The sequence below is a fragment of the Pseudogulbenkiania sp. FW507-F1 genome, from assembly GCF_058781125.1.
Genome location: NZ_JBYSWM010000006.1, coordinates 1 through 81585, shown reverse-complemented (window position 1 = coordinate 81585; position 81585 = coordinate 1). Strand labels below are relative to the sequence as shown.

Sequence of the window (81585 nt, the reverse complement as noted above, 5' to 3'; positions counted from 1 at the left end):
GCCCCTCATGCCGGCGCGCCGGCATGAGGGGCGGGCTGTTCCTGGGCGGCGTGCTGGCGTTGGCTTTTCTCGCCGGCCAGTTGTGGCTGTGGCGGCAACTGACCGCGCTCGACTACGTCATCGCCAGCGGCCCGGCCAGCAGCTTCTTCTACCTGCTGAGCGGATTGCACGGCGTGCACCTGATCGGCGGGCTGGTCGCCTGGGGCATGACGATAAGACGGGTGGGACACAACGGCGTGACGGCGGACGGGCTGCTGGCCGTCGAACTGTGCGCCCGCTACTGGCACTTTCTGCTGGCGTTGTGGCTGGTGCTGCTCGGGCTGCTGTTCATCGTGCCGCCCGCCACCATCCTGGCCATCTGCAGCAGCGCCTGAAGCCCGCCGTGCGCGGGCACGCTGCCGGCGTGCCGGCATGACAACAAGGGGGACGTGACCTTACCCGCCATCCGGGTCGGGCCGAGACTGTTCTTTTTGCGAGGTAGGCCATCATGGCACAGCGCAAATCATCCCCTCCCGAGCCCCCGCTCACACCCGCTGCCGGCTGGCAGGGGGTGGTGGTCGATTGGTCGGGCGACCGCGAAGCCTTCAAGGTGCCCTGGGGCAAGGCGATGATGTGGGTGTTCCTGCTCAGCGACACCTTCATCTTCGGCGGCTTCCTGACCGGCTACATGACGGTGCGGATATCCACCACCGTTCCCTGGCCCAATCCCAGCGAGGTGTTCGCGCTCACCATCGGCGGCACGGCGGTGCCGCTGATCCTGATCGCCATCATGACCTTCATCCTGATCAGCAGCAGCGGCACCATGGCGATGGCGGTCAACTTCGCCTACCGCCGCGAGCGCGTGAAATGCGCGGCGCTGATGCTGGCCACGGCAGCGCTGGGCGCGTGCTTCGTCGGCTTGCAGGCCTTCGAATGGACCCACCTGATCGTCGAGGAAGGGGTGCGACCGTGGAGCAACCCGCTGGGCGCGCCGCAGTTCGGCTCGACCTTCTTCATGATCACCGGCTTTCACGGCCTGCACGTCAGCGCCGGGGTGATCTATCTGGCCACCGTCGCGCTCAAGGTGCTGGGCGGGCGTTACGAGAAGAGCGGCAACTACCAGATCGTGGAAATCGCCGGGCTGTACTGGCACTTCGTCGACCTGGTGTGGGTCTTCATCTTCGCCTTCTTCTACCTGTGGTGAGGTGACGCCATGGAACATACCTCCGGCCAGCAACACCCGATCGGCCTGTATCTGAAGGTATGGGGCCTGCTGTTCGTACTCAGCACCCTGTCCTACCTGGTCGACTACTTCCATCTCCAGGGCTTGTTGCGCTGGTTCCTGATCGTGGCGTTCATGCTGCTGAAGGCGGGGCTGATCGTCAGCGTCTTCATGCACCTGCGCTGGGAGCGGCTGGCGCTGGTCTACGCCATCCTGATTCCCCCCCTGTGCCTGCTGGTGCTGGTGGGGCTGATGCAGGCGGAGGCGAACTACACCTTCTCGACGCGCGGCGTGTTCTTCGGCCATGAGGCTGCGGTGGTGAATCACGTCAAGCCGAAGTGAAGGGACGCCGCCTTTCGCGTCCCGAACAGACGGAACCCCCGCGGGAAACCGGTTCCCGCGGGGGTTCAAGGTTGGCCGAAGACGCCGTGGCGGCGCTAGGCGGAAAGGTGCGGGCTGGTGGAACCGCGCACCAGCAGGCGGCCGGCCAGCACCACGCTGCGGATGCTGAGCCCGGGGTCGTCGAGCCGGCTCAGCAGCATCTCCATCGCGGTGCGGCCGATTTCGTACACCGGCTGCTCGATCACGGTCAGGCCGTTGCCGACCAGGCCGGTCCACACTTCGTTGTCGAAGCCCGCCAGGGCCAGGTCGTGGGGGGCGGACAACCCGGCGCGCTGCAGCGCACGCAGCGCCCCCAGCAGCAACAGGCCGTTGCTGGCGATCAGCGCGTCGGGGCGCTGCTCTTCGGCCAACCATTGCGTCACCACCGCCTCGGCCGCCTCGGCGGTGGGTGCGATGAAGCGCCCCTCCCCGGCCAGGCCGTGCGCCGCCAGCGCCGCCTCGAAACCGGCGTGGCGCTCGGCGCCGGTGCTGCTGGTATTGCCGAACAGGCCGCCGAGATGGCGATAACCCTGCGCCACCAGGTGCTCCACCAGCTGCCGTGCCGCCAGCCGGTTGTCCAGCACCACGGCGTCGGCCTGCCCGGCCGGCCCGGCGCGGTCGATCATCACCACCGGGAAATCGTAGGCGTCGGGGCGCAGGCGGCGCGCGGTGTCGCGCGTCGGCGAGAAGATCACGCCGCTGACGCGCTCCTCCTCCATCAGCCGCAGGTACATCGCTTCCTTGTCGGCGTTCTCGTCGGTGTTGCACAGGATCACCCGCATGCCGGCCTGGTAGGCGGCGTCCTCGACCGCGCGGCTGACGGCGGTGAAGAACGGGTTGCGGATATCCGACACGATCAGGCCGACGGTCTGGGTGTGCTGCGAACGCAGGCGGCGCGCCGACAGGTTGGGCCGGTAGCCCAGCTGCTTGGCGGCCTCTTCGACGCGCTGGCGCAGGGCCGCGCTGACCGGCCCGCTGCCCAATGCCCGCGAGACGGTGGCGACGGAGACGCCGGCGGCGGCGGCGACATCCTTGATTTTGGCGCTCATGGTGTCCTGATATCGATTTCCTGTATTGCGCCTGATCCTCGCTGAAATCGCGTCACTACGCAAGCTCCTTGTCTTGCCATGGTTGTCTCAAAAATGGCCACAGCCATGGATTTCGCCATCGATTGTTGACATAAGACGATTGACAGCCAAAATGTAATCGATTTCAATTGCTACACATCAATGATGAACCTGCCGCTGTCGGCTCCCCCCGGGTAAGCCCGTGCCGCAGCCCCCTGGACAGGTTTCAGGCAAAGAGTGAGGAGACACCATGCCACTACCGCTGATTCCGGCCGAACTGGTCCGGCTCGGAGCGAGCCCGGCCGACAAGAATGGCGCCATCGCCGAGGCAGGGCATTTGCTGGCGTCGGCCGGCTATATCGACCCGGCCTACATCGACAGCCTGCTGCGCCGTGAAACCGTCGCCAACACCTTCCTCGGCCATGGCGTCGCCATTCCGCACGGCATGATCGAAGACCGCTACCTGATCCGCCACACCGGCGTGGCGGTGCTGCAGATTCCGGGCGGCCTGGAATGGAACCCGGGACAGCGCGTGCACCTGGTGGTGGCCATCGCCGCCCAGTCGGACGAACACATCACCCTGCTGCGCCGCCTCACCCGCCTGCTGCAGGACGAAAAACAGCTGCAAACACTGTTCGGCACCAACGACCCGGCGCCGCTGCTGGCGGCGCTCGGCGAGGATGCCGTGGTGGCCGAAGCGGCCGTGGCCACGGTGGCCGACCACGAGCACCACTTCAGCTGGACCATGGAATACCCCAACGGCCTGCACGCCCGCCCCGCCACGCTGTGGGTGGAAACCGCGCGCCGCTTCGACGCCGACGTACTGGTGCGCAATCACCAGGAAAGCGCCGATTGCAAGAACCTGATCGGGCTGTTGCAGCTCGGCCTGCAGCACGGCCACGAGCTGCACGTGTCGGCCTCCGGCCCGGAAGCCGAGCAGGCGCTGGCCACGCTGCGCGACGTGATGACGCGCATCACCGCGCAGGAGCAGGCCGACGCCGCCGCCGCCGCGCTGAAACAGAAGAATGCCAACCGCCAGGGCTGGGCGCCGGCCGGCGCGCTGCCCTCGATCGGCGGCATCAGCGCGAGCCCGGGGCTCGCCATCGGCACCACGCGTCAATTGCGCGCGCACGCCGTCGACGTGAAAGACCGCCCGGGCCAACTGATCGACGGCGGCGCCGAGCTGGAAGCCGCGCTCGTCGCCACCCGCGACGAACTGGAAGAGCTGGCGGTCGACACCGCGCGCCGTCTCGGCACCGCCGAGGCCGGCATCTTCCGCGCCCAGGCCGAACTGCTCAACGATAGCGAGCTGATCACGCTGACCTGCCGCTTCATGGTGCAGCAGCACGGCGTGGCCTGGGCCTGGCATCAGGCGGTGGAACAGCAGGCCGGCAAACTGGCGGCGCTGGGCAGCCCGCTGTTGGCGGCGCGCGCCGCCGACCTGCGCGACGTCGGCCGCCGCGTGCTGGCCAAGCTCGACCCCAGCGCCGATACCGGCAGCAACGGCGTCAACGGCAACGGCGAGACCATCCTGATCGCCGCCGACCTGGCACCGTCCGACACCGCCACGCTGGACGTGACGCGCACCCTCGGCCTGTGCACCGCGCAGGGCGGCCCGACCTCGCACACCGCGATCCTGGCGCGCACCCTGGGCCTGCCGGCGCTGGTGGCCGGCGGCGCCGCGCTGCTCGACGTGCCGGACGGCACCACCGTGATCCTCGACGGCCACGGCGGCCGGCTCTACCTCGACCCGTCCGCCGAAGACCTGGCCTCGGCGCGGCGCTGGCTGGCCGAGCAGCAGGAGCGCGACGCGCGCCAGGCCGCCGACCGCGCGCTGCCGGCGCAGACCCGCGACGGCCACCGCGTCGAGATTGCCGCCAACGTCAACCGCCCGGAAAAAGTGGCCGAGGCGCTCACCGCCGGCGCCGAGGGCGTCGGGCTGATGCGCACCGAATTCCTGTTCCTGGAGCGCGATAGCGCGCCGGACGAGGAAGAGCAATACACCACCTACCGCGCCATGATCGAGGCACTGCAGGGCCGTACCCTGATCATCCGCGCCCTCGACATCGGCGGCGACAAGCAGGTGCCCTACCTCGACCTGCCGCGCGAGGAGAACCCGTTCCTCGGCGTGCGCGGCGCGCGCCTGCAACTGCGCCGCGCCGACCTCTTGGAGCCGCAGCTGCGCGCGCTGTACCGCGCCGCGGCGCACGGCCCGATGTCGATCATGTTCCCGATGGTGACCTCGCTGGACGAAGTGCGCACGCTGCGCGCCCACTGCGAGCGCATCCGCCAGGAGCTGAACGCGCCGCAGGTGCCGCTCGGCATCATGGTGGAAGTGCCGGCGGTGGCGACCATGGCCGACAGGTTGGCCGAACACGTCGATTTCTTCTCCATCGGCACCAACGACCTCACCCAATACGTGCTGGCGATCGACCGTCAGCACCCGGAACTGGCGCGCGAGGCCGACAGCCTGCACCCGGCCGTGCTGCGCCTGATCCAGCAGACCGTGGACGGCGCGCGCCGCCACCAGGTGTGGGTCGGCGTGTGCGGCGGCCTGGCCGGCGACCCGCTCGGCGCCGCCATCCTCACCGGCATCGGCGTGCACGAACTGTCGATGAGCCCGCGCGACATCCCGGCGGTCAAGGCGCGCCTGCGCGCCGCCACCCACAGCACGCTGCTGGAACTGGCGCGCCAGGCCCTCGAGTGCGACAGCGCCGCCGACGTGCGCGCGCTGGAAGGAGACGCGGCATGACCCGCCCCATCGTCACCGTCACGCTCAACCCGGCGATCGACCAGACAGTGATGCTCGACCAGCTCCAGCCGGGCGCGGTCAACGTGGCGCGCTCGTCGCAGATCAACGCCGGCGGCAAGGGCGTGAACGTCGCCAGCTGCCTGGCCGACTGGGCGATTCCGGTGATCGCCACCGGCATTCTCGGCCGCGACAACGCCACCGCGTTCGAGCAGCTGTTCGCCGACAAGGGCATCAACGACCGCTTCGTTCGTCACGACGGCGCCACCCGCGTCAACATCAAGCTGGTGGACGGCTCGGACCGCAGCACCACCGACGTCAACCTGCCGGCCGAGCCGGTGGCGCGCGCCACCTTCGAGGCGCTGCTGCAGCAGCTCGACGACCTGGCCGAACCGGGGCGCTGCTTCGTGCTGGCGGGCAGCCTGCCCGCCGGGCTGGGCGACGACTGCTACGCCGTGCTGATCGGCCGCCTGCGCCAGTACGGCGCGCACGTGGTGCTCGACAGCAGCGGCGCCGCGCTGGCCGCGGCGCTGGCCGACGGCGTGGCCACCCTGCCCGCCTGCATCAAGCCCAACCGCCACGAACTGGAACAGCTGGTCGGCCGCGAGCTGGCGACGCTGGACGAGGTGAGCGACGAGGTGGCCCGGCTGCGCGCGCGCGGCATCGCCGAAGTGGTGGTGTCGCTGGGCGAGGACGGCGCGCTGTTCGCCGGCAGCGAGGGCGTCTGGCTGGCCCGCCCGCCCAAGGTGGCGCTGACCAGTACCGTGGGCGCCGGCGACGCGCTGGTGGCCGGCCTGATCGCCGCCCGCTACGGCGGACGCAGCGCCCCGGACGCCGCGCGACTGGCGGTGGCGTTTGCCGCCGGCAAGCTGGCGCAGGTCGGCCCGCACCTGCCGGCCACCGCCGAGGTGGAAGCGCTGGCGGCCCGCGTCGATCTGGCGCAACTGGTGGCCTAGCCCCACCCGATTACACGGCAGCACGATAACTACGCGGGCTACAACGCCCCGAGATGGAGGAGACACAGATGGCACACCTACTGGCAGTGGTATCCTGCCCCGAACGCACCACCCACACCCTGCTCGCCGGCGAGGCGCTGCGCCACGGCGCCGAGCGTCTGGGCCACCGCATCGAAGTGGAAACGCGCAGCACGCACGGCGTGCAGGCGCGCCTATCCGACGAACTGATCCAGCGCGCCGACGCCATCGTGCTGGTCGGCGAAGGCGAAGCCGAGTCCGAGCGCTTCGCCCTGCGCGGCTGCCACGTCGCCACGCTGGAAGCGGTGCTGGCCGACGCCGACGGCGTCATCGCCAGCGCGCTGCAGGATTCCGCCGCGCCGCAACGCACCGAGCCGGCCGCCCCCGCGCAAGCCGCCAGCGCCGCGCTCGAGATCGTCGCCATCACCTCCTGCCCCACCGGCATCGCCCACACCTTCATGGCGGCCGAGGGCCTAACCCAGGGGGCGAAACAGCTGGGCCACCACGTCAAGGTCGAGACCCAGGGCTCGGTCGGGGCGCAGAACACCCTGAGCGAGGACGAGATCCGCCGCGCCGACCTCGTCATCATCGCCGCCGACACCCAGGTCGACACCAGCCGCTTCGCCGGCAAGCGCCTGTTCCAGAGCAGCACCAAGGCCGCCATCCACGACGGCGCCGCGCTGGTGAAGCGCGCCATCGCCGAGGCCACCGAGCACGCCTCGGCCAAGGCCGCCGGCAGCACCGCCCAGGCCGCGCCGGCCGAGGCCGCCAAGGCCCAGCGCACCGGCGCCTACAAGCACCTGATGACCGGGGTATCGTTCATGCTGCCGTTCGTGGTGGCGGGCGGCATCCTGATCGCCATCGCCTTCGCACTGGGCGGCATCTACGCCTTCGACGATGCCCACAAGGGCACGCTGGCCTGGGCCTTGTTCCAGATCGGCGCCAAGTCGGCGTTCGCGCTGATGGTGCCGGCGCTGGCGGGCTACATCTCCTACTCCATCGCCGACCGCCCCGGCATCACCCCAGGCATGGTGGGCGGCATGCTGGCCGCGAGCCTCGGTTCGGGCTTCCTCGGCGGCATCATCGCCGGCTTCATCGCCGGCTACGGCACCGACTGGCTCAACCGCCACATCAAGCTCGGCCGCAACCTCGACGGCCTCAAGCCGGTGCTGATCCTGCCGGTGCTGGGCTCGCTCTTGGTCGGCCTGCTGATGATCTACGTGGTGGGCAACCCGGTGGCGTCCGCTCTCGCCGTGCTCACCGAGTGGCTCAAGGGCATGCAGGGCAGCAGCGCGCTGCTGCTGGGCGCACTGCTGGGCGCGATGATGGCGTTCGACATGGGCGGCCCGCTCAACAAGGCGGCCTACGCCTTCAGCACCGGCCTGATCGCGAGCCAGGTGTACACCCCGATGGCCGCGGTGATGGCCGCCGGCATGACCCCGCCGCTGGGCATCGCGCTGGCCACCATGCTGTTCCGTGACCGCTTCACCGCCGACGAACACGAAGCCGGCAAGGCCGCCGGCGTGCTCGGCATCTCCTTCATCACCGAAGGCGCCATCCCGTTCGCGGCGCGCGACCCGCTGCGCGTGATCCCGGCCCTGATCGCCGGCTCGGCCCTGACCGGGGCGATCTCGATGTCCTCCGGCGCCGAGCTCAAGGTCCCGCACGGCGGCATCTTCGTGCTGCCGATCCCCAACGCCGTGAGCCACCTGGGCATGTACCTGGTGGCGCTGGTGGCCGGCACCGTCACCACCGCGGTACTGCTGCGCCTGCTGAAAAAACCGCTGCAAGCCTGACCCGGTCAACTCGACCGCCCCGCCCTCCCGACCCGGCCCAGCCGGGCCGCGGGTGGCGGGACTTGGCTGCGGCCTTTTTTTTCGGCCAACGTTGTAGTCAAACTACATTGATTTCGCATCGACATGGCACCCACGCGGGCGCCAGGGGGTGAGCTTCGCCCAAAAAACCCAGCCGACGCGCCAACCACGCGGCGCGCTGACGCCATCACCTTGTAGCAAAAGTACGTTCAGCTGTAGCACCACACACAACACACGACACGGAGACACACCATGAACCTTCGCTACACCGTCCTGACCGCCGCCGTACTGGCCGGCCTCGCCGCCCCCTCCTTCGCCGCCCGTCCGCTGAAATCGGTCGGCGTCGCCGTGGGCGACCTCGCCAACCCGTTCTTCGTCGCCATCGGCAAGGGTGCCGAGGATGCCGCCAAGAAGATCGGCGGCCCCGGCGTCAAGGTCACCACCGTTTCCAGCAAGTACGACCTCAACACCCAGGTCGGCCAGATCGAGAACTTCATCGCCAACAAGGTGGACGTGATCCTGGTCAACGCCTCCGACCCCATGGGCATCGAGCCGGTGCTGAAGAAGGCCCGCGCCGCCGGCATCGCCGTGGTAGCGGTGGAGGTGGGCGGGGTCGGCGCCGACGCCACGGTGATGTCCGACAACGCCATGGCCGGCGCGGAATCCTGCAAGTTCATGGCGCAACAGCTGGGCGGCAAGGGCAACGTGGTGATCGTCAACGGCCCGCCGGTGACCGCCGTCAGCGCGCGCGTGGCCGGCTGCAAGAAGGTGCTCGGCAACTACCCGGGCATCAAGCTGCTGTCGGACAACCAGGACGCCCACGGCAGCCGCGACGGCGGCATGGAAACCATGGCCAACCTGCTGACCGCGCACAAGAAGATCGACGCCGTGTTCGCCATCAACGACCCGACCGGCATCGGCGCCGAGCTGGCGGTGAAACAGGCCGGCCGCAGCGACGTGAAGCTGATCGCCGCCGTGGACGGCGCCCCGGACGCCGAGAAGGCACTCAAGGACAAGAAGAGCCTGTTCGCCGTTTCGGCCGCGCAGAACCCGTACACCATGGCCACCATGGCGGTGCAGATCGGCTACGACATCCTCAACGGCAAGCGCCCGGCCAAGAGCCAGGTCCTGCTGCCGACCCCGGCCGTGACCAAGGCCAACGTCGCCAGCTACACCGGCTGGACCCAGCACTGAGCCCCGGCACGCGCCGCGGCGGCCTGCCCGCCGTGGCGTGAACCGGCCCCGAGCAACGCGGAGGGGAGCCATCCCCTTCGCCGTCATCCCGCGGGATGAACAGGAGTCGTCATGAGCTCGATCGCATTGGAAATGATGGGCATCGGCAAGCGCTTCGGCGCCAACAAGGCGCTGGACCAGGTCCGGCTCACCGCCTACCGCCACGAGGTGCTGGCGCTGATGGGCGAGAACGGCGCCGGCAAGAGCACGCTGATGAAGATTCTGTCCGGCGTCTACCAGCCGGACGAGGGCGAAATCCGGCTGGACGGCAAGCCGGTGCGCATCGCCTCGCCCGCCGACGCGCGCGCCGCCGGCATCAACCTGATCTACCAGGAACTGGCGGTCGCGCCCAACCTCACCGTGGCCGAGAACATCTTCATGGGCGCCGAGCCGCGCGCCCGCTTCGGCCGCATCGATCACGAGGCCATGAACCGCCGCGCCGAGGAAGTGCTGGCGCGGCTGGGCGCGCGCTTTTCGGCCACCACCCCGGCACACCGCCTGGGTATCGCCGACCAGCAGCAGGTGGAAATCGCCCGCGCCCTGATCCACGACAGCCGCGTGCTGATCCTGGACGAGCCCACCGCCGCGCTGTCCGACCGCGAAAGCGAGCGGCTGTTCGAGGTGATCCACCAGCTGCGCGACGACGGCATCGCGCTGATCTACATCAGCCACCGCATGGAAGAGGTCAACCGCCTGGCCGACCGCATCGCCGTGCTGCGCGACGGCTGCTACGTCGGCAGCATGACGCGCGCCGAGAGCACCCCGCAGAAGGTGGTGCAGATGATGGTCGGGCGGCCGCTCGACGACTTCTACCAGCACAAGAGCGAGGTCGGCGCAGGGCCGGTGCGGCTCGAGGTGCAGGACCTGGGCAGCCACCGGGTGCGCCCGGCCTCGCTCAAGGTGCGCGCCGGCGAGGTACTGGGACTGGCCGGGCTGGTCGGCGCCGGGCGCACCGAGCTCGCGCGCCTGATCTTCGGCGCCGACGCCAGGACCAGCGGGCGCATCCTGCTCGACGGGCGCGAGGTGGCCATCCGCGAGCCGCTCGACGCCATTCGCCTCGGCATCGGCTACCTGCCGGAAGACCGCAAGGGCCAGGGCCTGTTCCTGCAGCTCTCGGCCACCGCCAACACCACCATGAACGTGCTGGGGCGCCACGCGCGCGCCGGCGTGCTCGACCACCCGGCGCTGAAGAAGCTGACGCAGCAGGCCATCGACCGGCTCGCGGTGAAAGTCTCCGGCACCGAGGGCATCGTCGGCGGGCTCTCCGGCGGCAACCAGCAGAAGCTGCTCCTGGCGCGCTGGCTGGCGATCAAGCCCAAGGTGCTGATCCTCGACGAGCCCACGCGCGGCGTCGACATCGGCGCCAAGGTGGAGATCTACCGCATCGTCCACGAACTCGCGGCGCAGGGCGTGGCGGTGATCTGCATCTCCAGCGAGCTGCCCGAAGTGATCGGGCTGTGCCACCGCGTACTGGTGATGCGCGAAGGCAGTCTCGCCGGCGAACTCGCGGGCGAGGCCGTGACCCAGGAAGCCATCATGACGCTCGCCACCCACGAGGCGGCCTGACAGACAAGACACATCAAGGAGACAAGCGATGACTACTTCGAGCCCGAATTCCCCGGCCGGCCTGCTCGCCGCGCCGAAACCGGCCGGCTTCAGCCTGGGCCGGCTCTACAGCAAGGTCGGCATGCTGCCGGTACTGGTCGTGCTGTACGCCGCCTTCTATCTGCTCACGCTGCACTTCAGCGAGGACGGCAGCACCAACTTCATCACGGTGGACAACAGCCTCAACATCCTGCGCCAGACCTCGATCAACCTGGTGCTGGCCTCGGGCATGACCTTCGTCATCCTCACCGCCGGCATCGACTTGTCGGTGGGCTCGATGCTGGCGGTGGCGGCGGTGCTGGGCATGCTCACCTCGCTGCCCGGCCACGCCCCGCTGCTGGCCCTGCCCGCCTTCATCGTGGCCGGCCTGGCAATGGGCGTGCTCAACGGCTCGATGGTGGCCATGCTCGGCATCAACCCCTTCGTGGTGACGCTGGGCACCATGACCGCGCTGCGCGGCGCGGCCTACCTGTTCGCCGACGGCACTACGGTGCTCAACAGCGACATCCCGAGCTTCGAGTGGATCGGCAACGGCAACCTGTTCGCCATCCCCTGGCTGGTCTGGCTCGCCGCCGCCGTGGTGGTGGCCTCGTGGTTCGTCCTCAAGCGCACCGTGCTCGGCCTGCACATCTACGCCGTGGGCGGCAACCCGCAGGCGGCGCGGCTCACCGGCATCAAGGTGAACCGGGTGCTGCTGTTCGTGTATTCGATCAGCGGCCTGTTCGCGGGTCTCGCGGGCGCCATGTCGGCCAGCCGCCTGTACGGCGCCAACGGCAACTGGGGCACAGGTTACGAGCTGGACGCCATCGCCGCCGTGGTGCTGGGCGGCACCAGCCTGATGGGCGGGGTCGGCTCGATCTGGGGCACCGTGGTCGGCGCGCTGATCATCGGCGTGATGAACAACGGCCTGACCATCCTCGGCGTGTCGTCGTTCTGGCAGTACGTGGCCAAGGGCGCGGTGATCGTGCTGGCGGTGATGCTGGACAAGTGGCGCCAGAAACAAAGCGGCCTCAACTGATTCGATGTGGAGTAAGGATATGACGAAGCCACTGCCCCGCGTGGTCGTGTTCGGTGAGGCGCTCACCGACTTTCTGCAAACCGCCCCCGGCGTCTGGGCGAGCCGCGTCGGCGGCGCCTGCTGGAACGTGGCGCGCGCCATCGCCGCCCTGGGCGTGCCGGCGGCCTTCGCCGGCGCGGTGAGCGAGGACGACCTGGGCGACGAGTTGGCCGAAGCGACCCTGGCCATCGGGCTCGATGCGCGCTTTCTGCAGCGCGCCGCCAAGCCGCCGTTCCTGGCGCTGGTGCCGTCGCAGCATCCGCCGCGCTACTTCTTCGCCGGCGGCGATTCGGCCGACCTGGCGTTCGACCCCGCGCGCCTGCCGCCGGGCTGGCTGGAGGCGGCCGAGGTGGTCCACTTCGGCTCCATCAGCCTGGCGCGCGCGCCGCTGGCGGGCCGGCTACTGGAGGTCGCCCGCGCCGCGCGCGCCGCCGGCAAGCGCATCACCTTCGACCCCAACTGGCGCAACCTGATGGACGACGCTTACCGCGCCACCTTCGAGGAAATGATCCGCCTCGCCAGCGACGTCAAGGTATCCGACGAGGACCTGGCGCGGCTGCTGCCCGACTGCTCCACCGAGGCCGCGCTCGCCACCCTGCTCGACTGGAACCCCACGTTGCGCATCCTCTACACCGAGGGCGCCCAGGGCCTGCGCCTGCTCACCGCGCAGCAGGCGAAGCACCAGCCGGCCGTCAAGGTAACGGTGGCCGATACCGTCGGCGCCGGCGACGCCAGCCTGGCGGGCTGGATCGTGGCCACACTGGATAAGCCCGCCACGGCGGACGCGCTACCCTTCGCCGCCGCCACCGCGGCCGCCGCCTGCCAGCGCGCCGGCGCCCACCCGCCCAGCCGCGCCGAAGTGGACGCGCTGTTGAGCCGAAGCGAGGCTCCGCACGCCTCGCCCCACCCCGACCTAGCCCTGTGAGAACCGCCATGTACGCTGCGATCGCCTCCGATCTCGACGGCACCCTGCTGGATGCCCGCGAGACCATCACGCCGTTCACCGCCGCCACCCTGCGCGCCGCCGCCGCGCGCGGCGTGCACCTGATCATCGCCACCGGCCGCCACGTGCTCGACGTGCGGGGCCTGATCGACGGACTGGAACTGCCGATCAGCCTGATCACCTCGAACGGCGCGCGCGTGCACGGCAGCGACGGCGCCCTGCTCCACGCCGACGACGTGCCGGCTGAGCACGTGCGCGCGCTGCTGCAGCCGGACCTAGCGCACGGCACCCGCCTCAGCCTGTACCTGGACGAGGGCGGGCTGTGCTGCCTGCACGACGGCTACGTCCACCGCGACGCCGAGACCGGCTTTTCCAAGCAGTGCGACGACCTGTCGCAACACTCCGGCGAGGGCGTGGCGAAGCTGATGTACACCGCGCCGCCGACACGCCTGGCCGAGATCGAGGCGGCAATCCGCCAGCGTTTCGGCAGCGCGCTGGCGCTGACCTACTCGCGCCCCGACTACCTGGAAGTGATGGCCCCCGGCGTCAGCAAGGGCCGCGCGCTGACGCGCCTGCTGGCACGCTTGGACGTGGCGCCGGAGCACTGCGCCGCGTTCGGCGACGGTCTCAACGACGTCGAGATGCTGCAAAGCGTCGGCCATCCGTTCCGCATGGCCAACGCCAGCCCGCGCCTGTCCGCGCTGCTGCCCGAGGTGGCCGAGGCCGGCCACCACGACGAGGCCGGCGTGGCGCGCCAGATCAGCCTGGCGCTGGGGCTGGCCGTGCCGGAAGTGTGAACGCCCCACTGACCGAATGGCCGCAAAGAGCCTGTTCGTCAGTCTGGCAAAGAAGAACCTGTTCACGATCTCGCGAGCTAGAGCGAGACAAGGCAAAAACGGCTGAGGAAGCAGAGTTTACAAGCGGTAAATGAGCATTCCGAAGGCGGTTTTAACGCCGTATCGCCGAAGCGAAGCAGCTCGTAAACAGGTTCGAAGAAGCGACGGGTGAGAACCCATCGTATGCAGTGCCTTTTCTAATAAGAGCAGAGGAGAAAGATGAAAACCAAAACCATGAACGTGAAAAACGTCGCGCTGGTTTCTGCCGTGCTGTCGCTGTTTTCCGGCGCCGCGCTGGCGGACGTCAGCATCATCGGCAAGATGGAAGCCGGCGTGCAGCGCAAGAGCAACGTCGACGGCACCCATGTCAACGGCGTCAAGGACTTCGGTTCCGAAATCGACTTCGTCGGCAGCGAGGACCTCGGCGACGGCCTCAAGGCCATCTGGCAGATGAACAACAACGTGCACCTCGACGGCGGCCAGGCCGGTGATACCTTCGCGTCCGGCGACACCTTCGTCGGCCTGTCGGGCGGCTTCGGCGCGGTCAAGCTGGGGCACGGCATCGACGCCTACGGCGAGGGTTACTGGAAGGCCAACTTCTTCGACCTGGGCGACCACGGGCCGGACCGCGGCGTCGGCGGCGTGCTGGGGCTGAGCGACGCCGGCAACTCGAAAGGCGCGGTCAAGTACGAGACGCCCAAGTTCGGCCAGTTCAACGCCGCCGCCAGCTGGGCGGCCGGCGAGAAGGGCTCGGGCAGCGCCGCCGGCAACGCCTGGGCGCTGGGCGCCAACTTCGAGGGCGCCAGTTACGGCCTGCACGCCGGCTATCAGCGCCAAGACCTGGTCAACAACGCCTCGGCCCCCTACGTCAACGTCGGCCATGCCGACGACTGGGTGGCGGCCGGCAAGGTCACCCCGCTGCAGGGGCTGACGCTGGCGGCGGAATACAACCATTCCCGGCTCTCGGCCACCACGCCGGGGGCGCTCACCGGCAGCAGCACGTCCTTCGTTGTGCCGGCCGATCCGGTCGCCATGAAGAGCCTGATGCTGCTGGCCGAGTACAAGCCGGACCGTCTGGCGCTGCGCGCTTCGGTGCTGCGCACCGACAACTACCAGTACGTCAGCGACAAGCGCCGCAACGAGTTCGTGCTGGGCACCAGCTACGACCTCTCCAAGCGCACCGCCCTGCTGGCGGAATACCTGCGCAGCAAGGTCAGCAGCGATGACCGCGCCAGCAGCGAGCTGGTGATCGGCCTGCACCACGGCTTCTAAAACCGCGAAAACCCGGGGCGGCGCGAGCGCCGGCCCGGGTTGTCAGACCCTGTTTATCCGACTCGTGTCGAAACGTCCAAATTCAAGGAGCGTACCGTGAGCAAGCTCACCCAACTGCCGGCCTGGCGCACCCTGTGGAACCACTTTTCGCGCGCGCGCGACTGGCACATGCGCGAGCTGTTCGCCGCCGATCCCGAGCGCGCCGAACGCTACTGGCTGCAAGCCGAAGGGCTGACGCTCGACTACTCCAAGAACCGCATCAGCGACCAGACCCTGACCCTGCTGTTGCAGTTGGCCGAAGAAGCCGGCCTGCCGGAGCAGATCGAGGCCATGTTCCACGGCGACAAGATCAACGTCACAGAGAGCCGCGCCGTGCTGCACGTGGCGCTGCGCAACCGCGCCGACACCCCGATCCTGGTCGACGGCGAAGACGTCATGCCCAAGGTCAACCGCGTGCTGGAGCGCATGGGCCGCTTCGCCCACGCCGTGCGCTCCGGCGAGTGGCTGGGCTACACGCGCCAACCGATCACCGACATCGTCAACATCGGCATCGGCGGCTCAGACCTCGGCCCGCTCATGGTGTGCCAGGCGCTGCGCCCGTACGCGCATCCGCGCATGAACATGCACTTCGTCTCCAACGTCGACAGCTCGCAGCTCAAGGAAACGCTCAAACGCGTGCACCCCGAGACCACGCTGTTCGTGATCGAGTCGAAGACCTTCACCACGCAGGAAACCCTGACCAACGCCCTGACCGCGCGCGAATGGTTCGTTGCCCGCGCGCGTGACGAGAAGGCGGTGGCCAAGCACTTCGTCGCGGTCTCCACCAACAAGCAGGCGGTGGCCGAGTTCGGCATCGACCCGGCCAATATGTTCGAGTTCTGGGACTGGGTGGGCGGTCGCTTCAGCCTGTGGTCGGCGATCGGCCTGCCGATCATGCTCTACCTGGGCGAGGAGAGCTTCCTCGAGTTGCTGGAAGGCGCGCACGGCATGGACCAGCATTTCCGCAACGCGCCGCTGGCCGCCAACATGCCGGTAATCCTGGCGCTGATCGGCATCTGGTACATCAACTTCTATGGCGGCGGCAGCCACGTCATCGCCCCGTACGACCAATACCTGCACCGCCTGCCTGCCTTTATCCAGCAGCTTGATATGGAGTCCAATGGCAAGCAGACCCTGCGCGACGGCCAGCCGGTGGATTTCGAGACCGCACCGATCATCTGGGGCGAGACCGGCATCAACGGCCAGCACGCCTTCTTCCAGCTGTTGCACCAGGGCACCCATACCTCACCGATCGACCTGATCGCCTCGCTGGAGAACTGCAGCTCGCTGCCCGGCCACCACGAGATCCTGCTCGCCAACCTGTTCGCCCAGGCCGAGGCCTTCATGCGCGGCAAGACCGCCGACGAGGTGCGCGCCGAGCTGACGGCGCAGGGGCTCGAGGGCGAGGCGCTGGAAAAGCTGGTGCCGCACAAGGTGTTCGGCGGCAACCGCCCCACCAACACCCTGCTGATGAGCCGGCTCGATCCGCGCCACCTCGGCGCGCTGATCGCGCTCTACGAGCACAAGATCTTCGTGCAGGGCGCGATCTGGGGCATCAACAGCTTCGACCAGTGGGGGGTGGAACTGGGCAAGCAGCTCGCCAAGACCATTCACGCCGAGCTCGCCGGCAAGCGCGGCCCGGCCCAGCACGACAGTTCGACCGCCAAGCTGATCGCGTTCTACCGCCAGGTCAACGGCGCCGAGCCGGCCCCTGCCCCGGCGCCGGTGAAGCCCAGCCAGGCGCAGCCGCAGGAAGCCTGAGCCAGCGTCAGCCAGCAAAAAGCCCGTCGCACAGACGGGCTTTTTGCTTGGGTTTCACTCCAGCGCCAGTTCGGCCAGCGGCTGGCCGAGATAGTCCGCCAGCACCGCGACGATCAGCGCGTGGTCCTCGCGCTGCGGCAGGCCGGACACGGTGACGGCGCCGATGCAGCCGCTGCCCGTCAGTCGCAACGGGAAGCTGCCGCCGTGCGCGGCGTAGTCGCGCGTGGCAAGACCCAGCTTGGCTTCCAGCGTCTGGCCGTCGCGCTGCAGCGCGAGCCCCACGGCGTAGGAGCTCTTGTGCGTCAGCTCGACTAGGTTGCGCTTGCGCCGCGCCCAGTCGGCGTTGAGCGGCGTGGTCCCCGCCATCGTGTGCAGGAACACGGTCTCGCCGGCGAGGCGGATCTCGAGCGCCAGCGCGGCGTGGCGCGCCTCGGCGGCGGCCTTCAGGCGGCAGCCCAGCTCCCAGGCGCTGGCGTGGTCGAAATGGCCGAACTGCAACCGCTGCTCCTGCAGCGCGACGCGGGCGAGATCGGCGTCGACATCAAACTGACTCATGCGACGGCCTCCTCGGCGGCGAACGGCACTTCCCTCCCCTCGGCGGCGCTCCGGCAGCCGGCCTCGATCACGCGCATCACGGCGATGGCATCACCCGCCGGCACCGGGTTGGCGGTGCCATGCAGGATCGCGTCGCGTAGCGCCGCGTAGTAGGCCGGGTAGTCGCCGTGCCGCGTCGGCACGCGCTCGTGACCGGGTTGACCGTCACGCCATACCGTGAGGATGCCGTCGCGCTCGTCGCGGCCCCAGTCGGCGGCGGACGGAAACCGGCCGGCCTTGAGCGCGGCTTCCTGCTCGTCCAGCCCGTGCTTGAGGTAGCTCGCCGCGGTGCCGTGCACGGCGAAACGCGCCCCCGGCTCGGCGGTCAGCGTGCTGGCGTGCAGGATCACCTGCAGGCGCTCGTAGCGCAGCAGGGCGTGGAAGTAGTCGTCCACCTCGGCGCCGTCGCGCAGCGTGGCGCGCGTCAGCGCGATGCCCAAAGGTTGGCCGAACAACTGCAGCGCCTGGTCCACCAGGTGCGGCCCCAGGTCGTACCACAGCCCGGAGCCGGCGCTCGCCGCGCTCTCGCGCCAGCGCTGCGGCACCTCCAGGCGGTAGCGGTCGAAGTGCGACTCGAACTGCACCACGCGGCCCAGCCGGCCCTCGTCGAGCAGCGCCTTCAGCGTCAGGAAGTCGGCGTCCCAGCGCCGGTTGTGGAACACCGACAGCACGCGCCCGGTATCCCGCGCCAGGGCCTCCAGCTCGCAGCCCTCGGCCACGGTGACGGTGAACGGCTTGTCCACCACCACGTGCTTGCCCGCCAACAGCGCGGCGCGCGCCAGCGCATGGTGGGTCTCGTTCGGAGTCGGGATGACGACGAGGTCGATGTCGGCGCGCGCGAACAAGGCCTCGGGGGTGGCTTCAACGTCGAGCGACGGACGCTCGGCGCGCACCTGATCCGGCCGGCGGCTGGCGACGGCGACCAGCTCGAGGCCGGGAGTGGCGGCAATCAGCGGAGCGTGAAAGGTCTTGGCGGCGCTGCCGTAGCCGACCAGGCCGACGCGAAAGGGATGGGGCATGGGCGAGTCCTTGCAAAAACAGAAACCCTGCCGTCTGGGCAGGGTTGCGGAAAAAGGCCCTCCAGGCGGGCTTCGGCCAACCTGGAGAGTGGTCTCATACGGCTTAGAGAATGAAGCGCGTATTGATGAAATTACTCTCGTTCGACAGCACGATCGCGTCCAGCAGCTTCTTGCTCGCCTCGGTCTCTTTCGCCGCCACCATCGAGCGGATCGAGAACGCGCGCAGCGCGTCGTGCACCGACAGCGTGCCCTCCGCCGAGTCCTTGCGCCCGGCGAACGGGAACACGTCCGGGCCGCGCTGGCACTGGCAGTTGATGTTGACGCGGCAGACCTGGTTCACCAGCGGGTCGACCAGCTCGGCGATCTGGTGCGGGTTGCTGCCGAACAGGCTCACCTGCTGGCCGTAGTCCGAGCTGATCACGTAGTCCAGCGCGTCCTCGATATCCTCGAACGGCGCCACCGGGATCACCGGGCCGAACTGCTCCTCGCGGTACAACTTCATGCCTTCCTTGACCGGGAACACCACCGCAGGGTGGAACAGCGTCTCGGCCACGCTGCCGCCGCCTTCGTTGATCACGCGCGCGCCCTGGGCCTTGGCATCCTCGACGCATTCGGTCAGGTAGCGGCACTTCTCCTGGTCCGGCAGCGGCGTCACCATCACGCCCTTCTCCCATGGCATGCCCACCTTGAGCGCGTTCACCGCCTCGCTGAAACGGCGCAGGAAGGCCTCGGCGATGGACTGGTGCACCAGGATCATCTTGATCGCGGTACAGCGCTGACCGTTGAACGACAGCGAGCCGGCGATGCATTCCTTCACCGCGAGGTCGAGGTCGGCGTCCGGCAGGATGATGGCGGCGTTCTTGGCGTCGAGCCCCAGCACCGCGCGCAGGCGGTTCGATTTCGGGTGCGCCTTCTTCAACTGGTCGGCGACGCGGCTGGAGCCGATCAGGGCCAGCACGTTGATCTTGCCGCTGTTCATCAGGTAGGGCACCAGCTCCGAACCCTTGCCGTAGACCGTGTTGATCACGCCGGCCGGGAAGGCGCTGCGGAACGCCTCCAGCATCGGGTAGTACAGCAGCGTGCCGAACTTCGGCGGCTTCAACAGCACCACGTTGCCCATGATCAAGGCCGGGATCAGCGTGGTGAAGGTCTCGTTCATCGGGTAGTTGTACGGCCCGAGGCAGAGCGTGATGCCGAGCGGCGAGCGGCGGATCTGGCCGATGGTGCCGTCGACGATCTGGAAGCGCGAGTTGTCGTTGTCGAGCTTCTTCAGCGCGTCGATGGTGTCCTTGATGTAGACGATGGTGCGGTCGAATTCCTTCTCGGAGTCGGGCAGGCTCTTGCCGATCTCCCACATGATCAGGTTCACGATCTCGCGGCGCTTGGCCAGGATCTGGCGCGTGAATTCCTCGACGCAGCCGATGCGCTCCGCCACCGACATGGTCGGCCAGGCGCCGCGGCCGTTGTCGTAGGCGGCCACCGCGGCGGCCAGCGCTTCGTCGGCCTCTTCCTTGCCGGTGACCGGGATGCTACCGAGCTCGACGCGGGCCAGCTCGCCGTTGTCCTGGCGGGTGTAGACCGGCGACAGCACGGCGCGCGTCTCGCCGTGCCACATCTTGAGCTGGCCGTTCACCAGCAGCGTGCGCTGGTGCAGCGGGGCGAGAATCTGGCAGTCGGCCGGAACGGCGCTCTCGGCGGGGAACAGGGCGTGCAGTTGTTCGATGGTGTTCACTCTCGATGTCCTTTGTGTGTGCAGTGTGTGAGAACCTGCTCACGATCTGTCGCGAGCAGGTTCTGAGCGGTCGGGGCTCAGCCGCGATCCGTCTTCGCGCTTATTCCGGCCAGACCACGCGCAACAGGTTGGTCGAACCCGGCGTGCCGAACGGGATGCCCGCCACCACGATCAGCGGCCGGCCCGGCTGGTAGTAGCCGGTGTTCTTGGCGGCGGCGCTGGCCTTTTCCACCATGTCCTCGACGTTCTTGGCGTCCTCGGTGGCGTACGAGGTCACCCCCCACAGCAGCGCCAGCTGGCGCGCCACGGTGCGGTTCGGCGTCAGGCTCAGGATCGGCGAGGCCGGGCGTTCATGCGCGACGCGGAAGGCGGTGGCGCCCGAGGTGGTGTAGGTGATGGTGGCGCCCACCGGCAGCACCCCGGCCACGCTGTGGATCGCCGCGCCGATGGCGTCGGTGGAGTTGGCCTGGTGGCGCGTGGTCACCGCCTGCATCAGCTGGCGCTGCAGCGGGTCGCCCTCGGTGTGGTGGATGATGCGCTGCATCATCGAGACCGCTTCGACCGGGTAGTGGCCGGCGGCGGACTCCGCCGACAGCATCACGGCGTCGACGCCGTCGTACACCGCGGTGGCAACGTCGGAGGCCTCGGCGCGGGTCGGCGCCGGCGCCTTGATCATCGACTCCAGCATCTGGGTGGCGACCACCACCGGCTTGCCGGCCTCGCGGCACAACCGCACGATGCGCTTCTGGATCGACGGCACCTCTTCCGGCGGCAGTTCCACGCCGAGGTCGCCGCGCGCCACCATGATGGCGTCAGCCACCTCGATGATGGCCTCGAGGTTCTGCACCGCCAGCGGCTTCTCGATCTTGGCCATCAGCTTGGCGCGGCCACCGATCAGCTCGCGCACTTCCAGCACGTCTTCCGGGCGCTGCACGAAGGACAGCGCCACCCAGTCCACCCCCAGTTCCAGACCGAACTCGAGGTCGCGGCGGTCCTTGATCGACAGCGCCGACACCGCCAGCGCGGCGTCCGGCACGTTGACACCCTTGCGGTCGGAGATGAGGCCGCCCGCCACCACTTCAGCCTCGATGACATCGGGCGTGACGGACACGACGCGGAAACGCAGGCGACCGTCGTCGACCAAGAGCTGGTCGCCCGGCGAGACGGCAGAGAAGATTTCGGGGTGAGGCAGGCAGACGCGCTCATGGTTGCCCGGCTCCGGGTTGCGGTCGAAGGCAAAGCGCTGGCCGGCGACGAGTTCGGCCTGGCCGTCGGCGAAGCTCCACACCCGCAGCTTGGGGCCCTGCAGGTCGAGCAGCACGCCGATGGGGCGGCCGGCCAGGTGCTCCACCTGGCGGATGGCGGCGAGCCGGGCGGCGTGGTCTTCGTGCGCACCGTGGCTGAAGTTGAGGCGGAACACGTCGGCGCCAGCCTGGTGCAGGGCGGCGATGGTATCCACGGTGCTGCTGGCCGGCCCCAGCGTGGCGATGATCTTGGTGCCACGGCTCTGGCGTTCGCTACATGTACCCATACTCACTCCTCCTTGTCCTTATGTAGTAGAACTACATTGAAATCGATTTCACATTAACTGTCAACAGACATCACCCAGCCCTGTTCCACACAGCTGACATCCGTACCAAAAACCTCAACAAATCCTTCAACATCAGTCCATTAAGAGAAAAAACCCATCGCGACAGTGCCGTCTTGAGGCCATCAAGCCATACAGCCTGCACTCTCAGACACGAAAGGGAATGGACACAACTCCAATCGAGTATATTTGTAGTAAAACTACTACGCAACCGCTAACGGAATGGTTGCGGCAAGGCGGGACAAGGCACGCAACAAGCCCATCACAGCGACCAGGGAAGAACTTCAGCAACAGCGGACGCGGCGAGCCTTGGCGGCCCGGGCAGAAAAGGGGAAGACCGACGGCGCGCCCGGCGCGAAGGCGTGGTCGCCTGCGGAAATGGGCTCTAAGATGGAATCATGGCCAGCACCGTGGAGGTACCATGACCAAACCGACCATCAGCGCCCAGGGCGAGCCGGGCGAGGACCAGCCCGAGCCCCCGGTGTTCCAGGGACTGTCACGCTACGAAATACGCTCGCAGCTGAGCGAGATTTCCTTCTACCTGTGCGGCGAAATCCAGGCCTCGCACTTCTACACCAATCTGTTCTACACCCTGCGCAGCGCCAGCGAGACCGACATCATCTACCTGCACCTCAACACCACCGGCGGTGACTTCGACACCGGCATGCAGATCATCAACAACATGCAGTCCTCCTGCGCCCACGTCATCACCGTACTCGAGGCGCGCGCCTACTCGATGGGCGCGCTGATTTTCCTGGCCGGAGACGAACTGGAAGTGCAGGACAACTGCCAGCTGATGTTCCACATCTACTCGGGCACCTTCGCCGGCCGGGGAACCGAGCAGCAGGCACAGATCCAGGCGGTGAGCAGCTGGTTCGAAAAGGTCATGCAGCGCATCTGCCAGCCCTTCCTCAGCACGGCGGAGGTCGACAAGGTGCTCAAGGGGGCGGATGTCTGGATGGACTCGGACGAAATCCGGCGTCGCCTGAGCCGCCTGCAGCGCGCACCGGCCAAGCCGTCCGCGCCGCGCCGCAACCGCAAGAACAGCGCGCCCGACGCCGAACCCGGCAGCTGAGCGGCACCAGGGCGCATCATCGATGGTTTCTCAGGCGGGGCGCGGGCGCAATGGACGGCACGCCCGACGCCGCCCTCAATCCAGCTGCTGCGTCATGCCGTGCTCCGGCACCGAACAGGGCCAACGCAGCTCGGTGGCGATACGGCGCCGCAGCGTGTCCGCTGCCACCGGTTCGCCGTGCACCACGAAGGTATGCCGTGGCGCGCTCTCGAAGCCATCCAGCCACGCCAGGATTTCACTGGCATCGGCGTGTGCCGAGAGGTTCTCCAGCATCACCACCTCGGCACGGATCGGCACTTCCTCGCCGTGGATGCGTACCGATTCCGCCCCGCCGACGATCGCCGCCCCGCGCGTGCCGCCTGCCTGGAAACCGGAGAACAGGATGGTGTTGCGGGCGTAGGGTGCGAACGCCTTGAGGTGGTGCAGCACCCGGCCGCCGGTGGCCATGCCGCTGGCCGAAATGATGATGGCGGGCTCGTGCCGTTCGTTGAGGCTCTTGGACTCCTCCACCGTACGCACGATATGCGCCACGCGGCACATGCCCTCGCACTCCGCCGGGCTGAGCCGATGCTCGCGGCGGAAGCGATGGTAGAGCTCGGTGGCATCGGTGGCCATCGGGCTGTTGAGGAACACCGGCAGGTCGGCCGGAATCGCTCCGGACTGCTTCAGACGGTACAGGTAATACATCAGCGACTGGGTGCGCCCCACCGCGAAGGACGGGATCAGCGTGATGCCATGGCGCGCCGTGGTGCGCCGGATGATCTCGGCCAGCACCTTGGCGGTATCTTCCGGCGGGTGGCGACGGTCGCCATAGGTCGACTCCACCAGCAGATAGTCGGCCCGGGCGATGCGCTCGGGCGGCACCATGATCGGATCGTGCGGTCGCCCCAGGTCGCCGGAACACAGCAGCGTCACACCACCGGCGCTGATTTCCACCATGGCGGCGCCGAGAATGTGCCCGGCCGGGTAGAGCGTTACCGTGATCCCCTTCGCCACCTGCCGGGGCTGATGCCAGGGCAGCATCTGCAGGGCCTTCAGCGAGCGCTCGGCGTCGGCCAGGGTATAGAGCGGCAGTGCCGGATGGTGCTTGGAAAAGCCGTGGCGGTTGGCGTACTCGGCCTCTTCCTCCTGCAAGTGGCCGCTGTCCGGCAGCAGTATCTCCGCCAGCGCGCAGCTCGCCTCGCTGGCGTACACCGGGCCGGCAAACCCTTCGCGCACCAGCAGCGGCAGGTAGCCGCTGTGGTCGAGGTGGGCATGCGTCAACACCACGGCGTCGAGGCGGGCCGGCTCGAACGGCAGCCGCGCCCAGTTGCGCAGGCGCAACTGCTTGAAGCCCTGGAACAAACCGCAATCCACCAGCACGCGCGAACCGCCGTGCTCCACCAGAAACTTGCTGCCGGTGACGGTGCCAACCGCCCCCAGAAAGGTGATACGCATCACTCGCTCCCGTTTTCCGCCGCAACGGGCGCCGCCACGGCGGCCCCGCGTCGGTAGATCAGGTAATACACCAGCGCCACCAGCACGCTGCCTCCCAGCAGATTGCCGGCGATCACCGGCAACAGGTTGCGCAACAGACCGCCCCAGCCGATGGTATCGGCGAACGGAATCGGGCCGGCGACACCATCCTTGAGCAGCATCGCCAGCGGGATCAGGTACATGTTGGCGATGCTGTGCTCGAAGCCGGCGGCGACGAAGGCCGAGATCGGAAACACCACCGCCACCATCTTGTCGGTGACGCTGCGCCCGGCCATCGCCATCCACACCGCCAGGCACACCAGCACGTTGCACAGCGCTCCGCGCCAGAACAGCGTGGCCAGCGGCGCCGAGCACTTGGCGGCGGCCAGCCGCACCACCTGCTCCGCCACCAGTCCGTGGTTCAGGGCCGGGTGCCCCGACAACCACACCATCAGCGCCAAGCCGGCGGCGCCGACGAAATTGGCCAGGCACACCACCAGCCAGTTCCGCAGCAACAGGCCGGTGCCGATGCGGCCATCGGCCCAGGCCATGGCGAGCAGGTTGTTGCCGGTGAAAAGCTCCGCCCCGGCCACCACCACCAGCAACAAGCCGAGCGAAAACACCAGCCCGCCCAGCACGCGGCTGGCGGCGAACCCCAGGGAGGGGTCGCTGGTCACCAGCACGAAGTAAAGCGCCCCCAGGCCGATGAAGGCACCGGCCAGCACGCCCAGCAGCGCCATCTGCCGCAGCGGCAGCTGCGCCTTGGCCACGCCGATCGTTTCCACCCGTTCGGCGATCTCGGCCGGCGAGAAGGCATCGAATCCGTATAGCGCCATCAGTGCCCTCCCTTTCACTCAGGCCGATGCGGCCGTTACCCGCACCGCGGTCACCTTGTACTCCGGCGCCTGCACCTGCAGATCGCGAATCGACGAGGTCAGCCGGTTCACCAGCGGCTCGCTGCGGTGGAAGGTGGCGAACACCTGCCCCGGCTGTACCTGGCGGCTGATGCGCAGCGGCAGCACCACCTCGCCGTAGCGGCTGGTCACGCGCACCGGCGCGGCGTCGGCCAGTCCCAGGCGCGAGGCGTCGGCCGGCGCCATGTCCAGCGTGTCGGCCGGGCGCAGCACCGTATCGGGGGTGCGGTTGCTCATCGTGCCGGCGTTGAACTGGTAGAGCGTGCGCCCGGTGAGCAGCAGCAGCGGGTAGTCGGCGTCGGTCTGTTCCGGTGTCGGCAGGTAGGCTATGGCTGCCAGCATGGCGCGCTGGCCGACCGGGAAGCTCGACTGATACAGCACCGGGGTGCCCGGATGTTGCTCATCCGGGCAGGGCCAGTGCAGGCTTTCGTGTTCCAGGCGGGCGTAACTGAGTCCGGCCCCCTCCGGCCACAACGCACGCACCTCGTCCCAGATCGCCTGCGGACCGGCAAAATCGAACCCCTCGGCTCGCCCCAGCCGCGCCGCCAGCTGCTGGATGATCCACCAGTCAGGCCGGGCTTCACCCGGCGCCGGCACCACCTGGCGGATGCGCTGCACGCGTCGGTCCGAATTCATGAAGGTGCCGTCGCGCTCGAAGAACGACGCGGCCGGCAGGAACACGCTGCCGAAGGCCTTGGCGGTTTCGTTGAGGAACAGGTCCTGCACGATCACCAGCTCCAGCTCGGACAGCGCCCGGGAGGTCTCGCCGACGTTGGCCAGCGACAGGTAGATGTCGTAGCCGAAGGCCCACATCGCCTTCAGCTCGCCGGCGGCAGCGGCGTCCACCATCTGCAGCAGGTTGCGGCCATGGCGTTCCGGCAGCGGGGCACCCCAGGCCGAGGCGCAGCGCGCCCCGGCCTCCTTGAAAGAGTGCCCGCCGGGCAGCGTCGCCGGATCGCAGCCCATGTGCGCCGCCCCCTGCACGTTGTTCTGCCCGCGCAGGGGGTTGATGCCGGCGCCGGGACGCCCCAGGTTGCCGGTGAGCAGCGCCAGGTTGATCAGCGTCATCACGCCCTCGGTGCCCTGCAGGTGCTCGGTCACGCCCAGACCATGCAGGCACATCGACGGGCGGCCGGCAGCGTAGAGCCGGGCGGCGGCACGGATGTCGGCGGCGCTCACGCCGCACTCCATCGCCACCCGCTCCGGGGCATAGTCGACGATGAAATCGGCAAACTCGTCGAACCCGTCGACCCGCTCGCCGATGAAGGCCTGGTCGAGCAGGTCTTCCTCGATCAGGGTCGCCGCCATGGCATTGAACAGCGGCACGTTGCACCCCGGCCGCGGTGCCAGGTGCACGTCGGCCAGCCCGGCCAGCTCGGTGCGGCGCGGGTCGATCACCACCAGTCTGGCACCGTTCAGCACCGCCTGCTTGATGCGCGCCCCCACCACCGGGTGGTTCTCGGTCGGGTTGGCACCGCAGATCAGGAAGGCCCCGGCCAGTTCGATGTCGTCGAAGCCATTGCTCGCCGCGCCGGTGCCGAGCATGGTCTTCAAGGCCTTGGCGCTGGGGGTGTGGCAGACGCGGGCGCAACAGTCGACGTTGTTGGTGCCGAGCACTACCCGGGCAAATTTCTGCGCCAGGTAGTTCTCCTCGTTGGTGGCGCGCGCCGAACCCAGCACGCCAATGGCGTCCGCACCATGCGCGGCGACGATGGCGCGCAGCTTGGCGGCGGTGAAGTTGAGCGCCTCGTCCCAGCTCACCCGGCGCCAGCCCTCGCCGTCGCGGATCATCGGCCAGGTGATGCGTTCGGGAGAGTGGTTGAACTCGAAGGCATAGCGGCCCTTGACGCACAGGTGGCCGCGGTTGACCGGGCTCGCCGCCGGGCGCACCGCCACCACCCGCCCGCCGCGACGCCCCACCTCCATCTGGCAGCCCACCGCGCAGTAGACACAGGTGGTGCGCGTCCAGCCCTCCACCTCCACCGTCACGCGCTTGTCGTAAAGCGCCCCGCTCGGGCAGCTGTCGACACAGGCGCCGCAGCTGACGCAGCCCCCTTCCAGCAGGGTGGCACCGTGCGCCGGGGCGATGCGCAGCGCCGCACCGCGCTGCCACGCCTCCCACACGAACTGCCCTTGCAGCTGCTCGCAGATGCGCACGCAGCGCTGGCAGTCGATACAGCGCGTCATGTCGATGCCGATATAGGGATGCGAGTCGTCGAGAAACAGGCCATCGCGCAGCTGCCCGCCCGGCTCCACGTCATAGGCCGCAAACAGCCGATGCAGAGGGTGCTGCGGTTCGGCCTCCATGGCCGCCGGCGGATAGCTTTCGGCCAACAGCTGCAAGTGGGTACGGCGCAAGGCGCGCAGGGCTGGCGTGTCGGTGCGGATCACCATGCCATCCTCGGCCTGGCAGGCGCAGCTCGCCACCGGCCGCGGCTCGCCGTCGACCTCCACCAGGCACAGCCGGCAGCCGCCGTGCGGCGTGAGCCGCGGGTCGTGGCACAGATGCGGCACCTCGGCCCCGCCCTGCAACAACACGTCGAGCAGCCGGCCCGGCTCGGCGCTCCGGACGATGCCGTCGATGGTCAGCTGAAGCATGCCTTCCACTCCTCGGGAAAATGGGTCTGGACGGCCCGGGCGAACTCGGCCAGGCCGCGCCCGTGTCCGCACAGGCTGGCGGCGCCGAGCGCGTCGAGCAAGTCGGCGCAACGCCCCGGCTCGATGCGTCCTCCCGCCATCGCCGCCTCGAACATCGCCGCCAGCTGCGGCGTGCCGCGCTGGCACGGGGTGCATTTGCCGCACGATTCGCCGGCGCCAAAGCGAAACACCTCGGCCAGAATGGCGGCGAGCGGGGTATCGTCGGCAAAGGCGATCACCCCGCCGTGCCCCACGGCACAGCCGATGGCCTGCATTTCCTCGTAGCCCAGCGGGGTATCGAGCAGGCGCGGCGGTACGATGCCGGCCAGCGGGCCTCCCACCATGACCCCCTTGAGACGGCCGCGGCGCAATCCGCCGCCCAGTTTGTCGACCACTTCGGACAAGGGCAGCCCGAACTCGACCTCATACAGCCCCGGCCGGCTGAACAGCGAATTGAGCGACAACAGCTTGGTGCCGCGGCTCAACGAGAAACCGAGCGCGGCGTAAGCAACGGCACCGTGCTCGACGATCCACGGCAACGCGCACAAGGTCTCGACGTTGTGCAGCAGCGTCGGCGCGCCGAACAAACCACATGCGCTGATCTGCGGCGGCCGCAGGCGCACCTCGGGGCGGCGCCCCTCCAGCGCGTTGAGCAGCGCGGTCTCCTCGCCGCACAGGTAGCTGCCCGCCCCGATCACCAGCTCGACGTCGAAGCGCTCCCCCAGCCAGCCGGCCCGGCGCGCCTGCTCGATGGCTTCGGCCAACCTCGCGCCCGCCAGCGGATACTCCTTGCGCAGATAGATATAGCCCTGCCCGGCACCCACGCCATGGGCGGCGATGATCATCGCCTCGAGCACACGGAAAGGATCATCCTCCAGCAGGAAGCGGTCGGAGAAGGCGCCGGGGTCGCCCTCGTCGGCGTTGACCACCAGATACTTGCGATCGGCCGGCTGCGCAGCCACCGCCTGCCATTTCCTCCCCGCCGGGAAGCCGGCGCCGCCGCGGCCGCGCAGCCCGGACATCTCCACGGCGTGCCGCAGTTTCTCCGGCGCCATGGCCATGGCACGCTGTCGCGCCGTCCCGCCACCGCGCGTGACGTAGTCGGCCAGACGGTGTACCCCGCCCGTCAGCACGTTGCCGAGTAACACCGCCTGGCGGCTGTGCACCTCGACGTGCGGACGCGGATCGTGGTCGGCCGCGCTGGGGCCGGCGTAACACTTGCCGAGACAATACAAGGGGGACCTGTCGCGCTGCGCCGCCGACCAGCGCACCGGCGCATCGGCGCGTGCGGCAAAGCAGGCCAGCCCACGGCAGCAACGCCCGGCCAGCGGCTCGCCAAGATGGTAGAAGGTATGGGCGGCAAGGTGTCGGGGCAGCACGCGCACGTAAAATCCCCCCTGAGCATAGGGTTTAACTCTTTTACTGTAGTCAAGCGGCGCGAGCGCAACCGGTATCAGATCAAACACAGCGCAAATAAGCGTCCGCCCCAGGCAGTCGGAACATCCGGAGACGACGGAGGAAGAGCGGCACGGTTTGTTATAGTGGTATTAAAGAGGTGGCATCCGCCGCCTCGGAAGTGCGCCCAGTGCAAAACCGCCCCTGTCGCGGCCATGGCACCTGGCCCACGTCGATCGGGAGCCTGCCTTGACCTCGTCGCGCGTGCTGTATCTGCAATCAGGAGGGCCGACGGCGGTGGTCAACGCCTCGGCCCAGGGCGTGATCGAAGCGGCCCGACACGCCGGCGTGTCGCTGTGTGCCGCCCGGCACGGCCTGACCGGGCTGCGCCAGGGTGAACTGCTCGACCTGGACGCGGTACCGCAACGGCAATGGCAGCTGCTCTCCACCCTGCCCGGCACCTGCTTCGGCGCCAGCCGCGAGATGCTGCCCCCGTACGACTCGGCACCGGAGACCTGGCACCAGCTACACGACGTCCTGCGCGGGGCAGGCATCGGCACGGTATTGCTCAACGGCGGCAACGGCTCGATGGCCACCGCGCTGCGGCTCACCGAATTCGGCCAGCGCCTGGGCTACCCGCTCCGGGTCATCGGCATTCCCAAGACCATCGACAACGACCTTGTCGCCACCCATTTCAGCCCCGGCTACCCTTCGGCGGCCAAGTATCTGGCCGCCTCTGTACGCGAGTTGGCACTGGATGTATCGAGCCTCGGGCCGGGGCGAGTGATGCTGCTGGAAACCATGGGCCGCAACGCCGGCTGGCTCGCCGCCGGCTGCGCCGCCGCGGCACGCCACCCGGGCGACGCCCCCCACCTGCTGTTGCTGCCCGAAGTGCCATATCGGCCGAAACGCCTGCTCGATGCCCTCGACACCTGTCTGCGACAGCACGGCCATGCCGTGCTGGTCGTCGCAGAAGGCGTGCGCGACGACAACGGCGTGCTGCTGGCCGAACAGCCTTACACCCCCGGCTCCCCGTTCCAGCAACTGGGCGGCGCCGCGCAGCGCGTGGCGTCCTACCTGGCACAGCAGCGCGGCCTGCACGTCCATGCCGCGGTGGCGGATTGCCTGCAGCGCGCGGCACGCCATCTCGTTTCGGCGCTCGATCTCAGGCTGGCGCAAGCGGCCGGACGCACGGCGCTGGAATGGGCATTGCGGGGACAAAGCGGAGTGATGGTGGGACTACATCCGGCACGGGGAAAAGAGGACTGGGAAATGGCCGCGGTGGCGCTCGCCGACGTGGCCGACGCCGAACGCCTGCTGCCGGCCTCGTACATCGGAGCGGATGGTTTCTCGGTGAGCCCTGACTTTCTCGACTACCTCCGCCCCCTCTTGCAGGGGGAGGACTGGCCACCCTTTGCCGACGGCCTGCCGAGCTATCCATCGCTGCAGTGGCCGATACTGCGCTGGCGATGAGCGGCGCCGAGCGGCATTCCCGTTTCCCCGAAGGGGAACGGCAGACATGATAAGCGCCCCTCCAGTCCCGGCACCGACCTAGCTGCTCACACCGCTAAAATCAATCCGGCCACCTTGGGGCGCACTTTCACTATAGTCCCAGCCTCGCAGAATGCAAGGCGAAGTCCTGCTCGGAACCCTCATGCCCGCCAGCCTGGCAACCCCGGTCCAAGGCGGTCCCGTACGCCCATCCCTGACGAACCATGGGCCGATGCCCATACACCACGTGCAGGGCGACGGCGTCAGAACCGCGGCGCTTCGGCGAAGCTCAGCCCCTGCCGGTCCTTGTCCGACAAGACGGGCGGCTGCGTCAGCGGCCAGTCGATCCCCAGCGCCGGATCGTCCCAGCGGATGCAATACTCGTCCCCGGCATGCCAGTAATCGCTGACCTTATAGCAGAATTCGGCCCCATCCTGTAGCGCCAGGAAGCCGTGCGCGAACCCTTCGGGAATCCACAACTGGCGCCGGTTCTCGGCTGACAGCGTCACGCCGTACCACTGCCCGAAGCTGGGAGAAGCACGTCGCAAGTCCACCGCCACGTCCCATACCGCGCCTTGCGTCACCTGCACCAGTTTGCCTTGCGGATGGGCGTGCTGGTAATGCAGGCCACGCAACACGTTGGGCCGGGAGCGAGAACGGTTGTCCTGCACGAAGCACACCTCGCGCCCGATCAGCGCGGCAAAGCGGCGCGCGTTGAAGGTCTCGCAGAACTCGCCGCGCTCGTCGGCAAACACCACCGGCTCCAGCAGCAGCAGACCGTTGAGCGCGGTCTCGATGATTTTCATTTTTTTGCCCCAAAGCTTGTGAAAGAAATCGTTGCGAGCGGCCCTCAGCGGGTAAAGAGCAGCACAGAAACCGGAATGTACACGGAGTACATGAGGATTTCCGCTCGCTGAGCGAATCTCTGCGTGCACATCTTTGGTGGGCCCAGCGAAAGATTCGCACGCAGTGCGCATGAACCCGGATCAGGGACGCGCAGCCGATTTATTCACAAGCTCTCAGAAGATGCGTTCGTTGAGCAAGGACAGCAGGTACTGGCCGTAGCCGTTCTTCTTCATCGGCTGGGCCAGACGGGTCAGCTGCTCATCGTCAATGAAGCCGCTGCGCCAGGCCACCTCCTCCGGACTGCCGATCTTCAGTCCCTGGCGCCGCTCCAGCGTCGAGATGAACTGGCCCGCCTCCAGCAGCGATTCGTGGGTACCGGTATCGAGCCAGGCATAGCCCCGCCCCATCACCTGCACGTCCAGTTGTGCGGCATCGAGATAGCGGCGGTTGATGTCGGTGATTTCCAGTTCACCACGGGCCGAAGGACGCAGCTCGCGCGCGAAGTCGACCACCTGGTCGTCGTAGAAGTAGAGCCCTGTCACCGCATAGCGCGACTTCGGTTGCGCCGGCTTCTCCTCCAGACTGACGGCATGGCCCATCTGGTCGAACTCCACCACGCCGTAGCGCTCCGGGTCGTGCACCGGGTAGGCAAACACCGTGGCGCCACGCTCACCCTCCGCCGCCTGTTTCATCTTGCCGGCCAGGTCGTGGCCGAAGAACAGGTTGTCCCCCAGCACCAGTGCCGACGGCTGCCCCGCCAGAAACGACTCACCGATCAGAAAGGCCTGTGCGATGCCGTCCGGCGTGGGCTGCACCGCATAGCTGAGACTCATACCCCACTGGCTGCCATCGCCCAAGAGCTGCTGGAAGCGCGGCGTATCCTGTGGCGTCGAGATGATCAGCACGTCGCGGATGCCCGCCAACATCAGGGTACTGAGCGGGTAGTAGATCATCGGCTTGTCGAACACCGGCAGCAGCTGCTTGGAGACGCCGAGGGTGACCGGATAGAGCCGCGTGCCGGAGCCGCCGGCGAGAATGATGCCTTTGCGTTGAACCATGAGAATTATCCCTTTTGGATGGCGAGCTGCTGCAACACCAGCTGCAGATGATGACGCCAGTCGGGCAGTACGATGCCCAGAGCGACGCGCAGCTTGTGCGTGTCGAGCCGAGAATTGGCGGGGCGCTCGGCCGCCGCCGGGTAGTCCGCGGCAGGAATGGCCTGAATCGCCTCCGGCTTCAGCACCAACCCTCCCCCGACATCCTGAGCCAGTCCGACGATCTCGCGGGCGAAGCCGTGCCACGAGGTCTCGCCCGCGGCCGTCAGATGATAGAGGCCGTAGGGCAACACTCGCCCCTCGCGAAGCCGCGACACCAGTTGCGCGCTGACATCGGCGATCAGCATCGCCGAGGTCGGTGCCCCGACCTGGTCGTGCACCACGTTCAGCGTGTCACGCTGGGCGGCCAGGCGCAGGATGGTCTTGACGAAGTTGCCGCCGACGCTCCCGTAGACCCAACTGGTACGCAGCACATAGTGACGCGAACAATCGTTCATCACCGCCAGCTCGCCATCGCGCTTGGTACGGCCATACACACTCAAGGGCCTGGTGACATCGCCCTCTCGGTAGGGTGCCGCCCCTGCACCGTCGAACACGTAATCGGTGGAAAAATGCAGCAAGGTGGCGCCCAGACGTTCGGCCAGGCGCGCGAGTTCGGCCGGCGCCTCGGCGTTCACCCGCTCTGCCAGCGCCGGCTCGGCTTCGGCGCGGTCGACCGCGGTGTAGGCGGCGGCGTTGACGATCAGGTCGGGAGCGAACTCGAGCACCGGCGGCGCCAACTGGTCCGGCCTCGACAAATCCAGAACCTCGCGCCCCGGCGCCCATAACTTACCGTAGAGCGCCAGACTGCGACGCAGCTCGAAACCCAGCTGGCCGCTGCCGCCGATCAACAGGATACGCATCAGGCAGCTCCGTAGTGCATGTCGATCCAGTCGCGATACGCACCACTTTTCACCGCCCCCACCCACTCCGGGTTAGCCAGATACCAGGCGACCGTGCGCTCGATCCCGCTGGCGAAGGTCTCGCGTGGCTCCCAGCCCAGTTCGCGGCGCATCTTGCCCGCATCGATGGCGTAGCGTCGGTCGTGTCCGGGGCGGTCGGCGACGAAAGCGATCTGCTGCCGGTAGGACACCCCATCGGCGCGCGGCCGGCAGGCGTCGAGCGTGGCGCACAGCGTCTCGACCACCTCGAGGTTGGTCTTCTCGCACGAGCCGCCGATGGCGTACACCTCGCCCACCCGGCCACGCTCCAGCACCGCCATCAGCGCACGGCAATGGTCCTCGACGTAGAGCCAGTCGCGGATCTGGCGACCGTCGCCGTACACCGGCAAGGGCTGGCCGTCGAGGGCGCGGTCGATCATCAGCGGGATCAGTTTTTCCGGGAACTGATACGGTCCGTAATTGTTCGAGCAGTTGCTGGTCAGCACCGGCAGGCCGTAGGTATGGTGCCAGGCGCGCACCAGGTGATCGGAGGCCGCCTTGGAGGCGGCGTAGGGACTATTCGGGGCGTACGGCGTGGTCTCGCAGAACGGGGCATCGTGCTCCCCCAGCGAGCCGAACACCTCGTCGGTGGAAACGTGCAGAAAGCGGAACGCCGCCTGGTCCCCGTCCGGTAGCCCCGACCAGTAGGCGGTGGCCGCCTGCAACAGACGGAAGGTGCCGTCGATATTCGTTTCGACGAACACCGCCGGGCCATGGATCGAGCGGTCGACATGGCTTTCGGCGGCAAAGTTGAGGATGGCGCGGGGGCGGTGTTCGGCCAGCAGCCGCTCCAGCAGCGCCGCATCGCCGATATCCCCCCGTACCAGCTCAACCCGGCCCTCCTCAAGGTAAGGCTGCAGGTTAGCGGCGTTACCGGAATAGGTCAGCTTGTCGAGCACCAACACCGGTTCATCATTCTGCTCCAACCACAGCCTGACAAAATTGGCTCCAATGAAGCCTGCCCCACCCGTCACCAGAATCATCGCTTCCTGCCCCCTCTTATGCTGCCCGCCGCCCGGGCGACGCACCGTATCATTCCAGCCGGGTATTCTAGCGGTTCTGGCACGAGGACACGAAAAAACCGGTGGGGCTACCACCGGTCTTGTTCATCGCCCCGTATCAGACCGGGCCATGCCATCGCAATGACGTGGCGGTTACTCGTTCATCAGCTTGTTGACCACGTCCACGTAACCCTGCATTGCCTGTTCGGCGCTCATGCCCTTGATCTTGTCCCAGGCGTCGTACTTGGCACGGTTGATGAAATCCATCATGCCCGGTCGCTCGCCCTGGACATCGCCTTCGGTCGCCTGCTTGAACAGCGAGTAGAGCTGCAGCAGGGTCTGGTTGTCCGGCCGCTCGGCCAGGGTTTTCACATCGGCCTGGGCCTGGGCGAACAACGTTTGCAGATCTGACATGTTCATTCCTCTGGGTGATTGGGAGCCTGCCTCCCGTTGCGCATGGATGCCGGTTGCCCAGCTTAATCGAGTCGTACTCTAGCACAAATAAAACAATCGTTTTAATTTTGCATGCGCACCTCGATACGCTTGTAGCTCTTTACCGCCACCCCGTGCCGGCGTGCCGGGGCGAAGCGGGCCGAGAGGAAGACACGGCGGGCCTCACGCTCGAGGACCCCAGCGGCATCGGGCTGTTCGGGCTCCACGGCGTCGACGCCGCCTCGTTCATTGATGTAGACCCTCAGCATCAGGCGCAACTCGCCCTTGGGGGCCTCCGGCGGCAAGGCAAGCTCGATCGGTTGCAGCGGCACCGCCAGCACATCGAGCGCCGCCGCGGGGAAATAACCCTCCCCGTCGGCCCCGGACAATTCGGTGGCCGGAGCCGCCGCAACAGGGGCCGATACATCCGTCGGCATGGTCAGAGGAGCGCTGTCCGCCGAGGAGGATGGTTCATCGCGGATCGGGAGCAAAGCAGGATGGGGCGCCTCGCTCGCGAGCAGCAAGGGGGGGACGGCAGCACTCGCGGGGTGATCCTGGCCGACCGCCCGGGAGGGTTGCAGCATCACGCTGAGCACGCCCGGCACCGACGCGGCCCTGGGCGGAGACCCCGGCAGCAGCATGGCGGTGGCGTGCAAGCCCAACGACAAGCTCAGCGCCAGCGCCAGCCGCTCGCCGATGGACAGGTGCCGATACCAGCAAACCGGTCTCCTGTCCACATCGAAACCGCGCCCCGCTGCCGAGCACATGGAGGGGTTACTGGGCGCTCAGGTATTTCTCGAATTCGGCCGAAGGAATCGCCCCGGATACCATGCGGCCGTTGCCGAACACCATGGTGGGCGTACCGTTGATGCCAAGCTTGGCCCCCAGCGCCTGGTTCTGCTCCAGCACACTGACATCGCAGTTGTCCGGACCGCTCAACTCGGTCCCCTGACGCATGTGCGCAGTCCAGCTGCCGACGCGGTCCTTGCTGCACCAGATCTGGCGCGACTTGCGCATGGCGTCGGGGTGCAGCTGGGTCAGCGGGTAGAGGAAGGTGTAAATGGTGACATTGTTCACGTCCTTCAGCGTTTCGCGCTCCAGCTTCTTGCAGAACGGACAATCCGGGTCGGAGAAAATCGCCACCTTGCGCGCGCCGCTGCCGCGCACTTCTTTCATCGCCGCCGCCAGCGGCAAATCCTTCCACGCCACCTTGGAGAGTTCGGCCACGCGCTTCTCGGTCAGGCTCTCGCGCTTTTCCGCATCGATCAAATCGCCGACGAAGAGGTGCTTGACGCCGGCGTCGACGTAGACGATCTGACGGCCCGGCAACACCACCTCGTAGATGCCGCTCACCGGCGTCGGACTGACACTTTCCACCTTGCGATCCGGGAAGCGGGTAACGAAAGCCTTCTTCACCTCGGCCACGTCCGGATCGGAGGCCTTGGCAACGCAGGCGGCCGATGACAGCAGCAGCGCTGCCAGCGCCAGTTTTTTCAGGGTTGCATTCATGCGTTATTTTCCTTGTTCAGAAACCAATGGCATGGCGGGCGAATTGCCGCTTCAGCGGAGTCAGTCGGTTGGTCAGGCTCAGCCCGGCGTTGCGCAGCCACGGCAAACCCGGCAGCTGGTGCTGATGGAACAGCGCAAACAGCGCATCGCAGGTGGTCTGCATTGTCACCACCGCTTCCTTGCGCTGCCGTGCGAAGCGCCGCAGCAACAGCCAGTCGCCGGGATCGCGATGATCCTGCAGCAACGCCGCCAGCGTCGCCGCATCCTGGAACCCCAGGTTGACCCCCTGCCCAGCCAATGGGTGCACCGTATGTGCCGCGTCCCCGACCAGCGCCACCCGCTCTTTCACAGTACTTTGCGGACGAATCAAGCGCAATGGAAAGGCGGCGGCCGGGGTGATCACGCTCAAACCGCCCAGGGCGTAGTCTCCGGTGGAGGCCACGGTTTCGGCCAAGGTTTCGGCGTCGAGTTCCAGCAGCGACTCCGGCTCCGGCGTCGACCACACCATGGACATGCGCTGGCCGGCCATCGGCAACCACGCCAGGATACCGTCGCCGAGGAACCACTGCCGCGCCACGTTGCCGTGCGGCCGTTCGCAGTCGAAATTGGCCACCACGCCGGACTGGCCGTAGGGCTTGACGCTGGCCTCCAGACCGAGCTGGCCGCGCACCCAGGAGTTGGCCCCGTCGGCGCCCACCAGCAGCGCCGCAGTCAACTCGCGGCCGTCGTCGAGCGTCAGGCAAGCCTGACGCGCCGTGGTGGAGAGCGCGCTCGGACGCACCCCGGTCAGCAGGGTGATGTCGCAGCACTCCAACCGCCGCCACAGCGCCGCCAGCATCCAGCGGTTCTCGGCGATCCAGGCCAGCGCCTCGGCATCGGCGTCGCTGGCGGCAAACTCGATACGGCCGCCGCGGTCGCCGCGCACGTCCATGCTGGCGATGGTGCCGATGCGCTCCATGCCGGGCCACGCCCCCAGGCTTTCCAGAAAGCGGCGGTTGGCCGGGCTGACGGCGTAGATACGCGCATCCCAGCCCTGATACAGGTCATCGAAGCGGGCGGCCTGCCCTTCCAGCAAGGCCACGCGCCGGCCGGCCTCGGCCAGCGCCAGCGCCAGGCTGGCTCCGACCAGACCGCCGCCGACCACGATGACGTCGAAATCGTTTTGTCTCGTATTCATTACTTAGCGAGTCCTTTAGACCTCACGGTGCGGGTGAAAGAAATCGTCCCGCGGGGATTCCCTGCGATCATCGCAGCGCCACGAGGCCCGTTCGAGAAGCGCCGCCGTACATCTGGCACGGCGAGCATCACAGGACGGGGATGGGGACGCACAGCCGATTTATTCACAAGCACTCACACACCGAATACCAGGTGACCGGCAAAGGCGCGACGCAGCGGTGGCAGCACGTCGAGTGCCATCATGCCGGCGCCGCGCACGGTTTTGACCAGCGGCGAATGACCGTCGAACAGGCGGATCAGGCCATGGGTGAAACCCACGACGGCATGGCTGTCGATCTTGCGTGAGCCGGCGAAGGCGGCGAGGGCTCGGGCATCACCCGGATCGGCCACACCCTCCAAGGCATCGGCTAGACCGGCCGCGTCGCGCAGACCCAGATTGAGTCCCTGCGCCGCGACCGGATGCATGGTCTGAGCGGCGTTGCCGATCAGCGCCACGCGCCCGCTGACCAGCCGGTTGGCCTGCTTGAGCGCGAGCGGGAACACCGCGCGCGGTCCCGCCGTGAGAATCCGCCCCTGGCGTTCGCCGAAGGCCTGCTGCAACTCGGCGATGAGCACGCTGTCGTCGCTATCACGCAATCGAACGGCGTCGTCGGCGCTACGCGTCCACACCAGCATGAAACCGTCGCCGTGCGGCAGCAGCGCCAGTGGACCGTGCGCGGCAAAACGCTCGTAGGCCACTCCCTGCGGCGGCCGTTCGGTGGTGATCGGCGCCAGCACCGCACATTGGCGGTAATCGTGGCTCAAGCGCTTGACCCCGGGCAGGGTGGCGGCGAGTTCGCCCCCTTCGGCCAGCACCACCAGCCGCGCGGTGAGCATGCCCGGCCCCTCCGGGCTGGCCACGGTCAGTCGTGCGTAATGCGGCAGCGACTTCACCGACTCCACCCGGCTCTGCCACAACACCATGACCCCGGCGCTTTCCAGCGCGGCGTTGAGCGATGCGGTCAGCACCGGGTAGTCGACCACCACGCCCAGGTGCGGCAGCGCCAGGTCGGCACGGTCGAGCACGGTGCGGCCGCAGCTGCCCTGCTGCGACACGTGCACGGTGTCGATCGTCGTTGCGGCCAGTGCGTCCGGCCAGCCGCCGGCGTCACGCAGCATCTGGCGACTGGCCCAGGACAGCGCCAGCGCGCGCGCGTCGCGGATCGGCGCCTCCTTGGCGCGCGCCTCCACCAGCAGCACGCGGCGTCCGGCGCGGGCAAAACGCAGGGCAGCCAAGGCGCCGACCGGGCCGCCTCCGACTACCACGATATCGGCGTGTTCAGGATTTACTGTCATCGTTTCGTTGCTTCACCAGAGTCATTCTGCCGATGCCGCAGCTCATTGCGCGCGCATCAGGTCCTCGATTTCCTGCACGCCCTTGGGCACCGACGCGGTGTACACCTCGCGACCGGTTTCGGTCACCAGCACGTCATCCTCGATGCGGATGCCGATATTGTGGAACGCCGCCGGCACGTTGTCGGCCGGACGGATGTAGAGTCCCGGCTCGATGGTGGTGCACATGCCAGGCTGGTAAGTCCGCCACTCGCCGCCCTGCTTGCGCTGGCCGACATCGTGCACGTCGAGCCCGATCATGTGGCCGATGCTGTGCATGTAGAACTGGCGGAAGGCGCCGGATTCGATCACGCCGTCCACCGTGCCTTGCAGCAGTTTCAGGTCGAGCATGCCGCGTACCAGCACCTGCAACGCGGCGTCGCCGGGGGCCGTCCACACCGCGCCGGGCTTGACCGCGTCGATGCCCGCCAGCTCGGCGGCCAGCACCACTTCGTACAAATCGTGCTGCGGGCCGCTGAAGCGACCGTTGACCGGGAAGGTTCGGGTGATGTCCGCGGCGTAGCCATTCAGCTCGCAGCCGGCGTCGATCAGCAGCATCTCGCCATCGTTGAGCCGACAGTCGTTGCCGACGTAATGCAGCGTGCAGGCATTGGCGCCGCCGGCGACGATGCTCTCGTAGGCAGGGAAACGCGCGCCGTGGCTGACGAAGGTGTGCAGCAGTTCGGCCTCGACCTGGTATTCGTAGTGTCCGGGGCGGGTGGACTGCATGGCGCGCACGTGCGCCTCAGCCGAAATCTGTCCGGCGCGACGCAGCGTGGCGATCTCGCCAGGGTCCTTGACCATGCGCATTTCGTCGAGCGGCACCAGCAGGTCGCCGTAACGCGGGGGAGCCTGTTCCCCGGTGCGGAAGCGGGCGCGCACGGCATTGAGCCAGCCCGCTACCTGCTGGTCGAATGCCGGGCTTCGGCCAACGTTCCACCATAATTGCGACTGCCCCGAGAGCAAGTCCGGCAAACGCTGATCGAGCTCGGAAACGGGATAGGCCTCGTCGAAGCCGAATTGCTCCTTCGCCCCTTCCGGGCCGTGGCGGAAGCCATCCCAGATTTCCCGCTCCAGGTTCTTTTCACGGCAGAACAGGATGGACTTGCCGGCACGGGCATCGAGCACCAGCACCGCTCCCGGCTCGGCGAAACCGGTGAGATAGAGGAAATGGCTATCGGGCCGGTATGGGTAATGGGTGTCCGCGTTGCGGATGGCTTCGGGCGCGGTGGGCAGGATCGCCATCCCCTCCCCGATCTGGCTCATCAGGCGCTGGCGGCGGGCGACATGGGTCTGGGTCATGGTGTCATCTTTCTCCCCGGGATGGCCGTGGGACGTCGGATAGCTGCGGGTAGGACCGGCAAAATGACGCCTAGTTTACACCGCCTTGCCGGCTGGCGCGACGAAGCGGCCCAGTCCCGCCAGCGCCAGCGAGGCCCCCAGGACATCGGCCAGGGCGTCCAGCCACTCCGCCGCGCGATCGACGGTCAGCCAGGCCTGCAGCCCCTCGGACACTCCCGCCCAGAGCGCGCAGGCAAGCCAGGCCGCGCACACGGCATGCGGCAAGCCGGTACGGCGCCAGCCCCAGCCCAGCAAGCCGGCCTGCACCGCGAACAGCGCAAAGTGGCCGATCTTGTCAAAATGCGGAAGCGCCGACGGCTCCCCCGCCGGCTTCAGCAGCAGCCACAGCGACAGCCCCCACCATAGCAAGGCCGGCAGCAACGCTCGGTAAGACATGGATGCGCTCCCAAACAAGCAAAAGGCCCGCCATCATGGCAGGCCTTGCAGGACATCGGACCCGGCTCAGCGCTTGAGGAAGAAATCGTAGCGAGCGCGCCGTGGCCGGTTCGAGAAGCACAGCCGCACAAAGGGTACGGCGAGCATCACCGGCCCGGGATCGGGGTACGCAGCAGATTTATTCCCAAGCGCTTAGAACCTGTTCACGATCTTGCTGCGCATCCCTGATCGGGGCTCATGTGCTGCTCGAAATCCTCATGTACCCCAGTACATTCCGGTTCCTGCGCTGCTCTTCACCCCGCTGAGGGCTGCTCGCGAAAGATTGTGAACAGGTTCTTAGAGTGGCTGACAAAACCCAGCGAAGCGGCCCCTGCTAGGCGCACTGCCGCAGACAGTACAATCAGTACGGCAAGTGCTTGCTGGGCGAATCAAAGATTCGCACGCGAGCGCAACAACACAGGGAGGGTTTTCTTAGCCGCTCTATTTAGTCGTCCATCACGGCTGAGGTGTACACCTCCTGCACGTCGTCCAGGTCTTCCAGCGCGTCGAGCAGCTTCTGCATACGCTCGGCGTCTTCGCCGGTCAGCTCGGTTTCGTTCAGCGCGCGCATGGTCACTTCGCCCATTTCCGCCTTGAAGCCGGCCGCTTCCAGCGCGCCCTTGATCTCGGTGAATTCGTAGGGCGCGGTAATCACCTCGATCGAACCATCGTCGTTGGTGACAACGTCTTCGGCACCGGCTTCCAGCGCCGCTTCCATCAGCGCATCCTCGTCGACACCCGGCGCGAACACCAGGTAGCCGCAATGCTTGAACTGGAACGCCACGCAGCCGTCGGTGCCCATGTTGCCGCCGTACTTGCTGAAGGCGTGGCGCACGTCGGCCACGGTACGGGTCTTGTTGTCGGTCATGCAATCGACCATCACGGCCGCACCGCCGATGCCGTAGCCCTCGTAGCGGATTTCCACGTAGTCGACGCCTTCCAGCGTACCGGCGCCACGGTCGATGGCGCGCTGCACGTTGTCCTTGGGCATGTTGGCGCCCCAGGCCTTGTCGACCGCCAGCCGCAGACGCGGGTTGGTGTCGATATCGCCGCCGCCAAGACGGGCAGCAACGGTAATTTCCTTGATCAGTCGGGTAAAGATTTTGCCGCGCTTGGCGTCCGCGCGTTCTTTCTTATGCTTGATGTTCGCCCATTTGCTGTGGCCAGCCATAGTCGCCTCAGTCAGTAATAAAGGCCGCAACGCGGCCGGGTTGAGTCCGATGAAATCGGCGACATGTTACCAGAAAGCTACCCCGACTTCAGCATGCCCTGCATGAAGGCGAAGGCCTCGCGATAGATGGATTCGATCGCCGGCACCATCAGCGGCACCGACAGGTAGAGCGCGGCAAAACCGACCAGCAGGGTAAGCGGGAAGCCGAAAGTGAAGATGTTGAACTGCGGCGAGGCGCGGGTCATCACGCCGATGGCAAGGTTGGTCACCAGCAAGGCCGCCACCACCGGCAACGCCAGCCACAGCCCCCAGTTGAAGATATGCCCCCCCCACTCCGCCAACGCCTTGAGCCGGTCGGGTGGCAGCGTCATGCCGATAGGCAGGGTGCGAAAGCTTTCGAGCAGGATCTCGATCACCACCTGATGCCCGCCCATCAACAGAAACAGCAGGAAGGTGAACAGCGTCAGGATACGCGCGATGGTCGGCACCTGCGCCGAGTTGATCGGGTCGTAGAACGAGGCGAAGCCCAGGCCCATCTGCGTCCCCATGACGAAGCCGGCCATCTCGACCGCGGTGATGACCACGCGCATCACCAGACCCAGGGCGAGCCCGATGAGCAGCTGTTGCACCAGCACCGCCGCGCCCTCGGCCGAAACCACCGGGATGGCCGGCTGAGGCGGCAGCAGCGGCACCAGCAGCAAGGTCAGCAGCAGTGCAAAACCGGCCTTGAACCGGGCCGGGGCGGAACGCGACGAGAACAGCGGATCGGCCAGCAGCACCCCCATGATGCGGGCGAAGGGCCAGACGAACAGGCTGACCAGCGCGTTGATCTGGAGGTCGCTGATCGGAAACATCAGCCGATCGCGTTGGGGATGCTCTGGAACAGCCGCACGGTGTAGTCGACCAGCGTATTGATCATCCACGGCCCCGCCAGCACCAGGGTGACGAACAGCGCCAGCAGCTTGGGAATGAAGGTCAGGGTCATTTCGTTGATCTGGGTCGCCGCCTGCAGCACGCTGACCAGCAGGCCGACCAACAGCGACACCAGCAACACCGGGGCCGCGACGATGATCAGGACGTACAGGGCGTTCTGGACGAGATTGATGACGAGTTCGGGACTCATGGCAAGGCTTTCTTCATGATCCAGTTGTCGAGTGCAACGCCGTCGCGCCAGGCGATATGATCCGATTCGACGGCGAAACCGGCGCGCTCGAACACCGGGCGCGCGCCATGGCTGGCATAGACCGACAGCTCGGACAGGCCGGCCTGGCGCCCCGTCGCCTCCAAGGCGGCGATGAGGCGGCTCGCCACGCCCTGCCCCGCCGCCCACGGGGCCACAAACAGCATGTCGAACTCGCCGTCGTCGGTCAGCCAGGCAAAGCCGGCAAGCGCCCCATCGTCGGCGACTGCCTTGAGCCCGGTACTCCCTCCAAGGCGCCGCGCCCAGGCGGCTCGCCAGCTCGCCGGCATCGGACCTGGAGGCGCCCAGGCCACGCATTGCGCCTCGGTGTAATGACGCCGCCCCAGCGTATGCACGGCGTCGACGAACAGCGCGTGGCAGGCGACCAGGTCGGCTTCGGCCAACGTGACGAGCGTAATGTTCATCCGGTGTAGAAACTCCGTACCAGCGACCCCATCAGCAAGGTCCAGCCGTCCACCAGCACAAACAGCATCAGCTTGAACGGCAGGGAGATGATCACCGGTGACACCATCATCATCCCCATTGCCATCAGGATGCTGGCCACCACCAGGTCGATGATCAGGAACGGGATGAAGACCATGAAGCCGATCTGGAACGCCGTCTTCAGCTCGCTGATGACGAAGGCCGGAATCAGGGTCTTCATCGACACCTCGGCCGGGGTGGGCGGCGCCGGCGACTGCGATACCTCGATGAAAAATGCCAGATCCTTCTCGCGCGTCTGCTTCAGCATGAACTCGCGCATCGGCTTGCTGCCCTCCTCCAGCATCTGGGCAAAGCCGATCTTGTCCTCGGAGAACGGCACCCAGGCCTTGCTGTACACCTGGTCGAAGGTCGGCCCCATCACGAACAGCGTCAAAAACAGCGCCAGCCCAACCAGCACCTGGTTGGGCGGCGCCTGCATCGTGCCCATGGCCTGGCGCAGCAACGACAGCACGATGATGATGCGGGTGAACGAGGTCATCATCAGCAGCAGGGCCGGAATGAACGACAGCGCCGTCATGAACAGCAGCATCTGCAGGCTGAGCGAATAGCTCTGCCCACCGCCGGCGGCCGGCGTGCTGTTCATCAGCGGCAGACCGGCAGCGTCGGCCAGCAGCGGGAACAGGCCTGCCAGCAGCAGGCCGGAGAAAACCAGAAAACGTTTCATGAAGCAGAGGGACCGGAAGGGGGACGGGAAGCGTTCAGCGCCTTCTTCAACCAGCGCGCAAACGGCTCGCCCGGCGTGGCGTCGGCATCGTCGGCGTCGTCCGGACGCGGCAGGCGCGTCAACAGGTTGACCGCCTGGGCCGTCACCCCCAGCACCAGCCATTCACCTTCCAGTTCGACGATCACCACCCGCTCGCGCTGCCCCACCATCAGACCGCTGACCACGCGCAGCCGGTGCGAGCCCGGCAGCATGCCACCGCTCAAGCGGCGGAACAGCCAGGCCACGCCAACGATGGCAAGCAGCACGATGGCCAAGCCGATGACGACCTGCAGCAGGCTCATCAACGGACCGGGCGGCGGTGCCGACGACGTGGCGGCGGCGGCCGGTAACGCCAGCAACAACAATAACAAGCCGCGCATCTTATTTCTGCAGTCGCCGGATGCGTTCGGCCGGAGTAATGATGTCGGTCAGGCGAATGCCGAACTTGTCGTTCACCACCACCACTTCACCTTGGGCGATCAGGCAGCCGTTCACCAGCACGTCCATCGGCTCGCCGGCCAGGCCGTCCAGCTCGACCACCGACCCCTGCGCCAGTTGCAGCAGGTTGCGGATGGCGATGCGGGTGCGGCCCAGCTCCACGGTGAGCTGCACCGGGATGTCCAGGATCATGTCCAGGTTCTGCGGCACGCTGGCGCTGGCTGCCGCCGCACCGAACTCCTGGAACAGCGCATGGGCCGGCTGTACCGTTGCTTCGGCCTGGGCCTCGACCGACTCCTGCTCGGCCATGGCGGCCGCCCAGTCGTCCATCGACACCTCTTCTTCGCCCATATTCGATTGTTGCTCGTCACTCATTGTTGCTCTCCTCCAGCCTTGGGCTCGGCCAACTCGTGCGCCCCGGCCAGAATGGTTTCTACCTTCAGGGCATAGTGCCCCTGCACCGTGCCGTAAGTGCATTCGACCACCGGAATCCCCGACACGTCGGCGATGATCTTTTCCGGAATCTCCAGCGTCACGACGTCGCCCTGCTTCAGATTCAGCACCTGGCCCAGCGTCACGCTGGTACCGGCCAGCGTGGCGACCAGATCGACCTCGGCCGCCTGCACCTGGCGCGACATCAGGCTGACCCAGCGATTGTCCACCTCGGTACGGTCGGCCTGCATGGTGCTCGACAACACGTCGCGAATCGGCTCGACCATGGAGTACGGCAGGCAGACGTGGAACTCGCCGCCGCCCGCGCCCATCTCGATGTGGAAGGTCATGGCCACCACCACCTCGGTCGGCGTCGCGATATTGGCAAACTGCGTGTTCATCTCCGAGCGCAGATAGACGAACTCGATCGGGTAGACCGGCTCCCAGGCCTTTTGGTACTCGGTAAACACCACCTCCAGCAGACGGCGGATGATGCGCTGCTCGGTGGGGGTGAAGTCGCGCCCCTCGACACGGACGTGATAGCGCCCGTCGCTACCGAACAGGTTGTCGACCACCAGGAATACCAAGTCGGGGTCGAAGATCAACAGACCGGTGCCACGCAGCGGCTTGACGTGAACCAGGTTGAGGTTGGTCGGCACGACCAAATTGCGGATGAACTCGCTGTACTTCTGCACCCGCACCGGCCCGACGGAGATTTCCGCGTTGCGCCGAATGAAGTTGAACAATCCGATACGCAGGTTGCGGGCAAAACGCTCGTTGATGATCTCGAGCGTCGGCATGCGCCCGCGCACGATGCGTTCCTGACGACCGATGTCGTAGGTGCGAACACCCTGCGAGTCCTGGCCGCTGTCGTCCTCGGCCTCTTCTCCCGTGACACCCCGCAGAAGGGCATCGACCTCGTCCTGGGAGAGGATATCGTCGGCCATGGCGTTACTGCGACTGGATGATGAAAGCGGTAAACAGGATGTTTTCCACCGGCTGCTCCTCGCCCGCGTCCATCGATTCGTTGATGATCTTCTTGACCTGAGCCTTCAGCTTCACCTTGCCTTCCGGTGTGGAGAGCTCATCCGATGACTTGGACGACAGCAGCAGAATCAGCGCGCTGCGGATCTTGGGCATGTACTCGGTGAATTTTTTCTTGGCTTCTTCGCTGGCGAGTTCTGCCTGCATGTCCACCTGCAGCATGTTTCCGCCATTGCCGGCCAGGTTGACGACGAAGGTGTCCAGTTTTTCGAAGATGGGCGGGCCGTCTTTCTTTTTCTTGGGCTTCTCGGCCGTCTGTTCGGCATGAGCGTCGCCAGCCGGTGCATGCAGGCTGGTGAACATGTAGGCGGCCAGCCCCCCGACGGCAACAAGAACCAGCAGCAGCAAAGCGATGACAACGATCATCAGCTTGTTGCCGCCGCCTCCCGATTTTTTTTCGGCTTTCTTTTCTTCCGCCATAAACCTCAATCCGTATCTTGCAGTCTTCAAATAGTAAGCGATCTCTTTATGCTATTTTCCAGAAATCGCAGCAGACTGGATAGAGGCGAATGACAAATTCGACGTGTTATTCGTCATTTTATGGGGGGCACGGTTCCATCCCGTCCGCCCATGATGGGTTGCCCACCCGGATTCAGGCAAAAATGCTCAAGACATTCCTTGCCTTATTGATCAGCGACAAGGTGTCATTACCCTCTGCAGGGGCGTCTTCCTGCTGGCGCGCGGCCTTGGCCTGACGCTGGAACTGGCGCGGGTCGCCGGATTGGCCACTGGAAACCTGAGCGTCGGCCAGCTGCAAGCCGCTCGACGCCAGCATCGAGGCGAGCTTGGGCAGACTGTTTTCCACGGCTTCGCGCGCTTGCGGAGTGGTCGCACTGAACGTGACCTGAACTTGGTCATGGTTGAGTTTCAGCGTGACATCGATCGGGCCGAGTTCGGGTGGATTGATCTGGATCTGTGCCTTGTCGGCTTTCACGCTGACCAGCGAGAGCATCTGCTCGCTCATGGACTTGGCCCAGTTGCTGTCGCTGATCGGCAGCGGCAAGGCCAGCACCTTGGCCTGGCCGGCTTCAGCCGCCGCATGCGCCGCGCCAGTGGCCGAAGCGTGAACCGGCAAGAATTGTCCTTGCGCCGCGCCGTCCACCGGCAAATTTTGCGCCCCCGGCAGCGCATGCCGGTCGCCCTTCAGCGCGGTCAGCAACTCCTGCTGCGCCTCGTCCGCCGGCGACGCGTCGCCCTTCCCGAGTTGCAGACCCTGCTTCAGTTCCGGGGTAATGGTCGGCGGCACCGTAGGCAAGGCCATGACCGGTCCAGCGAGCACCGGCTCATCCGACAACGGGGCTTTCTTGGCCGATTTCTTGACGTTGCCTGCCCCCTCCCCGTCTGACTCGGTGCCGGAGGAGGCCGGCGACAGCGCGGCGAGCTGGCTCAGCTGCAGACCGAACAGACCGGCGAACGGGGAACCTTCCGCAACAACGCCGGCGGCCGAGGTGCCGCTCTGGACGGCCACGGCCTTGGCGCTCGCGGCCGGGGAAAGAATGGAAATAGTCATGGCCATGGGCTTCCAGCTAAATGATGGCCATAAAAAAGCAAGTTCCGGGCCAGGACATTGCAGGCACCTCACGTCACGGAGCCGCACCCGGCGCCGCACCTTGGTCAGCACACCGGCAGCCTAGTCCTCGTGCTGCTTGTCCCAGAAACGCCGGGTGGCGAACTCGTCGCTCAGCTTCTGCTGGCGCTTGGCTTCGAGCGCCTCTTGCCTCGCCCGTTCGCGCTCGATCAGCGTTTCGAACGCCTTCAACTGCTTGCGCTCGTTGTTCCAGGCCTGCCGCGCCAGCAAAAAGGTCTGCTTGCAGCGGTCGACCTCGGTCTGCTGGGTGGCCATGGCCTCGTCCAACCGCGCTATGAAGCGATGGAAATCCTGCCACTGCGACACCGCCATACCCTGCCCTCCGCCCTGCAGCAGCCGTTGGCGATACTCGTTACGAAAGGCATCGAGTTGATCCAGTCGCGACAGCGCTTCCGCCAGACGGGCCTGGGCCTGCCGCATACGCTCGGCGGCGGCTTCCTGCTTTTCTTCGGCCAACCTGACCAGTAACGCGTACTTGCTGGGCTTCATCGGCTGCGCTCACTACGCCAGGGTCGTGGCCAACTGCTCAAGACAGGAGTCATAACCGTGGGATTCGTGCATCGGCTGGGTGAGAAAGCCGACCATCGGCAGCTGGCGCCGGATCGCCTCATCCAGCATCGGGTCGGAGCCGGCTACGTAAGCGCCGACGCTGATCAGGTCGCGGTTGCGCTGGTAGCGGGAGTAGAGTTGTTTGAAACGCCGCGCCAGGTCCATCTGGCGCGGAGCTACCACGTCGACCATGACCCGGCTGATCGACTGCTCGATATCGATGGCCGGGTAATGGCCGGCTTCGGCCAACTCGCGCGACAGCACGAAGTGGCCATCGAGAATGGCACGGGCGGCATCGGCGATCGGATCCTGCTGGTCGTCGCCCTCGGACAGCACGGTATAAAACGCGGTGATGGCCCCGCCACCCCGCGCGGCATTGCCGGCGCGTTCGATCAGTTGCGGCAGGCGCGCAAACACCGATGGCGGGTAGCCCTTGGTGACGGGCGGCTCGCCGATGGCGAGCGCGATCTCGCGCTGGGCCATGGCGTAGCGCGTTACCGAATCCATCAACAGCAGCACGTCGAGCCCCTGCTCACGGTAGTACTCGGCCAGCGCCGTGGCGTAGGCGGCGCCATGCAGACGCATCAACGGCGGGGTATCGGCCGGTGCGGCCACGATCACCGAGCGGGCGCGCCCTTCCTCGCCAAGAATATTCTCGATGAAGTCCTTGACCTCGCGCCCCCGCTCCCCGATCAGACCCACCACCACGATGTCCGCCTTGGTGAAGCGCGCCATCATACCCAGCAGCACGCTCTTGCCGACGCCGGAGCCGGCGAACAGGCCCAGGCGCTGGCCGCGCCCCACGGTCAGCAGGCCGTTGATGGCACGTACACCGACGTCCAGAACATCGCGTACCGGCGAGCGCTCCAGCGGGTTGAGCGGCTGACTGTACAAGGGGAAGTAGGCTTCCGGCTGCAGCGGCCCCTTCTCGTCGAGCGGCCTCCCGAGGGAATCCAGCACCCGCCCCAGCAGATTGAAGCCGACGGGAACCTGCCTCCCGGCCGCCCCATTGAGACTGAGCGGCACCGTCGCCTGGCCGAAGGCCGGGGCATGCTGCATCGCCAGCGGCCGCACTTCGGAGCCCGGCAACAGACCCTGAACATTGGTCAGCGGCATCAGAAACACCTTGTCGCCGGCAAACCCGACCACCTCCGCCTCGACACGGCCGCCATCCGGCAGCGCCACAGAGCAGGCGCTCCCCACCGGCAGCTTGAGGCCGACAGCCTCCATCACCATGCCGGTAACACGCACCAGCTTGCCGCGCGTCGACCACAGCGGGGTGCGATCGGCGACAGCACGGCAATCGGCAAGGAAGCGCCGCTGGCGCTCAAGCAGAGGGTGAGTCATTGGCGGACGGCTCCAATCCCAGGGCGGACTTCAGCGCCTCGAGGCGGGCAGCCAGGGTCAGGTCCAGCCGCAACTGGGCCGTGTCGATAATGCAGCCGCCGCGCGCGATGGATGGATCGGCCAGCCACTGCCAGACGGTCTCCGGGGTCTCCTGCTGCAAGAAGGTGCGCGCCACCTCCAGATCGGCGGGGTTGACGCGCAAGCGCGCCTGCCCCAGCGAAGCCGGCAGGTCCGACATGGCCTGGCGCAGCAGCGACTCGATGGCACAAGGATCGCAGGCCAGATGCGCCGCCACCAGCCGCTCGGCCAGGCCGACCGAGAACGACAGGAGATCGTGCGCCATGTCGGCCTCGATCCGGTTGAGCCCCTCGGCAAACTGGTCGGCCAGAGCCTGCAGAGGCTCCCAATGCCGGGCAAACGCGGTGGAGGCCTCGGCCAGCGCTTCGGCATGTCCTTGCTGGCGCCCTTCGGCGAGGCCGGCCTCGTGACCGGTCTGCCACGCCTCCTGATGAATGGCCTCGAGCTCGGCGGCGGTCGGGTAGGAGCTGGCAGGAACCTCGTCAGCGGGATCGGCCTCGCCTTCTGCCACCGGGTCGGGATCGTCTCCCGTCAGCAGCGCCTCGTCCTCGGAAGCGACGGGATCAGCCTCACCCTCACTGCCGTCGAGGGGCGACGGCGCCTCCTCCTGGAAGCTGGCTGGCGACCAGGTGCGCCACTCCGTGACTTGCTCCCCCGGAATGATGGTGTTACTCGACGAGGCCTTCATCACCGCCCTTGCTGCCTAACACGATCTGGCCGTCGTCGGCGAGCTTGCGCACCACCTTGAGAATCTCTTTCTGCTCGGCTTCCACCTCGGACAGCTTGACCGGCCCCTTGGCCTCGAGATCGTCGCGCAGCATTTCCGCCGCACGCTGGGACATATTGCGGAAGATCTTGTCCTTGAGCTCCTGACTGGTGCCTTTGAGCGCCACCACCAGCGAATCGGTCTGCACTTCGCGCAGGATGGTCTGGATCGAACGGTCGTCGATGTCGAGGATGTTCTCGAACACGAACATCTTGTCCTGGATGCGCTGCGCCAGTTCGGGATCGTGCTCGCGGATATAGCCCAACGCCGAGGCTTCGACATTGCCGCCCATGAAGTTGAGGATTTCCGCCGTCAGGGCGATACCGCCAGCGGCGCTCTTCTTGATGCGGTCGGAACCCGACAAGAGCTGGGTCAGTACGTCGTTCAGTTCACGCAGCGCCTGCGGCTGCACCCCTTCCAGCGTGGCGGTGCGGATCAGCACCTCGTTGCGCAGTCGCTCGGGGAAGTAACCCAGAATGGCGCTGGACAGATCCGGGTCGAGATGAACCAGAATGGTGGCAACGATCTGCGGGTGCTCGTTGCGGATGAGGTCGGCGGCCGACGACGGGTCCATCCACTTCAGGCTCTCGATACCGCTCTGGTCGTTGCCCTGCATGATCTTGTCGAGCAGGTTGGACGCCTTGTCCGCCCCCAGTGCCTCGACCAGCACGTTACGCAGGTATTCGTCCGAAGCACCGAGACTCGCTCGCGCCTGGCACTCCTCGCGGAACTTGCCGACGACGTCGTCGATGTCCTCGTGGCTGAGATTGTTGATCGAGGCCATGGCCAGCGAAATCTTCTGGACCTCCTTGGGACCGAGGTACTTGAACACCTCGACGGCCTCGGCCTGCCCCAGGCTGAACAGCAGCACCGCGCTGCGGTGCACTCCGTTGTCACTCATCGGAACTGATCCATTCCTTGATGATCTGGGCCGCCATGCGCGGATCGGCCTTCACCAACTCGCGAGCGGCTTCCAGGTTGCTCATGTACTGGCGGCGCTGCAGTTCACGCGGATCGAGGTTGGCCTCCTCGACCGCCGCGGCTCCGGCCTCACCCTCTTCTCCGGCCACGGCCAGCAAGCGACCGGGCGCCCCACCCGCTTCTTCGCCGGCGGCGCCTGGCTGCCCCTTGTCGCCCTTGGCCGGTTTGAGCACGTCGCGCACGATCGGACGTACCACGCCAAACAACAGGTACAGCACGGCGATCGCCAACAGCACATACTTGACCAGGTCGGTAGCGTTACTGCTGACGTAGTCGACGACCTTCTCCTGCAGCGAGGCGGGAGGTGCGTTGCCGGCGAAAGCGGCGTTGACCACGTTGAGGGTGTCGCCACGCTCCGTGTTATAGCCCATGGTCTCGCGCACCAGATTATTGATCTGCTGGATTTCCTGGGCAGTGAGCGGGGTCGGCTTCACCTCGCCGTTGCGATCCGGCATCAGGCGATAGTTGACCACCACCGCCGCCGACAGACGCTTGAGCACCCCTTTTGGCAGCTTGGTGTGCTGGATGGTCTTGTCGACTTCGTAGTTGGTGATGAGTTGCCGCTCGAGCGCACCGTTCTGCCCCAGGGGCTGACCGGACAAGGTAGCCGTCCCCGGCGCGGCCCCCGGCGGCAAGGTCAGCGGCGCCGAAGCGGCCGACGGCGGCTGATTGGACAAGGCGCCGGGCACGCCGCCCGGCAGATTGGAGCCGCTCCCCAGCTTCTCGACGATCTGCTGGCTGCGCGTCGCCGAGGGATTGGGGGTGGAGTTCGGACGGAAGGTTTCCGAGGTCTGTTCCACCTCGGAGAAATCGACGTTGGCGGTGACCTGCGCCCGCACGTTGCCCTTGCCGAAGATAGGCTCCAGGATTCCCTCGATGCGCTTGACGAAATCGCTCTCGATCTGGTGCACGTAGCCGAGCTGGCGCTGGTCGAGGCCGGCGGCATTATTGACGTCGGACTGACTGGAAAGCAGGTTGCCGTCCTGGTCGACCACGGTCACGTTGCGCGCCGACAGGTTGGGCACGGAGCTGGAAACCAGATGCAGGATGCCTGAGATCTGGCCGCCATCAAGCACGCGCCCCGGATACAGGTTGAGCATCACCGACGCCGTCGGCTGCTGCTGGTCGCGCACGAACACGCTCTGCTTGGGAATGGCGATATGCACGCGCGCCGACTCGACCGCGCCGATAGCCTCGATGGTGCGCGCCAGCTCACCTTCGATGGCGCGCTGGTAGTTGACCTGCTCGGCAAACTGGCTGATGCCGAACTTCTGGTTGTCCATCAGTTCGAAGCCGACGCCACCGGCCTTGGGGAGCCCCTGCGCCGCCAGCTTCAAACGGACATCGTAGACTTTGTCGGACGGCACCGAGATCACGCCGCCGCCACCGATCTGATAGGGCACGTTCATCTGCTGCAGGGCAGCCGTGATCTGACCGCCATCGCGGTCGGCCAGATTGGCGAACAGGACTTTGTAGTCGGGCGTACGGTTGAGGATGAGCAGGCCGACAATGACCGAGAATACGGCAGCCAACGCCCCAAACAGGAGGATTTTCTTGTTGTTGGGCAGCGCCTTGAAGCGGTCGCTCGCTTCATTGACGCGCGTGCGCCAGGGGGGTGTAGCGTTATCTGCCAGATCAGCCATACAGTGGTTTTATGCTTTCAATTCAAACCGCTGCCGGCATGACACGGGCAGCGCTAGATCTGAGTATTCATGATTTCCTGATAGGCGGATACCAGCTTGTTGCGTGCCTGGACCATGGTCTGGAACGACAGACTGGCTTTCTGCAAAGACACCATCACGTCCTGCAGGTTAACCCCTTCCTCCCCCAGCTCAAACTGCTTCTGCATTTCCTGCGAAGTCTGCTGAGCGGAATTTACCTGCTCGATAGTGGACTTGAGAACATCCGCAAAGTCAACTTGCGATGTCTCCTGCGGCTGCGGTGCCTTGCCCGCCGCCAACGCAGCGGACGCTCGCAATTCTCCTAATAGCTGGTCAATACCCTGTGTCGACATGCTTACTCCCTGCTGCCTGGCACCCCGATCCGCCCTTCGTCCGCGTCCGCCATCGAGTCGTCCTCCCGATAACGCTGCAACTTGTAACGCAGGGTGCGTTCGCTGATGCCCAGTTTTTCCGCCGCGAGCTTCTTCACTCCACCTACGGCAGCCAGTGTTTCCAGAATGTGCCGGCGCTCCAGCGTCTTCATGTCTGACTCCGCTGGCGGGGCGACGGCAACCGGGGAAAAGGCAACCGGTTCCACAAGGCAGGAATGGTCTGACAGCATCAGATCGGCGGCAAGAATTTCCGCCCCGGCGGCAAGAATCACCGCCCGCTGCATGACATTTTCCAGTTCGCGGATGTTACCTTCCCAACTATAGGCCGTCAATTGACGCTCCGCCTCGGGCGATAGCCTGAGGGGGCCCCGTCCGGCGGCCTCTGCATACCGTTTAAGCACAAGCCGTGCCAGCGGCAGGATATCGCCGCGCCGCGCCGCTAGGGGCGGGATGGCGAGCGGGAAGACGTTGAGGCGGAAATACAGGTCCTCGCGGAAACGCCCTGCTTCCACTTCACGCTGGATGTCGCGGTTGGTGGTGGCCAGCACCCGCACATCGAGCCGGATGGTACGGGTACTGCCGACCCGCTCCACTTCGCGCTCCTGTAGCACTCGCAGCAGCTTGGCCTGCAGCGCCAGCGGCATTTCGGTGATCTCGTCGAGCAGCAGCGTGCCGCCCTGGGCCTGCTCGAACTTGCCAGGTAGCGCCTGGGCCGCACCGGTGAAGGCGCCCTTCTCGTGCCCGAACAGGGTCGATTCCAGCAGGTTTTCCGGTATCGCCGCGCAGTTGACCGCCACGAACGGGCCTGCCGCACGTCGCGAATGGCGATGGATATACCGTGCCAGCACCTCCTTGCCGGCGCCGCTGGGGCCGGAAATCAGTACCGTGGCGTCGCTTTGCGCGACCCGCCCGGCCAGCGAGAACAGCTGGCGCATGGCGGCCGACTCGGCCACCACACCGTCGTCGTCCCCCGGCATGCGCAGCAGGTGCTTTTCGACTTCACGGATCAGGCTGGCCGGCTCGAAAGGCTTGAGCAGGTAATGGGTGGCGCCGGCGCGCAGCAGCTCGATGGCACGCTCGATCACGCCGTAAGCGGTCATCAGGATGAAGGGCACGCCGGGATGGCGCTTCTTCACCTCGTCGAACAGCGCGTAGCCATCCATCGGCTGCATCTGAGCGTCGGACACGATCAGCCCGACCGGCTCCTTCGCCAGTACCGCAAGCGCCTCGTGACCGTCGCCGGCCTCGAGCGTGGGGTAACCGGAGAGGCTCAGGGTGTCGACGATGGCTTCGCGCAGATCGGCGTCGTCCTCGACCACCAGAATGGGTAAAAACGTCATGATTGTCCTGTTATGACTGCGGCGGTCGCTGCTGTACCAGTGCCTGCAAGCGCGCGGCGATGGAGGTCAGCGGCAGCACCTCGTGCGTTCCGCCCTGCGCGATGGCTTCCTTGGGCATGCCGAACACCACGCAGCTGGCCTCGTCCTGAGCGATGTTGTAGGCACCCGCCTGCTTCAGTTCGAGCATGCCACTGGCGCCGTCACGCCCCATCCCGGTGAGGATGATGCCGATGCAGTTCTTGCCGGCGACGTTGGCCGCGGAGCGGAACAGCACGTCGACCGAAGGGCGATGACGGTTGACCGGTGGGCCGGCGTTGAGACTGGCGACCAAACCCAGGGCCGGTACGGCCTGCAACAGCAGGTGAGAGTGGCCCGGGGCGATGTAGACGGTATTGGCCTGGAGCCGCTCGTTGTCCTCGGCCTCCTTCACGCGCAGTTTGCACAAGGAATCGAGCCGGGCGGCGAACGATTTGGTGAACATCTCCGGCATGTGCTGGGCCACCAGGATCGGTGGCATCCCCTCGGGCAGCACCGTCAGCAGTGCTCGCAGGGCTTCCGTGCCGCCGGTCGAGGAGCCGATGACGATGACGCTCTGCCGCAGCAAGGGCGCACGCCCAGGCTGCCGCGCCAGGATGATGTCGGCCGAGTGACTGGGTGCGACGTCAATGGTTGTTGGTTTGGCGTTGACCACTTTCGGCGGAATCCCCATGAATTTCCTTTTATGACCGGAGCACGCACCAGGTGGGCGGGGTTGGCCGAAGCAATGCCCGGGACGATCTCCCATGGCGTTTTTCTTGTTTATTGATGATAGCAGCATCAGACCGCAGATGGCGGCAGACCATCCGGCTTCAGGGCTGGATTTCAGCCTGCTGCAGTCGTGCAAGCCAGCCGTCGCAGGCAGCCTCGAGCAGGTCGAGCACGCGATCGAAACCGCTGGCGCCGCCGTAATAGGGATCGGGCACTTCCTGGTTGGGGCCAAGCGGCGCCAGCATCAAGGCCAGCTTGTGCTGCATGCCCGGTGGGCACAGCTGACGCAGGGCGGCAAGGTTGCGCTGATCGGCCGCCAACACCAGATCGAAGCGCTCGAAGTCGGCCCGGGTCACCTGGCGCGCACGCTGTGTCGACAGGTCGTACCCCCGCTGGCGGGCCGCCTGCTGGCTGCGCTGGTCCGGCGCCTCGCCGACGTGGTAACCGTGAGTGCCGGCCGAATCAATGAGGATGGCCGCCGCCAAGCCGGCGCGCTCGACCTTGGCGCGCATCACACCCTCCGCCGTCGGCGAGCGGCAGATATTGCCGTGGCAGACCATGAGAAGGTTGATGACCTCTTTTGGCGCAATCGTTTTTCCTGTTGTCCCGCTCATGTTCACGCCTAACAAATGTCTCCAAATCGGCCCATGCCATAACCATGGCATCCGTATCTTAACAGGGGATGGGGCTGTTTGAAGGCGAGATTGTAGAGGCATAACGGTCAGACGCAAGACCGGGCCGCCGAACGGCCAGGCCACCAGAAGAAGGCACAGTGCATGGGAAAGCACCATCGACCGCCGAACTGCAGCGGCGATGATGGGCGGCGTCGGCCTGATACCGTCAAAACGCCGGAATGCAAAAAGCCCCGCAGAGCGGGGCTTCTTTAATTTCGCGCTTTCTGATCGAATCAGAGCGGCTGAATATTGGTGGCTTGCGGGCCTTTTTGACCCTTGCCGGACTGGTAGCTCACCTTTTGGCCTTCTTGCAGCGACTTGAAGCCATCGGCGCGAATCTCGGAGAAATGGGCGAACAGATCTTCACCACCTGCATCCGGGGAGATGAAGCCAAAGCCTTTTGCGTCGTTAAACCATTTAACGGTACCGGTTTCCATATTGTCATTCCTTAAAGCTGATTATGAGCATTTGCTCGGGAACACGAAGATCAAGGAAGAGGAATATGAAACAACTGAAGTACCAGTTTGGCCACCGCAATATAACGACAAATCCACCGCTTGAAGATCCTGCACCCGCAGTTATACGGAGTATTTCATCCGGCGTCCAACTATTTGTAAAAAAACTTGCTAGCCGGCCGGGCGGATCGCCCCTCCCCGCCCGGTGGGAACCGTCGCACCAGCCGGGCTTACCGTTACACCTTACAGCTCGTTGATCCAGGCCTTTTCCTTCAACGCCTTGAGCTGGTCGCGCAGCCCGGCGGCTTTCTCGAACTCCAGGTTGCGCGCGGCCTCCAGCATGTCTTTTTCGAGGCGCTTGATTTCCTTGGCCAGCGCTTTCTCGTCCATCATCGCCACGCGCGCGTCGTCGACCAGTTTCTTCTTCTCGGCCTCGGCGCTGTACACCCCGTCGATGATGTCCTTGATCTTCTTCTCCACCCCTTTGGGCACGATGCCATGCTCGGTGTTGAAGGCGATCTGCTTGGTACGGCGTCGTTCGGTCTCGTCGATGGCGCGCCGCATCGAGTTGGTAATGCGGTCGGCGTAGAGCAGCGCCTTGCCGTGCAGGTTGCGCGCGGCGCGGCCGATGGTCTGGATCAGCGAGCGGTCGGAGCGCAGGAAGCCCTCCTTGTCGGCGTCGAGGATGGCCACCAGGCTGACCTCGGGGATGTCCAGCCCCTCGCGCAGCAGGTTGATGCCGATCAGCACGTCGAACATGCCGAGCCGCAGGTCGCGGATGATCTCGACACGCTCGACGGTGTCGATGTCGGAGTGCAGGTAGCGCACCTTGACGCCGTGCTCGGTGTAGTAGTCGGCCAGTTGTTCGGCCATGCGCTTGGTGAGCGTGGTGACCAGCACGCGCTCGTTGCTCCCCACCCGGAGGGTGATCTCTGACAGCAGGTCGTCGACCTGGCTCGCCACCGGACGGATTTCGATCTCAGGGTCGATCAGGCCGGTGGGGCGCACCACCTGCTCCACCACCTGGCCGGCATGGCCGGCTTCATAGTCGGCCGGCGTGGCCGAGATGAACACCGTCTGCGGCATCATGCACTCGAACTCGTTGAACTTGAGCGGACGGTTGTCGGCCGCCGACGGCAGGCGGAAGCCATAGTCGACCAGGTTCAGCTTACGCGCGGCGTCGCCCTTGTACATGCCGCCGATCTGCGGAATGGTGACGTGGCTCTCGTCGATGAACATCAGGGCGTTCTTGGGCAGGTAGTCGATCAGGGTCGGCGGTGGCTCACCCGGGCCACGGCCCGAGAAATGCCGCGAGTAGTTCTCGATGCCCTTGCAGAAGCCCATCTCGTACAGCATCTCGAGGTCGAAGCGGGTGCGCTGCTCGATGCGCTGCGCTTCGACCAGCTTACCTTCGCGCTGGTAGAAATCGACGCGCTCGCGCAGTTCCAGCTTGATCTTCTCGCAGGCGCGCAGCACGGTGTCGCGCGGCGTGACGTAGTGGCTGGACGGAAACACCGTGAAGCGCCCGACCCGCTGCCGGGTGACGCCGGTGAGCGGGTCGAACAGCGTCAGCGTTTCCAGTTCGTCGTCGAACAGGCTGACGCGCAGCGCGAGTTCGGCCGATTCCGCCGGGAAGATGTCGATCACGTCGCCGCGCACGCGGAAGGTGCCGCGCGTGAAGTCGAGGTCGTTGCGCTCGTACTGCATCGCCACCAGGCGCCCGATGATCTCGCGTTGCGCGATGGTCTCGCCTTCCTTCAGATGCAGGATCATCTGGTGGTAGTCGGAGGGGTCGCCGATACCGTAGATCGCCGACACGGTGGCAACGATCACGCAGTCGGGCCGCTCCAGCAGGCTCTTGGTGGCGGACAGGCGCATCTGCTCGATGTGCTCGTTGATGCTGGAGTCCTTCTCGATGAACAGGTCGCGGCTGGGAACGTAGGCTTCCGGCTGGTAGTAGTCGTAGTAGGAGACGAAGTATTCGACCGCGTTCTCGGGAAAGAACTCGCGCATCTCGGAGTAGAGCTGGGCCGCCAGCGTCTTGTTGTGCGCCATGATGATGGCGGGCCGCCCGGTGCGGGCGATGACGTTGGCCATGGTGAAGGTCTTGCCGGAGCCGGTCACCCCGAGCAGGGTCTGGTAGGACAGGCCGTCGGACAGCCCTTCCACCAGCTGCGCGATGGCGGCCGGCTGATCGCCGGCGGGCGGAAACGGCTGATGGAGCTTGAACGGACTATCGGGGAAGGTGACGATCATGCTGCTCTCGGTTTGGGCGCTTGAGACCTTCATTTTACAAGAGTGTGGCGAGAAACTCCCGAGCCACGGAAGAGTCAGTATTTTTTGGCAATTTACCGCCACACGGCCGCGGTGGATTGTTTAAAATAAAAGTGTTCGTTCCACCCCCTTATGACGTACGGGAGCAGTTGATAATGTTAAGGAATTTTGCGGGTTGGCTGGTGGCCGCCGCTCTCGCCATGCCGTTTGCCGCCCACGCCGACAGCGCCGGGATTCGAGGCATTCAGGTCGCCGCCAACATGACCGGCGCGCCGCACCTGAATTCGCACACGGTGCTGGTGCTCAACGGCGCCAATGGCGAAGCCTTGTACCAGAAAAATACCGATCTGCCGCTGCCGTTCGCGTCGATCACCAAGCTGATGACGGCGATGGTCACGCTGGACGCCGGGCTGTCGATGGATGAGCCGATCACCATCACCGAGAATGAGATAGACCGGCTGAAGAACACCTCGTCGCGATTGTCTGTGGGCACCACTCTGCCGCGCCGCGAAATGCTGCTGCTGGCGCTGATGTCGTCGGAGAATCGTGCCGCTGCCGCGCTGGCGCGCACCTACCCCGGCGGCACCCAGGCCTTCGTCGCACAGATGAACCGCAAGGCGCGCGCGCTCGGCATGAACAACACAGTGTTCTACGACCCGACCGGGCTCGAGGTGCGCAACACGGCCACGGCGATGGACCTGGCGCGCATGGTCCGGGCCGCCAACGGCTACCCGCTGATCCGCACCTTCACCACCACGCAGGAGCATGAGGTGATGTCGGGTTCGCGCCGCATGCTGCATTACAAGAACAGCAACGCGTTGGTGCGTGAGGGCGACTGGGACATTTCGCTGCAGAAAACCGGCTACATCCAGGAAGCCGGGCGCTGCATGGTGCTGCAAACCACGGTCGGCTCGCAGCCGCTGATCATCGTTCTGCTGGCCGCCGGCGCGCCGTCGGCACGGGTCAGCGACGCCCGTGCGATCCGCAACTGGCTGGAACGCCATCCGGGCACCTGGCTCGCCGGCTGAACCCCGGCGCCAGGAAACAGGCAATGAAAAACGCGGCCCATGGCCGCGTTTTTCATTGGGCGTCCAGTTGCTGGTCCCAGTACGGGGGATCACCGAAGGTCTGCAGCAGGAAGTCGATCAGGACGCGCACCTTGGGCGACAGGTGCCGCCGGCTCGGGTAGATGGCCAACACCTCTTGTGCCGGCAGCGCATAGCCGGGCAGCACTTGGCGCACCCGCCCGGCACGGAGGGCGTCGCTGACCGCCCAGGTGGAACGGATCGCGATGCCGCCGCCGGCGAGACAGGCCTCGCCCACGGCGTCGCCCAGATTGCTGACCAGGTTGCCGCGCACCTCGACCTCGGTGGGCCCCTGCGGCCCGTCGAGCGACCAGACCTGGCTGCGCGTGCCCACCTCGTCCAGCAACAGGCAATTGTGCCGGGCCAGCTCGGCCGGGTGCCGCGGCTCGCCCTGTCGGGCCAGGTAGCAGGGGGCGGCGCACAGGATGCGCCGGTTGACGCACAGCGGGCGCGCCACCAGCCCCGGCTTGTCGGGCTGGCCGATGCGAATCGCCAGATCGAGAGCACCGTCGACCAGGTCGAGCACGGCATCGGTCAGCAGCAGGTGCACCTCGAGTTGCGGGTAGCATTCGAGGAAGGCCGGCAGATGCGGCGCCAGGTGCTGGCGCCCGAACGAGGCCGAGGCGGTGACCTTGAGCACGCCGGACGGCTGGTGCTGGCGCGCCATCAACAGGGCCTCGGTTTCGGCCAGTTCGTCCAGGACCGCGCGGCCGCGCTGGTAATACAACTCGCCTTCCGGGGTCAGGGCCTGGCGCCGGGTGGTGCGCTGCAACAGCCGCACCCCGAGGCGCGCCTCGAGGTTGATCAGGCGCCGGCTGATGACGGCGCTGGACAGACGGAGGCGTTCGCCCGCCTTGACCAGGCTGCCTTGCTCGACCACGGCGCAGAAGATGTGCAGATCGCTGAGTGGCTCCATTCGCTTTGTTTTTTTGATAAATATTCAAAATACACCCTATTTATCAAAAAATCTGCCGATTTCACAATGGACGTACATCGTCATTTCTCCAGAAAGGCCTGCGCCATGAAAGCCGTCGCCCTCACCCGCTACCTGCCGATCGACCATCCGGAAGCCTTGCTCGACGTCGAGCTGCCACGCCCGCCAGCGCAGGGGCACGACCTGCTGGTGCGGGTCGAGGCCGTGTCGGTCAACCCGGTCGACACCAAGGTACGCTCGCCGAAGGACAAGGTGGAGTCCAGTCCGCGCGTGCTGGGCTGGGACGCGGCCGGCGTGGTCGAGGCCGTCGGCCCGGACGTCACCCTGTTTCAGCCCGGCGATGCGGTCTACTACGCCGGCGACATCACGCGCCAGGGCAGCAACAGCGAATACCAGCTGGTCGACGAGCGCATCGTCGGCCACAAGCCGGCCTCGCTCGACTTCGCCGCCGCCGCGGCCCTGCCGCTGACCACGATCACCGCCTACGAGGGCCTGTTCGCTCGGCTCGGCCTCGATCCGAACGGTGCCGACGCCGGCAAGAGCCTGCTGGTGATCGGCGGCGCCGGCGGCGTCGGTTCGCTGGTGATCCAGTTTGCCAAGCTGGCCGGGCTGACGGTGATCGCCACGGCCGGTCGGCCCCACAGCGCCGACTGGTGCCGCCAGCTCGGCGCCGATCTGGTGCTCGATCGCCATCAACCCCTGATACCTGCGCTGGCGCTGCACGGACACCCCCAGGTCGACTACATCTTCAATGCCGCCGATACCGACGGCTACTGGGCGACGATGGGTGAGGCGATCCGGCCGCAGGGGCGCATCGTCACCATCGTCGAAAACCGTGGCCCCCTGGCGCAGGATCAGCTCAAGCTCAAGAGCGCAACGCACGTATGGGAGTTCATGTTCACCCGTCCGATGTACCGCACGCCCGACCAGATCGAGCAACACCGCCTGCTGGAGACGGTAGCGGGCTGGATCGACAGCGGCCGGGTCAAGGGTACGCTGAGCGAGACGTGGTCGCCGATCAACGCCGAGAACCTGCGCCGGGCGCACCGCCTGCTGGAGTCCGGCAGCATGGTCGGCAAGCTGGTGCTGCAGAGCTGGTAGAATATCGTCATGGACGGCGGCCGGAGGCGCGGCTTCGGCCAACCTGCGCCGCATCGACAACTGACCACGACAGGAGACCATGACGATGACCCTTACAACCTGGCTGCTCTACAGCACTGTGGCCCTGGCGACCGCCCTCAGCCCGGGGCCGGCGGTACTGCTGGCGATTTCCAACTCGCTGACCCTGGGCGCGCGGCGCGCGCTGATCTGTTCGAGCGGCAACGTGCTCGGCGTGTTCGTCGTCTCGGGCACGGCGATGGCGGGACTGGGGCTGCTGCTGAAAAGCTCGGCAACATTGTTTCTGCTGCTCAAGGTATGCGGGGCGCTCTACCTGATCTATCTGGGGCTGCGCCAGTGGAAGAGCCGTGCCAATCTGTTCGCTCAGACCACTTCGGCGGCGGTGCCGGCCATGCAGTCGCCGCGTCAGCTGTTTCTGCGCGGGACCCTGGTGTCGATCACCAACCCCAAGAGCATCCTGTTCTTCACCGCGCTGTTCCCGCAGTTCATGCGTCCGGACCAGGCGGTAGCCGAGCAGTTCCTGGTGCTGACGGCGACCTTTGCTGCCTGCACCGTGTTGTCACACCTGAGCTATGTGCTGCTGGCGCGTTCGCTGAAGGGCTGGTTCACCACCGATGGGCGCGCCCGGCTGTTCAACCGGGTGTGCGGTGGAGCCTTCATGCTACTGGGGGTCGGCGTGTTCCGGCTGAAGAACCAGGCCAGCTAGACGGGCCCGGCGAAAAGGACAAGGTTGGCCGAACGCGGGGAATGGCGTTTCGGCCAACCTTGTTATCCACGCATGCCCATGCCGATGCGCCTAAGACGCGGCCTGCGCCTGTTCGTCGCCTCAGCCGTGGCGGAAGGCGATCAGGTGGTCCAGTTCGAGGCGGATGCCGATTGCCTCGCCCACGGCGTGGTTGTGATGGCTCGGCACCTGCGCCAGCACGCGCTGGCCGGACGGCAGCGTCAGGGTGTAGTGGAACTCGGCGCCGCGGAACACCTTGGATTCGACGATGGCGGTCATCGGGCTGGCATCGTCGTGCTGCACATCGTCGGGACGCAACAACACGTCCACCCGGTCGTTCACTGCGAAATCCAGCGGCAGCATTCCGCAAAATTCGCCGATCTCCAGGCTGATGCATTGCGGCCCGCTGACGCGGCCAGGCAGGAACACGCCCTGGCCGATGAAGTCGGCAACGTAGCGCGTGGCCGGCTGGTGGTAGAGCCGGTACGGAGTGTCCCACTGCAGCAGCCGCCCGCCCTGCATCACCCCCACCCGGTCGGCCATGGCGAACGCTTCGTTCTGGTCGTGCGTGACCAGGATGGCGGTGGTGTTTTCGTGTTTCAGGATGTCGCGCACCTCGCGTGACAGGCGCTCGCGCAGGTCGACGTCGAGGTTGGAAAACGGCTCGTCCATCAGCAACAGGCGCGGCCGCGGCGCCAGGGCGCGCGCCAGCGCCACGCGCTGCTGCTGGCCGCCGGACAACTCGTGCGGGTAGGACGAGGCCAGACCGGCGAGGCCGACCACCCCGAGCATTTCGGTCACCCGTGCCGCGCGCTCGCCACGCCCGAGCGCGCGCAGGCCGAAGCCGACGTTGCCGGCCACGGTCAGGTGCGGGAACAAGGCGTAGTCCTGGAACACCATGCCGATCGCCCGTTCGTGCGCCGGGCACAGGTAATCGCGGCGGCTGATGACGCGGCCGTCGAGGCGGATCTCGCCGCCATTCACCGGCTCGAAACCGGCGATGCAGCGTAGCACCGTGGTCTTGCCGCAGCCCGAGCTGCCCACCAGGCAGGCAATCTCGCCCTTCTGCAGCGCAAAGCTCATCGCCTCGACCACCGTGGTGGCGCCGTAGGCCTGGCTGACGGTATCCAATTCAAGCAAGGCAGTCATGATTCAGAGCTGATCTTTCTGGCGGGACAGCAAGATGACCGGCACCAGGCCGGCCAGCACGATGGCAACGGCCGGCAGCGCGGCATGCTCCCACTGACCCTCGGTGGTAAAGGAGAACACCCGCACCGCCAGGGTGTCCCAATCGAACGGACGGGTCATCAGCGTGATCGGCATCTCCTTCATCACGTCGACGAACACCATCAGCACGGCGGTAAACAGGCCGCCCTTCAACAGCGGCAGGTGCACGTGGCGCAGCAGCCCCCAGCCGGCGTAGCCGAGGTTGCGCGCCGCTTCTTCCTGGCTGCGGGTGATGCGCCCCATCGCCGTGTCGATGGCGGAATGGCCGACCGCCAGGAAACGCGCCACGTAGGCCAGCAGCATCACCAGCAGCGTGCCCTTGAAGATGGCGGTGACGCCAGGGCCGAGCGCGCCGCCGAACCAGCCCAAGAGCAGGTTGTCGAGCCAGGCCACCGGCACGAACACCCCCACCGCCAGCACCGTGCCGGGCACGGCGTAGCCCAGCGTGGCCAGTTTGGCCAACAGCCGCGTGGCGGGGTGCGGGTCGCGCCGCTGGGCGTAGGCCAGCACCAGCGCCACCACGACCACCGCCACGGCCGCCATCAGCGACAGCGCCACCGAACGCAGGGCGTAGCCGAGCAGGTCGGCGTTGAACTCCTCCGCCGCCAGCTGCCACGCCCACCACAGCAGCTGGCCGAACGGCAGCACGAAAGCCAAGAGCAGCACCAGCCCCGCCCACAGCGTGGCGGCCCAGCGCTGCCAGCCGGTCAGCCGCAAACGCGGCAACGGTGCGGTTCGGCCGGTCTGGGTATAGGCGCGCCGACCGCGCGCGCGTTGCTCCAGCCACACCAGCACGAACACCATCAGCACCAGCAGCGACGCCAGCTGCTTGGCTGCCGGCAGCGAGAACAGGCTGAACCAGGCCTTGTAGATGGCAGAGGTGAAGGTGTCGTAATTGAAGATGGCGACGGTGCCGAAGTCGGCCAGGGTTTCCATCAGCGCCAGCGTCACGCCGCCGATGATCCACGGCCGCGCCATCGGCAGCGCCACGTGCCAGAAGCCCTTGACGCGCGACAGGCCGAACGATTGCCCCACCTCCAGCGCGCGCCGCCCCATGCTGGCGAAGGCGTTGCGCGCGAGCAGGTAGACGTAGGGGTAGAACGCCAAAGTCATGACCAGCGCCACACCGCCGCTGGAACGCAGCGACGGCACCCAGCTGGAATCGCCGGTGGCGGCGCGCAGCCAGCTTTGCAGCGGGCCGGTGAAGTCGAACAGCCCAAGTTGGGAAAACGCCATGACGTAGGCCGGCATGGCCAAGGGCAGCATCAGCGCCCAGTTGAAGAAGCGCCGGCCGGGGAACTCGTAGAGCGCGGTGAGCCAGGCCAGCGGCACGCCGACCAGCAGCACCCCGCTGCCGACGCCCAGCACCAGCCAGAAGGTGTTGCGCAGCAGTGCCGGCAACAGGTGGTTCTGCAGGTGAGCCCAGACCGCCCCGTCCGGGACCGCCAGCGCCGCCAGGATGACCGAGAGCGGGATGACGGTGACGAGGCTGACCAGGGCCGCCACGGGGCGCCAGCGGCGCGCGGAAGACAGCATGGATTCGTTCAGGAAATGATAAGGATTTGTAATTATCCCGCGAAAGCCCCACGCGGGACACCCGGCACGGCGCACCTCGCCCAAAAGGCAAAAACCGGCGGGAAACCCCGCCGGTTTGGCAAGCGGACCGCCGCCGGCGCTTATTTGTAGCCGACCCGGTCCATCAGCATCACCGCCTCGGCCTGCCGGGCACCGGCGTTGGAGACGTTGATCAGGTTGTGTTTGAAGGTGCCCCAGGCGGCCACTTTCGGGTCGGGCTTCACTTTCGGATTGACCGGGAACTCCATGTCGACGTCGGCGAACAGGTTCTGCGCCTTGTCGGACGACAGCCACTCGATGAACCTGACCGCGCCGCGCTCGTTCTTGGCGTACTTCGCCACCCCGGCGCCGGAGATGTTGACGTGGGTGCCCTTGCCCTTCTGGTTGGCCCAGAAGATGCCGACCGGCAGATTGGGATTCTTGTTCATCAGGCGGCCGTAGTAATAGGTGTTGGCGAGGCCGACTTCGCACTGCCCTGCGGCGATCGCCTCCAGCATCTTGGTATCGTCCGCGAACACGTCGGTGGCCAGATTGTCGACCCAGCCGCGCACGATCTTCTCGGTCTTGACCGGACCATGCTCGCTCAGCAGCATCGCCACCAGCGACTGGTTGTACACCTTCTTCGAGGTGCGCAGGCACAGCTTGCCCTTCCACTTCGGATCGGCCAGGTCCTCGTAGCTGGAAAGCTGGGCCGGCTGCACTTTCTGGGTGTTGTAGAACAGGGTGCGGGCACGGATCGACAGGCCGAACCATTCGTTCTTCGGGTCGCGCAGGTGGGCCGGGATGTTGGCCTCCAGCACCTTGGAGCTGACCGGCTTGAGCAGGCCCATCTTCGACGCTTGCCACAGGTTGCCGGCGTCCACCGTCAGCAAGATGTCCGCCGGGCTATTGCTGCCCTCGGCACGCATGCGCTCCATCAGCGGGCCTTCCTTGTCGGACACCAGCTTCACGTCGACACCGGTTTCCTTCTTGTAGGCCTCGATCAGCGGCTTCACCAGTTGTTCGGCACGCGCGCTGTAAACCACGATTTCTTCCGCCATCGCCGAACCGGCAAACGCCGCCAGCACCGCGGCAAACATCAGCTGCTTTTTCAAGATCGGGCTCCTGCTCTGAGAATTTTATTGAGAATAAATATCATTAGCCACTATATCACAATAGGAATGATTATCAAGTCGACAGGAATCAGGTTTGAGTTCGAAACAAATCAACCGCCCGGCAGCGGTACCGCACCATGGCCTGGCGGGGCCCGCAAAGAGTCGATCGTCCGCTTACGGCGCCGGGCGATGAAATCACCATCCAGCACGACGTATAGCGGGTTCGATACAAATCAGGCACCGACAGGGCGAGGCCTCGCAGAGTAGAGAGAGCGCCGGGCCATTCCATGCCATGTCGACCGGTCGCGAACAACGCCAGCAGTTGAGCGGGATTCCAGCCAAGGTCTGGCACCTTCCTTATGCTGCGGTCCAGGAGGCGCTGAACTTCTTGATGGAACACCGGCGATTTGACGGCCGCAACCGTGCCCAGACGCTATGCTCCCGAAGAGCTTGATCACCCCTCCTGCGTTGCCAAGCCTGCTAGCTCGAACGGCGGGCGGCGCCAGCGCCCGACAAAGCGGCGCAGCCCGCTGGTGAATGCACCGTCGAGCTTGTGGTCGGCGGCATCCGAGAACGGGTCGGTGTGCAGATCCCGTGCGGCGAGCCCCAGTTCGCGCGCGGTGACGGCGACCGCCTCGACCATCTTCGGCGGGCCCGCGATGTAAAGCTTGGCGCCGGCAAGGCTGGGCCAGTCCTGTGCGAGGCTTGCGGTCACGCGCTGGTAGCGGCGCGGCAACGGCCCCCGCTCCGACGGCTCGGCACGTGACAGCGCACAGTCCACGCGCAGGTTTGGGTACTGGCGCGCGAGCGCGGCAAGTTCGGCTTCCCAGTACACATCCGCTTCCACGCGTGCCGCGTAGTAGAGGTGCACGTGGCGGTGCGCGTTCGCGGCGAGCGCGGCGCCGATGATGGACAACACCGGTGCCAGCCCGGTACCGCCGCCGATGGCGACAATCGGGCCGCCGTGGTTCTGGCGCCAGTAGCCGTGGCCGTGCGGGCCGTCGACCGTGACCTCACTGCCGACCAGGTTGTCACGGCTCACGTAGCGGGAGGTTTTGCCTCCTTCCACCAAGCGGACGTGAAATTCCAGCTCGTCGGCGCCGGGCAGCGAGGCAACCGAGTACGCGCGCTGCGGCAGGTTGTCGAATTTCAGATAGAAGAACTGCCCGGCAAGGTAGTGCACCGGTTTGGCAGGCTTCACCCGCAGCACCACCACGTCGCCCTGACGGTGTTGCCGGGAGACGACCCAGCCACGCTGGCGCCGCGCCGCGGGCAACGCGACCAGTTCGTCCAGCGCCTCGATGCGCAGATCGCTCTTGGGCGTGCAGCGGCAGGCGAGTACGTAGCCGTCGGCACGCTCGGTGGCGGAGAGGATGCCTGCGGGGGCGCTGTCGTGCGCGACCTCGCCACACAGCACCCGGCCCTTGCACGCGCCGCAGTCACCGCTGGCGCAGGAATAGGGAAACGGCACCCCATGGGCAATCATGGTTTCCAGTACGGTTTCACCGCCGTTCTCCAGCGGGATGGGCCAGTCCTTGAGTTCGATACGGGCCATGCTCGGCTTTCCTGATGATGGCGGCAGCCTGCCGCCGTGATGAGGTTTCGGATGTTGTCGGCCCCGCCATCGCTCACGCTGGCCGGCGACGGAGCCGGAGCGGGGTTAGTGGGGCAGCCGCAGGCGCACTGGCAGAATGTGCCAGCTGTGGCGGGTCTGGTTATGGTTGAACGCCGCGAACCACAGGTAGACGCCGTCCTTGATCGCCACATCCTGCGTATCCGGTGCATCAAGCTTGCGTGAGAACTCCACCGTCCAGCGGCCGTTCTGCCAGTAGCCACGCGCCGCGACGTCACCCGCCGGGCCACTCATCGGCTTCGTCCAGTACAGCGCGGGGATCAGGGTGCCAACCGGAATCTTGTCGTCCAGCTCCTTGGAATAGGGCACGATCTCGTCAGGCCCCATGTTGAATTCGGAGCCATGCGACTCGTAGGGCGACTGGCTGGTGCCGAGGCGGGCCTGCAGCTTGGCCAAATCCCTGGGGAGGTACTTGGGCGTGACGATCCGGCTCGGCCAGTTGACCGACCAGCCGTGCGGACCTTTGGCAAAGTTGTCCTGATAGCCACTGTCCTTGTCCTTCTTGTCGCTCGCGTAGCCGGCCGGGTAGCGCACCTCATGCTTGACCGGGTCGTAGGGCACCGGGGGGCCGAACAGCGAGTCTTCCGCCTGGCCGGTGACACCGGTGCGGCTGGCTTTCCAGTGCCACAGGTCAACCACGCTACCGTCGTCGGTGAAGTGATATCCACGGCCCTGTAGTGGCTTCTTGACGCCCGGCAACGGATCCGGACCGAAGTGCCAACCGCCGCCGAAGGGGTTCTGCTTCGGGCTGATCGCGATCGCGAACTTGTCCTCGTAGTAGTCGATGGTGTCGGCGCCGTCGTAGGTATGGCGCGGGTCGTCACCAATCATCCGGACCCAGCCCTGCGCCGTCTTCTTCAGCGGCAGGCGCATGTAGGAGCGCGTGTCGTCCGGCCAGGAGGTGGCGATGTAGATGCGGTCGCCGTGAACGGCGGCACGCACCTCGATCGGGGTTTCGCCGCCGGCCACGTTCCAGCCGTGCGAGGTGTAGACCATCTGCTTCTGCGCGTTCTGCCACACGGCGTCGTCAAGCTTGCCGTCGACTAGCGGCGCGGTGTCGGCCTTGGCGGCGACCAGGTCGCTCGTCGCGCTCCAGTCGAGAGCGGCGAAACCCAGTGCGCCGGAGACCCCCGCCACGCCCATCACTGCGCCGGCTTGCAGCAGGTCGAACCGCGGGATGAATATCTTCAGTAACTGCCAGATGCCACCCATCACGAACTGGGCGATCACGTGGATCAGCATGTAAGCGACCAGCGCCCAACTGGCGATCTCGTGCACGTAGCCGACCAGTTCCAGCCAGCCGAAGAACGGCAGGAAGTACAGCCAGATGCCGGACAGGACGGCAACCACAAAGGTGGCCAGGCCCAGCCAGTACACCGCACGGTTGATCGCCTGCCAGCGCGCCGCCTTGACGGGTGCCTTGAGCATCATCTTGGATACTTTCCAGCGCGCAGCCAGCCTGGCCTTGACCAGGAAGGCGATGTAGCCGGCGACAAGGCCGGTCAGAGCGATCGACGCCCACACGTGCCAGCGCACTACGTCGCCTTGCAGCATGATGGGCTCCAGCGCAGCACGCCAGCCGCCCTTGGCGTGGTCGAAAGCGAGGCGCAGGCCGGTCACCAGGGCGAAGCCCATGAAGAACAGCAGCAAGGTATGCCAGGCCATGGTTGGAAAGTCGGCCTTGCGGTTGGCCTTAGCGATTGCTCGATGCGGCAATGGAGCCGTCATTGTTATTTCTCCCAAGTTGTTGCAAGCCGGCGGCGATACCGCGGCACGGCCGTGTGTAGTGCGCGGCATTCTACATGATAATCAACATCATTCGTATTGTTATCAATGAAGATAAGGCGTGGTGTTGCCGCGCTGCCATGCCCCTTAAGGGGGGCGCAGCGCATTGAGACATGGGAGGGAGCGATTCCGGCAACCCCGGCGCGGGGTTTCGGTCTTGGGAAGTGCCGCGAGCAAAAACGGCCCCGGCGCAGAGGCCGGAAGCCGTTCTATGTCGGGTTTGAGGTGAGCATCGGTGCAATGTGGCTGGAAATGCGGCCACGGATCAGTCAGTCTTGCGAGCCATCACCCGATGGCCCAAGACTCGCGAGACAGGCTGTTGGCATGGCACCCAACGGCCGTCCGCGATGAAACGTCGTCACGCGTCTCGACAGCGCTTCGCAAGTGGGAGAGAAGTTGCCGCCGTCCGTCTTGACAGCGCTCGACTGGCGGCTGATCCAGACCATCGAGCCGCTCATCGACCATGACCGCAGGCACGGTTCTCGGCGGGCCGTCGGCGGCGGCACCGGGCTCGTGCTCCCGTCGCCCGCTGATGGAGTCGTTTCAGCGTGGCGGGAGGAAGCGCAGGTAATCGCCCTCTTCCACCGCGAGCCGGGCGTTTTGCACGACGCCGATCGACAGCCCCGGCTGCACCTGGGTCAGCACCACGGTGCCGGACAGCGCTTCGGCGATGCCCAGCTCGCCGGTCGAGCCGGCGCTGCGCAACGGACTGGCCGGCTGCGGCTTGTAGAGCAGCAGGCGATCGCCCACGGCGAGGCCGGCCAGGCCGCCGGCGTTGAGGTAGACGCGCTTGCCGGCGTCGACCCGCGCCACGCGCGCCGTGAACGGGATGCAGGCGACGGTGTCGGCGGTCTGCTGCACGGCCCGTTCCAGCAGCTTGTCCACCGCGTGCCCGTAGTCGCTGCGCCAGAACGCGGTGGAACCGAACGGGCGCGGCGCCGGTGGCGCCACCTGGCCGGTGCCGCTGGTGCTGAGGTGGTGATTGGCGAGCAGGCCGCCGGTAAGGGCATCGTAGACCCAGACCTCGACGTCGAACTGGCGCACCGTGGGGCGGTAGCGCACCGCGCCGCCCAAGAGGCCCGAGAACGGGCCGTTGTAGAACACGCCCTGTTCGCCGCCGTGGTCGCCGTCGAACAGCGAGGCGCGCAGCCCCTTGGCGGCGACCGCGGTATCCAGCACGCGCCCGGCGATCACGAACTGCGCCCCCTCGCGCCGCCCGATCTCGCGCACGGTGTCGGCACCGGCCTGCGGCTCGGCCAGGCGCGGATCGGCCAGCACCGAGACCTGGCCCGCGGCGCTGGCGAGGAACGGCCCGCCCACCGGCAGGCGGCGGGCCAGCTCGACCGGCAGCTGGGTAGCCAGCTCCGGCATGTCCGAGGCGTCGGCGGGGTGCTCGACGTTGAAATAGGTGGCGACCACGCGCCGCTTCAGCTCTCTGCCGCCGGACGGGGCGCAGCGTTGCGGGGCGGCGCGCATGGCGTCGGTGTCGACCTCGACCTCGACGTAGTAGAGATCGTCACGCTGGTATTCGCGCAGCACCGTCACTTTTCCCGACAGCGGCGCGGCAGTGAGCCGGGTGCTGTCGCCGAGCTGGCCGTTGTCGGCGTATTCGGTCGACTGCACGCTGGCGCCCTGCGTCAAGGCGGCCTGGCGCACGGCGTCCTGGATGGCCAGTTCGCGCGCCGCCGGCACGCCGTTGTCGAGCGTGGCCATGCCGGTGCCCAGCAGCTTGGCCGCACCGGCGGGCGCCAGCGGCAAAACAAATGCCGCCACGAGGGCGGCAAGGCGGCAGGTGCGGCGCAGCAGCTTCATCACTGCGCTACATAAAAGTTGCTGTCGTAACGGCTGGCACCGCAGTTGCCGTCGGTGCAGGCGACACCGTCGACCGCGCTTTGCTGCGCCGCCTTCATCACGCTGCCGCTGCGGTCCAGCGCCTTCTTGTATTCGCGGTAGAAGTCGTTGTCGAGCACGATCTCGGCCACCGCCTCGGTGGTGCCGTCCGGCGCCATGGTGTTGGAGAGCACCTTGACGCCGCGCAGGTAGGCGTCGACGTAGGTGCGGAAGGCGTCGTTGGTGGCCAGCATGTTGGAGACCGAGCTGTTGCCGACCAGCTTCATGCCCTGCACTTCTTCGGCGACGGCGCGGAAGGCGTCGAGCTTGGCGGCGCGCAGCCCCAGCAGCTTGCGCTGCGACGGGCTCAGCGTGGTGCCGAGCGGCGCGGCGCCGACGCCGGTGACGCGGATGGTGACCGGCTGGTAGGGGTTCACTTCCTTGACCACGACCTTGGGTGCTTCCGGCTCGATGCCGGCCCCGACGTAACCGGCCCCGCTGATCGGATCGCTGCCGGCGGCGGCGGTCGTCTGGCGCGGCGCGGCGCAGGCACTCAGGGCGAGCGCCAGGGTCAACACGGAGAGGGGAAGCAGCGAGGCAGGTTTCATGGCAATTACCGAAGATTATTTTGACCGGATGGTATGAATCAACGTCATGAAGCGTCAACCGGTTTATCGGCGCTGCGGCAAAAAACTTGAGCCGGCAGTGCGGTTTTACGCCCCGTGCCGCTCGGCCCGCCCCAGCTGGCGCGCCGAAGAGAAGCCGGCCGACAGCGCCGCCTTCTCGCGCGACAGCCCGGCGGCGAGCCATTGCCGTGCCCGCGCCAGGCGGATCTGCTGCTGATAGTCGTGCACCGACACCCCGGCGTGCTGGCGGAACAGCCGCGCCAGGTGGCGCGGGCTGACGTGCACCGCTTCGGCCAACGTTTCCACGCTCCAGGCCTGCTCCGGCTCGCCGGCGATCAGGTCCTGCGCGCGGTGCACCGCCGGGTGCAGGTGGTTGCGGTGGCTGAGCCAGGGCGACAGCTCCGGGTCCTGCGGCGAGCGACGGAAGTACACCACCATGTGGCGCGCCACGTCGCGTGCCAGCGCCGGGCTGGCGAGACGGGCGATCAGATGCAGCGCGAGGTCGATGCCGGCGGTGACCCCGGCGCTGCTGAACACCGGGCCGTCCTCGACGAACACGCGGTTCTCGCGCACTTTGGCGCTGGTGTCGAACTGGCGCAGGTGTTCGAGGTGGACGTGGTGGGTGGTGCAGTCGCGCCCGGCGAGCAGGCCGGCACGCGCCGCCAGCAAGGCGCCGGAGCACACCGTCGCCAGCAGGTGACGGTGCGGGTCCACATGGGTGGCGAGCCAGCGCGCCATCTGGCGTGCCTCGTCGCAGTCGTACACCTCGGCCGAGCCGGTCACGCCGGGGATCACCAACAGCGTGCCGTCGGTCAGCGTCTCCGGCAGCGGTTCGATGCCGCCCAGCGGCAGGCCGAGCGAGGAGGTGACGCTGCCGCCGACGCCGAGGTAGCGCAAGGCGAACTCGGCGCCGAACTGGTTGGCGATGCGGAACGCCTCGGCCGGGCCGGCCAGGTCGAGCAGCAGGAAGCCCGGCGTCAGCAGGAAACAGACCTCACGCACCGGCGGCCTCCCGCTGGCGCCAGTAGTCCCGCAGGCGCTCGCCCAGCACGTTGATCACCAGCCCCCCCAACAGCAGCAGGCTGCCCACCGCCTGCCCCGCGCTCAAGCGCTCGCCCAGCAGCAGGCTGGCGGCGATCAGCCCCACCACCGGCACCAGCAGCGAGAACGGCGCGACCTTGTTGGCGGCGTGACGCGCCAGCAGCCGGCTCCATAGACCGTAGCCGAACAGCGTCGCGACGAAGGCGAGATAGGCCACCGCCAGCAGGGACGACAGCGAGAAATGGCCGAGCGCGGCGGCGATGCGCTCGCCGCCTTCCAGCCACAACGACAGCAGCAGGAACGGCACGGGCGGCACCAGGCTGGACCACACCACCAGGCCGAGCGGCTCGACGCGGTAGCCGGCGCGGCCGATCAGGCGCACCACCACGTTGGACGCGGCCCAGCTCAACGCCGCCGCCACGGTCAGGGCGAAGCCGATCAGCGTCATGTTGCCGCCCTTGCCCACGCCGATCAGTGCCAGCCCGGCCAGCGCGCACAACAGGCCGACCAGCTGCGCCGCCTTCCAGCGCTCGCCCAGCACCAGCGAGGCCAACAACAGCGTGAAGAAGGCCTGCGCCTGCAGCACCACCGAGGCGAGGCCGGCCGGCATGCCGAGCTTGATGGCCGAGAACAGCAGGCCGAACTGGCCGACGCCCACGGTCAGCGCGTAGGCCGCCAGCCAGCGCCACGGCACCGCCGGGCGGCGCACCAGCAACACCGCCGGCAACGCCGCCAGCGTGAAGCGCAGCGCGCCCAGGAGCAGCGGCGGCACGTCGGCCACGCCCCACTTGATCACCACGAAATTGACGCCCCACACCAGCACGATGGCCAGCGCCTGGGCGATATCGGTCAACGGCATGTCGCCTCCAGTCGATTGATTACAGGGTATCGGCGAGATACCCGTCCATGTCCGGCGCGTCGCTCAGCAGATGGCGCACGCAGGCCTCACGCTCGTGCCAGATCACCTGCAGATCCCACACGCAGAACGACTCGGCACGCGCCGCACGCCAGCCGTGCTCGTCGCGCACCCAGACCCGCACCAGACACTCGTTGTCGTTATCCCAATAGACTAACACCAGATAGTCCATGCCGCGCCCGGCATGGCGGATCAGCGCGCCAACGCCGGGGCGCTGTGTCGTCAGCGCCGGCTGCGGCAGCCCGGCCAGCGCGCCGTCCACCCCGGCGGTGAAGCGGGCCTCGTCGAGCGGCAGACTGTCATAGGCGATATCGTACAGCTTGAGGCGCCAGCCGCCCGGCGCCACCAGCACGCCACGGGCGGCCAACGGCCGGGATTGGTAAGGCGTTGGCCGAAACAGGTCCTGAATCATGATGGGACTCTCCCTCTAGCGCTGCTCGGGCGGCAGCGCACGGAGCGACGCGACGAAGGCCGCGTGGGCCGCGACGTCGACCGGGCGGTAAACCACCCGCTCGCCCGCGGGGTAGTTGCCGAGGTGGTTGCCACGCCCCCAGTCCCGTGCCGGGCGGATCGGCCGGGGCGCGAAGCCGCCGCCGCAGTTCGGGCAGACATTGCCCAGCACCTCGTCAACGCAGCGGGCACAGAAGGTGCATTCGAAGCTGCAGATGCGCGCCTCGGGCGAGTCGGGCGGCAGCGCGGTGTTGCAGTGTTCACAGCTCGGTCTGAGTTCCAGCATGGTGTTGGCTCCGTATCTTGGCTCCGTATCGGGGAATCGGGCTCACAGCGCCGCCAGCGCGTCCTCGACGCTGGCGATGCGGGCGAAGCGGCCAGAGAGCACCAGCTCGGTCTTGTCGCGGATCTCGGCGGGGCTGTAGCGGCGGCCGCTGACCGGGTGCGTCATGGCGAAGGTCAGCGTGGCGTCGGTGACGAAATCCACCTGGTAGCCGAGATCGGAGGCGACGCGGGTGGTGGTTTCGCAGCACTGTTCGGTGCGGATGCCACTGATCACCAGCCGGGTGATGCCGCGCTCGTCCAGCCACTCCTTCAGACCGGAACCAATGAGGGCGTTGTGCACGTGCTTGACGAAGGTGGCGGCAGGTACGTGAGTCAGCCAGTCGAGCGGCGTGACCAGGCCGGAAGCGGCGGAGAACGGGCCGTCGCCGTCTTCGTGCAGGATGTTGACCACCGGCACGCCGCGCGCCTCGGCCCCGGCGATCAAGGCCTGCAGGTGATGGCGGAACACCGGCAGCTCGGCCTCGTCCCAGTACGGGCGGTGCAGGAAGGATTGCTGGACGTCGATCACCAGCAGGGCGGTCTTCGGCTTGCTCATGGGTTTGGGCTCCTGTAGGAAACAGCCCTCAGCATAACCATCGCCCGGCCTTGCCACGAGGCCGCCGACGGACAACACCCTGCCAAAAACGGACATCGTTCACAGCAGGCCGGCGTGGCGGATCTCGTCGCCCAACAGCCACAGCGCGGTGCCGGCCATCAGCACGGCCATGACCGTGTTGAACGCCTGCCGTGCACGCTCGCCGTCCAGCCAGCGGCGCAACCGGTCGCCGGTCCAGGCCCACACCCCGATGCAGGGCAGGTTCACCAGCGCGCAGGCCAGGCTCAGCAGCGCCGCCGTCCACAGCACCTGGCCGGCCTGCGGCGCGAACAGGATGGAGGTGTTGATCACCATCACCCAGGCCTTGGGGTTGAGCCACTGGAACAGCGCGGCGCCCAGGAAGCCCAGCGGCCGGGCCTCGCTATCGGCCTCGGGACGGCCGGCGCGCAGGATGCACCAGGACAGCCACAGCAGGTAGAGGCAGCCGGCCACGCCGAGCGGCAGGCGCAACGAACCCAGGCCGTTCAGCACGTAGGCCAGCAAGGCAGCGGTGATAAACAGCTGCAGCGCCACGCCCAAGCTGATGCCGAGCATGTGCGGCACGGTCCGGCGAAAGCCGAAATTGACGCCGGAGGCGGCCAGCATCAGGTTGTTGGGGCCGGGGGTAATCGACATCACGGCGAAATAGGTCAGCAAGGGCAGTTCGAGCATGGCGGCGCTCCTTCATTGAGTGGGTCTGTCCACCATGCTAATGAGTCGCCGCACCTTGATACAGTCGCAACAATGGCAAATTGTCATGGTGACAGTTTGTTCTTCCATCACTCTGTCACCTTCGCCTATCATGGGCTCTGTCACCGTCTACGATCCTGCCTCGCCATGGAAACGCTCGCTTCGGCCAACCTCACCTTGTACCAGCAACTGGCGGAAGACCTGTCGCTGGCGATCAGCCGCGGCACGCTGCCGCCCGGCTCGCGCCTGCCGTCGGTGCGGCGCACCGCCGAGAGCCGCCGTCTCAGCCTCAACACCGTGGTGGCGGCCTACCGCGTGCTGGAGGACCGCGGCCTGATCGAGGCGCGGCCGCAGTCGGGCTATTACGTGCGCTCGCGCCTGCCGCTGCCGGCGCGCCGCGCCGCGCAGGCCGCCGGTCCGGCGCGCGGTACCGACGGCGCGGTGCTGGACCTGATCGGCGCCTCGCTCAAGGCGCAGCAGACCCCCGGCTACATCGACATGGCGCTGGCCTGCCCGCACGGCGGCGAGTTCTACCCCGGCGCCAAGCTGGCACGGCTGATGGGCCAGCTGCTGCGCAAGAACCCCGGACTGGTCAGCACCTACGCGCTGCCGCCGGGATCTGAGCGGCTGCGCACCCAGATCGCCCGGCGCGGGCTGGAACTGGGCATGGCGCTGCAGCCGGACGACATCGTCCTCACCCACGGCTGCATGGAGGCGCTGCAACTGGCGCTGCGCGCCATCACGCGCCACGGCGACACCGTCGGCATCGAATCCCCCACCTACTTCAACCTGCTGCCGCTGTTCGCCAGCCTGGGACTGAAGGCGGTGGAGATTCCCACCGACCCGCAGCAGGGGCTGTCGCTGGATGCGCTGGAACGGCTGCTGGCCGAGGGCCGCCTCAACGCCGTGATCGCCATGCCCAACGTGCACAACCCGCTGGGCTCGACCATGCCGCTGGAGAACAAGAAACGGCTGGCGGCGCTGGCGAACCAGTACCGCGTGCCGCTGATCGAGGACGCGCTGTACGCCGAGTTGCAGTTTGCCGACTCGCTGCAGCCGGCGGTGAAGGCCTTCGACCGCGACGGCTGGGTGATCGTGTGCGCCAGCTACACCAAGACGCTGGCGCCGGATTTCCGCGTCGGCTGGCTGGAAGGCGGCCGCTTCACCGAGGCCATCCGCAAGCTGAAGTTCGCCACCTCGATCGCCGAGCCGCTGGTATTGAGCGAGACGCTGGGGCTGTTCCTGGAATCGGGTGGCTACGACCATCACCTGCGCGCGCTCAAGCGCCGCTACGCCGTGCACGTCGACAAGGTACGCGCGCTGATCGCCGACCACTTTCCCGCCGGCACCCGCGCCACCCGCCCCTCCGGCGGCTTCCTGCTGTGGGTGGAATTGCCCGAGCCGTGCGACACGGTGGCGTTGTTCCACGCCGCCATCGCCGAGCGCATCAGCATCTCGCCCGGCCCGCTGTACTCGCCCAGCGGGCGCTACCGCAACGCGCTGCGCCTGTCGTGCTGCCAGCCGCTGGACGAGCGCTTCCTGGCGGCGCTGGTGCGGCTGGGCGAGCTGGCGCGGCAGCAAGCCGGCGGCTAGGACGCGCCTCAGCCGCGCCGCTCGATCAGCTCGCGCAAGGGCCGTGGCAGGGGCTGGCGCAGCCACTGGCTGATCGCCGCCTCGTGGCGCTGCCAGACGATGCCGAGCGCCACCACGCCCAGGCCGAGCAGGGTCAGCGCGAACGGAAACAGCAGGCTGTCCTTGAACACGTCGTAGGCCAGGTGGCCGAGGTAGCCCGCCGTGCCCAGCGCGCCGTACACCACGAACACGCGGCGCGACAGCACCGCGCCCACCACGATCAGCCCCAGGTTGACGCACAGGTAGAAGAACTTGCCCAGCTCGCTGTCCGAGCGCAGCAGCGACAGACCGCACCAGAACGCCATCACGCCGAACAGGTAGAGCCAGAAGGCGAAATCCTGGTCGCGGCGGCTGCGGATATCCACCCACAGCGCCAGCAGCACCACGGCCAGGCCGAACCACAGCGACACCAGCTTGCGCAATTCCCAGCCCACGTCCGGATCGCCGGCCAAAAACGGCGTCAGGTCTATGCTCATGTACCACAGCGTGACGGCGACGGGCATCACCAGGAACGGCAGGCGGTAGCGCCACAGGGCAACGGCGCCGACGGCGAGCGTGGCCAATTCCATCATGAGCCAGCGCCCGTCGATGAACACGTGGTAGTCGCGGTAAGTGAACGGTCCGGCCCACCAGCCCAGCAGCTGCTGCAGGCCGTACACGGCGAGCGGCGTGAGCACCACCACGAAGGTGGCGGTGATGCCGGCCGGAATCGGCAGCCGCCGCTGCAGCAGCCACTCCGTGAGCGCGATGCCGGCCACGGCGTACACCAGGCAGATCAGCAGCAAGCCGCCGCCGCCGAAGCGCTCCCAGCCCAGGGTCATGAACAGGCTCATGGCGCCGATCGCGATCAGCCCGCCCAGGTAATAGAGGATATGGACGAAACGGAAGCTCGGCGTGTCGTGGCCGCTCTCCGCCAGGAACTGCCACAGTCCTTCCGCCTGCTCGGCGCTGATCACGCCGCGCTTCACCGCCTGGTCCAAGCGCTCACGATCCAATTCCATGCCCACTCCTCCGTTCGGCCGCCGGCCCGCACGACCGGCCTTGCAAGCACTATAGCCAAGCCGGCGGAGTGCGCTCCTTGAGCGCCCTCTTCGGCCAACGTTGGCCGAAGCCCGCAACCCGGCCGTCAGCCGCGCCGCGCGTTCAGCACCAGCAAGGCCAGCGTGCCGCCTACCAGCCCCCAGAACGCCGAGCCGACGCCGAACAGCGTCACCCCGGAGGCGGTGATCAGGAAGGTGATCAGCGCCGGCTCGCGCTCGGTGTCATCCCTCATCGCCGTGGTCAGGCCGCCGGCGATGGTGCCGAACAGCGCCAGCCCGGCGATGGCCAGCACCAGCTCCTTGGGAAAGGCCGCGAACAGCGCGCCGACGGTGGCGCCGAACACGCCGAGCAGCAGGTAGATGCCGCCGGCCGCCACGCTGGCGAGGTAGCGCCGCGCCGGGTCTTCGTGCGCCTCGCGGCTCATGCACAAGGCGGCGGTGATCGCCGCCAAATTGACGGCAAAGCAGCCGAACGGCGCCAGCACCAGGTTGACGAGCCCGGTGCCGGTCATCAGCACCGAGATCGGCGGGCGGTAGCCGGCCGAGTGCAGCACCGCCACGCCCGGCACGTTCTGCGAAGCCATGGTCACCACGAACAGCGGCAGCCCCACGCCGAGCAGCACGCCGGGCGAGAACACCGGCGTGGTCCACAGCGGCGTCGCCAGTTTCAAGGCCAGGCCGCCCAGATGCAGGCCACCCTGCAACGCCGCGATCAGCCCGCCCAGCAACAGCACCAGCACCACCGCGTAGCGCGGCAGCAGACGCTTGAGCACCAGGTAGGCGACGAACATCGGCAGCACCAGCGCCAGGTTGGCCTGCATCGCGCCGAACACGTTCATGCCGAACTTCACCAGGATGCCCGCCAGCATCGCCGCCGCCATCGGCAGCGGGATGCGGCTGATGGCGCGCTCGAACAGCCCGGTGACGCCGGACAGCGTGATCAGCCCGGCGGAAAACACGAAGGCGCCGATCGCCTCCGGCAGGCTCACCCCGGACAGGCTGGTGATCAACAGCGCCGCGCCCGGCGTCGACCACGCCGTCACCACCGGCACCTTGTAGCGCAGCGACAGGCCGATGCAGGTCAGCCCCATCGCCAGCCCCAGCGCCATCAGCCACGAGCTGATCTCGGCGGGGTTGGCGCCGGCACTGCGGGCGGCCTCGAACACGATGGCGGCGGAACTGGTGTAGCCCACCAGCACGGTCACGAAACCGGCGGTGAGCGCGGGAAGGTCTTGGCGGGTCAGCATGGTGGCATCAGAAACAGGAAAAACGCCCAGCCTGCCGTGCCGGCGTCATGTTGTCCAGCCCGAACAGGCACTCCGGACGGCGGGTAGCCAGAACCGCCAACGTTGCCTCAACCAGCATCCTGGCATACAACGAAACGTTACCCACCCTCCGTAACGGACCCCACCATGAAGAAAATCCTGTTGGCCCTGAGCCTGTCCCTCGCCGCCGCCACGGCGCTGGCCGCGGAACGCGTCTACTTCGTCGAACCGGCCGATGGCGCGGCCGTGAAGAGCCCGTTCAAGGTACGCTTCGGCGTCGAAGGCATGGCGATTGCCCCCGCCGGCGACATGAAACCCGGCACCGGCCATCACCACCTGATCATCGACGGCAGCCCCGTGCCCCTGAACGAAGTGGTCGCCACCGACGACAGCCACCGCCATTTCGGCAAGGGCCAGACCGAAACCGAGCTGACGCTGCCTCCGGGCGAGCACACCCTGACGCTGCAGTTCGCCAACGGCGCGCATCAATCGTTCGGCCCGGCGATGAGCAGCAGCATCAAGGTACGGGTTGTCCCCTGAGAACCTGCTCACGCTCTTTTTACGCGCTGCGCGGGGCCGGCACATGGCCAGATACGAGGCGAATGAGGCGGCTTTGGCATTCCAAGACCAAGTCGACCGACGACGCCGATGACCATTTGCCGGACCCGCCCCGCTCGCGTCCCCCGCAGCGGGAGCCC

Annotated in this window: 77 protein-coding genes; 20 read left to right on the top strand and 57 right to left on the bottom strand. The window is 66.8% G+C overall.

The features are described 5' to 3' along the window. The 3 genes from AC3WG5_RS05555 to AC3WG5_RS05545 form a co-directional block, all read left to right on the top strand. The coding region (locus AC3WG5_RS05555) for a cytochrome c oxidase subunit 3 (protein WP_492568089.1) at positions 1 to 374 on the top strand (374 nt) is incomplete at its 5' end. 113 nt (positions 375 to 487) lie between these two features. After that, positions 488 to 1183 (top strand): heme-copper oxidase subunit III family protein, encoded by a 696-nt coding sequence (locus tag AC3WG5_RS05550; RefSeq protein WP_014086481.1) that lies wholly within the window; start codon positions 488 to 490, stop codon positions 1181 to 1183. 9 nt (positions 1184 to 1192) lie between these two features. Further along, on the top strand, positions 1193 to 1543 hold the full coding sequence (locus AC3WG5_RS05545) for a cytochrome C oxidase subunit IV family protein (RefSeq protein ID WP_482582927.1): 351 nt from the start codon (positions 1193 to 1195) through the stop codon (positions 1541 to 1543). Positions 1544 to 1638: 95 nt separating this feature from the next. Here AC3WG5_RS05545 and AC3WG5_RS05540 read toward each other — a convergent pair whose 3' ends face one another. Beyond that, positions 1639 to 2631: a LacI family DNA-binding transcriptional regulator gene (locus tag AC3WG5_RS05540; RefSeq protein ID WP_492568088.1), complete on the bottom strand. Its 993-nt coding sequence runs from the start codon at positions 2629 to 2631 to the stop codon at positions 1639 to 1641. Positions 2632 to 2899: 268 nt separating this feature from the next. Here AC3WG5_RS05540 and ptsP point away from each other — a divergent pair, with 268 nt between their 5' ends. The 10 genes from ptsP to pgi all read left to right on the top strand — a co-directional run bounded on the left by ptsP (position 2900) and on the right by pgi (position 16932). Then, entirely contained in the window at positions 2900 to 5401 is a 2502-nt protein-coding gene (gene ptsP / locus AC3WG5_RS05535; RefSeq protein ID WP_294864585.1) for a phosphoenolpyruvate--protein phosphotransferase, read from the top strand. Next, positions 5398 to 6354, top strand: a complete 957-nt coding sequence (gene pfkB, locus AC3WG5_RS05530; RefSeq protein ID WP_492568087.1) for a 1-phosphofructokinase — start codon at positions 5398 to 5400, stop codon at positions 6352 to 6354. The genes ptsP and pfkB overlap by 4 nt, the downstream gene beginning before the upstream one ends. 68 nt (positions 6355 to 6422) lie before the next feature. After that, entirely contained in the window at positions 6423 to 8168 is a 1746-nt protein-coding gene (locus AC3WG5_RS05525) for a PTS fructose-like transporter subunit IIB (RefSeq protein WP_492568086.1), read from the top strand. 270 nt (positions 8169 to 8438) lie between these two features. Beyond that, complete coding sequence (locus AC3WG5_RS05520; protein WP_492568085.1) at positions 8439 to 9380, top strand: ABC transporter substrate-binding protein; 942 nt, start codon at positions 8439 to 8441, stop codon at positions 9378 to 9380. 111 nt (positions 9381 to 9491) lie between these two features. Beyond that, entirely contained in the window at positions 9492 to 10985 is a 1494-nt protein-coding gene (locus tag AC3WG5_RS05515) for a sugar ABC transporter ATP-binding protein (protein ID WP_492568084.1), read from the top strand. A gap of 28 nt (positions 10986 to 11013) precedes the next feature. Further along, positions 11014 to 12042: an ABC transporter permease subunit gene (locus AC3WG5_RS05510; protein WP_492568083.1), complete on the top strand. Its 1029-nt coding sequence runs from the start codon at positions 11014 to 11016 to the stop codon at positions 12040 to 12042. Between the two features lie 19 nt (positions 12043 to 12061). Then, positions 12062 to 13006, top strand: coding sequence for a carbohydrate kinase family protein (locus AC3WG5_RS05505; RefSeq protein WP_492568082.1), 945 nt, complete (start codon positions 12062 to 12064; stop codon positions 13004 to 13006). Between the two features lie 8 nt (positions 13007 to 13014). Further along, the gene (locus tag AC3WG5_RS05500; RefSeq protein ID WP_492568081.1) at positions 13015 to 13821 is read left to right on the top strand and encodes an HAD family hydrolase; all 807 of its coding nucleotides are present in this window, start codon (positions 13015 to 13017) and stop codon (positions 13819 to 13821) included. 258 nt (positions 13822 to 14079) lie between these two features. Continuing rightward, a complete protein-coding gene (locus AC3WG5_RS05495; protein WP_008955218.1) occupies positions 14080 to 15132 on the top strand; it encodes a porin in 1053 nt (350 codons plus the stop codon). Between the two features lie 96 nt (positions 15133 to 15228). Next, on the top strand, positions 15229 to 16932 hold the full coding sequence (gene pgi / locus AC3WG5_RS05490; RefSeq protein WP_492568080.1) for a glucose-6-phosphate isomerase: 1704 nt from the start codon (positions 15229 to 15231) through the stop codon (positions 16930 to 16932). A gap of 54 nt (positions 16933 to 16986) precedes the next feature. Here pgi and AC3WG5_RS05485 read toward each other — a convergent pair whose 3' ends face one another. From AC3WG5_RS05485 to pyk, 4 genes are all read right to left on the bottom strand, one after another. Then, positions 16987 to 17487: a heme-degrading domain-containing protein gene (locus AC3WG5_RS05485; RefSeq protein ID WP_492568079.1), complete on the bottom strand. Its 501-nt coding sequence runs from the start codon at positions 17485 to 17487 to the stop codon at positions 16987 to 16989. Next, the gene (locus AC3WG5_RS05480; RefSeq protein ID WP_492568078.1) at positions 17484 to 18545 is read right to left on the bottom strand and encodes an oxidoreductase; all 1062 of its coding nucleotides are present in this window, start codon (positions 18543 to 18545) and stop codon (positions 17484 to 17486) included. The genes AC3WG5_RS05485 and AC3WG5_RS05480 overlap by 4 nt, the downstream gene beginning before the upstream one ends. Before the next feature lie 103 nt (positions 18546 to 18648). Next, a complete protein-coding gene (locus tag AC3WG5_RS05475) occupies positions 18649 to 20277 on the bottom strand; it encodes an NADP-dependent glyceraldehyde-3-phosphate dehydrogenase (RefSeq protein ID WP_008955222.1) in 1629 nt (542 codons plus the stop codon). 100 nt (positions 20278 to 20377) lie between these two features. Then, a complete protein-coding gene (gene pyk / locus AC3WG5_RS05470) occupies positions 20378 to 21808 on the bottom strand; it encodes a pyruvate kinase (RefSeq protein ID WP_492568077.1) in 1431 nt (476 codons plus the stop codon). A 478-nt stretch (positions 21809 to 22286) separates the two neighbouring features. Here pyk and AC3WG5_RS05465 point away from each other — a divergent pair, with 478 nt between their 5' ends. Further along, the gene (locus AC3WG5_RS05465; RefSeq protein ID WP_492568076.1) at positions 22287 to 22940 is read left to right on the top strand and encodes a Clp protease ClpP; all 654 of its coding nucleotides are present in this window, start codon (positions 22287 to 22289) and stop codon (positions 22938 to 22940) included. 75 nt (positions 22941 to 23015) lie between these two features. On the opposite strand, the gene AC3WG5_RS05460 is transcribed toward AC3WG5_RS05465, so the two are convergent. From AC3WG5_RS05460 to AC3WG5_RS05445, 4 genes are read right to left on the bottom strand one after another with little or no spacing between them, the layout of a single operon-like run. Then, complete coding sequence (locus AC3WG5_RS05460; protein WP_492568075.1) at positions 23016 to 24377, bottom strand: MBL fold metallo-hydrolase RNA specificity domain-containing protein; 1362 nt, start codon at positions 24375 to 24377, stop codon at positions 23016 to 23018. Next, entirely contained in the window at positions 24377 to 25231 is an 855-nt protein-coding gene (locus tag AC3WG5_RS05455) for a formate/nitrite transporter family protein (protein ID WP_492568074.1), read from the bottom strand. The genes AC3WG5_RS05460 and AC3WG5_RS05455 overlap by 1 nt, the downstream gene beginning before the upstream one ends. Before the next feature lie 18 nt (positions 25232 to 25249). Then, entirely contained in the window at positions 25250 to 27907 is a 2658-nt protein-coding gene (fdhF, locus tag AC3WG5_RS05450) for a formate dehydrogenase subunit alpha (protein WP_492568073.1), read from the bottom strand. Then, positions 27895 to 29325 carry a complex I 51 kDa subunit family protein gene (locus tag AC3WG5_RS05445; RefSeq protein ID WP_492568072.1) on the bottom strand — a complete coding sequence of 477 codons (1431 nt, stop codon included), beginning with the start codon at positions 29323 to 29325 and terminating at the stop codon, positions 27895 to 27897. Before AC3WG5_RS05445 ends, fdhF begins: the two co-directional genes overlap by 13 nt. Before the next feature lie 265 nt (positions 29326 to 29590). On the opposite strand from AC3WG5_RS05445, the gene AC3WG5_RS05440 reads away from it, so the two are divergent. After that, the gene (locus AC3WG5_RS05440; protein ID WP_492568071.1) at positions 29591 to 30814 is read left to right on the top strand and encodes a diphosphate--fructose-6-phosphate 1-phosphotransferase; all 1224 of its coding nucleotides are present in this window, start codon (positions 29591 to 29593) and stop codon (positions 30812 to 30814) included. Between the two features lie 281 nt (positions 30815 to 31095). On the opposite strand, the gene rfbC is transcribed toward AC3WG5_RS05440, so the two are convergent. The 32 genes from rfbC to uvrB all read right to left on the bottom strand — a co-directional run bounded on the left by rfbC (position 31096) and on the right by uvrB (position 59284). Beyond that, positions 31096 to 31638, bottom strand: a complete 543-nt coding sequence (gene rfbC / locus AC3WG5_RS05435; RefSeq protein ID WP_482582946.1) for a dTDP-4-dehydrorhamnose 3,5-epimerase — start codon at positions 31636 to 31638, stop codon at positions 31096 to 31098. A 213-nt stretch (positions 31639 to 31851) separates the two neighbouring features. After that, the gene (rfbA, locus tag AC3WG5_RS05430; RefSeq protein ID WP_492568070.1) at positions 31852 to 32736 is read right to left on the bottom strand and encodes a glucose-1-phosphate thymidylyltransferase RfbA; all 885 of its coding nucleotides are present in this window, start codon (positions 32734 to 32736) and stop codon (positions 31852 to 31854) included. Positions 32737 to 32741: 5 nt separating this feature from the next. Next, complete coding sequence (gene rfbD / locus AC3WG5_RS05425; RefSeq protein WP_482582947.1) at positions 32742 to 33635, bottom strand: dTDP-4-dehydrorhamnose reductase; 894 nt, start codon at positions 33633 to 33635, stop codon at positions 32742 to 32744. Next, a complete protein-coding gene (rfbB, locus tag AC3WG5_RS05420) occupies positions 33635 to 34696 on the bottom strand; it encodes a dTDP-glucose 4,6-dehydratase (protein ID WP_482582948.1) in 1062 nt (353 codons plus the stop codon). Before rfbB ends, rfbD begins: the two co-directional genes overlap by 1 nt. A gap of 171 nt (positions 34697 to 34867) precedes the next feature. Then, entirely contained in the window at positions 34868 to 35128 is a 261-nt protein-coding gene (locus tag AC3WG5_RS05415; protein ID WP_085276413.1) for an acyl-CoA-binding protein, read from the bottom strand. A 101-nt stretch (positions 35129 to 35229) separates the two neighbouring features. Further along, complete coding sequence (locus AC3WG5_RS05410) at positions 35230 to 35913, bottom strand: energy transducer TonB (protein WP_492568069.1); 684 nt, start codon at positions 35911 to 35913, stop codon at positions 35230 to 35232. Positions 35914 to 35920: 7 nt separating this feature from the next. After that, a complete protein-coding gene (locus AC3WG5_RS05405) occupies positions 35921 to 36655 on the bottom strand; it encodes a DsbC family protein (RefSeq protein WP_008955237.1) in 735 nt (244 codons plus the stop codon). A gap of 16 nt (positions 36656 to 36671) precedes the next feature. Next, a complete protein-coding gene (locus AC3WG5_RS05400; RefSeq protein WP_492568068.1) occupies positions 36672 to 37832 on the bottom strand; it encodes a UbiH/UbiF family hydroxylase in 1161 nt (386 codons plus the stop codon). Between the two features lie 173 nt (positions 37833 to 38005). Beyond that, positions 38006 to 39166, bottom strand: a complete 1161-nt coding sequence (locus AC3WG5_RS05395; RefSeq protein WP_492568067.1) for an FAD-dependent monooxygenase — start codon at positions 39164 to 39166, stop codon at positions 38006 to 38008. Positions 39167 to 39208: 42 nt separating this feature from the next. Then, on the bottom strand, positions 39209 to 40504 hold the full coding sequence (locus tag AC3WG5_RS05390; protein ID WP_492568066.1) for an aminopeptidase P N-terminal domain-containing protein: 1296 nt from the start codon (positions 40502 to 40504) through the stop codon (positions 39209 to 39211). Between the two features lie 75 nt (positions 40505 to 40579). Continuing rightward, a complete protein-coding gene (locus AC3WG5_RS05385) occupies positions 40580 to 40939 on the bottom strand; it encodes a VanZ family protein (protein ID WP_492568065.1) in 360 nt (119 codons plus the stop codon). A 484-nt stretch (positions 40940 to 41423) separates the two neighbouring features. After that, complete coding sequence (locus AC3WG5_RS05380) at positions 41424 to 42149, bottom strand: YebC/PmpR family DNA-binding transcriptional regulator (RefSeq protein WP_008955242.1); 726 nt, start codon at positions 42147 to 42149, stop codon at positions 41424 to 41426. A 77-nt stretch (positions 42150 to 42226) separates the two neighbouring features. Next, positions 42227 to 43003 carry a flagellar biosynthetic protein FliR gene (gene fliR, locus AC3WG5_RS05375; protein WP_492568064.1) on the bottom strand — a complete coding sequence of 259 codons (777 nt, stop codon included), beginning with the start codon at positions 43001 to 43003 and terminating at the stop codon, positions 42227 to 42229. Then, complete coding sequence (gene fliQ / locus AC3WG5_RS05370) at positions 43003 to 43272, bottom strand: flagellar biosynthesis protein FliQ (RefSeq protein ID WP_008955244.1); 270 nt, start codon at positions 43270 to 43272, stop codon at positions 43003 to 43005. The genes fliR and fliQ overlap by 1 nt, the downstream gene beginning before the upstream one ends. After that, positions 43269 to 43754 carry a GNAT family N-acetyltransferase gene (locus AC3WG5_RS05365; RefSeq protein ID WP_492568063.1) on the bottom strand — a complete coding sequence of 162 codons (486 nt, stop codon included), beginning with the start codon at positions 43752 to 43754 and terminating at the stop codon, positions 43269 to 43271. The genes fliQ and AC3WG5_RS05365 overlap by 4 nt, the downstream gene beginning before the upstream one ends. Continuing rightward, entirely contained in the window at positions 43751 to 44497 is a 747-nt protein-coding gene (fliP, locus tag AC3WG5_RS05360; protein WP_008955246.1) for a flagellar type III secretion system pore protein FliP, read from the bottom strand. The genes AC3WG5_RS05365 and fliP overlap by 4 nt, the downstream gene beginning before the upstream one ends. Next, a complete protein-coding gene (gene fliO / locus AC3WG5_RS05355) occupies positions 44494 to 44916 on the bottom strand; it encodes a flagellar biosynthetic protein FliO (protein ID WP_492568062.1) in 423 nt (140 codons plus the stop codon). Before fliO ends, fliP begins: the two co-directional genes overlap by 4 nt. A 1-nt stretch (position 44917) precedes the next feature. Beyond that, positions 44918 to 45349 (bottom strand): flagellar motor switch protein FliN, encoded by a 432-nt coding sequence (fliN, locus tag AC3WG5_RS05350; RefSeq protein ID WP_014086445.1) that lies wholly within the window; start codon positions 45347 to 45349, stop codon positions 44918 to 44920. Next, positions 45346 to 46353, bottom strand: a complete 1008-nt coding sequence (fliM, locus tag AC3WG5_RS05345) for a flagellar motor switch protein FliM (RefSeq protein ID WP_014086444.1) — start codon at positions 46351 to 46353, stop codon at positions 45346 to 45348. Before fliM ends, fliN begins: the two co-directional genes overlap by 4 nt. A 4-nt stretch (positions 46354 to 46357) precedes the next feature. Then, the gene (locus AC3WG5_RS05340; RefSeq protein ID WP_482582959.1) at positions 46358 to 46870 is read right to left on the bottom strand and encodes a flagellar basal body-associated FliL family protein; all 513 of its coding nucleotides are present in this window, start codon (positions 46868 to 46870) and stop codon (positions 46358 to 46360) included. 172 nt (positions 46871 to 47042) lie between these two features. Further along, on the bottom strand, positions 47043 to 47960 hold the full coding sequence (locus tag AC3WG5_RS05335) for a flagellar hook-length control protein FliK (RefSeq protein ID WP_236261613.1): 918 nt from the start codon (positions 47958 to 47960) through the stop codon (positions 47043 to 47045). Positions 47961 to 48080: 120 nt separating this feature from the next. Then, on the bottom strand, positions 48081 to 48527 hold the full coding sequence (fliJ, locus tag AC3WG5_RS05330; protein WP_492568061.1) for a flagellar export protein FliJ: 447 nt from the start codon (positions 48525 to 48527) through the stop codon (positions 48081 to 48083). A gap of 12 nt (positions 48528 to 48539) precedes the next feature. Continuing rightward, a complete protein-coding gene (fliI, locus tag AC3WG5_RS05325; RefSeq protein WP_482582961.1) occupies positions 48540 to 49934 on the bottom strand; it encodes a flagellar protein export ATPase FliI in 1395 nt (464 codons plus the stop codon). Then, positions 49915 to 50700: a flagellar assembly protein FliH gene (locus AC3WG5_RS05320; protein ID WP_482582962.1), complete on the bottom strand. Its 786-nt coding sequence runs from the start codon at positions 50698 to 50700 to the stop codon at positions 49915 to 49917. Before AC3WG5_RS05320 ends, fliI begins: the two co-directional genes overlap by 20 nt. After that, entirely contained in the window at positions 50681 to 51679 is a 999-nt protein-coding gene (gene fliG, locus AC3WG5_RS05315) for a flagellar motor switch protein FliG (protein WP_008955255.1), read from the bottom strand. Before fliG ends, AC3WG5_RS05320 begins: the two co-directional genes overlap by 20 nt. Then, on the bottom strand, positions 51672 to 53402 hold the full coding sequence (gene fliF, locus AC3WG5_RS05310) for a flagellar basal-body MS-ring/collar protein FliF (RefSeq protein ID WP_492568060.1): 1731 nt from the start codon (positions 53400 to 53402) through the stop codon (positions 51672 to 51674). The genes fliG and fliF overlap by 8 nt, the downstream gene beginning before the upstream one ends. A gap of 53 nt (positions 53403 to 53455) precedes the next feature. Further along, complete coding sequence (fliE, locus tag AC3WG5_RS05305; protein ID WP_008955257.1) at positions 53456 to 53773, bottom strand: flagellar hook-basal body complex protein FliE; 318 nt, start codon at positions 53771 to 53773, stop codon at positions 53456 to 53458. Positions 53774 to 53775: 2 nt separating this feature from the next. Beyond that, the gene (locus AC3WG5_RS05300) at positions 53776 to 55152 is read right to left on the bottom strand and encodes a sigma-54-dependent transcriptional regulator (protein ID WP_492568059.1); all 1377 of its coding nucleotides are present in this window, start codon (positions 55150 to 55152) and stop codon (positions 53776 to 53778) included. A 10-nt stretch (positions 55153 to 55162) separates the two neighbouring features. Then, positions 55163 to 55861, bottom strand: a complete 699-nt coding sequence (locus AC3WG5_RS05295; RefSeq protein WP_294864546.1) for a chemotaxis protein CheB — start codon at positions 55859 to 55861, stop codon at positions 55163 to 55165. A gap of 139 nt (positions 55862 to 56000) precedes the next feature. Beyond that, positions 56001 to 56459: a low molecular weight protein-tyrosine-phosphatase gene (locus AC3WG5_RS05290; protein ID WP_014086435.1), complete on the bottom strand. Its 459-nt coding sequence runs from the start codon at positions 56457 to 56459 to the stop codon at positions 56001 to 56003. Between the two features lie 347 nt (positions 56460 to 56806). Further along, positions 56807 to 57010: a cold-shock protein gene (locus AC3WG5_RS05285; protein ID WP_008955261.1), complete on the bottom strand. Its 204-nt coding sequence runs from the start codon at positions 57008 to 57010 to the stop codon at positions 56807 to 56809. Between the two features lie 261 nt (positions 57011 to 57271). Then, complete coding sequence (uvrB, locus tag AC3WG5_RS05280) at positions 57272 to 59284, bottom strand: excinuclease ABC subunit UvrB (RefSeq protein WP_492568058.1); 2013 nt, start codon at positions 59282 to 59284, stop codon at positions 57272 to 57274. 173 nt (positions 59285 to 59457) lie between these two features. Here uvrB and AC3WG5_RS05275 point away from each other — a divergent pair, with 173 nt between their 5' ends. Further along, positions 59458 to 60330 (top strand): serine hydrolase, encoded by an 873-nt coding sequence (locus AC3WG5_RS05275; RefSeq protein WP_008955263.1) that lies wholly within the window; start codon positions 59458 to 59460, stop codon positions 60328 to 60330. Between the two features lie 52 nt (positions 60331 to 60382). Here the strand turns inward: AC3WG5_RS05275 and AC3WG5_RS05270 are convergent, their stop codons facing one another. Next, a complete protein-coding gene (locus AC3WG5_RS05270) occupies positions 60383 to 61303 on the bottom strand; it encodes a LysR family transcriptional regulator (RefSeq protein ID WP_492568057.1) in 921 nt (306 codons plus the stop codon). Positions 61304 to 61408: 105 nt separating this feature from the next. Here AC3WG5_RS05270 and AC3WG5_RS05265 point away from each other — a divergent pair, with 105 nt between their 5' ends. Next, complete coding sequence (locus AC3WG5_RS05265; RefSeq protein WP_492568056.1) at positions 61409 to 62422, top strand: zinc-binding alcohol dehydrogenase family protein; 1014 nt, start codon at positions 61409 to 61411, stop codon at positions 62420 to 62422. An 85-nt stretch (positions 62423 to 62507) separates the two neighbouring features. After that, positions 62508 to 63146: a LysE family translocator gene (locus AC3WG5_RS05260; RefSeq protein WP_294864539.1), complete on the top strand. Its 639-nt coding sequence runs from the start codon at positions 62508 to 62510 to the stop codon at positions 63144 to 63146. Between the two features lie 120 nt (positions 63147 to 63266). Here AC3WG5_RS05260 and AC3WG5_RS05255 read toward each other — a convergent pair whose 3' ends face one another. The 13 genes from AC3WG5_RS05255 to AC3WG5_RS05195 all read right to left on the bottom strand — a co-directional run bounded on the left by AC3WG5_RS05255 (position 63267) and on the right by AC3WG5_RS05195 (position 76932). Beyond that, on the bottom strand, positions 63267 to 64313 hold the full coding sequence (locus AC3WG5_RS05255; protein WP_492568055.1) for an ABC transporter ATP-binding protein: 1047 nt from the start codon (positions 64311 to 64313) through the stop codon (positions 63267 to 63269). A gap of 3 nt (positions 64314 to 64316) precedes the next feature. Then, positions 64317 to 65927, bottom strand: coding sequence for an ABC transporter permease (locus AC3WG5_RS05250; RefSeq protein WP_492568054.1), 1611 nt, complete (start codon positions 65925 to 65927; stop codon positions 64317 to 64319). 140 nt (positions 65928 to 66067) lie between these two features. Next, positions 66068 to 67060 carry an extracellular solute-binding protein gene (locus AC3WG5_RS05245; RefSeq protein WP_492568053.1) on the bottom strand — a complete coding sequence of 331 codons (993 nt, stop codon included), beginning with the start codon at positions 67058 to 67060 and terminating at the stop codon, positions 66068 to 66070. Positions 67061 to 67514: 454 nt separating this feature from the next. Next, the gene (locus AC3WG5_RS05240; RefSeq protein ID WP_492568052.1) at positions 67515 to 68615 is read right to left on the bottom strand and encodes a 2Fe-2S iron-sulfur cluster-binding protein; all 1101 of its coding nucleotides are present in this window, start codon (positions 68613 to 68615) and stop codon (positions 67515 to 67517) included. A gap of 105 nt (positions 68616 to 68720) precedes the next feature. Continuing rightward, the gene (locus tag AC3WG5_RS05235) at positions 68721 to 70358 is read right to left on the bottom strand and encodes an ethylbenzene dehydrogenase-related protein (protein WP_492568051.1); all 1638 of its coding nucleotides are present in this window, start codon (positions 70356 to 70358) and stop codon (positions 68721 to 68723) included. Positions 70359 to 71021: 663 nt separating this feature from the next. Beyond that, the gene (locus tag AC3WG5_RS05230; RefSeq protein ID WP_482582972.1) at positions 71022 to 72290 is read right to left on the bottom strand and encodes a flagellar assembly protein T N-terminal domain-containing protein; all 1269 of its coding nucleotides are present in this window, start codon (positions 72288 to 72290) and stop codon (positions 71022 to 71024) included. Next, on the bottom strand, positions 72290 to 72916 hold the full coding sequence (locus AC3WG5_RS05225) for an LPP20 family lipoprotein (protein ID WP_014086423.1): 627 nt from the start codon (positions 72914 to 72916) through the stop codon (positions 72290 to 72292). The genes AC3WG5_RS05230 and AC3WG5_RS05225 overlap by 1 nt, the downstream gene beginning before the upstream one ends. Positions 72917 to 73021: 105 nt before the next feature. Then, complete coding sequence (locus AC3WG5_RS05220) at positions 73022 to 73936, bottom strand: GlxA family transcriptional regulator (RefSeq protein ID WP_492568050.1); 915 nt, start codon at positions 73934 to 73936, stop codon at positions 73022 to 73024. Continuing rightward, complete coding sequence (locus tag AC3WG5_RS05215) at positions 73929 to 74834, bottom strand: EamA family transporter (RefSeq protein ID WP_492568049.1); 906 nt, start codon at positions 74832 to 74834, stop codon at positions 73929 to 73931. The genes AC3WG5_RS05220 and AC3WG5_RS05215 overlap by 8 nt, the downstream gene beginning before the upstream one ends. A gap of 19 nt (positions 74835 to 74853) precedes the next feature. Further along, positions 74854 to 75303 carry an isochorismatase gene (locus AC3WG5_RS05210; protein WP_492568048.1) on the bottom strand — a complete coding sequence of 150 codons (450 nt, stop codon included), beginning with the start codon at positions 75301 to 75303 and terminating at the stop codon, positions 74854 to 74856. 15 nt (positions 75304 to 75318) lie between these two features. After that, the gene (locus AC3WG5_RS05205) at positions 75319 to 75627 is read right to left on the bottom strand and encodes a DUF1272 domain-containing protein (protein ID WP_482582976.1); all 309 of its coding nucleotides are present in this window, start codon (positions 75625 to 75627) and stop codon (positions 75319 to 75321) included. 42 nt (positions 75628 to 75669) lie between these two features. Continuing rightward, on the bottom strand, positions 75670 to 76221 hold the full coding sequence (locus AC3WG5_RS05200) for an isochorismatase family protein (protein WP_492568047.1): 552 nt from the start codon (positions 76219 to 76221) through the stop codon (positions 75670 to 75672). Between the two features lie 99 nt (positions 76222 to 76320). Further along, on the bottom strand, positions 76321 to 76932 hold the full coding sequence (locus AC3WG5_RS05195; protein ID WP_014086417.1) for a LysE family translocator: 612 nt from the start codon (positions 76930 to 76932) through the stop codon (positions 76321 to 76323). A gap of 165 nt (positions 76933 to 77097) precedes the next feature. Between AC3WG5_RS05195 and AC3WG5_RS05190 the strand changes: the two genes are divergently transcribed. Then, entirely contained in the window at positions 77098 to 78543 is a 1446-nt protein-coding gene (locus tag AC3WG5_RS05190) for an aminotransferase-like domain-containing protein (RefSeq protein WP_008955280.1), read from the top strand. A gap of 8 nt (positions 78544 to 78551) precedes the next feature. Here the strand turns inward: AC3WG5_RS05190 and AC3WG5_RS05185 are convergent, their stop codons facing one another. Then, the gene (locus AC3WG5_RS05185; protein ID WP_492568046.1) at positions 78552 to 79583 is read right to left on the bottom strand and encodes a DUF2157 domain-containing protein; all 1032 of its coding nucleotides are present in this window, start codon (positions 79581 to 79583) and stop codon (positions 78552 to 78554) included. A 125-nt stretch (positions 79584 to 79708) separates the two neighbouring features. Continuing rightward, a complete protein-coding gene (locus AC3WG5_RS05180) occupies positions 79709 to 80869 on the bottom strand; it encodes a benzoate/H(+) symporter BenE family transporter (RefSeq protein ID WP_492568045.1) in 1161 nt (386 codons plus the stop codon). 165 nt (positions 80870 to 81034) lie between these two features. Between AC3WG5_RS05180 and AC3WG5_RS05175 the strand changes: the two genes are divergently transcribed. Next, entirely contained in the window at positions 81035 to 81427 is a 393-nt protein-coding gene (locus AC3WG5_RS05175) for a DUF4399 domain-containing protein (RefSeq protein ID WP_008955283.1), read from the top strand. The last annotated feature ends 158 nt before the right edge of the window (positions 81428 to 81585 follow it).

Excerpts from the sequence above, each read along its gene's own strand:
- AC3WG5_RS05550 (WP_014086481.1), top strand. The coding sequence starts at position 488 with ATGGCACAGCGCAAATCATCCCCTCCCGAGCCCCCGCTCACACCCGCT.
- AC3WG5_RS05545 (WP_482582927.1), top strand. The coding sequence starts at position 1,193 with ATGGAACATACCTCCGGCCAGCAACACCCGATCGGCCTGTATCTGAAG.
- AC3WG5_RS05540 (WP_492568088.1), bottom strand. The coding sequence starts at position 2,631 with ATGAGCGCCAAAATCAAGGATGTCGCCGCCGCCGCCGGCGTCTCCGTC.
- ptsP (WP_294864585.1), top strand. The coding sequence starts at position 2,900 with ATGCCACTACCGCTGATTCCGGCCGAACTGGTCCGGCTCGGAGCGAGC.
- pfkB (WP_492568087.1), top strand. The coding sequence starts at position 5,398 with ATGACCCGCCCCATCGTCACCGTCACGCTCAACCCGGCGATCGACCAG.
- AC3WG5_RS05525 (WP_492568086.1), top strand. The coding sequence starts at position 6,423 with ATGGCACACCTACTGGCAGTGGTATCCTGCCCCGAACGCACCACCCAC.
- AC3WG5_RS05520 (WP_492568085.1), top strand. The coding sequence starts at position 8,439 with ATGAACCTTCGCTACACCGTCCTGACCGCCGCCGTACTGGCCGGCCTC.
- AC3WG5_RS05515 (WP_492568084.1), top strand. The coding sequence starts at position 9,492 with ATGAGCTCGATCGCATTGGAAATGATGGGCATCGGCAAGCGCTTCGGC.
- AC3WG5_RS05510 (WP_492568083.1), top strand. The coding sequence starts at position 11,014 with ATGACTACTTCGAGCCCGAATTCCCCGGCCGGCCTGCTCGCCGCGCCG.
- AC3WG5_RS05505 (WP_492568082.1), top strand. The coding sequence starts at position 12,062 with ATGACGAAGCCACTGCCCCGCGTGGTCGTGTTCGGTGAGGCGCTCACC.
- AC3WG5_RS05500 (WP_492568081.1), top strand. The coding sequence starts at position 13,015 with ATGTACGCTGCGATCGCCTCCGATCTCGACGGCACCCTGCTGGATGCC.
- AC3WG5_RS05495 (WP_008955218.1), top strand. The coding sequence starts at position 14,080 with ATGAAAACCAAAACCATGAACGTGAAAAACGTCGCGCTGGTTTCTGCC.
- AC3WG5_RS05485 (WP_492568079.1), bottom strand. The coding sequence starts at position 17,487 with ATGAGTCAGTTTGATGTCGACGCCGATCTCGCCCGCGTCGCGCTGCAG.
- AC3WG5_RS05480 (WP_492568078.1), bottom strand. The coding sequence starts at position 18,545 with ATGCCCCATCCCTTTCGCGTCGGCCTGGTCGGCTACGGCAGCGCCGCC.
- pyk (WP_492568077.1), bottom strand. The coding sequence starts at position 21,808 with ATGGGTACATGTAGCGAACGCCAGAGCCGTGGCACCAAGATCATCGCC.
- AC3WG5_RS05465 (WP_492568076.1), top strand. The coding sequence starts at position 22,287 with ATGACCAAACCGACCATCAGCGCCCAGGGCGAGCCGGGCGAGGACCAG.
- AC3WG5_RS05460 (WP_492568075.1), bottom strand. The coding sequence starts at position 24,377 with ATGCGTATCACCTTTCTGGGGGCGGTTGGCACCGTCACCGGCAGCAAG.
- AC3WG5_RS05455 (WP_492568074.1), bottom strand. The coding sequence starts at position 25,231 with ATGGCGCTATACGGATTCGATGCCTTCTCGCCGGCCGAGATCGCCGAA.
- fdhF (WP_492568073.1), bottom strand. The coding sequence starts at position 27,907 with ATGCTTCAGCTGACCATCGACGGCATCGTCCGGAGCGCCGAGCCGGGC.
- rfbC (WP_482582946.1), bottom strand. The coding sequence starts at position 31,638 with ATGAAAATCATCGAGACCGCGCTCAACGGTCTGCTGCTGCTGGAGCCG.
- rfbA (WP_492568070.1), bottom strand. The coding sequence starts at position 32,736 with ATGGTTCAACGCAAAGGCATCATTCTCGCCGGCGGCTCCGGCACGCGG.
- rfbD (WP_482582947.1), bottom strand. The coding sequence starts at position 33,635 with ATGCGTATCCTGTTGATCGGCGGCAGCGGCCAGCTGGGTTTCGAGCTG.
- rfbB (WP_482582948.1), bottom strand. The coding sequence starts at position 34,696 with ATGATTCTGGTGACGGGTGGGGCAGGCTTCATTGGAGCCAATTTTGTC.
- AC3WG5_RS05415 (WP_085276413.1), bottom strand. The coding sequence starts at position 35,128 with ATGTCAGATCTGCAAACGTTGTTCGCCCAGGCCCAGGCCGATGTGAAA.
- AC3WG5_RS05410 (WP_492568069.1), bottom strand. The coding sequence starts at position 35,913 with ATGTGCTCGGCAGCGGGGCGCGGTTTCGATGTGGACAGGAGACCGGTT.
- AC3WG5_RS05405 (WP_008955237.1), bottom strand. The coding sequence starts at position 36,655 with ATGAATGCAACCCTGAAAAAACTGGCGCTGGCAGCGCTGCTGCTGTCA.
- AC3WG5_RS05400 (WP_492568068.1), bottom strand. The coding sequence starts at position 37,832 with ATGAATACGAGACAAAACGATTTCGACGTCATCGTGGTCGGCGGCGGT.
- AC3WG5_RS05395 (WP_492568067.1), bottom strand. The coding sequence starts at position 39,166 with ATGACAGTAAATCCTGAACACGCCGATATCGTGGTAGTCGGAGGCGGC.
- AC3WG5_RS05390 (WP_492568066.1), bottom strand. The coding sequence starts at position 40,504 with ATGACCCAGACCCATGTCGCCCGCCGCCAGCGCCTGATGAGCCAGATC.
- AC3WG5_RS05385 (WP_492568065.1), bottom strand. The coding sequence starts at position 40,939 with ATGTCTTACCGAGCGTTGCTGCCGGCCTTGCTATGGTGGGGGCTGTCG.
- AC3WG5_RS05380 (WP_008955242.1), bottom strand. The coding sequence starts at position 42,149 with ATGGCTGGCCACAGCAAATGGGCGAACATCAAGCATAAGAAAGAACGC.
- fliR (WP_492568064.1), bottom strand. The coding sequence starts at position 43,003 with ATGTTTCCGATCAGCGACCTCCAGATCAACGCGCTGGTCAGCCTGTTC.
- fliQ (WP_008955244.1), bottom strand. The coding sequence starts at position 43,272 with ATGAGTCCCGAACTCGTCATCAATCTCGTCCAGAACGCCCTGTACGTC.
- AC3WG5_RS05365 (WP_492568063.1), bottom strand. The coding sequence starts at position 43,754 with ATGAACATTACGCTCGTCACGTTGGCCGAAGCCGACCTGGTCGCCTGC.
- fliP (WP_008955246.1), bottom strand. The coding sequence starts at position 44,497 with ATGAAACGTTTTCTGGTTTTCTCCGGCCTGCTGCTGGCAGGCCTGTTC.
- fliO (WP_492568062.1), bottom strand. The coding sequence starts at position 44,916 with ATGCGCGGCTTGTTATTGTTGTTGCTGGCGTTACCGGCCGCCGCCGCC.
- fliN (WP_014086445.1), bottom strand. The coding sequence starts at position 45,349 with ATGAGTGACGAGCAACAATCGAATATGGGCGAAGAAGAGGTGTCGATG.
- fliM (WP_014086444.1), bottom strand. The coding sequence starts at position 46,353 with ATGGCCGACGATATCCTCTCCCAGGACGAGGTCGATGCCCTTCTGCGG.
- AC3WG5_RS05340 (WP_482582959.1), bottom strand. The coding sequence starts at position 46,870 with ATGGCGGAAGAAAAGAAAGCCGAAAAAAAATCGGGAGGCGGCGGCAAC.
- AC3WG5_RS05335 (WP_236261613.1), bottom strand. The coding sequence starts at position 47,960 with ATGACTATTTCCATTCTTTCCCCGGCCGCGAGCGCCAAGGCCGTGGCC.
- fliJ (WP_492568061.1), bottom strand. The coding sequence starts at position 48,527 with ATGAAGCCCAGCAAGTACGCGTTACTGGTCAGGTTGGCCGAAGAAAAG.
- fliI (WP_482582961.1), bottom strand. The coding sequence starts at position 49,934 with ATGACTCACCCTCTGCTTGAGCGCCAGCGGCGCTTCCTTGCCGATTGC.
- AC3WG5_RS05320 (WP_482582962.1), bottom strand. The coding sequence starts at position 50,700 with ATGAAGGCCTCGTCGAGTAACACCATCATTCCGGGGGAGCAAGTCACG.
- fliG (WP_008955255.1), bottom strand. The coding sequence starts at position 51,679 with ATGAGTGACAACGGAGTGCACCGCAGCGCGGTGCTGCTGTTCAGCCTG.
- fliF (WP_492568060.1), bottom strand. The coding sequence starts at position 53,402 with ATGGCTGATCTGGCAGATAACGCTACACCCCCCTGGCGCACGCGCGTC.
- fliE (WP_008955257.1), bottom strand. The coding sequence starts at position 53,773 with ATGTCGACACAGGGTATTGACCAGCTATTAGGAGAATTGCGAGCGTCC.
- AC3WG5_RS05300 (WP_492568059.1), bottom strand. The coding sequence starts at position 55,152 with ATGACGTTTTTACCCATTCTGGTGGTCGAGGACGACGCCGATCTGCGC.
- AC3WG5_RS05295 (WP_294864546.1), bottom strand. The coding sequence starts at position 55,861 with ATGGGGATTCCGCCGAAAGTGGTCAACGCCAAACCAACAACCATTGAC.
- AC3WG5_RS05290 (WP_014086435.1), bottom strand. The coding sequence starts at position 56,459 with ATGGTCTGCCACGGCAATATCTGCCGCTCGCCGACGGCGGAGGGTGTG.
- AC3WG5_RS05285 (WP_008955261.1), bottom strand. The coding sequence starts at position 57,010 with ATGGAAACCGGTACCGTTAAATGGTTTAACGACGCAAAAGGCTTTGGC.
- uvrB (WP_492568058.1), bottom strand. The coding sequence starts at position 59,284 with ATGATCGTCACCTTCCCCGATAGTCCGTTCAAGCTCCATCAGCCGTTT.
- AC3WG5_RS05275 (WP_008955263.1), top strand. The coding sequence starts at position 59,458 with ATGTTAAGGAATTTTGCGGGTTGGCTGGTGGCCGCCGCTCTCGCCATG.
- AC3WG5_RS05270 (WP_492568057.1), bottom strand. The coding sequence starts at position 61,303 with ATGGAGCCACTCAGCGATCTGCACATCTTCTGCGCCGTGGTCGAGCAA.
- AC3WG5_RS05265 (WP_492568056.1), top strand. The coding sequence starts at position 61,409 with ATGAAAGCCGTCGCCCTCACCCGCTACCTGCCGATCGACCATCCGGAA.
- AC3WG5_RS05260 (WP_294864539.1), top strand. The coding sequence starts at position 62,508 with ATGACCCTTACAACCTGGCTGCTCTACAGCACTGTGGCCCTGGCGACC.
- AC3WG5_RS05255 (WP_492568055.1), bottom strand. The coding sequence starts at position 64,313 with ATGACTGCCTTGCTTGAATTGGATACCGTCAGCCAGGCCTACGGCGCC.
- AC3WG5_RS05250 (WP_492568054.1), bottom strand. The coding sequence starts at position 65,927 with ATGCTGTCTTCCGCGCGCCGCTGGCGCCCCGTGGCGGCCCTGGTCAGC.
- AC3WG5_RS05240 (WP_492568052.1), bottom strand. The coding sequence starts at position 68,615 with ATGGCCCGTATCGAACTCAAGGACTGGCCCATCCCGCTGGAGAACGGC.
- AC3WG5_RS05235 (WP_492568051.1), bottom strand. The coding sequence starts at position 70,358 with ATGGCCTGGCATACCTTGCTGCTGTTCTTCATGGGCTTCGCCCTGGTG.
- AC3WG5_RS05230 (WP_482582972.1), bottom strand. The coding sequence starts at position 72,290 with ATGAAGCTGCTGCGCCGCACCTGCCGCCTTGCCGCCCTCGTGGCGGCA.
- AC3WG5_RS05225 (WP_014086423.1), bottom strand. The coding sequence starts at position 72,916 with ATGAAACCTGCCTCGCTGCTTCCCCTCTCCGTGTTGACCCTGGCGCTC.
- AC3WG5_RS05215 (WP_492568049.1), bottom strand. The coding sequence starts at position 74,834 with ATGCCGTTGACCGATATCGCCCAGGCGCTGGCCATCGTGCTGGTGTGG.
- AC3WG5_RS05210 (WP_492568048.1), bottom strand. The coding sequence starts at position 75,303 with ATGATTCAGGACCTGTTTCGGCCAACGCCTTACCAATCCCGGCCGTTG.
- AC3WG5_RS05205 (WP_482582976.1), bottom strand. The coding sequence starts at position 75,627 with ATGCTGGAACTCAGACCGAGCTGTGAACACTGCAACACCGCGCTGCCG.
- AC3WG5_RS05200 (WP_492568047.1), bottom strand. The coding sequence starts at position 76,221 with ATGAGCAAGCCGAAGACCGCCCTGCTGGTGATCGACGTCCAGCAATCC.
- AC3WG5_RS05195 (WP_014086417.1), bottom strand. The coding sequence starts at position 76,932 with ATGCTCGAACTGCCCTTGCTGACCTATTTCGCCGTGATGTCGATTACC.
- AC3WG5_RS05190 (WP_008955280.1), top strand. The coding sequence starts at position 77,098 with ATGGAAACGCTCGCTTCGGCCAACCTCACCTTGTACCAGCAACTGGCG.
- AC3WG5_RS05185 (WP_492568046.1), bottom strand. The coding sequence starts at position 79,583 with ATGGAATTGGATCGTGAGCGCTTGGACCAGGCGGTGAAGCGCGGCGTG.
- AC3WG5_RS05180 (WP_492568045.1), bottom strand. The coding sequence starts at position 80,869 with ATGCTGACCCGCCAAGACCTTCCCGCGCTCACCGCCGGTTTCGTGACC.
- AC3WG5_RS05175 (WP_008955283.1), top strand. The coding sequence starts at position 81,035 with ATGAAGAAAATCCTGTTGGCCCTGAGCCTGTCCCTCGCCGCCGCCACG.